The 112,485-nt window shown below is 71.8% G+C and carries 99 protein-coding genes and 1 riboswitch (1 of these 100 only partly in view); of the genes, 39 read left to right on the forward strand and 60 right to left on the reverse strand.

Features of this window, described 5'->3' with window-relative positions:
• Positions 1-346: 346 nt before the first annotated feature.
• The 3 genes from AC07DI_RS23335 to AC07DI_RS23345 all read right to left on the reverse strand — a co-directional run bounded on the left by AC07DI_RS23335 (position 347) and on the right by AC07DI_RS23345 (position 4,770).
• The gene (locus AC07DI_RS23335) at positions 347-2,110 is read right to left on the reverse strand and encodes an NAD+ synthase (protein ID WP_478905951.1); all 1,764 of its coding nucleotides are present in this window, start codon (positions 2,108-2,110) and stop codon (positions 347-349) included.
• Between the two features lie 92 nt (positions 2,111-2,202).
• Positions 2,203-3,867, reverse strand: coding sequence for a multicopper oxidase family protein (locus AC07DI_RS23340; RefSeq protein ID WP_478905952.1), 1,665 nt, complete (start codon positions 3,865-3,867; stop codon positions 2,203-2,205).
• Between the two features lie 303 nt (positions 3,868-4,170).
• Positions 4,171-4,770 (reverse strand): hypothetical protein, encoded by a 600-nt coding sequence (locus AC07DI_RS23345; RefSeq protein WP_478905953.1) that lies wholly within the window; start codon positions 4,768-4,770, stop codon positions 4,171-4,173.
• A gap of 82 nt (positions 4,771-4,852) precedes the next feature.
• Between AC07DI_RS23345 and gadC the strand changes: the two genes are divergently transcribed.
• From gadC to AC07DI_RS23360, 3 genes are read left to right on the forward strand one after another with little or no spacing between them, the layout of a single operon-like run.
• Positions 4,853-6,319, forward strand: a complete 1,467-nt coding sequence (gene gadC / locus AC07DI_RS23350) for a glutamate/gamma-aminobutyrate antiporter GadC (protein ID WP_478906020.1) — start codon at positions 4,853-4,855, stop codon at positions 6,317-6,319.
• Positions 6,306-7,082, forward strand: coding sequence for a DUF998 domain-containing protein (locus AC07DI_RS23355; RefSeq protein WP_478905954.1), 777 nt, complete (start codon positions 6,306-6,308; stop codon positions 7,080-7,082). The genes gadC and AC07DI_RS23355 overlap by 14 nt, the downstream gene beginning before the upstream one ends.
• The gene (locus AC07DI_RS23360; RefSeq protein WP_478905955.1) at positions 7,079-7,882 is read left to right on the forward strand and encodes an alpha/beta fold hydrolase; all 804 of its coding nucleotides are present in this window, start codon (positions 7,079-7,081) and stop codon (positions 7,880-7,882) included. Before AC07DI_RS23355 ends, AC07DI_RS23360 begins: the two co-directional genes overlap by 4 nt.
• Positions 7,883-7,937: 55 nt before the next feature.
• On the opposite strand, the gene AC07DI_RS23365 is transcribed toward AC07DI_RS23360, so the two are convergent.
• The 4 genes from AC07DI_RS23365 to AC07DI_RS23380 all read right to left on the reverse strand — a co-directional run bounded on the left by AC07DI_RS23365 (position 7,938) and on the right by AC07DI_RS23380 (position 12,555).
• A complete protein-coding gene (locus tag AC07DI_RS23365; protein ID WP_478905956.1) occupies positions 7,938-8,993 on the reverse strand; it encodes a LacI family DNA-binding transcriptional regulator in 1,056 nt (351 codons plus the stop codon).
• Positions 8,994-9,116: 123 nt separating this feature from the next.
• Positions 9,117-10,754 (reverse strand): extracellular solute-binding protein, encoded by a 1,638-nt coding sequence (locus tag AC07DI_RS23370; RefSeq protein ID WP_478905957.1) that lies wholly within the window; start codon positions 10,752-10,754, stop codon positions 9,117-9,119.
• Between the two features lie 53 nt (positions 10,755-10,807).
• Positions 10,808-11,671 carry a carbohydrate ABC transporter permease gene (locus AC07DI_RS23375; protein WP_478906021.1) on the reverse strand — a complete coding sequence of 288 codons (864 nt, stop codon included), beginning with the start codon at positions 11,669-11,671 and terminating at the stop codon, positions 10,808-10,810.
• A 29-nt stretch (positions 11,672-11,700) separates the two neighbouring features.
• A complete protein-coding gene (locus tag AC07DI_RS23380; RefSeq protein WP_384257213.1) occupies positions 11,701-12,555 on the reverse strand; it encodes an ABC transporter permease in 855 nt (284 codons plus the stop codon).
• A 371-nt stretch (positions 12,556-12,926) separates the two neighbouring features.
• Here AC07DI_RS23380 and AC07DI_RS23385 point away from each other — a divergent pair, with 371 nt between their 5' ends.
• Positions 12,927-13,898: a hydroxyacid dehydrogenase gene (locus AC07DI_RS23385; RefSeq protein WP_478906022.1), complete on the forward strand. Its 972-nt coding sequence runs from the start codon at positions 12,927-12,929 to the stop codon at positions 13,896-13,898.
• 363 nt (positions 13,899-14,261) lie between these two features.
• Here the strand turns inward: AC07DI_RS23385 and AC07DI_RS23390 are convergent, their stop codons facing one another.
• Positions 14,262-14,885, reverse strand: a complete 624-nt coding sequence (locus AC07DI_RS23390) for a DUF305 domain-containing protein (RefSeq protein ID WP_478905958.1) — start codon at positions 14,883-14,885, stop codon at positions 14,262-14,264.
• Positions 14,886-14,947: 62 nt separating this feature from the next.
• Positions 14,948-15,604, reverse strand: coding sequence for a DUF3105 domain-containing protein (locus AC07DI_RS23395; protein ID WP_384257052.1), 657 nt, complete (start codon positions 15,602-15,604; stop codon positions 14,948-14,950).
• A gap of 210 nt (positions 15,605-15,814) precedes the next feature.
• On the opposite strand from AC07DI_RS23395, the gene AC07DI_RS23400 reads away from it, so the two are divergent.
• The gene (locus tag AC07DI_RS23400; RefSeq protein WP_478905959.1) at positions 15,815-16,258 is read left to right on the forward strand and encodes an RrF2 family transcriptional regulator; all 444 of its coding nucleotides are present in this window, start codon (positions 15,815-15,817) and stop codon (positions 16,256-16,258) included.
• Between the two features lie 100 nt (positions 16,259-16,358).
• On the opposite strand, the gene AC07DI_RS23405 is transcribed toward AC07DI_RS23400, so the two are convergent.
• Positions 16,359-17,585: a globin domain-containing protein gene (locus tag AC07DI_RS23405; RefSeq protein WP_478906023.1), complete on the reverse strand. Its 1,227-nt coding sequence runs from the start codon at positions 17,583-17,585 to the stop codon at positions 16,359-16,361.
• 338 nt (positions 17,586-17,923) lie between these two features.
• Between AC07DI_RS23405 and AC07DI_RS23410 the strand changes: the two genes are divergently transcribed.
• Complete coding sequence (locus AC07DI_RS23410) at positions 17,924-19,285, forward strand: glutamine synthetase family protein (RefSeq protein WP_384257058.1); 1,362 nt, start codon at positions 17,924-17,926, stop codon at positions 19,283-19,285.
• Between the two features lie 67 nt (positions 19,286-19,352).
• Here the strand turns inward: AC07DI_RS23410 and AC07DI_RS23415 are convergent, their stop codons facing one another.
• Positions 19,353-19,790: a VOC family protein gene (locus tag AC07DI_RS23415; RefSeq protein ID WP_478905960.1), complete on the reverse strand. Its 438-nt coding sequence runs from the start codon at positions 19,788-19,790 to the stop codon at positions 19,353-19,355.
• 132 nt (positions 19,791-19,922) lie between these two features.
• On the opposite strand from AC07DI_RS23415, the gene AC07DI_RS23420 reads away from it, so the two are divergent.
• A complete protein-coding gene (locus AC07DI_RS23420; protein ID WP_478905961.1) occupies positions 19,923-22,916 on the forward strand; it encodes a bifunctional [glutamine synthetase] adenylyltransferase/[glutamine synthetase]-adenylyl-L-tyrosine phosphorylase in 2,994 nt (997 codons plus the stop codon).
• Between the two features lie 189 nt (positions 22,917-23,105).
• Positions 23,106-24,326 (forward strand): eCIS core domain-containing protein, encoded by a 1,221-nt coding sequence (locus AC07DI_RS23425; protein ID WP_478905962.1) that lies wholly within the window; start codon positions 23,106-23,108, stop codon positions 24,324-24,326.
• Positions 24,327-24,373: 47 nt separating this feature from the next.
• Here the strand turns inward: AC07DI_RS23425 and AC07DI_RS23430 are convergent, their stop codons facing one another.
• Positions 24,374-25,225, reverse strand: coding sequence for a phosphatase PAP2 family protein (locus AC07DI_RS23430; protein WP_478905963.1), 852 nt, complete (start codon positions 25,223-25,225; stop codon positions 24,374-24,376).
• A gap of 134 nt (positions 25,226-25,359) precedes the next feature.
• Positions 25,360-27,000: a glycoside hydrolase family 13 protein gene (locus AC07DI_RS23435; protein ID WP_384257068.1), complete on the reverse strand. Its 1,641-nt coding sequence runs from the start codon at positions 26,998-27,000 to the stop codon at positions 25,360-25,362.
• 444 nt (positions 27,001-27,444) lie between these two features.
• Between AC07DI_RS23435 and AC07DI_RS23440 the strand changes: the two genes are divergently transcribed.
• Positions 27,445-29,082, forward strand: coding sequence for a SpoIIE family protein phosphatase (locus AC07DI_RS23440; protein WP_384257070.1), 1,638 nt, complete (start codon positions 27,445-27,447; stop codon positions 29,080-29,082).
• A gap of 33 nt (positions 29,083-29,115) precedes the next feature.
• Here AC07DI_RS23440 and AC07DI_RS23445 read toward each other — a convergent pair whose 3' ends face one another.
• The 7 genes from AC07DI_RS23445 to AC07DI_RS23475 all read right to left on the reverse strand — a co-directional run bounded on the left by AC07DI_RS23445 (position 29,116) and on the right by AC07DI_RS23475 (position 38,182).
• Positions 29,116-29,643, reverse strand: coding sequence for an N-acetyltransferase family protein (locus AC07DI_RS23445; RefSeq protein WP_478905964.1), 528 nt, complete (start codon positions 29,641-29,643; stop codon positions 29,116-29,118).
• On the reverse strand, positions 29,640-30,356 hold the full coding sequence (locus AC07DI_RS23450; RefSeq protein WP_478905965.1) for a TetR/AcrR family transcriptional regulator: 717 nt from the start codon (positions 30,354-30,356) through the stop codon (positions 29,640-29,642). Before AC07DI_RS23450 ends, AC07DI_RS23445 begins: the two co-directional genes overlap by 4 nt.
• A 31-nt stretch (positions 30,357-30,387) precedes the next feature.
• The gene (locus tag AC07DI_RS23455) at positions 30,388-31,458 is read right to left on the reverse strand and encodes a PDR/VanB family oxidoreductase (RefSeq protein WP_478905966.1); all 1,071 of its coding nucleotides are present in this window, start codon (positions 31,456-31,458) and stop codon (positions 30,388-30,390) included.
• Between the two features lies 1 nt (position 31,459).
• On the reverse strand, positions 31,460-32,374 hold the full coding sequence (locus tag AC07DI_RS23460; RefSeq protein WP_478905967.1) for a metal-dependent hydrolase: 915 nt from the start codon (positions 32,372-32,374) through the stop codon (positions 31,460-31,462).
• 74 nt (positions 32,375-32,448) lie between these two features.
• Entirely contained in the window at positions 32,449-34,356 is a 1,908-nt protein-coding gene (locus AC07DI_RS23465; RefSeq protein WP_478905968.1) for a hypothetical protein, read from the reverse strand.
• A 72-nt stretch (positions 34,357-34,428) separates the two neighbouring features.
• The gene (locus AC07DI_RS23470; protein ID WP_478905969.1) at positions 34,429-34,932 is read right to left on the reverse strand and encodes a tetratricopeptide repeat protein; all 504 of its coding nucleotides are present in this window, start codon (positions 34,930-34,932) and stop codon (positions 34,429-34,431) included.
• 109 nt (positions 34,933-35,041) lie between these two features.
• Positions 35,042-38,182, reverse strand: coding sequence for an alpha-N-acetylglucosaminidase (locus AC07DI_RS23475; RefSeq protein WP_478905970.1), 3,141 nt, complete (start codon positions 38,180-38,182; stop codon positions 35,042-35,044).
• Positions 38,183-38,323: 141 nt separating this feature from the next.
• Between AC07DI_RS23475 and AC07DI_RS23480 the strand changes: the two genes are divergently transcribed.
• Positions 38,324-38,713 (forward strand): hypothetical protein, encoded by a 390-nt coding sequence (locus AC07DI_RS23480; RefSeq protein ID WP_384257088.1) that lies wholly within the window; start codon positions 38,324-38,326, stop codon positions 38,711-38,713.
• A 41-nt stretch (positions 38,714-38,754) separates the two neighbouring features.
• Here AC07DI_RS23480 and AC07DI_RS23485 read toward each other — a convergent pair whose 3' ends face one another.
• From AC07DI_RS23485 to AC07DI_RS23495, 3 genes are all read right to left on the reverse strand, one after another.
• Complete coding sequence (locus AC07DI_RS23485) at positions 38,755-40,128, reverse strand: DUF1996 domain-containing protein (RefSeq protein WP_478905971.1); 1,374 nt, start codon at positions 40,126-40,128, stop codon at positions 38,755-38,757.
• Positions 40,129-40,214: 86 nt separating this feature from the next.
• The gene (locus AC07DI_RS23490; protein ID WP_384257092.1) at positions 40,215-40,865 is read right to left on the reverse strand and encodes a LuxR C-terminal-related transcriptional regulator; all 651 of its coding nucleotides are present in this window, start codon (positions 40,863-40,865) and stop codon (positions 40,215-40,217) included.
• Positions 40,850-42,121 (reverse strand): sensor histidine kinase, encoded by a 1,272-nt coding sequence (locus AC07DI_RS23495; RefSeq protein ID WP_478905972.1) that lies wholly within the window; start codon positions 42,119-42,121, stop codon positions 40,850-40,852. Before AC07DI_RS23495 ends, AC07DI_RS23490 begins: the two co-directional genes overlap by 16 nt.
• Positions 42,122-42,371: 250 nt before the next feature.
• Here AC07DI_RS23495 and AC07DI_RS23500 point away from each other — a divergent pair, with 250 nt between their 5' ends.
• On the forward strand, positions 42,372-44,564 hold the full coding sequence (locus AC07DI_RS23500; RefSeq protein ID WP_478905973.1) for an MMPL family transporter: 2,193 nt from the start codon (positions 42,372-42,374) through the stop codon (positions 44,562-44,564).
• Between the two features lie 61 nt (positions 44,565-44,625).
• Here AC07DI_RS23500 and AC07DI_RS23505 read toward each other — a convergent pair whose 3' ends face one another.
• The 5 genes from AC07DI_RS23505 to AC07DI_RS23525 form a co-directional block, all read right to left on the reverse strand.
• On the reverse strand, positions 44,626-45,618 hold the full coding sequence (locus tag AC07DI_RS23505) for an NAD-dependent epimerase/dehydratase family protein (RefSeq protein ID WP_478905974.1): 993 nt from the start codon (positions 45,616-45,618) through the stop codon (positions 44,626-44,628).
• Between the two features lie 83 nt (positions 45,619-45,701).
• Positions 45,702-46,280: a winged helix-turn-helix domain-containing protein gene (locus tag AC07DI_RS23510; RefSeq protein ID WP_384257100.1), complete on the reverse strand. Its 579-nt coding sequence runs from the start codon at positions 46,278-46,280 to the stop codon at positions 45,702-45,704.
• Positions 46,281-46,603: 323 nt separating this feature from the next.
• Positions 46,604-47,632, reverse strand: a complete 1,029-nt coding sequence (glnII, locus tag AC07DI_RS23515; RefSeq protein WP_478905975.1) for a glutamine synthetase — start codon at positions 47,630-47,632, stop codon at positions 46,604-46,606.
• Between the two features lie 148 nt (positions 47,633-47,780).
• Complete coding sequence (locus AC07DI_RS23520; protein WP_478905976.1) at positions 47,781-47,972, reverse strand: hypothetical protein; 192 nt, start codon at positions 47,970-47,972, stop codon at positions 47,781-47,783.
• Between the two features lie 73 nt (positions 47,973-48,045).
• Positions 48,046-48,414 carry an arsenate reductase family protein gene (locus tag AC07DI_RS23525; protein ID WP_384257107.1) on the reverse strand — a complete coding sequence of 123 codons (369 nt, stop codon included), beginning with the start codon at positions 48,412-48,414 and terminating at the stop codon, positions 48,046-48,048.
• Between the two features lie 168 nt (positions 48,415-48,582).
• Between AC07DI_RS23525 and AC07DI_RS23530 the strand changes: the two genes are divergently transcribed.
• Positions 48,583-48,891, forward strand: coding sequence for a hypothetical protein (locus AC07DI_RS23530; protein WP_478905977.1), 309 nt, complete (start codon positions 48,583-48,585; stop codon positions 48,889-48,891).
• Positions 48,892-49,026: 135 nt separating this feature from the next.
• Positions 49,027-50,058 (forward strand): alpha/beta hydrolase family protein, encoded by a 1,032-nt coding sequence (locus tag AC07DI_RS23535; RefSeq protein WP_478905978.1) that lies wholly within the window; start codon positions 49,027-49,029, stop codon positions 50,056-50,058.
• Positions 50,059-50,089: 31 nt separating this feature from the next.
• Here the strand turns inward: AC07DI_RS23535 and AC07DI_RS23540 are convergent, their stop codons facing one another.
• Entirely contained in the window at positions 50,090-50,932 is an 843-nt protein-coding gene (locus AC07DI_RS23540; protein WP_478905979.1) for an alpha/beta hydrolase, read from the reverse strand.
• A 59-nt stretch (positions 50,933-50,991) separates the two neighbouring features.
• Between AC07DI_RS23540 and AC07DI_RS23545 the strand changes: the two genes are divergently transcribed.
• A complete protein-coding gene (locus AC07DI_RS23545) occupies positions 50,992-51,963 on the forward strand; it encodes an asparaginase (RefSeq protein ID WP_478905980.1) in 972 nt (323 codons plus the stop codon).
• On the opposite strand, the gene AC07DI_RS23550 is transcribed toward AC07DI_RS23545, so the two are convergent.
• Positions 51,960-53,090, reverse strand: coding sequence for an HAD family hydrolase (locus AC07DI_RS23550; RefSeq protein WP_384257119.1), 1,131 nt, complete (start codon positions 53,088-53,090; stop codon positions 51,960-51,962). The genes AC07DI_RS23545 and AC07DI_RS23550 overlap by 4 nt on opposite strands.
• A gap of 233 nt (positions 53,091-53,323) precedes the next feature.
• Between AC07DI_RS23550 and AC07DI_RS23555 the strand changes: the two genes are divergently transcribed.
• The 7 genes from AC07DI_RS23555 to AC07DI_RS23585 all read left to right on the forward strand — a co-directional run bounded on the left by AC07DI_RS23555 (position 53,324) and on the right by AC07DI_RS23585 (position 59,556).
• Positions 53,324-54,205 carry an AraC family transcriptional regulator gene (locus tag AC07DI_RS23555; protein WP_384257121.1) on the forward strand — a complete coding sequence of 294 codons (882 nt, stop codon included), beginning with the start codon at positions 53,324-53,326 and terminating at the stop codon, positions 54,203-54,205.
• A complete protein-coding gene (locus AC07DI_RS23560) occupies positions 54,202-54,720 on the forward strand; it encodes a VOC family protein (RefSeq protein WP_478905981.1) in 519 nt (172 codons plus the stop codon). The genes AC07DI_RS23555 and AC07DI_RS23560 overlap by 4 nt, the downstream gene beginning before the upstream one ends.
• Positions 54,721-54,738: 18 nt before the next feature.
• Positions 54,739-54,923, forward strand: a riboswitch (cobalamin riboswitch).
• 66 nt (positions 54,924-54,989) lie between these two features.
• Positions 54,990-56,054, forward strand: a complete 1,065-nt coding sequence (locus AC07DI_RS23565) for an ABC transporter substrate-binding protein (RefSeq protein ID WP_478905982.1) — start codon at positions 54,990-54,992, stop codon at positions 56,052-56,054.
• 77 nt (positions 56,055-56,131) lie between these two features.
• Positions 56,132-57,235, forward strand: coding sequence for a FecCD family ABC transporter permease (locus tag AC07DI_RS23570; RefSeq protein WP_478906024.1), 1,104 nt, complete (start codon positions 56,132-56,134; stop codon positions 57,233-57,235).
• Positions 57,232-58,065, forward strand: coding sequence for an ABC transporter ATP-binding protein (locus AC07DI_RS23575; RefSeq protein ID WP_478905983.1), 834 nt, complete (start codon positions 57,232-57,234; stop codon positions 58,063-58,065). Before AC07DI_RS23570 ends, AC07DI_RS23575 begins: the two co-directional genes overlap by 4 nt.
• Before the next feature lie 140 nt (positions 58,066-58,205).
• The gene (locus AC07DI_RS23580) at positions 58,206-58,436 is read left to right on the forward strand and encodes a DUF5133 domain-containing protein (protein WP_478905984.1); all 231 of its coding nucleotides are present in this window, start codon (positions 58,206-58,208) and stop codon (positions 58,434-58,436) included.
• Positions 58,437-58,779: 343 nt separating this feature from the next.
• Complete coding sequence (locus AC07DI_RS23585) at positions 58,780-59,556, forward strand: metallophosphoesterase (protein ID WP_478905985.1); 777 nt, start codon at positions 58,780-58,782, stop codon at positions 59,554-59,556.
• A 686-nt stretch (positions 59,557-60,242) separates the two neighbouring features.
• Here AC07DI_RS23585 and AC07DI_RS23590 read toward each other — a convergent pair.
• The 6 genes from AC07DI_RS23590 to AC07DI_RS23615 all read right to left on the reverse strand — a co-directional run bounded on the left by AC07DI_RS23590 (position 60,243) and on the right by AC07DI_RS23615 (position 64,795).
• Entirely contained in the window at positions 60,243-60,902 is a 660-nt protein-coding gene (locus tag AC07DI_RS23590; protein WP_478905986.1) for a YceI family protein, read from the reverse strand.
• A gap of 239 nt (positions 60,903-61,141) precedes the next feature.
• Positions 61,142-61,462 (reverse strand): hypothetical protein, encoded by a 321-nt coding sequence (locus tag AC07DI_RS23595; protein WP_478905987.1) that lies wholly within the window; start codon positions 61,460-61,462, stop codon positions 61,142-61,144.
• Between the two features lie 281 nt (positions 61,463-61,743).
• Positions 61,744-62,328: an HAD domain-containing protein gene (locus AC07DI_RS23600; protein WP_478905988.1), complete on the reverse strand. Its 585-nt coding sequence runs from the start codon at positions 62,326-62,328 to the stop codon at positions 61,744-61,746.
• A 33-nt stretch (positions 62,329-62,361) separates the two neighbouring features.
• Positions 62,362-63,057, reverse strand: coding sequence for a class I SAM-dependent methyltransferase (locus tag AC07DI_RS23605; protein WP_478905989.1), 696 nt, complete (start codon positions 63,055-63,057; stop codon positions 62,362-62,364).
• On the reverse strand, positions 63,058-63,969 hold the full coding sequence (locus tag AC07DI_RS23610) for a phosphotransferase family protein (RefSeq protein WP_478905990.1): 912 nt from the start codon (positions 63,967-63,969) through the stop codon (positions 63,058-63,060).
• 73 nt (positions 63,970-64,042) lie between these two features.
• The gene (locus AC07DI_RS23615; protein ID WP_478905991.1) at positions 64,043-64,795 is read right to left on the reverse strand and encodes a hypothetical protein; all 753 of its coding nucleotides are present in this window, start codon (positions 64,793-64,795) and stop codon (positions 64,043-64,045) included.
• Positions 64,796-65,031: 236 nt separating this feature from the next.
• On the opposite strand from AC07DI_RS23615, the gene AC07DI_RS23620 reads away from it, so the two are divergent.
• The 3 genes from AC07DI_RS23620 to AC07DI_RS23630 all read left to right on the forward strand — a co-directional run bounded on the left by AC07DI_RS23620 (position 65,032) and on the right by AC07DI_RS23630 (position 68,649).
• Positions 65,032-66,393, forward strand: a complete 1,362-nt coding sequence (locus tag AC07DI_RS23620; RefSeq protein ID WP_478905992.1) for a tetratricopeptide repeat protein — start codon at positions 65,032-65,034, stop codon at positions 66,391-66,393.
• 1 nt (position 66,394) lies between these two features.
• Positions 66,395-66,928 carry an NUDIX domain-containing protein gene (locus tag AC07DI_RS23625; protein WP_478905993.1) on the forward strand — a complete coding sequence of 178 codons (534 nt, stop codon included), beginning with the start codon at positions 66,395-66,397 and terminating at the stop codon, positions 66,926-66,928.
• 602 nt (positions 66,929-67,530) lie between these two features.
• The gene (locus AC07DI_RS23630) at positions 67,531-68,649 is read left to right on the forward strand and encodes a DUF4062 domain-containing protein (protein ID WP_478905994.1); all 1,119 of its coding nucleotides are present in this window, start codon (positions 67,531-67,533) and stop codon (positions 68,647-68,649) included.
• A 417-nt stretch (positions 68,650-69,066) separates the two neighbouring features.
• On the opposite strand, the gene glnA is transcribed toward AC07DI_RS23630, so the two are convergent.
• Complete coding sequence (gene glnA, locus AC07DI_RS23635; RefSeq protein ID WP_384257224.1) at positions 69,067-70,476, reverse strand: type I glutamate--ammonia ligase; 1,410 nt, start codon at positions 70,474-70,476, stop codon at positions 69,067-69,069.
• Positions 70,477-70,701: 225 nt separating this feature from the next.
• Between glnA and AC07DI_RS23640 the strand changes: the two genes are divergently transcribed.
• Complete coding sequence (locus tag AC07DI_RS23640; RefSeq protein ID WP_384257174.1) at positions 70,702-71,169, forward strand: RDD family protein; 468 nt, start codon at positions 70,702-70,704, stop codon at positions 71,167-71,169.
• A gap of 250 nt (positions 71,170-71,419) precedes the next feature.
• On the opposite strand, the gene AC07DI_RS23645 is transcribed toward AC07DI_RS23640, so the two are convergent.
• The 4 genes from AC07DI_RS23645 to lipB form a co-directional block, all read right to left on the reverse strand.
• Positions 71,420-72,124: a DUF4191 domain-containing protein gene (locus AC07DI_RS23645; RefSeq protein ID WP_384257177.1), complete on the reverse strand. Its 705-nt coding sequence runs from the start codon at positions 72,122-72,124 to the stop codon at positions 71,420-71,422.
• Between the two features lie 30 nt (positions 72,125-72,154).
• Positions 72,155-72,358: an SCO2195 family GlnR-regulated protein gene (locus AC07DI_RS23650; protein WP_384257179.1), complete on the reverse strand. Its 204-nt coding sequence runs from the start codon at positions 72,356-72,358 to the stop codon at positions 72,155-72,157.
• Positions 72,359-72,665: 307 nt separating this feature from the next.
• Positions 72,666-73,631, reverse strand: a complete 966-nt coding sequence (locus AC07DI_RS23655; RefSeq protein WP_384257182.1) for a lipoyl synthase — start codon at positions 73,629-73,631, stop codon at positions 72,666-72,668.
• Between the two features lie 119 nt (positions 73,632-73,750).
• On the reverse strand, positions 73,751-74,596 hold the full coding sequence (gene lipB, locus AC07DI_RS23660; protein WP_384257184.1) for a lipoyl(octanoyl) transferase LipB: 846 nt from the start codon (positions 74,594-74,596) through the stop codon (positions 73,751-73,753).
• Positions 74,597-74,813: 217 nt separating this feature from the next.
• On the opposite strand from lipB, the gene AC07DI_RS23665 reads away from it, so the two are divergent.
• On the forward strand, positions 74,814-76,259 hold the full coding sequence (locus AC07DI_RS23665; protein ID WP_384257186.1) for an NsdA family TPR-like regulatory protein: 1,446 nt from the start codon (positions 74,814-74,816) through the stop codon (positions 76,257-76,259).
• A gap of 214 nt (positions 76,260-76,473) precedes the next feature.
• Here the strand turns inward: AC07DI_RS23665 and AC07DI_RS23670 are convergent, their stop codons facing one another.
• Both AC07DI_RS23670 and AC07DI_RS23675 read right to left on the reverse strand, forming a co-directional pair.
• Positions 76,474-77,841, reverse strand: coding sequence for an NAD(P)/FAD-dependent oxidoreductase (locus tag AC07DI_RS23670; RefSeq protein WP_478905995.1), 1,368 nt, complete (start codon positions 77,839-77,841; stop codon positions 76,474-76,476).
• A 245-nt stretch (positions 77,842-78,086) separates the two neighbouring features.
• Positions 78,087-78,992 carry a TIGR01777 family oxidoreductase gene (locus AC07DI_RS23675; protein WP_478905996.1) on the reverse strand — a complete coding sequence of 302 codons (906 nt, stop codon included), beginning with the start codon at positions 78,990-78,992 and terminating at the stop codon, positions 78,087-78,089.
• An 85-nt stretch (positions 78,993-79,077) separates the two neighbouring features.
• Between AC07DI_RS23675 and AC07DI_RS23680 the strand changes: the two genes are divergently transcribed.
• From AC07DI_RS23680 to AC07DI_RS23690, 3 genes are all read left to right on the forward strand, one after another.
• Positions 79,078-79,566 (forward strand): GNAT family N-acetyltransferase, encoded by a 489-nt coding sequence (locus AC07DI_RS23680; protein WP_384257191.1) that lies wholly within the window; start codon positions 79,078-79,080, stop codon positions 79,564-79,566.
• Between the two features lie 69 nt (positions 79,567-79,635).
• Positions 79,636-80,847: a PP2C family protein-serine/threonine phosphatase gene (locus tag AC07DI_RS23685; RefSeq protein ID WP_478905997.1), complete on the forward strand. Its 1,212-nt coding sequence runs from the start codon at positions 79,636-79,638 to the stop codon at positions 80,845-80,847.
• A 241-nt stretch (positions 80,848-81,088) separates the two neighbouring features.
• Positions 81,089-81,919 (forward strand): SDR family NAD(P)-dependent oxidoreductase, encoded by an 831-nt coding sequence (locus tag AC07DI_RS23690; protein ID WP_478905998.1) that lies wholly within the window; start codon positions 81,089-81,091, stop codon positions 81,917-81,919.
• 33 nt (positions 81,920-81,952) lie between these two features.
• On the opposite strand, the gene AC07DI_RS23695 is transcribed toward AC07DI_RS23690, so the two are convergent.
• Positions 81,953-82,474 (reverse strand): DUF4240 domain-containing protein, encoded by a 522-nt coding sequence (locus tag AC07DI_RS23695; protein ID WP_478906025.1) that lies wholly within the window; start codon positions 82,472-82,474, stop codon positions 81,953-81,955.
• Positions 82,475-82,608: 134 nt separating this feature from the next.
• Between AC07DI_RS23695 and AC07DI_RS23700 the strand changes: the two genes are divergently transcribed.
• On the forward strand, positions 82,609-83,535 hold the full coding sequence (locus AC07DI_RS23700) for an SDR family oxidoreductase (RefSeq protein ID WP_478905999.1): 927 nt from the start codon (positions 82,609-82,611) through the stop codon (positions 83,533-83,535).
• On the opposite strand, the gene AC07DI_RS23705 is transcribed toward AC07DI_RS23700, so the two are convergent.
• The 7 genes from AC07DI_RS23705 to AC07DI_RS23735 form a co-directional block, all read right to left on the reverse strand.
• Positions 83,526-84,497, reverse strand: a complete 972-nt coding sequence (locus AC07DI_RS23705; protein WP_478906000.1) for a helix-turn-helix transcriptional regulator — start codon at positions 84,495-84,497, stop codon at positions 83,526-83,528. The genes AC07DI_RS23700 and AC07DI_RS23705 overlap by 10 nt on opposite strands.
• A gap of 81 nt (positions 84,498-84,578) precedes the next feature.
• The gene (aceE, locus tag AC07DI_RS23710) at positions 84,579-87,284 is read right to left on the reverse strand and encodes a pyruvate dehydrogenase (acetyl-transferring), homodimeric type (protein ID WP_478906001.1); all 2,706 of its coding nucleotides are present in this window, start codon (positions 87,282-87,284) and stop codon (positions 84,579-84,581) included.
• Between the two features lie 312 nt (positions 87,285-87,596).
• Complete coding sequence (locus AC07DI_RS23715; protein ID WP_384257204.1) at positions 87,597-88,220, reverse strand: GntR family transcriptional regulator; 624 nt, start codon at positions 88,218-88,220, stop codon at positions 87,597-87,599.
• A 143-nt stretch (positions 88,221-88,363) separates the two neighbouring features.
• Complete coding sequence (sucB, locus tag AC07DI_RS23720) at positions 88,364-90,154, reverse strand: 2-oxoglutarate dehydrogenase, E2 component, dihydrolipoamide succinyltransferase (protein WP_389611792.1); 1,791 nt, start codon at positions 90,152-90,154, stop codon at positions 88,364-88,366.
• Between the two features lie 87 nt (positions 90,155-90,241).
• Positions 90,242-91,630 carry a dihydrolipoyl dehydrogenase gene (lpdA, locus tag AC07DI_RS23725; protein ID WP_384263939.1) on the reverse strand — a complete coding sequence of 463 codons (1,389 nt, stop codon included), beginning with the start codon at positions 91,628-91,630 and terminating at the stop codon, positions 90,242-90,244.
• Between the two features lie 297 nt (positions 91,631-91,927).
• Positions 91,928-93,475, reverse strand: coding sequence for a leucyl aminopeptidase (locus tag AC07DI_RS23730; RefSeq protein ID WP_384263526.1), 1,548 nt, complete (start codon positions 93,473-93,475; stop codon positions 91,928-91,930).
• Positions 93,476-93,634: 159 nt separating this feature from the next.
• Entirely contained in the window at positions 93,635-94,417 is a 783-nt protein-coding gene (locus tag AC07DI_RS23735) for an adenosylcobinamide-GDP ribazoletransferase (protein ID WP_478906002.1), read from the reverse strand.
• Between the two features lie 87 nt (positions 94,418-94,504).
• Here AC07DI_RS23735 and AC07DI_RS23740 point away from each other — a divergent pair, with 87 nt between their 5' ends.
• Positions 94,505-95,329: a hypothetical protein gene (locus tag AC07DI_RS23740; RefSeq protein WP_478906003.1), complete on the forward strand. Its 825-nt coding sequence runs from the start codon at positions 94,505-94,507 to the stop codon at positions 95,327-95,329.
• 634 nt (positions 95,330-95,963) lie between these two features.
• Here the strand turns inward: AC07DI_RS23740 and AC07DI_RS23745 are convergent.
• Positions 95,964-97,730, reverse strand: a complete 1,767-nt coding sequence (locus AC07DI_RS23745) for a phosphatidylglycerol lysyltransferase domain-containing protein (RefSeq protein ID WP_478906004.1) — start codon at positions 97,728-97,730, stop codon at positions 95,964-95,966.
• 77 nt (positions 97,731-97,807) lie between these two features.
• Complete coding sequence (gene cobT, locus AC07DI_RS23750) at positions 97,808-98,914, reverse strand: nicotinate-nucleotide--dimethylbenzimidazole phosphoribosyltransferase (protein ID WP_478906005.1); 1,107 nt, start codon at positions 98,912-98,914, stop codon at positions 97,808-97,810.
• Positions 98,915-99,093: 179 nt separating this feature from the next.
• Between cobT and AC07DI_RS23755 the strand changes: the two genes are divergently transcribed.
• Positions 99,094-100,176 (forward strand): class I SAM-dependent methyltransferase, encoded by a 1,083-nt coding sequence (locus AC07DI_RS23755; RefSeq protein WP_478906006.1) that lies wholly within the window; start codon positions 99,094-99,096, stop codon positions 100,174-100,176.
• Between the two features lie 24 nt (positions 100,177-100,200).
• Here AC07DI_RS23755 and AC07DI_RS23760 read toward each other — a convergent pair whose 3' ends face one another.
• Positions 100,201-101,427 carry a bifunctional adenosylcobinamide kinase/adenosylcobinamide-phosphate guanylyltransferase gene (locus AC07DI_RS23760; protein WP_478906007.1) on the reverse strand — a complete coding sequence of 409 codons (1,227 nt, stop codon included), beginning with the start codon at positions 101,425-101,427 and terminating at the stop codon, positions 100,201-100,203.
• Positions 101,428-101,529: 102 nt separating this feature from the next.
• Between AC07DI_RS23760 and AC07DI_RS23765 the strand changes: the two genes are divergently transcribed.
• A complete protein-coding gene (locus AC07DI_RS23765) occupies positions 101,530-101,766 on the forward strand; it encodes a hypothetical protein (protein WP_384263510.1) in 237 nt (78 codons plus the stop codon).
• A 103-nt stretch (positions 101,767-101,869) separates the two neighbouring features.
• Here the strand turns inward: AC07DI_RS23765 and AC07DI_RS23770 are convergent, their stop codons facing one another.
• From AC07DI_RS23770 to AC07DI_RS23780, 3 genes are all read right to left on the reverse strand, one after another.
• Entirely contained in the window at positions 101,870-102,937 is a 1,068-nt protein-coding gene (locus tag AC07DI_RS23770; protein WP_478906008.1) for a S1C family serine protease, read from the reverse strand.
• Between the two features lie 88 nt (positions 102,938-103,025).
• Positions 103,026-103,733 carry a class I SAM-dependent methyltransferase gene (locus AC07DI_RS23775; protein WP_384263505.1) on the reverse strand — a complete coding sequence of 236 codons (708 nt, stop codon included), beginning with the start codon at positions 103,731-103,733 and terminating at the stop codon, positions 103,026-103,028.
• Positions 103,734-103,807: 74 nt separating this feature from the next.
• A complete protein-coding gene (locus AC07DI_RS23780; protein WP_478906009.1) occupies positions 103,808-104,428 on the reverse strand; it encodes a DUF3043 domain-containing protein in 621 nt (206 codons plus the stop codon).
• 302 nt (positions 104,429-104,730) lie between these two features.
• Here AC07DI_RS23780 and AC07DI_RS23785 point away from each other — a divergent pair, with 302 nt between their 5' ends.
• The 4 genes from AC07DI_RS23785 (at position 104,731) to AC07DI_RS23800 (ending at position 108,000) form a co-directional block, all read left to right on the forward strand.
• Positions 104,731-105,525 (forward strand): PspA/IM30 family protein, encoded by a 795-nt coding sequence (locus AC07DI_RS23785; RefSeq protein ID WP_478906010.1) that lies wholly within the window; start codon positions 104,731-104,733, stop codon positions 105,523-105,525.
• A 26-nt stretch (positions 105,526-105,551) separates the two neighbouring features.
• Complete coding sequence (gene pspAA / locus AC07DI_RS23790; protein ID WP_384263498.1) at positions 105,552-105,830, forward strand: PspA-associated protein PspAA; 279 nt, start codon at positions 105,552-105,554, stop codon at positions 105,828-105,830.
• A gap of 272 nt (positions 105,831-106,102) precedes the next feature.
• Positions 106,103-107,323, forward strand: coding sequence for a sensor histidine kinase (locus AC07DI_RS23795; RefSeq protein WP_384263496.1), 1,221 nt, complete (start codon positions 106,103-106,105; stop codon positions 107,321-107,323).
• Positions 107,320-108,000 carry a response regulator gene (locus AC07DI_RS23800; protein ID WP_384263493.1) on the forward strand — a complete coding sequence of 227 codons (681 nt, stop codon included), beginning with the start codon at positions 107,320-107,322 and terminating at the stop codon, positions 107,998-108,000. The genes AC07DI_RS23795 and AC07DI_RS23800 overlap by 4 nt, the downstream gene beginning before the upstream one ends.
• 159 nt (positions 108,001-108,159) lie before the next feature.
• Here the strand turns inward: AC07DI_RS23800 and nadA are convergent, their stop codons facing one another.
• Complete coding sequence (gene nadA, locus AC07DI_RS23805; protein WP_478906011.1) at positions 108,160-109,359, reverse strand: quinolinate synthase NadA; 1,200 nt, start codon at positions 109,357-109,359, stop codon at positions 108,160-108,162.
• A 299-nt stretch (positions 109,360-109,658) separates the two neighbouring features.
• On the opposite strand from nadA, the gene AC07DI_RS23810 reads away from it, so the two are divergent.
• Positions 109,659-110,015: a HesB/IscA family protein gene (locus AC07DI_RS23810; protein ID WP_030933606.1), complete on the forward strand. Its 357-nt coding sequence runs from the start codon at positions 109,659-109,661 to the stop codon at positions 110,013-110,015.
• Positions 110,016-110,129: 114 nt separating this feature from the next.
• On the opposite strand, the gene AC07DI_RS23815 is transcribed toward AC07DI_RS23810, so the two are convergent.
• Entirely contained in the window at positions 110,130-111,626 is a 1,497-nt protein-coding gene (locus AC07DI_RS23815) for a hypothetical protein (protein ID WP_478906012.1), read from the reverse strand.
• A gap of 207 nt (positions 111,627-111,833) precedes the next feature.
• Entirely contained in the window at positions 111,834-112,061 is a 228-nt protein-coding gene (locus AC07DI_RS23820; protein WP_478906026.1) for a hypothetical protein, read from the reverse strand.
• 133 nt (positions 112,062-112,194) lie between these two features.
• Here AC07DI_RS23820 and AC07DI_RS23825 point away from each other — a divergent pair, with 133 nt between their 5' ends.
• Positions 112,195-112,485, forward strand: the beginning of a protein-coding gene (locus tag AC07DI_RS23825) for a carbohydrate kinase family protein (RefSeq protein ID WP_384263869.1). The gene runs 684 nt beyond the window's last position; 291 of the gene's 975 nt are visible here — the first part of the coding sequence; the start codon lies at positions 112,195-112,197; its stop codon lies beyond the right edge, outside the window.

Consider the following 112,485-nt stretch of genomic DNA (forward strand, 5'->3'; position numbering starts at 1 on the left):
GGCGGGTGCGTGCGGGTTCCTCGCTGGGCCGCTGGGGGTGTCCTGGCTCGCCGCTGCGTGGCGGATGTGTGCCGGATTCCCGCCGGGCGACGGCTGGGTCCTTCCTTGCCCGCCGCTTCGCGGCGGATTTTCCCCACCCGCCCACCCGTTCACCCGGCGACGTCAGGTGCGGTAGGTGCCCCTACGGTCCCATTCGGTGCGGGGCAAACGGGTGGGCGGGTGGGATAACTCCGCCGCGCAGCGGCGGGCAAGCAAGGGTCCCCACCGCCCGCAGGGCGAAAGCAGACCGCGAGGGAAACGGCCCAATCCGCCGCGCAGCGGCGGGACAGGGCACCGGCACCCACCCTCAGTCGCCGACGACCGCCTCCCGCCACCGATTCGTGATCGGCAGTCGACGGTCCTTGCCGAAGCCCTTCGCGGAGATCTTCGTCCCCGGCGGATACTGCCGCCGCTTGTACTCCGCCGTGTCCACCATCCGCAGCGTCTTGACGACCAGCTCCCGGTCGTAGCTCGCGGCCACGATCGCGTCTGCGCCCTGGTCCCGGTCGACGTAGAGCTCCAGGATCGCGTCGAGGACCGGATAGTCGGGTAGCGAGTCCGTGTCGACCTGGTCGGGGCGGAGCTCGGCGCTCGGCGGCTTGGTGATGGAGTTCTCGGGGATCGGCGGCGTCTGGCCCCGCTCCCGCGCCGCACGGTTGCGCCACTCGGCGAGCCGGAAGATCGCCGTCTTGTAGACGTCCTTGATCGGGCCGTACGCGCCGACGGAGTCGCCGTAGAGCGTCGAGTAGCCGACCGCAAGCTCGGACTTGTTGCCCGGCGCGAGCACGATGTGCCCCTCCTGGTTGGAGAGCGCCATCAGCATCGTGCCGCGCAGCCGCGACTGGAGGTTCTCCTCGGCGAGTCCGGTGAGCCCGAGGGACCCCATGTACGCGTCGAACATCGGCGCGATCGGCACGGTCCTGAAGTTGAGACCGGTGCGCCGGGCCAGCTCCTCCGCGTCGCCGATGGAGTGGTCGGAGGAGTAGCGGGAGGGCATGGCGACGCCGTACACGTTCTGCGCGCCGAGCGCGTCGCAGGCGATGGCGGCGGTGAGCGCCGAGTCGATGCCGCCGGAGAGGCCGATCAGGACGCTGCTGAAACCGTTCTTCGCGGCGTACGCGCGCAGGCCCACGACGAGCGCCGAGTACACCTCCTCGTCGTCGTCGAGCCGCTCGGCGTACCCGCCGGTGAGCTCGGCGTCGTACGCGGGGAGGGGCTCCTCGGAGAGCGTGACATGCTCGATGCGCAGCCCGTCGTCCACGACACCGGACGGCGGTACGGGGGCGGCGGCCGGCAGCTCCAGGTCCAGCACGATGCACCCCTCGGAGAACTGCGGGGCACGCGCGATGACTTCGCCGTTCTTGTCGACGACGATCGAGTCACCGTCGAAGACCAGCTCGTCCTGACCGCCGATCATCGCGAGATACGCGGTGGTGCAGCCGGCCTCCTGGGCGCGCTTGCGCACGAGCTCCAGACGCTGGTCGTCCTTGTTCTGCTCGTATGGCGAGGCGTTGATGGAGAGCAGCAGGCCCGCGCCCGCGCTGCGGGTGGCCGGCACGCGCCCGCCGTCCTGCCAGAGGTCCTCGCAGATGGCGAGCGCCACGTCGACGCCGTGCACCCGCACGACCGGCAGCGTCTCACCCGGCACGAAGTAGCGGAACTCGTCGAAGACGCCGTAGTTGGGCAGGTGGTGCTTGGAGTAGGTCAGGACGGCCTCGCCGCGGTGCAGCACGGCTCCCGCGTTGCGCGGGGCCCCCGCGGGCTGGCCGAACTTCGGCTTGGCCTCCTCGGTGTGGTCGAGATAGCCGACGACGACCGGCAACTCCCCGAACCCCTCGTCCCGCAGCCGCACGGCGAGCGCGCGCAGCGCCTCCCGCGAGGCCTGGACGAAGGACGAACGCAGAGCGAGGTCCTCGACGGGATACCCGGTCAGCACCATCTCGGGGAACGCGACGAGATGCGCCCCCTGCTCGGCGGAGTGCCGGGTCCAGTGGACGATCGCCTCGGCGTTCCCGGCGAGATCGCCGACGGTCGAGTCGATCTGATTCAGAGCGAGGCGTAGTTGAGGCACGCGCCCCAGTGTAATCGTCAGAGCGACGCGATGCCTGGGCGGGAGGGCACGGGGCGCCCCGCGCGGGGCGCCCCGTGCCCCCGGAGCGACGACTACCCGCGATAGCCGAGCACCGTCATCATCCCCGCCTCCGCGTGGTAGACGTTGTGGCAGTGGATCATCCACAGGCCGGGGTTGTCCGCCTCGAAGTCCACCGACAGCGTGCCGTTCGGCAGGACGATCGCGGTGTCCTTGCGGGGGCCGCCCCGCACGTTCGCCAGCGCGAAGGTGTGGCCGTGGAGGTGGACGGGGTGCCACATCGTGGTCGCGTTGGCGAAGGTGAGGCGGACCCGCTCGCCGGAGCGGACGGGGTGACGCCGGCCGGGGGAGTAGGGCTTCTTGTCGAAGGCCCAGTCGTACGCGGCCATGCCGCCCGTCAGGCGGAGCTCGATCGTGCGGTCCGGTTCGCGGCCGGGCAGGGCGACCGACTCGTGCGACCTGAGGCGGTCCGCGGTGAGGAGGCGGCCCGTCAGCTCCTTCGGGCGGGTCGATGCCGCCGGCGCGGAGCCGCCACCCGTGCGGAGCAGCGCGAGGGCCGCCGCCCTCTTGCCCTCGGCCAGTGCCGTCAGCGGGAAGACACCGTCCTTGGCGGTGACCAGTACGTCGTACCGCTCGCCCATGCCCAGAAGCAGCGCGTCGGTCTTCGCGTGCCGCACGGGGGAGCCGTCCGTGTGCGTCACCGTCATCTCGTGGCCGCCGAGTGCCACGCGGTAGGCCGTGTCGCCGCCGGCGTTGATGATGCGCAGGCGGATGCGGTCGCCGGGGCGGGCGCGGAACTGCGAAGGTGCCTTCGCCGTACGCCCGTTGATGAGGTGGTGGGGGTAGGCCACGTCGCCCGCGTCGCCGCCAAGGAGGTCGCTCCTGGCGCCCATCATCATCCGGGAGGGGCCGGGGGAGTCGGCGGAGGCCGCGGGGCGCTTCGGGCTCGGGGAGCGGTCCGTCCGCAGTGACATGCTCGACATGTCGTGACCGCCGTGGCCCATGTCGTGACCGCCGCCACCGCCGCCACCGCCGTGGTCGGCCATCCCCTTGCTCAGTTCCGCCAGTACGGCGTCCGGCGTCGAGCCGTCCACCCCGTCGACCCAGTCGTCCAGGACGACCACCCACTCCTTGTCGTACCGCAGGGGCTCCTTCGGGTCCTCGACGATCAGGGGCGCGTACAACCCGCGGTCCTGCTGCGTGCCGGAGTGCGGGTGGAACCAGTACGTCCCCGGGTCCGGCACCGTGAAGCGGTAGGTGAAGTCCGCTCCGGGGGCGATGGCCTTCTGGGTGAGGCCGGGGACGCCGTCCATGTCGTTGCGCAGGGCGATGCCGTGCCAGTGCAGGGATGTGGCCTGCGGGAGGTGGTTGGCGAGGGTGAGGGCGAGGGTGTCGCCCGCGGTGACACGGACCTCCTTGCCGGGGAGCCGGTCCCCGTACGCCCAGGTCCTCACCGTGGGGCCGCCCAGGTCGAGCCGGGACTCCACGGCCGTCAGCCGCACCTCGCGGACCCGGCCGCCCTTGCCGCGCCTCTTCTCGGCGGCCGCGACCTCCAGGCCCGCCGGATCCACGTAACCCCCGGGGGCGGACGCGCCGCCCCGGCCGTGGCCGCCGTGGCCGCCGTGGCCGGCGCCCGGCTCCGAGCCGGAGCACGCCGTCAGGATTCCCGTCCCGGCGACGGCCGCCGCGGCGCCGAGCACGGTGCGGCGTGAAGGGGTGTGCGGAGCTTCTTTTCGCATGACTGAGTGACACCTCGTCGTGGTGGTGTGCGTGTGAACGGGCGCATCTGCTGCTTCTGGTACACCGCTCGGCCCCCGGGGGTTCCCACCGGAAGGGCACGTATCGCGCGGGCAGCGCGAAGCAGCCGGTGCGCGGGTCTAAGAGCCTGTGTCATATCCCCGGCCGGGTGGTCGCCGCCTGGCACGCACGCTCGCCGCGTTGCCGAAAAGCCCTAGTAGCTCTGCTACGAGGACTTCCCGGCGCCTTGCGATCGCACGCACCAGACGACGCCCACTGATCCGACCGGGGATATGACACAGGCTCTAAATGCGCAGCACCGACAGACGGGCGAGAAGTATCCGAGGCGGCGGCGGATTGGGCCGCAGGGCATGCGGGAGCCGCCAGGGCGCGGGCAGCAGGGCGAGCGTCCCGCCCGGCCGGAGCAGTCCGGCCCGTACGAGCAGCAGGAGCGTGAAGGCGCCGAGCACCGCCAGGCACACGGACAGCGGATCCATGCTCATGCCGCCGTGCGGCTCCGGGGCGGACGCGGATTTCTCCATGACGGCGGCGGCACGGTCCTCCGCGGGCAGGAGCGCACCGGGGCCGACGTCGTGCGGGGCGGCGGCGGGCGCCGTACCCATGTCGTGCCGTGTCGGTGACGACATCGGTGACGACAGGGCCGACGACACCACCGACGACACCGCCGGGCCCATCGGCGCCGACGCGACGGCGGAGCCCCCGTCATGCCCGCCCCACGGATGCCCCGACGGATGCCCCGACGGACGCCCCGACGAATGCCCCGACGGACGATCCGGCGGATGCCCCGAAGGGTGCCCCAACGTATGCATCGTCACGATCCCGAAAAGCAGCGCGGCGAGCAGCAGCAACTGCCCGTGCCCCGTGCGGCCCCTCGTCCTCGCCATGCGGGAAACCCTACCGCCCCCTACCCCCGCCGGGTATACGCGCAACATGCGGACCATTCGCATTCCGACGATCATGGAGCGCATGACGAGTCAGGACGAACCGGTACAGACCGGCGAACGGGCCCTGCCCGAGCCGGACCCCGCCATCCCGCGCCAGTTCATCTCGTGGGTGACGCTCGCCCTCATGACCACCGCGTCCGTGGCCAGCCTGCGCCCCTCGCCCTCGATGGCCATCTACGGGCTGGCCGCCGTCTTCCTCTACCTCCTGCCCGCCGTCGTCTTCCTGCTCCCCACCGCCCTCGTCGGCGCCGAGCTCGCCTCCGGCTGGTCCGGCGGCATCTACCGGTGGGTCAGCGAGGCGCTGGGCAAGCCGCTCGGGTTCGTCGCCGTGTGGTGCCAGTTCGCCATGACCATCGCGTACTACCCGAGCCTGCTCGCCTACGTCGCCTCGACGTTCGCGTATGTCATCCATCCGAGCCTCGCCGAGAACGGCCTCTACGTGGCGATCGTCATCGTCGTCATCTACTGGACGGGCGTGTGGATCACGTGCCGGGGGACCAGGACGGTCGCCGGGCTCTCCTCCCTGGGGCTCGTCATCGGCACCCTCGTGCCCGGCGTCGCCCTCGTCGTCCTCGGCATCGTCTTCCTGGGACAGGGCAACGCCTCCGCCGCCCCCATGAGCCCCGACCACTGGCTGCCCCCGTGGACCGGCCTCGCCAGCCTGGTCCTCATCGTCAACAACTTCCTCTCCTACGCGGGCATGGAGATGAACGGCGTCCATGTGTCGTCGCTGCGCCGGCCCCGCACCGAGTACCCGCGTTCGATCTTCCTCGCCACCGGCCTCGTCCTGCTGATCTTCATCCTTCCGGCCCTGGCGATCAGCTGGGTGATGCCGTCCGAGGAGCTCAGCCTCACGGCCGGTCTGATGCAGGCGTTCCAGGCGTTCTTCGACCACTTCCACGTCGGCTGGCTGACGAAGGTCGTCGGGATCATGCTCGTCATGGCCGCGCTCGGCGGCATGCTCACCTGGCTCGCGGGGCCCGCCAAGGGGCTGGTGACGCTCTCCCGGCAGGAGGGCTATCTGCCGCCCTTCCTGCAGAAATTCAACAAGGCGGGCGTCCCGCGGAACATCATGGTCGCGCAGGGCGTCGTCACCACGCTGATCGGCGTCCTCTACGCCTTCAGTGACGACGTCTCCAGCGCGTACTGGATGTTCTCCGTCATCACCGTGCAGATCTACCTCATCGCGTACCTGCTGATGTTCGTGGCCGTCGTACGGCTGCGAAAGGCGCGGCCGGAGGTGGAGCGCGGCTTCGTGGTGCCCGCCGTGACGCTCGTCGCGACCGTCGGCTTCGTCGCCTCGCTCCTCGCGCTGGCCATCGGCTTCGTGCCGCCCGACCAGTTCGGCAAGGGCCCGCTGTGGCGCTACCTGCTGATCGTCGGCGGTGGCCTCCTCGCGCTCGGTGTCCTGGCGCCCGCGGCCTTCCTCAAGTTCCGCAAACCCGGCTGGATCCACCCCGAGCACCGGTCCGCACATGTGCGCCCATAGCGTCTCCGGCCACCCGGCACCACCACCTCCGACGGCAGCAGCCACCGCCCCCAGGCCCGCACAGGCCTCGCGAAGGCCGCGCGGATCGCGGGCCGCCGCCGTACGGCTCCTGGCGTCCCTGCTCCTGGCGGGCGCCCTCGCGTACAGCACCTGGGTGACCGAGGTGTTCCTGTCGACCGGGCTCTCGCCGCGTGTGGCGTACGTCAGTGAACTCGCCGCCGAGGACCAGCCCTACGGCACGTTCTTCCGCGCCGCGGACCTCCTGGCGGGCCTCCTGGTCCTCGTCGCGGCGGCGGGCGCGCTGGCGTGGCTGCCGCGCCGGGGGCGCTGGACCACGGCGGGCCTGGCCGGGATCGCGCTCTTCGCAGTGGCCACCGCGGCCGACTCGCGGCTGCCGCTGAGCTGCGCTGCGACCTCCGACACCGGCTGCCTGGCGCGCGTGCGTGCGGGCGCCGCCCCCTGGACGCACTCCGCGCACGCGGTCAGCAGCGGTGTGGCCGTCACCGGGATGCTGGCCGGCATGGTGCTGCTCACCGTCGCCGCGCGCCGCGACACCGGTACGCGACAGCCGCTCGCGGGCACCGGGGCGGCCCTCGTCGTCCTCCTCGAACTGGCCGCCACCTGCTGGACGCTGGCGGCCATCGCCGCGTTCGAGGCCGACCGGGGAACGTGGGGCCTGGGGATCGCGCAGCGCCTTCAGGTGCTGTTCATCGCGGTCTGGCTGGTGGTGCTCGCGCGTTCGACGGCGGCGGAGCGACGGTGACCTTCGTACGCGTCGGGGGAGTGCCGCACCACGTCGAGGTGGTCGGGAGCGGCCCGGTGTGCGTGCTGAGCGCCGGGCTGGGGCTCGGCTGGTTCGACTGGGACCAGGTGGTGCCGCTGCTCGCCCCGCACCGGACGGTGGTCCGTTTCGACCGTCCGGGGCTCGGACTCAGCGGCCACGCGCGCGTGGCGCCCACTTTGCGGGGCGAGGCGGAGCGGATCCGGGCGCTCCTGGACGCGGTGCGGCTCGGCGGGGCACGGGTGACGGTGGTCGGGCACTCGCTCGCCGGGTTCCACGCGGAGGCGTTCGCGCGGCTGTACCCGGAGCGTACGGAGGGGCTCGTCCTGGTCGACTCCAGTGTGGAGGAGCGGCCGCGGGTGCGCGTGCCGCGCGGGATGCGGGTGGCGGGCACGCGCGCGTGCGGGACGCTGCTGTGCGCGGCGGGGCTGCCGCGCGCGGTGGGTCCCGCACTGCGCGGGCTTGCGGCGCCGACTCCTTGGGCGTGGGTCTACGGCAGGAGCCGTGTGTGGCGGGGGACGCTCATGGAGTACGCGACGTACGGTGACGCGGCGCGTGAACTCGCCGGGCTGCGGCGGGCCCTCCCGCTGCCGCAGGGGGCGCCCGTGACGGTGCTCGCCGCGTACGCGGGCGGTTCGCGGCGGTGGGTCGACCGGCAGCGGGGGCTGGCCGCGAACCTGGGCGGGACGTGTCGCGTGGCGCGGCCGTCGGGGCATCTGGTGATGCGGGACCGCCCTGGGGACGTGGCGGCGGCGGTCCTCGCGGGGGCGCGGGGCGCCTGATGCGCGGGTGGGGCCCGTTTGCCCGCACCGAGCCGCCGAGGTAGGAGCAGGCCCCCTACCCCCGTGCCCCCCGTACCGGCCGCACGCTCTCCCGGATCACGATGTGTGTGCCAAGGACGTGGCGTTCCTGGCCCGCGAGCGGGGCGCCGGAGAGGGCGTGACGCACCGCCGTGCGGCCCATCTCCTCGGCGGGGATGTGGACCGTCGTCAGGCCGGGGGTGATGTCCCCGGCCACCGGGTCGTCGTTGTAGCCGACCACCGACATGTCCTGCGGGACCCGCAGGCCGTACTCGCGCAGGGCGATGATCGCCGCCGCTGCGGCGCGGTCGTCACCCGCGAAGACCGCGGTGAAGTCGGGCCTGCCGCCCGCCCTTTCGAGCAGTTCGCGCATCGCGCGGTAGCCGTTGTTCTGCCCGAAGCCGGACCCGTGCAGGACGGCCTCACCGCGGGGCACCCCGTGGTCGTCGAGCGCCCGGAGGTAGCCGGCGAGGCGGTCCTCGCCGGTCGTGTTGCCGGGCTCGTAGCCGAGCAGGGCGATCCGGCGGTGGCCGGCGCCCAGGAGGTGGCTGGTGACGGCGTGGGCGCCCGCTTCGTTGTCGTACTCGACGACCAGCGCGGGCATGTCGGGCGTCGGCGCGGGGCGCCCGCACAGCACGAGCCGGGAGCCCGCCGCCGCGAGCGCCTGCGCGTACCGTGCCATCCGCTGCCGGTACTCGTCGTCCTGGACGGCGCCGCCCACCAGCATCACGGCCTCGGCGGCCTGCTCCCGCATCATCTGGACCAGCGCCAGCTCGCGCGCCGGATCGCTGCCCGTCGACGCGACCAGGGTGAGCCGGCCGCGCTGGGCCGCCTCCACCTCCACGCCCTGCGCGACCTGCGCGTAGAACGCCCCGACCACGTCGTACATGAGGACCGCGATCGTCTTGCGCCCGGCACCCGCCAACGCGCGCGCGTGCGCGTTGGCGACGTAGTCCAGTTCCTTGACCGCCCGCAGCACCTTGGCGCGCGACGCCGTGGACGTCGGGTAGTTGCCCGCGAGGACCCGCGAGACGGTCGCTACCGAGACGCCCGCGCGCGCGGCCACCTCGCGGATGGTGACCCGCTCACCCACTGTGTCTCCCTCACCCGGCCACCGGCCGGTCCTTGATCGTCCGGCGGCCAACCCGCCGGTCCCGGGGAGGAGTTGCCGCACGCCGCCCCGCCCCGGACCATCATCGCGCGCCCGCCCGCCGGGTCAGTGCGCGGCCTCGTACTCCTTCAGGAACTCCTCACCGGACCGCCTGCCGCCCTGCGACAGCCACTTCTGATGAATGGCGTCCCACTCGGAGAGCTTCTTGCGTCCGGAGACGATGGCGGTCACGCCGTCCTCGATGATCTGCTGCATCGTGGCGCCCTGCCGGTTGTACGTCTGCGACATCAGGCCCCAGTGGTCGTCGGGCACGAGGAGCGGGACGACCTTCTTCTCCCAGGCGTGCAGCCGCTCGGTGAGGTCGGGGAAGCCGGGGAAGTACAGCGGCTGCGGGGCGTCCATCAGGTACGGGAACGGCAGGTTGGTCTTGGAGTCGATCAGACCGGTCTCGGTGGCGACCGGGTCGCCGTCCTTGTTGTACGTGAAGTGGGTGCCCTCGACGCCGTAGTGCATCAGCTCGTACTCCTTGGAGCCGAACGGCGAGGCCAGCCAGTCGAGCACCCGGAGCATCAGCCTGACGCGGTCCTTGGAGGCCTTCTTGATGACGGTGTAGCCGAAACAGCCGCGGTTCTGCTGGTAGACGGGCGTGACGCCGTCGACGGCGTACGGCTCGGCGACGTCCAGGGTGAACTCGTCCTTGATGCCCTGGGCGTTGGAGATGGCGGCGCCCCAGCCGTCCGTCATCGAGCGGACGGTGCCGTTGTAGAACTGGGTCTTCAGGTCGACCTGGGAGATCGATGTGGCGTCGGAGTTGTAGGAGCCGTCCTTGCGCAGCGTGGCCATGTACTCCAGGGCGGCCTTGAACGCGTCGGTCCCGTACATGTCGGTGACCTTGCCGCCCTTGATCTGCCACTGGTTGGGCGCGCCGTGCCACATCGCGTGGTAGAGGTACCCGAAGAAGCCCACCGTGGAAGCGCCGAGCGCGGACTTCTTCCCTCGTGACGCCTCTGCAGCCATCGCCCGGAAGTCGGCCGCGGACATGCCCGGCTCGTACCCGGCCTCGTCGAACGCCTCGCGGTTGATGAACATCGCGCCCTGCACCTTGGCGCGCTCGATCGGCAGCCCGTAGACGCGCCCGGCGATGCGGCCCATGCCCTCCCAGGCGTACGTGGGGATGTTGGCGAGGTTGGGGTAGTCCTTGACCGCGTCGCCGGACAGGTGGTCGCTCAGGTCGGCGCAGCGGGACTTCACGAACTGCGACTCCCGCGGGAGCACGTATCCGCCACCGAAGTTGATCATGTCGGGCAGGTCGTCGCCCGACATCAGCGTCGACATCTTCGCGCGGAAGTCCGCGTCGGGGACGACGGTGAACTCGACCTCGACGCCCAGTGCCTCGTTGACGGCCTGCCAGTACTTGTTCTCGCCGGCCGGCTTCGGCGGGGTGCCGTAGGTGATGGTCATGACCTTGATCTTCTGCTTGCCGGTGCCCGGCTTCTCGGCCGTCGCCCGCACGAGCTTCTCCGGGTACTTCGTGTACCCGGGCTGCACGCCCTCGGCGGTCGGTGCGAGGTCGGGGGCGGGGCCCTTCGCCGGGATGTACGCGGGCCAGGGCGCCGCCTCGTGGCCCGCGTTGGAGACGTCGCCGCCGCCGCTGGAGTCGGTCGAGCAGGCGGTCAGGACGGACGGGGCGGCGAGCGCGGCGCCGCCGACGGCTATGGAGCGGAGCAGCGTGCGCCGCGACATCGAGGAACCGGACACGTGAATGAGCCCTTCTGTACGACGGGTTGGGGGACGGCTCAGCTCTTGATGGCGCCGGTGAGCACGCCCTTGGTGAAGTACTTCTGCAGGAAGGGGTAGACGAGCAGGATCGGCACGGTGGCGATCACCAGGACGGCCATCTGCGTCGTCTGCGGGGCGGAGACCAGGCCGGCCTCGCTCAGACCGGTGTCGGCGATCTGGGAGCCGCCGATGACGTACGTACGCAGGACCTGCGACAGCGGCCAGTGGCCGGACTCCATGTAGATCGATGCATGGAACCAGGCGTTCCAGTAGCTCACGGCGTAGAAGAGGGAGACCACGGCCAGCGCCGCCTTGGACAGCGGGAGCACGATCCGCCACAGGATCTGCCAGTCACCGGCGCCGTCGAGCCTGGCGGCCTCGTACAGCTCCTCCGGAATGCCCTGGAAGAAGCCGCGCAGCACGATCAGATTGAAGACGTTGATGAGGACGGGCGCGACGAGAGCCGCATACGTATCCATCATCCCCATGCCCTTGACCAGCAGGAACGCGGGGATCATGCCGGGTGGGAAGAGGAACGTGAACAGGATCAGCAGCAGCACGGGCTTGCCGCCGAAGACGCCGGGGCGGGCGAGCGCGTACGCGAGGAAGGTGGTGCACGCGAGCGAGAAGAGCGTGCCCGTCACGGTGAGGCCGACGCTGACGCCGAGGGCCTTGGTGACGATGCCGCCGTCGAGGATGGTCCGGTACGCGCGCAGGGTCGGATCGCTCGGCCACAGCACCCAGCCGCCGTTGTCCACGACCTCGCGGTTGGAGGCGAGTGAGGTGGAGACGATGACGAGGAACGGAATCAGCACGAGCCCGAGAACCACGGCCACCGCCACCGCCTTGGCGGCCCTGGTCGCGAACCGCGGCTTCTCCATCCAGGCGTGCCTGGTGACCTGACCGGTACTCACTTGTAGACCCCCTGTTCGCCGAGCCGGTGGGCGATCCGGTTGGCGGTGAAGACGAGCGCCGCGCCGACGACGCCCTTGAACAGGCCCGCGGCCGCGGCGTATCCGGTGTCGCCGCCGACGATGCCCTGCCAGAAGACGAAGGTGTCGAGGACCTCGCCGACCTCAGGGCCCACCGACTGCCGCTGCAGCAGCATCTGCTCGAAGCCGACGGAGAGGATGTCGCCGAGCCGCATGATCAGCAGCAGGATGACGATGGGCCGGATGCTGGGCAGCGTGACGTGCCAGAAGCGCCGCCAGGGCCCGGCCCCGTCGATCGCAGAGGCCTCGTACAGCTGCTCGTCGACCTGCATCAGGGCGGCCAGGAAGATGATCGTCCCCCACCCTGCGTCCTTCCAGATCACCTCGATGACGACGAGCGGCTTGTAGGCGTCCGGATTGCCGATGATGTCGACGGTGTGCAGCCCGGAGTCGCTCAGGAAGGTGTTCAACAGCCCCGTGTCACTGAGCACTTGCTGGAAGAGCGCGACGACGACGACCCACGACAGGAAGTGCGGCAGGTAGATCACGGACTGCGTGAAACGACGCAGCAGGTCCGAGCTCAGGCTGTGCAGGAGCAGGGCGAGCGCCAGCGGGGCCGGAAAGAAGAACACCAGCTGAAGCACGGCGATGAACAGGGTGTTCCACGTCGCGTGCCAGAAGTCCGGGTCGCCGAACATCCGCGAGAAGTTCTCGGTGCCGACCCAGGGGCTGGCCCACAGGCCGTCGAAGGGGACGTACTCCTTGAAGGCCACCGCGTTGGCGACGAAGGCGCCGTAGTGGAAGACCAGGAAGTACACGAGCCCCGGCACCATGAGCAGGACCAGGACGCGGGTGCGCTGAAACCGCTTCCACAGCTCACCGCGCCCCTTTTTCTCACCACTTGACCCGCTATCGCGCCTGCCGGGCGGCTTCACCGCCTCGGTTTCCGCCCGGTCCTTCGTCACCGTCGGCACGGCAACCCCTCCGTCGTCGGAATAAGGTGCCCGGAATCTAAAGCGGTTACTTCGCCCGGTCAACCCCCCTTGCCTCGCTGTCTCTTGACCACTCTCCCGGATTGGTCCTAGCCTCCAGGCGCTGATTGGTAACCGGTTACTACGAGGGACGGTCACGCGTGGCAGATCAGGCAGAGCGGACGGATCGGCGAGTCCGGGCCGGCGAAGGACCGCCCGTCGCGGCCCTGGCCATGGGCAACGAGGTCGCGGAGCGCGTGTTCCCACCGGACCTGCGCGAACGCCTCGCCCGCTGCGTGCAGTTGGCGCCGCTCGTCCTGGCGGGGCCCCTCGCGGCACCCGAGGCGCGGGCCGTCCTGGCCGGGACGGAAATCCTGGTCACGGGGTGGGAGTGCCCGCCCCTGACCCCCGAGATCCTGGACCGCGCACCACGCCTGCGCGCCGTCGTCCACGCGGCGGGCTCGGTCAAACCGATGGTGACCGACGCGGTCTGGGACCGCGGCATCACCGTCTCCTCGGCGGCGGACGCCAACGCGGACCCGGTGGTGGCATTCACGCTCGCGGCGATCACGTTCGCCGCGAAGGGGGCACTGCCGACGGCGGCGGGCTACGCGGCCGGCTGGCCGCCGTTCACCGGGCGCACCGGCGCGGACGCCCGCACGATCGGCGTCATCGGCGCGTCCCGGATCGGCCGCCGGGTCATCGCGGCGCTGCGCGCCTCGGACACGGGGTGCCGCGTCCTGCTCACGGACCCCTACGTGAGCCCCGCGGAGGCGGCGTCGCTCGGGGCGGAGCTGGTGGACCTGCCCGAACTGTGCGGGCGCAGCGGCATCGTCACGGTCCACGCCCCCCAACTCCCCGAGACACGGGGCATGTTGAGCGCGGACATGCTGAAACTCATCCCGGACGGCGGAACCGTCATCAACACGGCACGGGGATCACTCGTCGATACGGAGGCGCTGGCGCGGGAGTGCGGGGGCGGGCGCCTGGACGCGTTCCTGGACGTCACGGACCCCGAACCGCTGCCGGCCGGCCACGTGCTGCTGCGCCTGCCGAACGTCCTGGTCACCCCACACATCGCGGGGGCGCAGGGGAGTGAGGTGCGCAGGCTGGGGGAGTACGCGGTGTCCGAGGTCGAACGGGTTCTGGCGGGGGCGCCTTTGCGGGGGCGGTTGTCGCGGGAGGACCTTTTCCGCCTGGCCTGATCTTTTCTGGCCCCTGGGCCTTGGGCGGGGTCGGGGTGGGGGTTTCCCCCGTCTCCCCCTGCGGGTGCGGGTGCGGGTGCGGACAGGACCGCCGCTTCGCGGCGGATGTATCCCACCCACCCACCCGTTTGCCCTGCGACGTACAGCGGGACTAGGAGCAACCCCCACCGGGGCGCAGGCGCACGCGCACCGGAGGGGACGTGGGGGTATGTGCGAACGGAGCACCGAGCATCCTGTAGCCCCGTTGTTCGTGCAGCGTGACGCAGGGATAGCGAGTACGCACATACCCCCACGGCCCCGCCCCACAGACGAACAACAGGCGCAGACCCCAGCCCAAGCGAAGCCGCTACTACGCCCCGGCCCTCACCTCACCCCTGCCCCCCGCTCCTTGAGCATCGTCGCCATCAACGAGATCTCGGACTCCTGCGACTCCACCATCCCCCGAGCCAGCCGCCGCTCCGCGGACACCTCGCACCGCTCGACGCAGCCCTGAGCCATATGCACCCCGCCCCGGTGATGCCGCGTCATCAGCTGCAGGTAAAGGATCTCCGCCTTCTTGCCGCTCAGCTTCCCGAGACGCTTGAGCTCCGCCCCCGTAGCCATCCCCGGCATCAGCGCCCCGTCCTCACCGGCCGGCATGTCCCCCATGCCCATCCACTCCATGGGCGCCCCCTCCGGCACCTTCGGCAGCTCCCACAGGTCCAGCCAGCCGAGCAGCATGCCCCGCTGGTTCGCCTGCGTCTGGGCGATGTCGTACGCGAGGCGCCGCACCTCCTCGTCGTCGGTGCGGTCCCGCACGATGTACGACATCTCCACGGCCTGCTGATGGTGGACGGACATGTCCTGCGCGAAGCCCGCGTCGGCCGACGTGCGCGCGGGCGAGCCGCCGGAGTCGGAGTCCGTGGCGGCCACCGCCGCCGTGATGCCGCCTCCGGCGACGACCGCCGCCGCGACACAGCCGACGATCCAGTTGGTACGCCGCCTCATGACGCTCCCCACCTCACTGCGCTCCGCACCACTGCGCTCCCGACCTCATGACACTCCCCACCTCACTGCGCCAGCCCGCTCGTGCAGGCCGCCCCCGGCTCCGGCGTCTGCTTCCCCTGGACGTACGTGGAGAAGAACTCCTTGACCTTCGGGTCGTCCGCGCCCGACACGGTGCGCTGGTGGGCCCATGCGGTCAGCATGACGGGGTCCTTCTGGTCCTTGACCGGGCTCATCAGCGAGTACGGCGTGGCCTTGACCTTCGCCTCGAGCTTCTTCAGGTCGGCCGGCTTCGCCTTGTCGTTGTACGTGACCCAGACGGCGCCGTGCTCCAGGGAGTGCACCGCGTTCATCTCCGGGATCGCCTTCTTGTAGACATCGCCGTTGCAGTTCATCCACACCTGATTGTGGTCCCCGCCGACCGGCGGCGTCATGGGGTAGTTCACCGTCTTCGTGACGTGCGTACGACCGAGTTTGCCCCAGACCTTCTCGCCGTCCGACGAGACCTTGTACTTCGGCCAGCCCTTCGCGTCGTCCTTGCCCGAGTCGTCGGACGCCTTGTCGAAGAGGAAGAAGCCACCCACGCCGAGCGCCGCGACGACGACCGCGCTGAGGGTGATCGTGAGGACCCGCCCCCGGCGATCACGCGCGCGCTCTGCCCGGCGCATCTCCTCTATCCGGGCCTTGCGGGAAGCGTTGCTCGTGTTCTTGGCGGAACCCATGGTGTGTCCTTCTGCGGAAAGGGACGGACGGGACGACGAACGAGTCCGCTGATCGTAATGCGAGGGAGGGGCGGTACTACAGAGCGTTCTCGAATCGATGGCTTCGCCAGGTAGGCCCGGGACGGAGAACAGGTAGGCCCGGGACGGAGAACAGGTAGGCCCGGGACGGAGAATTTGAGCCGCAGATGCGCATTACCTACGCTCGAAGGCATGCGGCTCATGCGATCGACCGACCTGGCGCTGCGCACCCTCATGCGCCTGGCCGTGGCGAAGGGGGCGGCTCCCACGACGCGTGAGGTGGCCGCCGACATGGCCGTGCCCTACACGCACGAGGCCAAGGTCGTAGCCGAACTGCAGAAGCTGGGCCTGCTGGAGGCCCGCCGGGGCAGAGGTGGCGGCCTCGCGCTGACGGAGGCGGGCCGCACCGCGTCGGTCGGCGCGCTGGTGCGGTCCTTCGAGGGCACAGGCGACGTGGTGGACTGCGAGGGCGGCGGCGCACCGTGCCCGCTGAGCTCGGCGTGCCGCCTGCGGGACGCGCTGCGCAGGGCGCAGGAGGCGTTCTACGCCTCGCTGGACCCGCTCACGGTGGCGGACATCGTGGCGGCCCCGACGGGCGGGCTGTTGCTGGACATCACGACCCGGACCGCGGACTGATCCGGGCCAGTCCTCCCAGAGACCGCACCAGCCCGACTCCCGCTCCCGTCCCCTGCCCCACTCGCACCCCCTGCCCCCAACCCCGCTACCAACCCCACCCCTACGCCCGCGCCTGCCAAAGATCGGGCCCGAACACCTCGTAGTGGATGTCGGCGGCGGCGACCCCGCGCTCGATCAGCTGGGAACGTACCGCCCGCATGAAGGGCAGCGGACCGCACAGGTACGCGCGCGTGCCCGCCGCGATCGCGGGGAGCGCGGCCAGGTCGACGCGGCCCGTCAGGGAGTCGGGGTGGCCCGCGTCCGGCCGCTCGTAGAAGAAGTGGGCGGTACCGTCCGGGAGTTTGGCGGTGTACGCCGTGTGGTCGGCGCGCAGGGCGTGCTCGGCGGGGGAGCGGTCGGCGTGCACGACGGTGACGGGCCCGCGGTGCCCGGCGCCGGCGAGCTGCTCCAGCATGGCGATCATCGGGGTGACGCCGATGCCCGCGGAGGCGAGCAGCAGCGGGACGCTGGTGTCCGCCGCGTCGAGGACGAGGTCACCGTACGGCGGGGACAGCCGCAGCACGTCGCCGTGTCGCACGCGCGCGTGGAGGTGGTTCGAGACCTCACCCTCGGGTGCCGCGTGGACCCCGGCGCCCCCGCGCACCCGCTTCACACTGATCTGCCGCACCTCATGACCCGGACCGACGCCTCCGGACAGGCTGTACTGACGTATCTGCCGTGCCCCGTCGTCGAGTTGGACCTGCACGGACACGTACTGCCCGGCGCGGAACTTGGGCGCGGGTGCCCCGTCGGCGGGCCGGAGCCGGAAAGTGGCGACGTCGGCGGTCTCCTCGACGCGGTCGACGACCTCCCACTCCCGCCAGGTGTCGTCGCCCGCGGCGACTCCGTGCCCGGCGTAGAGGCGGGCCTCGATGGCGATGAGGGCGTTGGCCATGAGCCAGTAGACGTCGTCCCAGGCGGCGGCCACCTCGGGTGTGACCGCGTCGCCGAGCACCTCGGCGATGGCGGCGAAGAGGTGGTGGTGCACGGTCTCGTACTGGCCGGGCGCCACGCCGAGCGAGGCGTGCTTGTGCGCGATGCGGCCAAGCAGCACGTCGGGCCGCTCGTCCGGGCGCTCCAGCAGGTGGGTGGCGAAGGCGGCGATCGAGCCCGCGAGAGCCTGGCGCTGGGTCCCTGCCGCCTGGTTGCCGCGGTTGAACAGGTCCTTGAGGAGCTCCGGATGGGCGGTGAAGAGCCGGTCGTAGAAGCGCTCGGTGATGTCGCCGATGGCCGCTGCGACGGCGGGAAGCGTGGCGCGGACGGTCGCGGCTGACTGCTCGGACAGCAACGTGGACTCCTCAAGGACGGAGAGGTACGGGAGGTTTGTGCCCCCCTTGTCTGTTTCGGGACTCAAATTAGCATCTGAAATGCAAGTTATAGCGAGAGGGGTGACTCCTGCGTGGACCGGCCGAGGCACCCGCCGCCGTTACGGCCGGGCCGTCGAGCAGGCACTATGGGCAGGGAGCGGCGAGCGGCACGGATCGGAACGCCGCGGTACGGCTCGGAGCGCCGCGGTACGGCATCCGCAACGTGCGCGAAACCGAGTAATGGGATGCTCGTGTGCCCGGTGCGTCCCGGGAGCCGGGTGCAGGTGGCCTGACCAGCAAGGATGGGTGGAAGCGGAAGATGGACAAGCAGCAGGAATTCGTGCTCCGTACGTTGGAGGAGCGCGACATCCGGTTCGTACGCCTGTGGTTCACGGATGTCCTCGGCTTCCTGAAGTCGGTGGCCGTGGCCCCGGCCGAGCTGGAGCAGGCGTTCGACGAGGGCATCGGCTTCGACGGCTCGGCGATCGAGGGATTCGCCCGGGTGTACGAGTCGGACATGATCGCCAAGCCGGACCCGTCGACGTTCCAGGTCCTGCCCTGGCGCGCGGAGGCGCCCGGCACGGCCCGGATGTTCTGCGACATCCTGATGCCGGACGGCTCACCGTCCTTCGCGGACCCGCGCTACGTCCTCAAGCGAGCCCTGGCCAAGACCTCCGACCTGGGCTTCACCTTCTACACCCACCCCGAGATCGAGTTCTTCCTCCTGAAGGACAAGCCGCTGGACGGCTCGCGGCCCACCCCCGCCGACAACTCCGGCTACTTCGACCACACCCCGCAGAACGTCGGGATGGACTTCCGCCGCCAGGCGATCACGATGCTCGAATCCATGGGCATCTCGGTGGAATTCAGCCACCACGAGGGCGCGCCCGGCCAGCAGGAGATCGACCTGCGCTACGCGGACGCGCTCTCCACGGCGGACAACATCATGACGTTCCGCCTGGTGATGAAGCAGGTCGCGCTGGAGCAGGGGGTCAACGCGACCTTCATGCCGAAGCCGTTCTCCGAGCACCCGGGCTCGGGCATGCACACGCACCTCTCCCTCTTCGAGGGCGACCGCAACGCGTTCTACGAGTCGGGCGCCGAGTACCAGCTCTCCAAGGTCGGCCGCTCCTTCATCGCGGGCCTGCTGCGGCACGCCGCGGAGATCTCGGCGGTCACCAACCAGTGGGTGAACTCCTACAAGCGCATCTGGGGCGGCTCCGAGCGCACGGCGGGCGCGGGCGGCGAGGCCCCCTCGTACATCTGCTGGGGCCACAACAACCGCTCCGCGCTGATCCGCGTCCCGATGTACAAGCCCGGCAAGACCGGCTCGGCCCGCGTCGAGGTCCGCTCCATCGACTCCGGCGCCAACCCCTACCTGACCTACGCGGTCCTGCTCGCCGCCGGCCTCAAGGGCATCGAGGAGGGCTACGAACTCCCGCCGGGCGCCGACGACGACGTATGGGCCCTGCGCGACGCGGAACGCCGAGCCCTCGGCATCGAGCCGCTCCCGCAGAACCTGGGCGAGGCGATCGCCCTCATGGAGAAGTCGGAACTGGTCGCGGAAACACTGGGCGAGCACGTCTACGACTTCTTCCTCCGCAACAAGAAGCAGGAGTGGGAGGAGTACAGGTCGGAAGTCACGGCCTTCGAGCTGCGGAAGAACCTGCCGGTGCTGTAGGCGCGGGCCGGGCGAGGAGGGCGCCGACACCGCGGCGTCTCTCCGGGCCCCGCCCGGCGGCGCGACCTCAAGCCTTCGGAACGATCGCCTCCCGCAGCGGCGTAGTCGCGCGGACCCGGTACTCCTGGATCGACCAGCCGTTGCCGTCCGGGTCCTTGAAGTACATGAACGTGCCGCCGTCCTGCGGGGCGTGCTGCACCGGCTCGGAGACGTCGAGTCCGCGCGCGACCAGCTCGGCGTGGGCCGCCTTCGCGTCGGCCACGCACAGCTGCAGGCCCTGGTAGGAGCCGGCGGGCGGCTTCGGGCCCGCCATCGTCTGCCAGAGCGCGTCGCCCGCCAGGGCGATGGAGCAGCCCGAGCCCGGCGGGGTCAGCTGGACGATGCGCATGCCCGGCATGACCTCCGTGTCGATGTCCACGTGGAAGCCCAGCTTGTCGCGGTAGAACTCCATCGCGCGGTCGATGTCGCTGACGGGCAGCGGGATCACCTCGAGTGTGTATTCCATGAGCCGCAGTACAGCAGGGCGCCGGGCCGCTGTCAGCGCTACGGGCAAGGTGGCGCGCCCGGCCGCGGGGGCGCCGAGTCCGTCGCTCAGGCCGTAGGCTCGGGCCGAGAGGTGATCGAACGGAGGCTCGGCATGACGGTGCCGCAAGGACGACGCAGCAGTACGTTCACCCGGCTGCTGCGGCACGGTTTCACCGACCCGTCCGCGGCGGAGCGGCTCCTGGACGATCCCGCGCTGAGCGCCGTACGCAACGACCCGCTGCTCCTGGACGCGCTCGGCGCCACCGCCGACCCCGACCTGGCGCTGCTGAGCCTCGTCCGGCTCGTGGAGGCCCAGGAGGACGACCTCGGCCGGCGGGAGCTGCTCGACACCCTCGTCACCGCCAAGCCGCTGCGCGACCGGCTCCTCGCCGTCCTCGGCGCCTCCGAGGCCCTCGCCGACCACCTGGCCCGCCACCCCCGCGACTGGCAGGCGCTCGCCACGTACGAGTCGGCCGACCTGCATCCGGGCGTGGCGGAGTTCGAGCGGGGGCTCGGTGAGGCCACCGATCCCGTCTCGCTGCGCGTCGCCTACCGCCGCTGCCTGCTCTCCATCGCGGCGCGCGACGTGTGCGGCACCACGGACGTCGCCCAGGCGGCGGCCGAGCTCGCCGACCTCGCGACGGCGACGCTGCGGGCGGCCCTCGCGATGGCCCGCGCGGCGGCCCCCGACGACGCCGCGCAGTGCAGGCTCGCCGTCATCGCGATGGGCAAGTGCGGCGGCCACGAGCTCAACTACGTCTCCGACGTCGACGTCATCTTCGTCGGCGAGGCCACCGAGGGCACCGACGAGGACAAGGCGCTGCGGGCCGCGACCCGGCTCGCCTCGCACATGATGCGCATCTGCTCCGAGACGAACGTCGAGGGCACCATCTGGCCCGTCGACGCCAACCTCCGCCCCGAGGGCAGGAACGGCCCGCTGGTGCGCACGCTCTCCAGCCACCTCGCGTACTACCAGCGCTGGGCGAAGACCTGGGAGTTCCAGGCGCTGCTCAAGGCCCGCCCGGTCGCGGGCGACCTCGCGCTCGGCGAGGAGTACGTCGCCACCCTCGCACCCCTCGTCTGGCACGCCGCCGAGCGCGAGAACTTCGTGGCCGACGTGCAGAAGATGCGCCGCAGGGTCGTCGAGAACATTCCGGCGGGCGAGGTCGACCGGGAGCTGAAGCTCGGGCCCGGCGGCCTGCGGGACGTCGAGTTCGCCGTGCAGATGCTGCAGTTGGTGCACGGGCGCAGCGACCCCTCGATCCGCAGCGGGTCGACGCTCGTGGCGTTGCAGGCGCTCGGCGTCGGCGGCTACGTGGGGCGCGTGGACGCGGCCCAGCTCGACGACGCGTACCGCTTCCTGCGGTCCCTCGAACACCGCATCCAGCTCTACAAGCTGCGCCGCACCCACCTCGTGCCGGAGGGCGACGCCGACCTGCGGCGCATCGGCCGCTCCCTGGGCATGCGAACCGAGCCGATCACCGAGCTGAGCCGCGCGTGGAAGCGGCACACCTCCGTGGTGCGCCGGCTGCACGAGAAGCTCTTCTACCGGCCGCTGCTCGACGCCGTCGCCCAACTCGCCCCGGGCGAGGCGCGGCTGAGCACCTCGGCGGCCCGCGAGCGGCTGATCGCGCTCGGCTACGCGGACCCGAGCGCCGCCCTCAGGCACCTGGAGGCGCTGGCGTCCGGGGTCTCCCGCAAGGCGGCCATCCAGCGCACCCTGCTGCCGGTCCTGCTCGGCTGGTTCGCGGACTCCGCCGACCCCGACGCGGGCCTCCTCGGCTTCCGCAAGGTCTCCGACGCGCTCGGCAAGACCCCCTGGTACCTGCGGCTCCTCAGGGACGAGGGCGCGGCGGCCGAGAACCTCGCCCGCGTCCTCTCCGCCGGCCGCCTCGCCCCCGACCTGCTGCTTCGCGCCCCCGAGGCGGTCGCCCTGCTCGGTGACGCCCGCGGCCTCGAACCGCGCGGCCGCGCCCACCTGGAGCAGGAGATACTGGCGGCGGTGCGCCGCGCGGACGGCGCCGAGCAGGCCGTGACGGCGGCGCGCGGCGTGCGGCGCCGAGAGCTGTTCCGTACCGCCGCGGGGGACCTCATCGGCTCGTACGGTACGGAGGAGAGCCCCGCCGAGGCCGACCCCGGCACGCTCGTCGACCGGGTGGGCGGTGCGATCTCGGACCTGACGGCCGCTACCCTCGCGGGCACGCTGCGCGCGGTCGTCCGAGAGGGCTGGGGCGGCCTGCTCCCCACCCGTTTCGCGGTCATCGGCATGGGCCGCTTCGGCGGCCACGAGCTGGGCTACGGCTCGGACGCGGACGTCCTGTTCGTGCACGAGCCGCGCGAGGGCGTCGACGAGCAGGAGGCGGCGAAGGCCGCGGCCAAGGTCGTCTCCGAGATGCGCCGACTGCTGCAACTTTCTTCCGCCGACCCGCCGTTGCTCATCGACGCGGACCTGCGCCCGGAGGGCAGGAGCGGTCCGCTGGTGCGCACCCTGGGCTCGTACGAGGCGTACTACCGCCGCTGGTCCCTCGTCTGGGAGTCCCAGGCGCTGCTGCGGGCCGAACCGGTCGCGGGTGACGAGGAGCTCGGCCGCGCCTTCATCGACCTCGTCGACCCCCTGCGCTATCCGGCGGAGGGTCTCGGCGAGGACGCGATCCGGGAGATCCGTCGGCTCAAGGCCCGCATGGAGGCGGAGCGGATGCCGCGCGGCTCGGACCCGACGCTGCACGCGAAGCTGGGCCGCGGCGGCCTCTCCGACGTCGAGTGGACCGTCCAGCTCCTGCAGTTGGAGCACGGCTGGGCCGAGCCGGGGCTGCGTACGACCCGCACCCGTGAAGCCCTCGCGGCGGCCCGAGCGGCGAAGCTCATCCCCACGGACGACGCGGCGATCCTCGACGAGGCGTGGGTCCTCGCCACACGCGTGCGCAACGCGGTGATGCTGGTACGCGGCAGGGCCGGGGACACCTTCCCCTCCGACGGGCGCGAACTGGCCGCCGTGGCACGCTACTTGGGGTACGACACCGGCCACGTGGGTGACATGCTGGACGACTACCGGCGGATCACGCGGCGGGCGCGGGCGGTGGTGGAGGAACGGTTCTACGGGGCCTGAGCCCCCTTCCCGGCGTGGCCGCCCGGCGCCCCGAGCCCGGCCGCCCCCTTCCCGCCGAGGTGCCGGCGTGGCCGCCCGGCGCCCCGCGCTGCCCCATCAGGCACCCAACGCTGCCCTCGCGCACCTGGCCCGATGCCGCCTCGGTGGCGTATCCAGGAAGGGTTCAGAGTCCGTGTCCCTGGAGGCCCCATGCGCGCCCGCGAAACCGCCCGATCCGCCGACGGGGAGAAGGTCGCGGGCCGCGCGCCGGCCCGCGCCGCCGCGACCCCGTCGAGCGCCGGGGGCATGTCGGCCCAGGAGATCCGCGCGCTGCAGCGCACCGCGGGGAACGCCGCCGTCGCCGAGGCCGTGCAGCGCTCCACCGTCCACGACGTGCTGCGCAGCGGCGGGCGGCCGCTCGACCCCGCCACCCGTACCGACATGGAAGCGCGCCTCGGCGCGGACTTCTCCGACGTCCGCGTCCACGACGACAGCGCGGCGAAGAGCTCCGCGGCGGAGGTCGGCGCCCGCGCCTACACCTCCGGCAGCCATGTCGTCATCGGCGACGGCGGCGCGGACCGGCATACGCTCGCCCACGAGCTGACGCACGTCATCCAGCAGCGCCAGGGGCCCGTCGCAGGCACCGATCACGGCAACGGGCTGCGGGTGTCCGACCCGTCCGACCGGTTCGAACGCGAGGCCGAGGCAAACGCCCACCGGGTCCTCTCCGGACCGGCGCCCGAGGCACACGCGCACGAGGCACACGCCCACCAAGCACACGCGCACGCCGGGACGGCGACGGCGACGGCGCAGCGCGCGACCGCCGTCCAGCGCGTCGGTGACACCCAGGTGGGCCCCCGCGTCGACTGGAACCAGCTCCTGGACATCATCGTTGGCCAGGACCGTACGCTCGGCGGATTCCAGTTCGGCCGGGAGTGCCGGAACAACGGCGGCAACAATCTCATCTCGCGGCCCGTGACGGTGAGCGTGAGCGACGGCAAGGCGACGGCCCAGCTGGCCGTCCACCTCAATGTGATGCTCACCAGCGGCGGCGAGGTCAGGGACCGCAAGACGGGCGAGTCCTCGGCGACGATCAAGGGCTCGCTCTTCCACCTGACGGCCCGCCCGGTGGCCGGCCAGAACCTGATCCATGAGGCCGGCGCCTCCAGCATCACCGCGGAGGAGTCCATCCACGTGGGCCGCAACAACGCCAAGGGCTGGAACAACCGGTCCGCCAACACCGCGCAGCTCGCCCGCACGGTCGGCGTCTCGGCGGAGGCACTGATCGCCGCACTGGAGGCGAAGTACCCGCTGAGCGGCATCCAGGGCACGATCGACCAGTTCAAGAAGGACGTCGGCCGCGCGGTGGTCCACGGCCTCGCCCCCGAGGTCGTGCACGTGAAGTGGGACGGCGACGAGTCGTTCGGCTAGGAAGGGTCGGGGGGTCAGGGGGTCGGGGGCGGCGCCCGGCGCACGCCCTACGTCCTGACCGCGACCTCGCGCGCCAGCGCGTACGGCAGCGCGCCGTACCAGAGGCGCGCCACCAGGAACCCGAAGGCCAGGCAGAGCATGCCGCCGACCGCGTCGAGCCAGAAGTGGTTGGCCGTGGCCACGATCACGACGAGCGTCGCCGTGGGGTAGAGCAGGCCGAGCACCCGCACCCACGGCACCGACGCCAGGGCGAAGATCGTCAGGCCGCACCACAGGGACCAGCCGATGTGCATCGACGGCATCGCCGCGTACTGGTTCGACATGCTCTTGAGGTCGCCCGACGCCATGGAGCCCCAGGTGTGGTGGACGATCACGGTGTCGATGAAGTGCGTGCCGTTCATCAGGCGGGGCGGCGCCAGCGGGTACAGGTAGTAGCCGACCAGGGCCACCGCCGTCGTCGCGAAGAGGACCAGGCGGGCGGCGGCGTACCGGCCGGGATGGCTGCGGAAGAGCCAGACGAGGACACCGAGCGTCACCACGAAATGCAACGTCGCGTAGTAGTAGTTCATGCCGACGATGAGCCATGTCACCGAGTCCACGGCGTGGTTGACGCTCTGCTCGACCGCTATCCCCAGGTCCTGCTCGACCCGCCAGATCCAGTCCGCGTTGCGCAGGGCCGCGGACTTCTGCTCCGGCACGGCGTTGCGGATCAGCGAGTACGTCCAGTAGCTCACCGCGATCAGCAGGATCTCGAACCACAGCCGGGGGCGGCGGGGCGTACGGAGACGGCTCAGACGACGTGCGAAGGTCCGCCCACTGCGGTCGTCCCGCTCGCCCGCGATGGGTGATGCGGCGGGCTTCTGCCCGTCCTCAAGTGTCGTCACGGTCGTCTCACCCATAGGGACAGAGTCTGCCAGATCCACACCCTTCGACCGATCATCCCCTGGTCGGGTTCGGGCCGCATTCTCTACGCCGCAGGAACGAGGCCGCCACCCGGTGCGGCCCTAGGGGCGCCTGGGCCGTCTGGGACGTCTCAGGTCGTCCACCATGCCGTCGAGTCCGGCGGGAGCACGCTCTCCGCGGCGCCGGGCCCGACCTCCGCGCTCGCGAGCAGCAACGTGCCGGGGGTGGGCAGCGCCACCGGCGACGCCGTGAGGTTCACCGTGCAGACGAAGGTGCCGTCGGCGCCGCTGCGGCGGAAGGCGAGCACGCCGTCGGGAGAGGGCAGCCACGTGATGCCGCGGCCCGCGCCGAGGGCCGGGTGGGCGCGGCGCACGGCGAGCGCGCGCCGGTAGAACTCCAGCGTCGACGCCGGGTCGCCGGTCTGCGCCGCCACCGAGAGGTCCCGCCAGGAGTCCGGCTGCGGCAGCCAGCTCGGGCCGCCCTCGACGGGCCCGAAGCCGTACGGAGCGTGCTGTCCCGACCAGGGCAGCGGCACCCGGCAGCCGTCCCGCGTGCCGTCCTGCCCCGAGCCGCGGAAGAACGCCGGGTCCTGACGCACCTCGTCCGGCAGCTCGGTGACCTCGGGCAGCCCCAGCTCCTCGCCCTGGTAGAGGTAGGCGGAGCCGGGCAGCGCCAGCATCAGCAGCGTGGCCGCCCGCGCCCGGCGCAGGCCCCGCTCCTCGTCGCCGTCGCCGAAGCGCGTGGAGTGGCGTACGACGTCGTGGTTGGAGAGCACCCACGTGGCGGGCGCGCCCACGGAGTCCATCGCGGCCAGCGAGCGGTCGATGACGGCGCGCAGCGCGGCGGCGTCCCAGCCGGTCGTCAGGTACTCGAAGTTGAACGCCTGGTGCAGCTCGTCGGGGCGCAGGTAGCGGGCGCTGCGCTCGACCGTCGGGGTCCACGCCTCGGCGACGGCGATGCGCTCCCCGCCGTACTCCTCCAGGATCCCGCGCCAGTCGCGGTAGATGGCGTGTACACCGTCCTGGTCGAAGTACGGCACGTCCTGCCGGCCGAGCAGCCTGACCTGCTCGCCGTGGCCGATGTCCGGCAGGCCCGACGCCTTGACCAGGCCGTGCGCGACGTCGATGCGGAAGCCGTCGACGCCCATGTCGAGCCAGAACCGCAGGACGGAGCGGAACTCCTCGTGGACGGCGGGGTGGTCCCAGTTGAAGTCGGGCTGCTCGGCCGCGAAGAGGTGGAGGTACCACTCGCCGTCCTCGACGCGGGTCCAGGCGGGGCCGCCGAAGACGGACTCCCAGTCGTTGGGCGGGAGTTCTCCGCCGGCGCCCTTGCCGGGGCGGAAGTGGAAGCGGTCGCGCGCCGGTGACCCGGGGCCGTCGCGCAGCGCCTGCCGGAACCACTCGTGCCGGTCCGAGCAGTGGTTGGGCACGATGTCGAAGATGACGCGCAGGCCGAGGGCGTGCGCCGTGCGGATGAGGTCGTCGGCGTCGGTGAGGGTGCCGAACACCGGGTCGACGGCGCGGTAGTCCGCCACGTCGTAGCCGGCGTCGGCCTGCGGCGACGCGTAGAAGGGGGAGAGCCAGACGGCGTCCACGCCCAGGTCGCGCAGATGGGGCAGGCGGGCCGTGATGCCGGGCAGGTCGCCCATGCCGTCGCCGTTCCCGTCGGCGAAGCTGCGCGGATAGACCTGGTAGATGACCGCGTCGCGCCACCACCGCGGTGCGGGCGCGGAGTCGGTGGCGGCGGGCGCGGCGGTGGCGTTCTGGGTCATGAAATCCCTTGTAAGTGCGGGGAATTGCGAGGGCGGGGTGGCGGCTGTGGTGGCTGGTGCCGAAGGGGCTCGATTCGGTGGGCGGTGGCGCCGGCGGCGGTCCTGACACCTGGGTGAACGCCGCGCGGAACGCGAAGGTCACGAGGTTGTCCGCCGCATCGGGCACATGCCGCACGCCTACCCGCGTCCGCGCGGGATCCACACCCCGCGGACGGCGGGTCCGAACGGGTGCCGAAAGCGCGTACGCAGTGCGTACGCGACGGTGCCCCGTCGCCGGGCGGCGCGGATCTTAACCTCATACGCGCCGTGTTCGGGAAAGGTTCCGGGATCTTCACCGGTCCCGGTCGCAGCGGCGTCATCATTCCCCGAAGCGCCCGTCGGGGCGCTAATTTGGTGATGCGGGCCCAACGGGGGTCCGCCCCACCAGCCCCAAAGGGGCCACGAGTGAGCGTCAACGACAAGGCAGGCATTACGGTCCTGGTGGTGGACGACGTCGCCGCCGGCCGATACGCACTGGGCGCGGTCCTGCGCAGGGACGGTCACCGCGTCGTTCTCGTCGCGAGCGCGCGCGAGGCCCTCATCGAGCTCGACGCGCGCAGGCGCACCGGGCAACTGCCCGACGTGGCACTCGTCGACGTCGGGCTGCCCGACATGAGCGGTTTCGAACTGTGCCGCCGGATGAAGGAGATGCCGCCCTACGCCGCTCTGCCCGTCGTGCACTTCTCGGCCGCCCGGACGGCCCCCGCCGACCGGTGCCGCGGCCTCGACGCGGGCGGCGAGGCCTACCTGACGGTCCCCGCCGAACCGGAGGAGATCCAGGCCGTCGTGCGGGCAGCCGCCCGCGGGGCGCGCCACCGCTGCGACGCCGAGACCCAGGCGGGACACCTGACCCGGCTCGCCGAGACCATCCTCGACGTCCAGTCGGCGCGCTGCCCGCGCGAACTCGCCGAGGCCGCCGCGGCCGGCACCGCCCGCCTCACCCTCGGCCCCGCCGCCGCGTTCGTCCTCGGCGACAACGGCGAGCTGCACCTGGGCCTGTCCCGGCGCAGGACCGCCGCCTCCCTGCCCGACGACGGCGCGCACACCGCGGTCGCCCGCCTCATCCAGCGCGACATGTCGGGCCGCGTGGGCGTGCGCGACACCGTCGTCCGCGCACCCCTGTGGCCGCCCGGCTTCTTCCACGCCGAACGGCCCGACGCCACCGGAGCGCCCGACGGCGCCCGGCTCGCCCTGGCCCGCGCCCGCGAGGGCTGCGCGCCGGTGTGCCTGGCCGTCCCCGCGTACGCCCAGGGGCTGCCCGCCGACACCGGGCGCCTCATGGGACGGCTCGCCCACGCCACCGCGGTCGCCGCGGAACGCCTGCTCATGTACGAGGTGGAGCGCCACATCGCCCTGACCCTCCAGCGCAGCTTCCTGCCGGCGCACGTGCCGCAGACACCCGGCACCGAAGTCGTCGTCCGCTACGAACCCGCCTCCCGCGACACGGAGATCGGCGGCGACTTCTACGCCGCGCTCGACACCTCCAAGGGCCTCCTCACCGGCATCGGCGACGTCGTCGGCCACTCCCTTGACGCCGCCACCGTGATGGTCGAGATCCGGCACGCGCTGCGCGCCTACTGCGTCGAGGACCCCGACCCCGGCACGCTCGCGAGCCGCCTCGACAAGATGCTGCAGCGCTACCACCCCGAGGTGACGGCCACCCTCTGCCTGGTCCTCACCGACCCGGCCGGCGGACACACCCGCGTCGCCAACGCCGGGCACATCCCGCCCCTCGTCGTCCGCGACGACGGCACCGCCGCCTACCTCAGGGCGAGCGGCCCGCTGCTCGGCCTCGGCCTGGACCGGCCACCGCCCACCGAGACGGTCCTGCTCCCCACCGACCGGCTCCTCATGGTCACCGACGGGCTCATCGAGACCCGCGGCACGGACCTCGCGGTCTCCATGGAGCAGCTGCGCACCGTCGCGGCCGGCGCGCCGCTCGGCGTCACCGCCCTCTGCGACACGCTGCTCGCCTGCCTCGGCCACGACCGCGACGACGACATCGCACTCCTCGCGATGCGGCTGCGCGCGGACGGCTCCTGAGAGCCTGTCTTTGAAACCCCTGTCCTTGCAGCGCTACGGGCCGAGCGGCCTCTCCAGGAGCAGCACGCCGTACGAGCCGCCGTCCGCGGCGCGCTTGTCCCGCAGTTCGCCGACGACGGTGTAGCCGGCCTCCTCGTAGTACGTGCGCAGCCGGGGGTTGGACGTCACGCAGTCCAGGCGGGCCAGCCCGCGCCCCGCCGCGGCGATCCGCCGCTCGGCGTCCCTGAGCAGCTCGCGGCCCGTCCCCGAGGGCGCGCCGCGGCGTGTCATCAGCCGGTGCACGTACCCGGCGACGGGCGGCTGGACGCCCCACGCCTGCTCGTCGGACCACCAGAGCTCGTACGCCCCGGTGGCGTTCCCCTCGTCCCCGTCGTCGGCGAGCCACACCTGTGCACAGTCGCATCCGATCAGCCGGCGGAAGTGCCGCTCGTCCTTGGCGCCCGGCTGCCACTGGGCAATGCCGCGCTCCGCCATCCAGCGGGCCGCGCCCTCGTAGAGGGAGACGAGCGTGTCGATGTCGGCGTCCGTCGCCGGGCGGACGGTCAGGCGTGCGGTGGTCATGGGGCGAGCGTAACCAGCCGCCCGATCAGTTCGGCGAACGGGCCGTCGGCGGGCTCCGAGGCGAGGACGGTGCGCAGCAGATCCGCCATCTCCTCGTCGTACGCGGCGCTCACCGCGGTCAGCGCCGCGAAGTCGTGCACCAGCTGCAACTCCAGCTCCGCACGCGGGATGCGGCGGCCGTCCAGCCAGATCAGCGCCGTCGACTCGGCAAGCGAGATCCAGGACCGCACCACCAGTTCGAGCCGGGCGGGCGGATCGGTGACGCCCAGGTGCGTGAGGATCTGGTCGTACGCCGCCTGCCGCACCGAGTCGATCAGCGCGTTCGTCGTCGAGACGGCCGCGCGTGCGTACGCACCCCCCGCGGAGACCGCCGGGCCGCCGCGCATCAGCGCCGAGAAGCCGGGGCCGTGCTCGTCGACGAAGTCGAGGAAGCGCCCCATCACCCGCAGCAGCCGCGCCCCGAGGGGGCCTTCGCGCGGCTCCACGAACCGGTCGGCCAGATCCTCCGCCGCCCGGCGCAACGCCGCCTCGTACAGGCTGAGTTTGCCGGGGAAGTAGTGGTAGACCAGCGGGCGCGAGATGCCCGCGGCCGCCGCTATCTCGTCGATGGAGACGTCGTCGGGCGAGCGGTGGCTGAACAGTTCGAGCGCGACCTTGATCAGCTGCTGCCGCCGCTCCTCGACACCCATCCTGCGGCGCACCCCGGTTGTCATGCGAACACCTTACCGAGCAGAACCCGGTGTCTCACATGTCGAGCACGAGCCGCCCCCCGCGCGCCCGCGAGACGCAGATGAGCATGGAGCCGCTCCGCTCGGCGTCCGTGAGGAGTTCGTCGCGGTGGTCGATCTCCCCTTCCACGACGCGCTGTTGGCACGTCCCGCAGAACCCCTGCTCGCAGCTGTACGCGGTGTCCGGCAGCTCGGCGCGGACCGCGGCGAGCACCGAGGTGTCCGCGGCGACCGCCACCGTGCGGCCGCTGCGCCGCAGTTCGACCTCGAAGGCGGCATTGCCCTCGCTGTCGGTGCGGGGCGTGAAACGTTCCAGGTGCAGCGAGCACCCGTCGGGCAGGGCGGCTTCGACGGCGTCGATCAGGGGCTCGGGGCCGCACACGTGGACGGCGGTGCCCCGCGGGGCGCCGTCGAGGAAGGCGGCCGGGTCGGGAAGGCCGTCCTCGTCCTCGGCGACGACGGTCACCCGCTGCCGCCCGGCGCCGCCGAGCTTCTGGACCTCTTCGAGGAACGGCATCGAGGAGCGAGAGCGCCCGCCGTACAGGAGCCGCCACGGTGCCCCGGAGGCCTCGACGGCCCGCAGCATGGGCAGGATCGGCGTGATGCCGATGCCGCCCGCCACGAAGACGTACGACGTCGCGTCGGCGAGCGGGAAGCGGTTGCGCGGCCCGCGCACCTCGACCCGGGCGCCCTCCCGGAGCCGCTCGTGCACCTCACGCGAGCCGCCCCTGCCACCCTGTCCTGCGGTGATCAGCCGGGTCGCGACGGTGTACGAGGAGGAGTCCTCGGGGTCGCCGCAGAGCGAGTACTGCCGTACGAGCCCCGAGGGCAGCACGAGGTCGAGATGGGCGCCGGGGGTCCACGGCGGCAGGTCGGCGCCCTCCAGGCGCAGTTGGACGACGCCGTCGGCGACGCTCTCGTGCCGGGTGACGAGGAGCCGCAGCGCCCGGGAGCGTGGCCGTCCGGAGACCGGCTCCTCCAGGGCGGGCAGCGGCCACAGCGGGGACGCATCGACGCGGCGGCGCAGGGCCCGCCGGGTGAGCAGGGCGGCGCCCGCGACGAGGGCGACGGTGCGGATGCGGGGCATGTCAGAGGGCCCCCTTCTCGGCCGCGAGGGCGGCGACGGCGGCGGGCGAGGAGGCGAGGTAGGCGACGGCCTGCTCGGTGCTGCCTTCCCGCGAGGGGTGGTAATCCCTGCTGAGGTAGCGGGGTATGGAGCGGATCATGTCGCCGGTGGTGGGCAGCGTCCCCGCCCTGCCGCTGCGGTAGAAGTCCTTGAAGGACGCCTTGCCGCCGGTGAGCGTCGGGTCGTTCGCCATGAAGAACCGGGCCCCGCGCTGCCAGAGGAAGACCAGCGCGCCGAACGCGGTCGCCCAGGTCCTGGCCCGGCGCCGGTAGCCGCCGTCGACGTGCATGAACACCTCGAAGGCGACGGAGCGGTGTTCGACCTCCTCCGCGCCGTGCCAGCGCAGCAGGTCGAGCATCGTCGGGTCGGCGCCCCTGCGGTCCAGCTCGTCGGCGTTCAGCACCCAGTCGCCGAGGAACGCGGTGTAGTGCTCGATGGCCGCGATCATCGCGACGCGCTCCATCAGCCACCACTTGCGGGCCCTGCCCGGCGGCAGGGTCCGGTCGCCGAGCAGCTTCTCGAAGAGCCAGTCGACCTGCGCGGTGTACGGCGTCGGGTCGAGCCCCTGCTCCTTGAGGTGCGGCAGGACCTCGTCGTGGGCCTGCGAGTGCATGGCCTCCTGGCCGATGAACCCGATGACGTCCTCGCGCAGTCTCTCGTCGCGGATGAGCGGCAGGACCTGCTTGTAGACGTGGACGAACCAGCGCTCACCCGCGGGCAGCAGCAGATGCAGCACGTTGATGGTGTGCGTGGTGAACGGGTCGTCCGGGAGCCAGTGGAGCGGGGTGTTCTCCCAGGAGAAGGAGACGTTGCGTGCCTTGAGCGGTATGCGCTCGGACGCGACGGGCTCGGGCACCCGGCTCTGCGTATTAGACATGGCGTCAATGTACTGAGCGGTAGTTCGGCGGTACAGGGGTCCGGGAGGGGAACTTCGGACAGGGCGCCCCGGCGCTACCGCAGCGGGTTCAGCTTGCCGCCGTCCGGCAGGGTGGCGGTCAGGCTGGTCTCCGCGTCCCGCTTCGTCCTCGTCGCGAGGACGTTGCCCGGCACCCGTACGCCGCCCGTCGCGACGATCGACGTGGCCTCCTTGTTGGCGGCGGCAAGGAGGTACCAGCCGCCCGCGCGGGACTTCCAGCGCACCCCCGCGAGGACCCGCGGGTCACGGCCGCCGCACGCGGGGGAGTCCTCGGCCTTCGCGGCGACGGCGCCCGTGGGCCCGTCGGCCGGCTGGAACTGGGCGAGGATCCGGGTGCCCTCGCCCCGCCACGTCTCGGCGCGGGTGCAGACCCAGTCGGCGGTGCCGTTGCCCTCGGGCAGCGGCTGACGGGCGTACGTCCAGGAGTTCACGGTGCGTACGCCGTGCGAGCTCACCGACGCCAGGGAGCAGGCCGACTTCGACCACTCGGCGGGCGTGGCCTCGCGCGGGGCCGCGGGGCGGCCCGCGGTCAGATGGGCGGGGACGAGCTCGCCGAGGTCGGTCGACATGCGGACGGCGCCGGAGTCGTCGCGCAGCCGCAGCGCGTTCCACGACGTGCACCGCCCGGTCTGCACCGGGCCGGTGAAGGGGTCGGTGACGCCGTCCTTCGAGCGGTGCAGGGCGACGGCCTTCGAGGCGGGCTTCAGCAGGTCCTGCACCGAAACGGACCTGACCCAGGGGGCGGTCAGGTAGCGGATGTTCCCGTCGGCGCGGTCGACGACGACGGCGTTCGCCTCGGTGCCGGTCGCGCCGTCCACCCGTGCGAAGTCGAGCGCGGCACCGCCGGTGCCCTCGCGCGGCTCCGCGTACCGCGCGATGCGCAGGCCGTCGTAGAGCAGCACCACGCGCGCGGAGTCGACGTCACCGGCGAAGAGCAGCTGGGCGGGTCCCGGCGGGGCGCCGGCCGGGGTGCCCGGGGTCGCCGAGACCTGCACGGACTCGCCGGGCCGCGCCCAGACGGCGAGGGCGCGCCGGAGCAGCTCCTTGTCGCCGATCAGATTGCCGCGGGCGGGCCACGTGGTGAAGTCGGTGCGCGAGGAACGTTTCCACGCCGACGCGGTGGCCACCGTCAGCTGCCCCGGATCGAGGGCGGCCTGCCCTGCCGGGTTCTGCGCGTACGGGGGCGCGGCGGCGCCGTCGGGTCCCCAGCCCTCTCCCGGCAGCCCGAGCAGCGCCCCGCACACCAGCGCGGCGACGGCGGCGACGCCCGCGGCCTTCATGTGCTGCCTGCGCCGCATCAGGTCGGTGGGCCTGGCATGCAGGGAGCAGGGGTCGAACTCCGTGGAGGCGAGCAGGTCGTACCGGTCCTCGACCTCGTCGGCCTCGTCGAGCGCGTCCTCCGGGTCGTCGCAGCCGGCGGCGGACAGCACCGCGCACACATCGGGCTCGTCGAGCTCCTCAAGACCGCGCAGGACGTAGGCGGCGCGGCCGGCGCAGGACAGGGCGGCGAGGCGCTGGTCGAGGGCGAGTTCGTCGGCGCCGCCCGAGCGCGGGAAGAGCCGCAGCCCGCGCACCTGCGGAAGGAGCGGCGGCAGCTGGGCCCGCTTGGGCCAGGCGGTCCACCGCAGCGGCAGCCCCGCGTCGAGGGCGCCGCGCAGCACCCGCAGGCGTACGTACGCGTATCCGGGGTCGCCCTGGGGCCCGTGGCCGCGCTGCGCGGGGACCACGGCCGCACCCGCGGTCCTGCGGGTGCGGGGCAGGGCGCGCTGGGTGAGGGCGTGGGCGGTCAGGACCCGGCGGTTGCGGCCGAGGCTCGGCGGCAGCACCAGGTAGGCCAGCCGGACGAGCCGCGGGTAGTGCTCCACGAGGGCGGCCTCGGCCTGCTCCACGTCGACGACGGGGGCGGGACCGCTGGCGTTCGGGGACTTCGAGTGAGACTGCACATTCGACGACACGTTCAGCAAAACGAGCGAATCCTCGGATGGTCACCTCTGGGCCGCGCCTGCGGAGAGGCCCTAGGAGCGAACGTCCTCCACGAGCGCGCGGGCGTAGTTGCCCATCGACCGCTGGTAGCGCGGGAGATGGGGCACGAGGACGCCGAGCACCAGGGCGAGTCCCTCGCGTTCGCGGCCGAGGTCCGCCAGACACAGGGCCAGGCAGGCGCGGACGGCGTCGTCCAACTCGTCGCTCGGCGCGTCGAGTTCGGGCGTCAGGAGTGCGACGCCCTCCTCGGCGCGGCCCGTGTTCCGCAGGGAGCTGGCGAGCTGGATGACGGTGCGGCGCCTGCGGTAGCCCCGCAGTCCGCGGTCCAGCGCCTCCTGGTAGAGAGGCACGGCGCGGTCGGAGTGGCCGGTGGAGTCGAAGGCGCAGGCACGCTCGAAGGCTCCGACGGGGTCGTTCTCGGGAAGCTCGGCCACCAGCCGGTCGATCAGAGCGCGGAACTCACCGCCCTCGTCCTCGCCGTAGCCGTCCAGCTCGTCCCAGGCCGCCGCGAGCCGCTTCTCCCAGTCGTCGTTCACGGCCCCACCCTCACACGCGCGCGGCTTCCCGTCACGCGATTTTTCCGGCAGGGGGGCGTCACCAACCGCCGCACCGACAGCTACGACGCCCCCCGCCGGACGAGTGCCGCTAGGCGACCTCCCACCGGCTGAACTCCACGAGGCCGCGCTCCCCGTCCCCGCCGTTCGTCGCGCTCATGAACATCCCCGCGTCCTGCGCCGCCACCGCCCCGGCCACGCTCACCGTCGCCACCGTCCGCCACGTCGCGCCGTCGTCCGTGGAGCAGGCTCCCGTGAACGACGCGCCCTCGCGGGAGAGGCGCAGCAGCACCGGCGCGTCGATGCCGGTCAGCCGCTGGTAGGTGTCGAGCGTGCCGTCGCCGTTGGTGTCGTAGGAGAGGACGACGCCGTTGGCCGGTGTGACGGCGAGGTCGACGAATCCGCGGGAGCCGGGCGTGCCGAGGGCCGCGCGGCTGATGATGCCGGCCCGCGCCCACGGCCCGGTGACCGCCTGCGTGTCGACCCGCACCGTCACCGACACGCCGTCCCGCAGCACCCCCTCCCGGTACAGCGCCCCGAACTCCGTCGTCCCCTTCCACAGGTCCGCCCCGCCGCCGTGGATCCCGTACCGCCCGTCGAGCTCCCCGAAGACGGCGCCGTTGTTCGTGTACGTCTTCCACGCGTCGCTCAGCGGCCCCGCCTCGAAGAGCGTGCCTTCGTGGACGGACCGCACCCGCGGTTCGCCCGCGGGCCCGTACTCCACGGCGAGCTCGTACGGCAGGGGCCGCAGCGGCCGGTCCAGGGGCCTGTCGGAGGGCGTGCGGGCCCGCCACGCGACCTTCCCCGTCCCCGCGGGCGCGACCCGCCACAGGGAGACGGGGCCCTTCGGCTCCGCGTCGATGCCGGTCAACGTGAAGTCGACGCGGCCCGTGGCGCGCAGCCCGTTGACGTTGCGGAAGACGGCCTCCACGCGGGCCGAGCTGCCCGGCGGGAGGGTGGCCGGCTCCGCGGTGACCGTCAGGGTGCCCTGGTAGGGCGCCCGCGCCAGGACGTCCCGCACGCGGGAGGCGGTCCGGTACGAGGAGCCGACGGGCCGCAGCGGATAGTCCTTCCGCTCCCGCGTCCACGGCTCCTCGAACGCGAACCAGTCGACCGCCCTCGGCGCCCGGCCGGCCGAGAGCGCGTCGGCCAGCTCGTCGAGCCACTTCTGCCAGCGCGGGACGTAGAAGTCACCCATGACGCCGTGCCACTCACGGTTGGCGTAGTCGTGCAGCCGGCCGCCGTCGGACGTGGCGCGGTCGCCCCAGACGGTGATCAGGACCTTCGCGGTCCGCTCGAACTCGGTGCGCTCCGCGTCGTTCGTCCCCATCTGCCGGGCGGCCGCCACCCAGGGGCCGAGCAGGAAGGCGGGGGCCGTGCCGGTCACCTCGTCGGCGAGCCGCATGAGCCGCAGCCACAGCGTTGACAGGGCGGTGAAGGTCTCCCGGTCCTTCCTCGCGTACGCCGTCCGCAGCTGCGGCAGGAGCTGGCGGCTGCGGTGCGCGAGGGCCTGGCGTGCGACGTCCACCAGGTCGTTGCGGTACGCGGCGTTCTCGCGCAGCGAGCCGCGCACGTCGAGCAGCCCGGCGAGCGCGGCGTCGAAGCGGCCCGGGTCGTAGGTCAGGGCGCGCGGCGCGTACTCGGCGGCGCGGGCGGCGGCGAGGTCGGGCCGGGCGGCGAACAGCGAGTCGTGCGCGTCGCTGCGCTCGACGGCGGTGTGCTGGTAGGCGGTGTCGTTCAGCGCCCGCCAGGCGGCCCGTGCGTCATGGTCGCGCCCGCCGTAGCGGAAGTCGGCGTACGAGGAGAACCACGCGTCCCGGTCCACCGGGTCCTCGGTCCAGGCCAGCTCGGAGAAGAGTTCGAAGGCGGCGGGGTCCCGGTCGGTGGCCTCCGGCATGAATGCGGTACCGACCAGTGCGCTGTCCGCCTTGTCGCGCCAGGCGAAGAACTTCTCGTTCCAGACGTGGGTGCGCGCCCCGATCGTCGTGCGCCCGCCGAAGTTGGGGATGGTCCCGAACGCGTACGGGGTCCCGCCCCAGTCCCGCTCCCGGTCGGTCACGCTCGCGTACCGGTCCGAGACCCCGTCGACGATCAGCATCCGCTTCTTGTCGACGGCGTCGAGCAGCGCGGGCAGCGGGTTCGCCTCCCAGCCGAGAATCACCCAGGTGGCCCCCGGCCGCGCCTTCTGCAGGGCGGCTTCCACGCCCTTGGCGGCGGCGGGCACGGGCACGTCGCCCGCGGTGCCGCCCTCGTGCAGGAGGTCCATCTTGAAGTGGTCGGCCGGGCCGAAGAGGCGCTCCTGGTGCCGGTAGAAGGAGGCGGCGACCTCCGCGAAGGCGGCGGTGCGCGGGTCGAGCCAGTCGGGCCGCCGGTACCCGTGCCAGACGCCCTGCGGCACGACGTGGGCGTCCCCGCCGTTGCGCTCGACGAACCCGGCGGGCACGTTCCCGTAGTAGCCGGGGAGGACCGGGGCGATGCCGAGCTCCCGCAGCCGCCCCACGATGCGGCGGCCCAACCCCACGCGGTCGGCGATGAGTTGCTCGGAGAGCGGGCCGCCGTACCCGTAGAGGTTCTGCAGCAGCCACCAGGGCTGGTGGGTGGGGGCGGGCAGCCAGGCCCTGGCCTCCGTGTCGGAGTAGCCGAACTCCGGCAGGACCTGGTGGTACACGGCCTCGGCGCCCGCGATGACCAGGACTTCGTTGCAGCCGTGCAGCGCGAGTACGTCGATCATCCGCTCCCAGTACGTCCAGTCGGCGTACGGCGCGGTGTACCCGTCGTTGGTGTCGTTGAGGGCGAACCGGTGGGGGAGCGAGGTGGAACGTTCCAGCGGGCGGGACGGCGCGGGCAGCCTGCGAGGCAGGTCCAACTGGCTGCCGTTCCAGGTGATATGGGCCCCGCACACGTACTTCAGGTACCAGTGGACGCCGGTGAGCTGGACGGCGGGCGTCGTGCCGGAGACCTCGATCCGGCCGGTGGATCCGGTGACCCGGAAGCGGTCCTCGCCGTCCCGCGCCGGGACGAGTCTGAGACGGATCTGCTCCGCGTGCTGCGGCAGGAGTCTGTTGAGCGCGGAGCGCGCGGAATACGTATCGAAGGCGGGGCCCCCTGCGGGTCCCGTGGGTCCTGTGGGGCCATCGGCGGCGTGGGCCGGCAGCGGAACCCCGCCGACGGCGGCGCCGATGCTGAGCGCGCCGGCGGTGCCGAGCACGGAACGTCGGGACAGTTCGGACATGTGTACCCCCTGAGGTGAAGGCTGCGGCGCACGGTATCCGTGCCGCCCCCCGTGCTCAACGGTGGAGAGGGAGATGGCGTGTTCAAGTCGCCGGGAGAGGCTGGTGTGCCGATGAGGGCAGCACGGAGCGCGTTTTCGGGCATGGCTGTGGGAGGGCTGCTGATGGGGATGGTGATGGGGTGCGGCTCGGGGAGTGACGGCACACCGGACACGGCGAGCGGCAGCCTGGAGCAGCTGGCGGCGGAGGCGGGGTGCAGGCCCGAGATCCGGAAGGACGCGGCCGAACTGCGCCAGGCCACCTGTCAGAACGGTGCCCGGCGCTACGTCCTCGTAACCTTTACAAACAGCCGTGGCCAGGCCGAATGGCTCGACGAGGCGAACGACTACGGGGGTACGTACCTCGTCGGCGGGACGTGGGTGGCGGTCGGCGGCGCCGATGACATCGCGGCGCTGCGCGGACGGCTCGGCGGGACCGTGGTGGACGCCGCGGGGAGGCACGGCGGGGGCCACCACGGTCACCGCATGGGATGAACGGTCGCAGGGCCAGGTGCGCGGTCAGGTGCAGCAGGCGCTCAGCTGCAGCGCTGTCCTGCGTTCACGCACCGCGCGACGCGCCGCATCAGGCGCTCGTCGAACACGTTGATGAAGTCGCCGTGGTCGGTGACGGGTTTGTGCAGCTGTTCGGGGAACGAGTCGACGGCGAAGCCGGGGCCCGGCGGCACGTCGTACACGATGCGCTGCACGAGCTGCGGGATGGCGCGGAAGCCCTGCGGGCAGGCGCCGGTGCGCGGGTCCGCGAAGGCGACATGGGTGCGGTGGTTGGCGCTGTCGGTGTTCTTGCCGTCCCAGCAGCTCTGGAAGGTGAACGTCCGTACGACCTTGCTGCCCGCCGGGCAGATCGGGTACTTGTCCTTCAGCTGCCGGTTCTCGAATCCGGTGCAGCTCCACGAGGCGTTGGCGTTGGCGTCGCCGTTGGTGAAGGCCTTGGCGTCCCCGGTGATGACGCGCAGGAAGCGCGGCATCGCCACGACCTTGCTCACCGGGTTCCCGGCGAACTTCAGCGTGACCGAGGCGGGGGTCTGGATCTCACCGACGTTCTGGTCCTTGCCGCCGCCGTCGGCCCCCGCGTCGTTCTCGTCCTTGCCGTTCCGCAGCCTGAGGACGGGCCAGTAGTACGTCGACCTGTCGCCCTGGTTGCGGCAGCTGGTGCGGCCCTGCGCGAGGTCGTCGTCGCCGGAGAAGGCGTCCGTGGCCTGGTTGCCCACGTAGTCGTGCATGTGGTGCGCGCCGTTGCTCACACCGGGCGCGACGATGACGTTGTCCGGGTTGAACTTGCCGTTCGCGTTCCGGCCGCAGTTCGTGGTGAAGGTGCCGCGCGAGGCGCCCCGGCCGTCGCGGGGGCGGTCGACGTTGGGCCGGACGGACCTGATCGGGACGAAGTCACCGGCCCCGGGGCCGTTGCCGCTGCGCCCCTGCTCCTGTCCCTGCTCCTGCCCCTGCTCCTGCCCCTGGCCCTGTCCGGGCTGCTGCCCCTGCCCCTGTCCGGACTGCTGGTCGTCGGCGCGCAGGGTGCACGGCGCCAGGCCGTCGATGCCGTCAGGCCGCTCACCCGCCCGGTCCATCGCGTCACCGATCCGGCCGAGCGTCCCCCGCCGCTGCTCCTCCAGCGGCGGCAGCACCGATTCCTTGTCCTGGACCTGACCGAACCGGTCGTAGGCCGAGGTGATCTGCGTGTCGAGCTCGGCCAGCCGGCGGTCGACCTCACCGCGTGCCGCCTCCGGCACCTCGGGCAGCTGGTTGCCCACGTCCGGACAGCTGATGGTGGAGACCTGCTGCGCGGCGTTCCGCGCGGGCGTCTTGTCCGTGCCCTCCCCGGCGTTCGCGTAGACGTTCACGGCGACGAGCCCGCCGCCGCCGAGCAGCAGCGCCGCGGACGCGGCGACCATGCGCCGCGTGAACTTTGATCGTTTTCGTGAGGTGCGTCCCTTGTTGCGTCCCATGGGGCTACATACGCATCAGCGGCCCGGCGCGTTCAGCGCCCCTGGTCCAGGTAGGCGATGACCGCGAGCACGCGCCGGTTGTCGTCGTCGGAGACCGCGAGGTCCAGCTTCGCGAAGATGTTGGACGTGTGCTTGGCGATGGCCCGCTCGGTGACGACGAGCTGCGCGGCGATGGCCGCGTTCGACCGGCCCTGCGCCATGAGTTCGAGGACCTCGCGCTCGCGCGGGGTGAGCGCGCCGAGCGGCTCGTCGGCGGAGCGCCGCGAGAGGAGCTGCTGGATCACCTGCGGGTCCATCGCGGTGCCGCCGGCCGCGACCCTGCGTACGGCGTCGATGAACTGCGCGGCGTCGAAGACACGGTCCTTGAGGAGGTAGCCGACGCCGCCGTTCCCGTCGGCCAGCAGCTCGCGCGCGTACAACTGCTCCACGTGCTGGGAGAGGACGAGGACGGGCAGCCCCGGCCGGGCCCTGCGGGCGGCGAGCGCGCACTGCAGGCCCTCGTCCGTGTGGGACGGCGGGAGCCGGACGTCGACCACGGCGACGTCCGGCTGCAACTCGGCGAGGGCCTTGCTCAGTTCGGGCCCGCTCTCCACGGCCGCCGCGATCTCGAAGTCGAACGCCTCCAGCATCCGCACCAGGCCGTCGCGCAGCAGGAAGAGGTCTTCGGCTAGGACAACTCGCAAGGGATCTCCATGGTCACCATGGTCGGACCGCCCGCGGGGCTGCTGACGGCCAGTACGCCGTCGAATGTACCGAGTCGCGTCTCGACACCGCTCAGCCCGGTGCCCGCCCCCAGGGAGGCGCCGCCCTTGCCGTTGTCGGTGACGGCTATGCGCAGCATGCCGTCGGCGTGGTGCATGTCCACCCAGATCCGGTCGGCGCCCGAGTGCTTGATCGCGTTGGTGAGGGTCTCGCTGACCGCGAAGTACGCGGCCGACTCGACCGATTCCCCGGCGCGCCCCGCCAGCTCCACGTCGACCTCGGTGGTGACCGGAAGGCGCAGGGCGAGGGCCTTCACCGCGTCGCCGAGGCCGCGTTCGGCGAGGACCGGCGGGTGGATGCCGCGGACCAGGTCGCGCAGCTCGGTCAGTGCTTCGCCGGAGCTCTGCCGGGCCTTGGCCAGCAGCTCCTTGGCCTTGGCCGGGTCCGCGTCGACCAGTGCCTCGATGGTGCCGAGGTCCATGCCCATGGCGACGAGGCGGGCCTGCGCGCCGTCGTGCAGGTCGCGCTCGATGCGGCGCAGCTCGGCGGCGGAGTTGTCCACGGCGTCGTGCCGCGTCTCGGTCAACCGGTCCACGCGCAGCGCCAGTTCGCGCTCGCGCATGCTCGTGGTGGGCGCGAGGAGCGTACGGGCGAGGAGGAAGTGGCCGCGGATGAGGGAGGGGTTGACGAACACGCCGAGCACCAGGAGGGCGGTGCCGAGCGCGGCGGCCTGGTTGGCCGTGGACTGCGACGTGACGTGGATGAAGCCGTACCACTCGCCGCCGCCCGCGTCGTGGATCGGCTTCCACACGCCGAGGGCGAGCACCCAGCCGTAGAGCCAGTACAGCAGCAGCGCGGGCGCGAAGATCGCGGACACCAGGCCGCCGATCATGTCGACGAGCAGCCACTGCAGATCGCGCCAGGTCGCCGGGTCCTTGAGCATCAGGGAGCAGCGCTCCACCTGCCCCGTGACGCCCGAGCGCAGGTCGGCGGGGAAGGCGCGGTAGGGGACCGGGATCGTCACGCCCGCCCACCGGCCGGCCTGGTCGCGCCGCAGCGTCGCCCAGTGCCGGAGAGCGCTCAGCACGACCGGCGTGGTGAACACGCCGACGCCGAGCAGGATGAAGGCGATCGACAGCACCGACAGGACGAAGAGGGTGATCGAGCCCGCGAGCGAGGCGATCGCCAGGTACAGCCCCCGCGCCCCGGCAACCCATGCGTTCCGTAGCCTCGTCATGACCTTGAGCCCCTCTCGATGTGTCGTCCGTCCGCTGCCCGCGACCGGCACGCCCCCCATTCTCGCTGGTGGCGCGGGCGCGGGGCATTGGGCTCCGCACCCGGGCATGGGTGTACCTGACGACACCCCACGCACTCGCCCTGCGCTCCGGCGACAGGGGGCCTCGGCGGCTGGGACGTCCGCTCCCCGATTCCTAGCGTGAGTCACGTCTTATCCGACGCATACGCAGACTTGATGGGGGCGGATCGCCATGAGGCGGAACCTCGCGGCACGACTCGGTGTGTGGAGCGCACACCACCGGAAGGCGGCCGTCCTCGGCTGGCTGGTCTTCGTGGTCCTTGCCACGGTCATCGGCGGGGGCTCCGGCATGGTCACCGCCTCCGACGACGAGATGGACGTCGGCGACTCGGCCAGGGCCGCCAAAATCCTGAAGGACGCGGACATCGACGAGCCCGCGGGCGAGCTCGTCATGGTCAGCGCGCGGACCGCCGGGGGCTGGCGGGACGCGGCGGCCGACCTGTCGAAGGCGCTGACCGCGACGGGTGACGTACGGGGCGTCCAGGCGCCGCTGCCCGCCGAGGACGGCAAGGACGCGCTGCTGCGCTTCGAGATCAAGGGTGCGTCGAAGGACGCCGCCGACCGCGTCCAGCCGGTGCTCGACGCCGTGGCGAAGGCGGGGAAGGAGGGCGCGGCGCACGGTGTCACCGTTCACCAGTTCGGCGACGCGAGCTCCGCGAAGGCGCTGTCCGACCTGCTCGCCGACGACTTCAAGAAGGCCGAGTTCACCGCGGTGCCGCTGGCGCTCGGCATCCTCCTGGTCGCCTTCGGCGCCGTGGTCGCCGCGCTGCTCCCCGTGGGCCTCGCCCTCACCGCGTGCCTGGGCGCCTTCGGACTGCTCTCGCTGGCCAGCCATCAGGTGCACCTCTTCGAGACGACGTACTCCGTGATGTTCCTGATGGGCCTCGCGGTCGGCGTCGACTACTGCCTGTTCTACCTGCGCCGCGAACGCGACGAGCGGGCCGCGGGCAGGGACGCGGAGACGGCGCTGCGGATCGCCGCGGCCACCAGCGGACGCGCCGTCCTCGTCTCGGGTCTGACGGTGATGGTCGCGATGGCGGGCATGTTCCTGTCCGGCCTGCTGCTCTTCAAGGGCTTCGCCGTCGCCACGATCCTGGTGGTCTGCGTGGCGATGCTCGGCTCGGTCACGGTGCTGCCCGCGCTGCTCTCCTGGCTCGGCGACCGGATCGACGCGGGCCGCATCCCGTTCCTGAACCGCCGCGCCAAGAACGGCGTGCACGCCGGCGGCGGCATCGCGGGCACCGTCCTCAAGCCCGTCCTGGCCCGCCCGAAGTTCTTCGCCGCCGGCGCCGCCGTCCTGCTGCTCGCCCTCGCCGCGCCCGCGCTCGGCATGAAAACTGAACAGCTCGGCCTGGAGAAGCAGTTCGGCTCCGACGCCCCGCTCTCCGTCTCGTACCGGGAGATCACCGCGAAGTTCCCCGGCGGACCCGCCCCCGCCCGGGTGGTCGTGAAGGCCGACGACATCGACTCCGCCCCGGTGCGGGCCGCCCTCGCCTCACTGACCCGCGAGGCGGGCGACGGCGCCGAACTCACCGTCCACCGGGCGGCCGACGTCGCCGAGGTCGCGGTCCCGCTGCCCGGCGACGGCACGGACGCCGAGGCGAAGAAGGCACTGCACGACCTGCGGGACGACACGGTCCCCGCGGCGTTCGACGGGGTGGACGCCGAGGCCTACGTGGGCGGCGACCTGGCCTCGTCCCAGGACTTCAGCGACCAGCTCGGCAAGGGCATCCTGCCGGTCTTCGTCTTCATCGCCGCGGTCACCTTCCTGCTGATGCTCGTCAGCTTCCGCTCGGTGGTGATCGCGGTGACGTCGATCGCGCTGAACCTGCTGTCGGTGGGCGCCGCCTACGGCGTCATGACCGCCGTCTTCCAGCACGGCTGGGGCGCGGAGCTGATCGGCTCGGAGAAGGCCGGCGCGATCGAGAACTGGATGCCGCTGTTCGTCCTGGTCGTCCTCTTCGGGCTCTCCATGGACTACCACGTGTTCGTGGTCTCCCGGATCCGCGAGTTCCGCGACCGCGGCCTGGACAACCGCTCGGCGATCCGTGAGGGCATCACGCGCACGGCGGGCGCGGTCACCGGCGCGGCCGTGATCATGGTGGCGGTCTTCGCGGTCTTCGGCACGCTGTCCATGCAGGACATGCAGCAGATGGGCGTGGGCCTGGGCGTGGCGGTCCTCCTGGACGCCACGGTGGTCCGCATGATCCTGCTGCCCTCCCTGATGACCCTCCTCGGCGAGCGCAACTGGCACACGCCGCGCTGCCTCGGGTGGCTCCCGCGGATCTCGCACGACGCGGAGGACACCCCCGCGGACCAGGGGCGGACCGGGCGGCCCGACGCCGCCGTCCCGAGCGGCCGTTGAGCGGACCCGGCCGAAAGGCCGCGGCCCCGGCGCGGAGTCCCCGCGCCGGGGCCGCGGCACGTCACGCCAGGCCCAGGGCCTTCGCCTCCTTCTCGGGGGCGAGCCCGACGACCGGGCGGTCCGGCCGCTGCGGCGCGCTCCCGCCGATGGACCGCAGCCACTCCCACGTGTCGCGCACCGTCTCGGCCACCGGCCTCGACCTGAGCCCCGCGGCGATCGCCTTCTCCGAGGACGTCCGGTGCATCGTGTCGTGCAGCTCGCCCGGGGCCAGCCACACCGGCAGCTCCATCCACTGCTCGATGCCCGCGCCGAGCACCACCTGAGGATCCGTCCACCGCAGCGACGCGTCCGGGGCGCCCGCCACCTCGAGGCACGCGTCGAGCAGTTCGCCCATCGTGGTCCGCCCCATCGGGCTGACCAGGTTGTACGCCCCGTGCAGCCCCGCAGCGCCCGCGTCGAGGATCCACTCGGCGAGGTCCCGCACATCGATGTACTGGATGTGCAGGTCGCGGGGGCCCGGGGCGAGTACGGGGCCGCCCCGCGCGACGCGGTTCAGCCACCACGGCAGCCGCCCGATGTTCTCGTACGGGCCGAGGATCAGCCCGGCCCGCGCGAGCACCGTACGCCCGGCCCCGAACCCGTCGAGCGCCGCAAGCTCGCCGCCCCGCTTGTCCTGCGCGTACGCCGTGGCCTCCGCGTCCGGATCGCCGTCCACCACGGGGAAGCCCTCGTCGGAGCCGGCCGCGCCGGGGTACGCGTAGACGGAGCTGCTGGAGACGTAGACGTACCGCCCGGCCCGCCCCGCGAGCAGCCTCGCCGACTCCCGCACCACCCGCGGCGCCGCCGACCAGGTGTCGACCACCACGTCCCACTCGCCCTCGGCGAGCGCCGAGAGGCCGCCGTCGGCCGTGCGGTCGCCGTGCACGGCACGGGCCCCCTCGGGCGCCGCGTGGTGGCCGCGGTGGAAGACGGTCACCTCCCAGCCCCGGGCGAGGGCCGCCTCGGTGACGGCGCGTCCCACGAACTCGGTTCCGCCCAGCATCAGAAGTCTCATGAGGGCGACTCTGCCCGGACGACCCGCGCCGGGGGAACCGGATTCTGCTCGCAGCAGAGCCCGGACCCATGCGACATCCCAGGTCAGCGAAGTGTGGGCGGCGCGTACTTGTAGCCGACCCGGCGCACCGTCTGGATCGTCCTGCGGTGCTCGGCGCCGAGCTTGCGCCGCAGCCGGGCGATGTGGACGTCGACGGTCCGGCCGTCGCCCACGTGCCCGTACCCCCACACCGTCGTCACCAACTGGTCGCGGGTGTGCACCCGGTGGGGGTGCGCGACGAGGTGCGCGAGCAGCTCGAACTCCAGGTACGTGAGGTCGAGGGGGCGGCCGTCGACCTCGGCGGCGCGCTGCCCGGTGTCGATGGTGACGGGTCCCGCGGCGGGAGCGGGGGCGGGGCGGGTCCCGGGCGGCGCGGGATCCGCGGTGACCGGCTCCTGGCCCGCCGGTACGAGGACGAGGTAGCCGACCATCGGCGGCTGCCCCGGCAGGGTCGGCAGGGTGTGCTGCGGCGCGGGCAGCCAGGTGGCGCCCGGCGGCAGGAAGTCGGGGATCTGCGCCACCTCGTCGGGGGCGACGGCCCGCAGACGGCCGCGGGCGGTGGGTCCGGGCACCGTGCGGGTGGCGGGCGCGGCGGGGGCGGGGAAGGAACGGGAGTTCGCCATGGTGGAGTCAGCTCTTTCGCGCGAAGGAGTCGTCGAGAACGAGACGTACGTCGTGCGCGTCAGGCGAAGGCCGGTTGCGGCGGCATCAGGCCGGGTGCAACGGCTTTACAGGGCCCGCGCGTTCATCGCGCGGCAACACACCCGGTCGAAGTCGTGATGCTGCCGGGAGGGCCAGAAGGGCTCGAGGTCATGACGACCCGTCGAGGTGTTCCGGTGGCTGCCCATGGCTCCATTGAATCAGATGAGCGGAGGTCGGGACAGCTAAGGGTGCGTTCACCGGTGCCGGTGAACGCACCCTTAGCCGTCGGATTCCGGGCGGGGGATCAGACCTGGCCGGCCTTCTCCAGGGCCGTGCAGCAGGTGTCGACGAGCAGCCGCGTCACGACGTACGGGTCGACGTTGGCGTTCGGGCGGCGGTCCTCGATGTAGCCCTTCTGCTCCACCTCGACCTGCCACGGGATGCGGACCGAGGCGCCGCGGTCGGAGACGCCGTACTTGTACTCGTCCCAGGGGGCGGTCTCGTGCAGGCCGGTCAGGCGGTCGTCGATGCCAGCGCCGTAGTTCTTGACGTGGTCCAGCGGCTTCGAGCCCTCACCGAGTGCCTCGCAGGCGGTGATGATCGGGGCGTAGCCCTGGCGCATCGCCCTGGTGGAGAAGTTGGTGTGCGCGCCCGCGCCGTTCCAGTCGCCCTTGACCGGCTTGGGGTCGAGCGTGGCGGAGACCTTGAAGTCCTCGGCGGTGCGGTAGAGCAGCCAGCGGGCGATCCACAGCTGGTCGGAGACCTCCAGCGGGGCCAGCGGGCCGACCTGGAACTCCCACTGCCCGGGCATGACCTCGGCGTTGATGCCGGAGATGCCGAGACCCGCCTTGAGGCAGTTCTCCAGGTGCGCCTCGACGACGTCACGGCCGAAGATCTCGTCCGAGCCGACGCCGCAGTAGTAGCCGCCCTGCGCGGCGGGGAAGCCGCCGACGGGGAAGCCGAGCGGCCGGTCGCCCTCGAAGAAGGTGTACTCCTGCTCGATGCCGAAGATCGGCTCCTGCGCGGCGAAGCGGGCGGCCACCTCGGCCAGTTCGGCGCGGGTGTTGGACTCGTGCGGCGTCATGTCCGTGTTGAGGACCTCGCACAGGACGAGTACGTCCGCACCGCCGCGGATCGGGTCCGGGCAGGTGAAGACCGGCTTGAGCACGCGGTCGGAGGCGTGACCCTTGGCCTGGTTCGTGCTGGATCCGTCGAAGCCCCACAGCGGCAGCTCGGCACCCTTCGCGTCGTCCGCGAGGATCTTCGTCTTGGAACGGAGCTTGGCGGTCGGGGCGGTGCCGTCGATCCAGATGTACTCGGCCTTGAAGGTCACGGGTGCCTCATCCTCTAAACGCTCGGTACGGCGCAGAACGTGCGGGTGCTGCGGTGCCGTGGTGATGTGCGGCAGCCTGGCAACCGGCGATTTCCCGGCCGTTGCTCCTGTGTGAACCCCGTGTTACCTGAATCGGGAGTGGCCGACGTCACTTGATGACCGCGTTGGCGGCCGCTGTCGCGAGCCCGATCGCCGCGTCGGCGCCGCCGATCAGGACGGCCGAGCGGCGCCGGTAGCCGGCCCGCAGCGCGGCGAAGGCGCCCCAGGCGAGGAGCAGGCCGCTGTAGGTGACCGGGGCCTCGGGCCAGCCGAAGGTGCCCGCGAGCACGAGGAGGAGCACCGTCGGCCAGCAGGCGACGAGCCGAGGGTGCGTGCCGGGCGTCGGGGCGCGGGCGGGGCTGGGCGACGGGCTCTCAGCGCGACAGCGCGTCCCGCACCGCCTCCTCCGTGCGGCCCACCACCGCCGTGCCGTCGTCGGCCGTGATGATGGGGCGCTGGATCAGCTTCGGGTGGTCGGAGAGGGCCTTGATCCAGCGGTCGCGGGCCGAGGCGTCGCGGGGCCAGGCCTCGTGGTCCGCGAGGTTCAGCTCCTTGGCCTCCGGCTCCTTGGTCCTGGTGATGTCCCAGGGTTCGAGGCCGAGGCGGTCGAGCACGGCGCGGATCTCGTCCTCGGTCGGCACGTCGTCGAGGTAGCGGCGGACGGTGTAGTCGGCGCCCTCCGCGTCGAGCAGGGTGAGGGCGCTGCGGCACTTCGAGCAGGCGGGGTTGATCCAGATCTCCATGCCCGCACGCTACCCCGCGCCCCACCCGTTCCGGGCGTTCGGCGTCGCGTCTGTTCGAATAGCCCAAAGCCCTTCTGGCCAGCGGCGATTGTCAGTGCCTCGCAGTAGAATCACAGTAGTGTTCGAGGGCGCCCGACGGGGGGTCCTGACCGCGACAGGAGGATGCGTGTGCCCGCTGCCGCACTCACATCGAAGCGTGTGTCCAAGACCGTACCGAAGCCCGTACTGATCGACCTGCCGTACGTACCGCCGGCGAAGAAGGCGCTGCCCGCCGGGCGGCCCCGCGAGTGGTATGTCAACCACAACCGCCGTCTCAAGGCGATGCGCCTGGCCATCGCCCTGCTCGACTCCGGCGTCTACCTGCCGGACCACGCGAAGAACAGCACGATACGGCGCATGGCCGAGGATGTCGGCATCCATCCGCCGTCCGACATCACCTGCCACATGGTGCGGGCGCTGATGCGGTACAGCCGCTGACGCGGGGCAGTCGCTGACGCGGAGCGGCGGCTGATCAAGTCCGGGGCCCGGGACGGCAGTTGGCCGCTCCGGGCCCCGGCCCCCGTTTACGCGCGCCCCTGTGCGCTCACGTGTGCGATGGGACATGCTGGGCCCATGACCCAGCCGGACCCCGTCGGCGACCTGCCGCTCCTGATGACCGCGGAACTCCCCGACGGCACCCGTCTCCCCGTGCGGGGCCTGCGCGCCCCCGCACCGGAACGCTTCCTTCCGTCCGGCTCGGGTCCGGCGCCGGGCCCGCCCCCGGCCCCCGCGGTGCTCATCCTGCCCGCGATGGGCACCGCGGCGCGTCACTACCGCCGCTTCGCCCGCCAACTGCACGACGAGGGCCTGACGGTGCTCACGGTCGACCTGCGCGGCCAGGGCGAGGCGGCGACCCGCGGCCGCACGGGTCCCGGGCGGCTCGGCCACGGCTACCGGGCGATCGTCGAGGAGGACCTCCCCGCGGTCGTGGCCACAGTCCGCGACGACCTCGGCCCGGAACCACCCCTGTACCTCCTGGGCCACAGCCTCGGGGGCCAACTGGGGCTGATCTACGCGGCCGTGGCGGGGCGTGGCCCTGGTGGCCCCGGCGATTCCCGCGCCCCCGGCCGCTCCGGCGGCCTGGGCGACTCCCGGGTGGACGGCGTCGCTGTCGTCGCGACCGGCTCCGTCTGGTTCCGTGCGTTCGGGCCGGTCCGCGGCCCCGGCCTGCTCCTGTTCCAGCTTCTGATCACCGTCACGTCGAGCGTGCTCGGCTGCTGGCCCGGTGCCCGGCTCGGCTTCGGCGGGGATCAGCCCAAGGGTGTCATGCGCGACTGGGCGCGGCAGGTGCGGACCGGCCGCTACAGCGCCAAGGGCTCGTCCCTCGACTACGAAGCGGCGCTCGCGGGCCTCGACCTGCCCGTGCTCGCGATCTCCGTCGACCAGGACACCTACGCCCCCGCCGCCGCCCTCGACCACCTGCTCGGCAAGGTCCCGCGGGCCAGGCTCACCCGCCGTCACTGCACGACGCAGGAGGCGGGCCGCCGCCTCGACCACTTCACCTGGACCCGCGCGGGCGGCTCGCTCGCCAAGCGGGTGGCGGCGTGGACGACCGACGAGGAGACGTCCGGCGCGACGGCGACGGCGGCGGCCACCGACCGCTGACCCGAGCGCCGTGCGACCCGGCCGGGCCGCGTCACCCGACCAGCGCGTCCACCAGCCGTCGCCGGTCCTCCGGACGGTCCCTGAGCCACGCTCCCAACGCGTGGTCCGCGCCCGGCAGTTCGAGTCGCGTGTACCGCGCCCGCGTGCTGAGCGCCGCGCCGACGGCCACCGTCACCTCGGGCGGTATCACCGCGTCGGTGCCGGGCACCACGAGCACCGCCCGGCCGGGAAAGTCCCGGTAGACATCGAGTGCGGCGGACTCGCGCCAGCGGCCCGGCGTACGGAGGATCTCCGTAAAGGGGCCGTCGCCGTCGCCGAAGGGGAGCGGCCAGGCCGCCGTCGCGTACACGGCGGGCGCGCACAGGCCGATGCCCGTGACCCGCGCGCCGAAGTGCGCCACCAGGTCCGCCACGGTCTGCCCGCTCATGCTGAACCCGACGAACACCAGCTCGTCGGAGCCGGGCACCCGCTCCTCGACCACCGCGGCCGCCTGTGCGAACCGCCGCCGCAGGCTCAACTCCCCCAGGCGGCCGGTGCTTTCGCCGTGCCCGGAGAAGTCGAGCACGAGCGCCCGGCAGCCGCGCGCCGCGAAGTCGTCCTGCAGACCGGACAGTCGCACCTTGCTGCCGGCGCCCGCGCCGTGCAGGAGGACGACGGTGACGGCGGGGTTCCGTGCGGCGCCGGGCACCACCTCCGAGCAGCTGAGTATCTCGCCGTCGCAGGCGAAGGAGAAGTCGGACGAGGGGAAGCCGGACGGGGAGAAGTCGGACGAGGGGAAGTCGGACGGGGGGAAGGCGGACACGGGAGGGGCGGGCGTGGGTTCTGTGGACGGTGTGGGTTCGGTGGCGGGCGTGGCGAGGGAGTCATGAGTCATGCCGCCTATCCTCGGGCCAACCCCCGAGTTGTGGGGCGCGTAACGGAAAGATGAGGCATATGGCGACGACCTTGTCCGTATTCACCCTCGGCGGCACCATCTCCGCACAGGGCGGCGGCGGTTCGTCCCGGCTGTCCGGTGCCGAGGTCATCGCGGCCACCGGCGCGGTTCCGCCCGGCGTCGAGGTGACCGTCCATGACGTGCGCAGGCTGCCCAGCTCCTCCCTGACCGTGGCGGACGTGGCCGCCCTCGCCGAGCGGGTCGACGAGGCGACGGCCGCGGGGCACGGCGTCGTCGTGGTCCAGGGCACCGACACCCTGGAGGAGACCGCCTTCCTCCTCGACCTCGCCTGCGCGCCCCGCACCCCCGTCGTGGTCACCGGTGCGATGCGCCGTCCGGACCTGCCGGGCGCCGACGGCCCGGCGAACCTGGCCGCCGCGGTCGCCGTCGCCGCGGACCCCGCCTGCGCGGGGCTCGGCGTCGTCGCGGTCCTCGCGGACGAGATCCACGCGGCGCGGCACGTCCGCAAGACCCACACCACGTCCGTCGCGACCTTCGCGTCACCGGGCGCGGGCCCGCTCGGCAGGGTCGTCGAGGGCAGGCCCCGCGTCCTGCTCCGCCCGGCAGGGCCCACCGTCGCCCGCCCCCTGAGCCTGCGCGGCAACGCCAACGTCGCCCTGGTCACGCTCGCCCTCGGCGACCGCGGCGAACTCCTCGAAGCCGTCGATGCCCGCTTCGACGGCCTGGTCGTGGCGGCCTTCGGCGCAGGCCACGTCCCCACCTGGCTCGTCGAACCCCTGACCGCGCTCGCCACCCGCATCCCGGTCGTCCTCGCCTCCCGCACGGGCGCGGGCCCGCTGCTCAGCGAGACGTACAAGGGCCCGGGCTCCGAGTACGACATGCTCGGGCGCGGCCTGCTCCCCGCGGGCCCGCTGGACGCCCCGAAGGCCAGGCTCCTGCTGCACGCCCTGCTGGCGGACGGCGCCGGCCGGGCACAAGTGACCGACGCCTTCCGCGAGTTGACCGCCTAGCCGATCTGGTCCGGGGTGACCGTCAGCCACCGCTTGTCGGCGGTCACCTTCTGGCCGAGCTCGCGCTGCCGCGCGGCGTTCTTCTTCTTCATCCCGTCGAGCTGCTTCATGTACGAGTCCTTGCGGTTGACCCAGACCCGCACGCCGCCGTGGTCCACGTCGGCGGAGTGGAACAGCATCGGGCCGTCGCTCACCGGGGTGTCACCGGCGGCGAGGATCGGCTTCTTCCACTCGTCGATGTAGGTGTTGATCGCGGCGGGCTTGCCCTCGTACCAGGTCAGCGGCGCCCACAGGTGCGGCGTCAGCTCGCGCTTCGCGAGCTTCGCGCGGTCCTTCCCGCCGAAGCGGCCCTCGGCGATCTCCTTGCGGGAGCTGGTGACGTCACCGGTCCTGCGGTCCTTGAGCTGCTGGGCGACGCCGATGACGTTCTGCGGCTTCACGCCGTAGCCGTACTTGGGGTCGGCGAGGACCATGCGCACCAGGTCCTCACTGGCCGCGCTCACCACGTACACGTCGATGCCGTGGTGGCGCAGCGTCCTGTAGAGCTGCCGCATGCCCCGCGAGAACTCCGGCGGCTTCACCTCGGTCTTCGTCGGTTTCCCGTCCTCGAAGTACTCGGCGGGGATCGGCTTCTTGTACGCCAGGAGCTCGTCGACGTACCCCTTGAGCTCCTTCAGCGTGAAGCCGGAGAAGATCTGCGCGGCCCACGGGTAGCAGACCTGGTCGTCCACCTCGCACAGCCGGTTGTAGTAGCTGTAGAGGCTCTCCTTGTGCGTGGCCGTGTCCTTGAAGGGGATGGTCTTCAGGGACGGGTCCATGGTCTCGCGAGTCAGGACGCCCTTCATCTCCAGGAAGGGGAGGAGGGACTCCTCCAGGTCGTTGCGGTACGTGGTGTTGTCCGCGTCGAAGACCGCGTACGCGCCCTTGTGGCCGTTCTCCGCGATGACCTCGCCGAGCTGCTTCGCGACGGGCTTCGGCCAGTGCGACAGCTCACGGGCGGTGGCCGCGGAGGTGCCGGCGGCGCTCGCCTCGTCCGTCGGCCACAGCGCGCCGCCCGCGAGGACGGCGGCGGCCAGCGCGCCCGTGGTGCCGATGAGGGCCAGCTTGCTCTTTGCCCGTACTGCCATGGTGTGACGTCCCTGCCGTTCCTGGAAGCGATGCGCGGCCCCGTCCGGAGCGGCGCGCAATGCTATGGGGCACGGCGGTCATTGCCCATGATCGAAGTCACCGTGAAGCGGGGGCATGGGGAAGGTGAACGGGGGGTAGTGGGAGGGGGCGCCGTGACCGCACGGCGCCCGGAGCTGCCGGAACCTTCAGGAGCTGCCGCGACCCGCCCGGTCCACCGCGCATACTGGTTCCCATGGGCTCCCGTGAGTTCGTCCGGGCCGTGCCGAGGCTCGACGGCCCGCTCGACGGCATGGTCGTCTCCGCGGTCGGCTACCGCACCGCGGGACAGCGCCCCGCCCTGCACCGCGGCCTGCCCTCGCCGTATCTGACGGTGATCTTCTCCCTCGACGGGCCCATCACCACCGGCGACTCCCCAGGCCGGGCGACGGGACCGGACGCGGCGCGCACCGACATCGTGGTGGGCGGCCTGCACCAGAGCCCCGCGTACGTCGTCCAGCCCGAGCACGAGGCGGGCATCCAGCTCGCCGTGCATCCCCTCGCGGCCCGCGCGCTCCTCGGCCTGCCCGCCGCCGAACTCACCGGTCAGCTGGTCATCGGCGGCACCGACGTGCTCGGCGACCACGCGGCCGACGTCCGCGAGCGGCTGTGCGAGCTGGACGACTGGACGGACCGTTTCGCCCACCTCTCCGCGTACCTGCGGCGACTCGCCTGCGTCGACCGCCCCATGGGAGCCGTACGCCCGGAGGTCGCCGAGGCCTGGGCGTGGCTGGCCCGGCACCGCGGCGCGGGCACCCTGGGCGGCCTGTCCCGGCACGTCGCGCTGAGCGAACGCAGGCTGACCGCGCTGTTCCGCGCCGAGACGGGCCTGAGCCCGAAGCAGGCCGCACGCCTGATGCGCTTCCAGCACGCCAAGGCCGTCGTGACCCGCGCCGTCGCGGCGGGCGGACCCCCGGACCTCGCCCGGGTCGCGGCCGGCACCGGCTACTACGACCACTCCCACCTCGTCCGTGACTTCCGGCAGTACACCGGAGTGAGTCCCACCCGCTGGCTGGCCGAAGAGTGCCGGAATATCCAAGCCGGGGCGCACGGTACGGGCGAAGACTCGAAGCCATGAACACCACACCGAACCCGAGCTCGAACCCGAACGTCACGTCGGCCCCGAAGCCGGACCTCACACCGGCCCCGAACCCCGCGCCGGGTGCCGCCGAGGGTGACCGCCTCACCACACCCCCTCCCGCCGTCTGGCCGGGCGTGCAGGCCCAGGACGCCCCTGCGCTGATCGACTTCCTCGTCGACACCGTCGGCTTCCTGCGCACCGCCGTGTACGAGGACGGGGGCCGCGTCGCCCACGCCCAGCTCGACTGGCCCGAGGGCGGCGGCATCATGCTCGGCTCGTACGACCCGGAGGCCGCGGCCACCTGCGGCAAACCCGGCACCGGGGGCGCCTACGTCGTCACGGCCCGGGTGGACGACCTGTACCGGCGCCTCACCGGGGCGGGCGTGAAGATCACCGCCGAGATCGAGGACAAGCCCTACGGCAGCCGCGAGTTCGGCATCGAGGACCCGGAGGGAAACCGCTGGTCGTTCGGCACCTACCGAGGCGAGCCGAGGCCCGCACCGACCACGTGAGGGCGGGTGACAGGTGCGTGATAACTTGCGCAAGCCAGTCAAACCCACACCTGGGCCAGGGAATCCGGTGCGAATCCGGAACTGACGCGCAGCGGTGAGGGGGACGGGCGGGGCCACGGCCACTGGGTGTCTCCGGACGCCCGGGAAGGCGCCCCGCCCGGTCGATCCCGAGTCCGAAGACCTGCTGGCGCCTCCGCTCGCACACCGGGCGACGGAGGTCGTGACGCAGGCCAGGCTCCGCGTATGAGCCGCGAGACCCAAGGGATCACGTGTCCTCGACAGCCCGTACCGCCGCTCTCCGTACAGCCGCCCTCCTCTGTGCCGGTCTGCTCACGCTCACCGCGTGCGGCGACGGCTCCGCACGCGACGCCGCGCACTCCGGGGGCGGGAGCGCCGACGGCTATCCGGTCACGGTCACCTCCTGCGGCAAGGAGGCGAAGGTCGAGGCGCCGCCCCGGCGGGCCGTCTCCCTCGACCAGGGGTCCACGGAGATCCTGCTCTCCCTCGGCCTCGCCGACCGGATGGCCGGCACCGGCACCTGGACCGACCCGGTCCTGAAGAACCTGGCGAAGGACAACGCGAAGGTGGAGCGGCTCGCCGACCGCTACCCGTCGCTGGAGAAGGTCCTCGCCAAGGAGCCGGACTTCGTCAGCGCCTCCTTCCTCTACACGGTCGGCAAGGGCGGCGTCGCCGACCGTACGAAGTTCACCGAGCTAGGCGTGCCCGTCTACGTCTCGCCCACCGACTGCGCGGGCAAGGACAACGACGACGGCGACGGTGACGGCAAGCGCGTCAAGACCCTCACCATGGACAGCGTCTACGCCGAGATCCGCGACCTCGCGAAGGTCTTCGACGTCGAGAAGCGCGGCGAGAAGCTGATCGCCGGACTGAAGCGGCGGGTCGCGAAGGCCACCGTGCACATCGACAAGGCCGCCGCCTCGGACACCCGCCTCATGTACTGGTTCGCCAACTCCGACGCGCCGTACATGGCGGGCTGCTGCGGCGCCCCCGGCATCATCACCCGCGAACTCGGCGCCAAGAACGTCTTCGACGACACCCGTGAGGAGTGGCCCCAGATCAACTGGGAGACCGTCGCCGACCGGGACCCCGACGCCATCGTCCTCGGCGACCTCACGCGCAAGTCCCAGTCCGCGGAGAGCGCCGCGGCGAAGATCAGGTTCCTGGAGACGAACCCGGCGACGAAGAACCTGACCGCCGTGAAGAAGAAGCGGTACGTGCTGCTCAGCGGCCAGGCCATGAACCCCACGATCCGCACGGTCGACGGCATCGAACAGGTCGCGGCCGCGCTGCGGAAGTTCGGACTCCGCAAGTGACGCAGGCGGCGGAGGGCGGGGGCGGGAGTACGGCCGCGGGAAGGGGGATCGGTACCGGCGCGGGCACGGACGCGGGCATCAGTACGGACACGGGTACCGGCACGGAGGGGCCCGCACCCGGCGCCGTACACCCGGAACCCCTGCACGGCCCGCGCCCGGGCCTGCGCGGGGGCCTGCGCCTGGCCCTGCTCTGCCTGGCCGGTCTCGCCGCGCTCGTCCTCTCCGTGTCCGTGGCCGTCACCATCGGCCCCGCCGACATCTCCGTGCCCGACGTATGGTCGACCGTCGCCGCCCACCTCGGCTGGGGCGAGACCCCGCTCACCCCGATCAGGGACGGCATCGTCTGGAACCTGCGGATGCCGCGCACGCTGCTCGCCGCGGTCTGCGGCGCGGGCCTCGCGGTCTGCGGCGCCGTGATGCAGTCGCTGCTCCGCAACCCTCTCGCCGACCCCTTCGTGCTCGGGGTGTCCTCCGGCGCGTCCACCGGAGCGGTCGCGGTCGTCGTGCTCGGCGTCGGCGGGGGAGCGGTGTCGGTGTCGGCGGGCGCGTTCGCCGGGGCGCTCTGCTCGTTCGCGCTGGTGCTGCTCCTGAGTCACACCCTGGGCGACACCACGGACCGGGTCGTGCTGTCCGGCGTCGCTGCCATGCAGCTCTTCTCCGCGCTGACCTCGTTCGTCGTCCTCACGGCGGGCGACGCCGAGACCACCCGCGGCGTGCTGTTCTGGCTCCTCGGCTCGCTCAGCGGAATCGGCTGGACGGACGTGTGGCTGTGCGCCGGGGTGCTCGCGGTGGCGCTGCTCGTCTGCCTCGGCCACGCCCGCACGCTCGACGCGTTCGCGTTCGGCCAGGAGGCAGCGGCGGCGCTGGGCGTCCGGGTGGCCCGCACCCGGCTCGTCCTGCTCTGCACGACGGCGCTCCTGACCGCGGCCCTGGTCAGCTCGGCGGGCGCCATCGGCTTCGTCGGGCTGGTCCTGCCGCACGCGGCCCGCGCCTTCGTCGGCTCGGGCCACGCCCGGCTGCTGCCCGTCACCGCGCTCGCCGGCGCGGTCTTCCTGGTCTGGGTGGACACCCTCGCCCGCACGGCCCTGGACCCGCAGGAGGTCCCGGTCGGCGTGGTGACCTCGCTCATCGGCGTACCGGCGTTCGTGGCGGTGCTGTACCGGACGCGGCGGGTGACATGACGTACGGCCTGATCCCACCGGACGCCCCGGGGCTGCGCGCGGACCACGCCGCGCCGGGACTGCGCGCGGACCGGGTGAGCCGGGAGGCGGGGGGCCGCCTCGTCGTCGACGGCGTCAGCCTCGCCCCGCCCACCGGCGCCACCGTCGGCCTCCTCGGCCCCAACGGCTCCGGCAAGTCCACGCTCCTGCGCATCCTCGCGGGCGTCCTCGCCCCGGCCTCCGGCGTCGTCACCCTGGACGGCCGCACGCTGGCCGACACGGGCCGCAGGGAGGTGGCGCGCCGGGTCGCCGTGGTCCAGCAACACGCCTCGACGCAGGTCGAGTTGACCGTACGCGATGTCGTACGCCTCGGCCGCATCCCGCACCGCCGCGCATGGTCGGCGCCCACGCCGCACGACGAGCGGGCCGTGCGCGACGCACTGGCGCGCACCGGACTCACCGAACGCGCCGCCCAGGCCTGGCACACCCTCTCCGGCGGCGAGCGCCAGCGCGTCCAGATCGCCCGCGCCCTCGCCCAGGAGCCCCGCGAACTCCTCCTCGACGAGCCCACCAACCACCTCGACATCCAGCACCAGCTCGACCTGCTCGCCCTGGTGGCGGAGCTCCCGGTCACCAGCGTGATCGCGCTGCACGACCTCAACCTGGCGGCGATGTTCTGCGACCACCTGCTCGTCCTGCGGGAGGGCACGGCGTACGCGGCCGGGCCGCCGGCCGAGGTGATCACCGAGGAGCTGATCGCCGAGGTGTACGGGGTGCGGGCGGTGGTGACGCCGGGGGAGCCGGACGGCGGCGCGGAAGGGCGGCCTTCGGTGCGCTTCCTTCGCAGGTGAGGCGGGGCACGCCCGGGGGTGGGGCGGGGGGCGGGCCTCGCCAGGACGTTCCGGGCATAAGGGGTGAGAATAACCAAACGGACAGGGGGTACCGCAGGGAGCGACGAACCACCCGACCTGTCCCCGAAAGGACAACCGCCATGCTGATGGCCGAGCCCGTGCTGCGAAACCTGGTCGAGAACCACGAGATGCTCACCGCGCGCCTCTCCGCGGAACCCGACAACCACGAAGTGCGCCGCCGCATAGAGAACGTCACGTACACCCTGTGCGTCTCCACCGGAACGCGCGACATCCAGAGCGCGCTCGCCGTGGCCAGGGAGAAGCTCCGCGACTACCGCCCGACGCGGACGAAGGTGCAGCTTCAGGCCTGAGGGCGACGGGGCGGAGGGCCCGGCACGCGGGATGCGGGCCGCCGGACGCAGGTGGCGGCGCGGTCAACTCCGGTTGCCCGTCCTGGACTACGTTGGATGTCATGCGTTTCGCGGACCGGCACGGTTCGGCACCGTACGGCACGGTCGATCGTGCCGGTCCGCGGGGGCGTGGTGGGTGCGTCCGCGTAGGTGGGCGGGGGGACAGGCGGCGGGTGCCTCGGGAAACCGGGTCATCCCCCGTCGCTGCCACGTCGTGCCACGTCGCGCCGCGGCGACTCGGCGCGCACGCGGCTCCCGGCCCCCTCCCGCCCACTCCCACACAACGGAAGAAGATCCCGCAGCGATGATCGTGATAGCCCACCTGAGCGACATCCACATCGACACCCGCGACGAGGACGGCGGACGCAGTGCCGCCCGCACCCGAGCCGTCATGACGTACCTGAACGACCTCCCGTACGACCTGGACGCGGTCATCGCCACCGGCGACATCGCCGACCACGCCACCCCGGCCGAGTACGAGGCCGCACGCAAGCTACTGGCCTCACGCCACCCGCTGCTGGCCTGCCCCGGCAACCACGACGAGCGCGCCGCGTACCGAGAGCACCTGCTCGGCGAAGCCCCGAGCACGGCGCCGGTCAACCACTCCTACACGACGGACCGCTTCGTCCTGGCCCTCTGCGACACCTCGGTACCCGGCGAGGACCACGGCAGGATGGCGGACGAGACGCTGACGTTCCTGGCCGGCCTCCTCGCCGACACCCCGCCCACGCGCCCGGTCCTGATCGCCTTCCACCACCCGCCGGTCCCGCTGAACACGCCGTACGTGGACGTCATCCGCCAGTTCGACGAGGGCCGCCTGGCCGAGCTGACGTCACGCCACCCGAACGTGACGGCGTTCCTGGCGGGCCACGCCCACACCCCCGCGGCGACGACGTTCGCGGGCCGCCCCCTGCTCGTGGCCCCCGGCGTGGTCTCCACGCTCCGCCTCCCCTGGGAGCGTCAGACGGACCCCTCCCACCACGTCCACCGGGATCTGCCACCGGCCGTCGCCTTCCACGTCCTGGACGACGAGGGCCGCTTGACGACGCACTTCCGCCCGGTGCCGCTGCCGCCGGCGTGAGCGGAACGGCACCTGCTCAACTGCTCCTGGTTACCGGAACTTCGCGACCCAGGGCTTTTGTCGGAGGTGGGCGGCGTCAGCTCCATCTCGCCGCCCGCACCGTCATAAAGCCCGGTCCCGCCCGTGACGACCCCCGTGGCAGACGGCTTTCTGCCATCGGGCCGATCGGGCCGATCAGGCCTACTGGCCACGGCCCTGGACGCCTGAAAAGCGATCTTCCCCTTGCCCGAGATCTCGATGATCCCGGAGCAGTAGGCGGTGAGTTCACGCGCGCCGACCACTTCCTTGGCACAGGACTCGAAGGCGCCGCCGACCGTGGCGCCCGCGCGGTCCCGTACGGTGAACCGGTTGGCGACCGGAGTACGGGACTCGCCGGACGCGCCCGAGACATGCCCCCGCTCCTGCTGGAGGTAGAGCGTAGGAATCGGCGGCTCGCCCTCCCCTTGCGTGGCCGCGGCGGGCCCCATGGCGACATACCCACACGCGCCCCCCAGGAGAACGAGCCCCCCGGCGGCGGCCCACACCCGAACCACAGCCCCTCCAAGAAATCCAATGCAATGCAAAATGCAATGCTGACTGGAGGGCAAAATATCAGCCGCGAATCCGGACCAGAAACAACAATAATCCGAATATCCAATATCCGAACGACGATTATCGGAAAATGACTGAACGGCGGCGGGTCCGGATCAAGGGGCGGCCGTGGCGCGAATCGCGGAGATGTCGAACTGCAGCCGAACCTTCTCGCTGACCATCGTGCCGCCCGCCGCCAGCCGCTGGTTGTAGACGAGCCCCCAGTCGGTGCGGTCGATGGTGGTGGTGCCGTCGAAGCCGACCCGCTCGAACCCGAAAGGGTCCACGACCGAGCCCAGGTAGTCGAGTTGCAGCTCGACGGGCCGGGTGACGTCGCGAATGGTCAGATCCCCGGCCATCCGGAAGCTCTCCCCGCCCTCATGGGCGGTGGCGGTGCTGCGGAAGACCATCTCCGGGTAGCGGCGCGCGTCGAAGAAGTCGGTACCGATGAGATGCGCGTCGCGTTGTTCCACGCCGGTGTCGACGCTGGCGATCCGGATGACGATCTCGGCCCTCGACTCGGAGGGCCGGTCACCGTCGAAGTGGAGCGTGCTGTCGTAATCCGCGAAAGCGCCCCGGACGGTCGTGACCATCGCATGCCGCACGGAGAACCCGATGCGGCTGTGCGGCCGGTCGATCGTCCACTGCCCGTCCAGCGCCCGCAGCGCCGGATCAAGTGCGACACCACCGGCCCCACCCTGCCGAACGAGCGTGCCGAGCCCACCGCCCTGCGACGGCTCGGCGGTGCCGGTCTGGCGGCGGCTGAAGATGCCCATGAGGCCGTACCTTCCCTCGGAAGCAATCACTCCGTGTCATCAATGTCATCACGACGGTCCCAGGCACCACGCAGCGAGATGGGCACCCTCGTCCGGCTTCCATGACGCCGACGGCAAAGATGCACAGGATCGACATGATGTGAATGCACGGTGGGCGGCACGCCGATCACGGACGGTCACGCCGCCGCAGTCGGCACCCTCCCTCCGGCGGTGCGCGGTCAAGTGGGTGAAGCGTGTGATCAATCGAGTTCTCTCAACGCTGCGACCAGATGGCGCCCCTTGCCGGGGGACCGGCACACGACGACGCCTGCCACAGTGTGCAGCTCGCTCCACGCATGGGGCCGACCGACGTCCGCAGCGTCCCGGACGATGGCCGTGGCGACGGTGAGAGCTTGGGCGGTCTCCCCGGCGCCCGCGAGCGCGTGCGCGAGGCAGGCGCGGAACCACGTCTTGTCACGCCGGTATTCATCGGGCATCGCGGCGAGTCCGTCCGTGAGCTGATCCACGGCTGTCCGGAAGTCCCGCAGATGCAGCGTCGCCATCCCGCGTTCGCTGGCCATACACCCCGCGTCCTCCTCGCCGAAGTGGCCGCCAGCCGGGAACTCGACACAGCCGAACGCCCAGCCGAGGTCCTCAACTGGCGCATCACCACACAACCCAACAAGCGAGCGCGGGCAGCGCGACAGCCCAGCACCTTCTTGGGCCCGGCAGTGGCGCCTCCCGCTGTCCAGCCTCCGGCTCCGACGACGAGCCCGATGCACGAGAAGCGTCGTCAGCACCGGTAGTTGCACGTACCGCGGTGCCTGCGAGTCGCGAGGCCCCGGCAGGTTCTGCGCCATGCTTACGGGGCTTCGCGACTCGCAGGCGAGGCCGCTGGCATAGGCGATGCGATGTCTCCGCTCAGCCCTCTCGCCCACGCTGTGATCTGAGTGAGGTGCTCGGGTTGCAGACCCAGATGGGCGTCCGGCTGCACGAGGAGGGTGGGGAAGCCCGCAGCGGTGCGGTGCACGGCCCACTTGTGGTCGAGCGCGGTGAAGTCGTCATCGATCCAGACTGCGGGTTCGTCGCCGAGCCACGCGTCGACGTAGTCGCGCTTCCAGAGGTAGCCGTTGGGGTGGGACGTCGTGATCTTGGGGTGCGGGAGATCGACGTACGTGAGGGCCGGGAGGCCGAGGAGCGGGCCGATCAGCGTCGTGGCGTCCCGGCGCCAGCTCGTGCACCAGACCGGGGCGAGCGGAACGCTCCGGAACATGTTGGTGAGCATTGGCCCGTGCGCCGGGTTGAGCCAGACGGTGACTGGATCCTCCGGGGTCCGGCCGTCCGGTACGACCTCGTAGCGGACGTGCGTGGCCGGGATGCTGCCGTCGCCTTGAGGGAAGGGTATGAGGACACCGTCGATGTCCAGCAGCAGGTAGGGCACGTTCATGGGTGCCTCCATGGGGTGTGGCGGTCGGCAGCGTCAGAGCTTGCGGGCCTTTATCAGCAAGGTCGTGGGCCAGTGGCCGAGCCGGGCATCGTGGAACTCGTGGGCGGCGGTGAGCCATAGACCGGCGTCGGCAAGATGCCGCTGCCACTGCTCGGCGCTGAAGTCCCAGCGGGCGACGGGCAGTCGGGTGCGGTCGGGCAGAACGACGTAGTCCCGGCGGGGGCGGTCGCCCGTGGCCGGGCGGCGTCCTCCGCGCTGAGGGTGCGGGGTGGAGAAGGCGAGGGTGCGACCGGGCCTGAGGCGCTGAGCGATGGCGGGCAGCAGCAGTTCAGGGGCTACGAGGCCGACGGCGCCGAACACGGAGTAGATGGCATCGAACTGCTCGTCTGACGCCTGGAGATAGTGCAGGGCGTGGCCGGCGACGAAGCTGAGGTTGCTCAGCCGTCCGTAGTGCGAACGGGCCCGCCGGACCTGGAGGCCGACCAGGTCGACGCCGGTGACATGGGCGCCGTGGCGGATGGCGAGGTGGGCGGCGTTGTGGCCGGGGCCGCAGCCGAGCTCCAACATCCGCTTGCCGCTCAAGTCGTGGCCGAGGATCTCAGCGCCCGGTCCGCGCCCTGGTCTCGTCGTCCACTCCATCCGCGCCGGTACGGCCAGTGGCTCGGCGGGGCCGGTCGCGGTGCGCTGGAGGGCGTGGGCGTACCAGGGGGACGCCTGGGTGGTGAGCACCTAGACCTCCAGCAGTTGGAGGACGTCGGTGAGGTGGCGGCGTACGACCTTGATGTACGTGTGGTCGGTGGCCGGGTCGTTGATCCAGCGGATCGACTGCTCCATGAACCACTCGACCGCCCACATGCGGTGCCACCCCAGCGCCCACTGCTCAGCGGGCAGGCCACCCCGCTCGGCGAGGGCGTCAGGGGCCCCGCCGGTGGCGACGTACTGGTCGAGGAAGGCCCGCATCTGTACCGGGTCTGGGGTCTCGAGGGTGCCGTGCCAGCTGGCGAGGTCGAGCAGGCCGGGTCCGGTGAAAGCACGGGCGAAGTCGAGCAGACGCCAGCCGTGATCCCCGATGTGGAGGCTGGTGGGGTGGAACTCGGAGTGCACCCAGCCGAACGGGGCGAGCGTGGTGCCGGTGGCCCTGGGGCCGGCGGCCTTCGCGATCTGATCGAGGGCACCTGCGATGTCGTCGGTGTCCGACCAGCGGTCGGCCGCGTGGAGCTCATCGAGGTGCAGGGCTGCACGCACGGGCAGGCCGCTCAGGCGCTCCTCATCGAGTAGCGCCAGGGCCGGCGCGGTGCGGGTGCCGTGGAGGACCACGGCCGCAGCGACACCGTCGAGGTTATCCGCCTCGCGGGCGGGGACGCCGAGGTCTTCGAGGAGCATGCCGAGGCAGTTGTCCAGGATCGCCGTCGCGTGTAGTTCGGGGACGGGGACGCCGAGGGTGTGGGCCAGGCGCAGGGCTTGGGCTTCGCTGTCGAAGGGCTGCTTGGCGTACTTGAAGATGGCGGTGGTCCGGTCGGGGAAGGTGAGGCGTTCGACGCCGGACATCGACCACACCCGCACCTCGGTGCGCTCGGGCAGGGGCAGCCCCCTGACCGCGCACAGGTGGGTGAGGAGTTCGGCGGTCAGCTTCTCGTCCATGAGAGGGCTCCGTGGGTTGGTGGCGTCCGGGGCGGGCGAGGTGGCCTGCCCGCCCCGGAGCCTTGCGGGTGGGCTACTCGGCGGGGCCGGTCACGCGGTGGGCGTAGACCTGCTCGATCCATCCGGCCTTGAACTCGGCAAGGTCATTACGGAAGTTGGCCATCGAGGCACCGTAGGGCGCGACGACGCCGCCGGACTGGTCCGGCACGGACTGGCAGCCGTGCACGAGGCGTCCGCCGAGGGCGGCGTGGGCCTTGATGGACTCGATGCGGCGGTGCTCGTTGAACCAGCCGCCGTGGTAGACCTCGTCGAGCATGCCGCCGGTCTCGTCGTCGAGGTCGAAGACGACGGAGGTGGCGGCGGGGAAGAACCAGCACGGGCCGACGTTGGAGATGTGTCCGTCCAGCTCGACCTTGTTCAGTGCCATCAGCGTGGCCGCCTCGCGCAGCATCCGCAGATGCTCGGTGGTGATCTGCGGCAGTCCGAGCGAGGCGAGATGTTCCTCGCGGAACAGGTAGGCGTACACCTCGTACGCCGTGCCCAAGACGTGTGCGGCGTCCGAGGTAGAGCGCGCGTGCTCCTTGATGAAGTCGAGCGCGAGCTGCTCGACCGCGCTCTCGATCGTCTCGTCCACGTCCAGCAGCTGCTCCTTGACCAGCTCCCAGTCGGCGACGAGCCAGGTGTTGGACTCGAAGCGGAAGAAGTACTCGGCCGGATCGATGGTGATGCGCCGGCCGTCGACCTGGACGCCGGGCAGGCGGCTCCAGCGCTCGTCGAACGCCTCGGGCAGTACGACCGTGATGGCCGCGGTATCGATGGTGGTCACGGTGTCTCCGTTTCTCATCGGCCGGGTTCGGGCACAGGAATGCCCGAACCCGAAGCGGGCGTACGGAACTTGAGGCAGCCCGGACCAGGAAGGGGGGAGCCTGGATCACGGTCGATCGGAACTTGGAACCGTTCCGGGCGGCTGATGATTAGTGAACCGGTCGTCACGCACAGTGGGTACGGTGTGAGGCGGCGGAAGCGGTATACGCGGTTTACAGCTCCTGATCGGGGGAGGTCGTGCCAACGCCCAATCAGCCCAACTCACGCTTGCGTGACGTGATCTCTGCCAGCGGCTGCACCTTCGACGCCCTAGCGAAGGACGTGCGCCGCATCGCCGCTGAGAACGGCGAGGTCCTCCAGACCAACAAGTCTGCGATCTCCCACTGGGTCAACGGCGCACGTGAGCCGAGCGGCCGCATGGGCCAGTACTTGGCCGAAGCACTGTCCCGTCGCCTGGCACGCACAGTCACATCCACGGAGATCGGCCTGCGCGGCCAGGTGGAGACGCCGACGGCCACGGCGAACCCCGATCCAGTCGTCGCCGCAACGGAGCTGGGCCGCGCCGACGTCGACCGCCGACGCTTCCTGGCGATCGCGGCCTTCACCACCGCCGGGGTCGCGATGCCACTCGCCTACGATCACGAGGCGACCTCCCGCATGCTCCGCGCCCGTACCGGGGGAGTCCTGGTCGGTACTGAGGACGTCGACGTCGTACGCCAGATCACCACCGCGTTCAGCTCCGCCGACGAACGCCTCGGCGGCGGCCACGGCCTGACGACTGTCACGGCCTACCTAGCCGACACAGCTGCCCCCATGCTCCGCGCCCGCTTCCCGAACGAAGCCTTACGTCAGGCAGCCTTCGGCGCGGTCGCCGAACTCGCCTACCTGGCAGGCTGGAAGCACCACGACCTCGGCCAGGAAGGTGCCGCCCAGCGCTACTACCAGGTTGGCTACCAACTTGCATGCGAAGCCGACCCGAACGGTCACGCCGCCTGGATGATGCGCGCCCTCGCCCATCAGGCCCTCAGCCTCAAACAACCCCACCACTGCGTCGACCTCGTCGAAGGCGCGCTCACCCGCGGACTCGGCCGCGTCGACGGCCAGACTGAAGCCCTTCTCCACATCACCCACGCCCGCGCGTACGCCGCCATCGGCGAGAAGCCTGCCGCCGCCCGCGCCCTCCTCGCCGCCGAGGACGCACTCCTCCGTGAGGACAACCCGCAGCCCAGCTACTCCCGCGTCAGCGGCCCAGCGGCCGGCACCGTTGCCAGCCACACCGCCCGCACCCTCACCGATCTGGCCGACCACCCCGGCACGGAGGTCCAACACCGAGCTGCACTCACCCGCTGGGACCCGGTCCAGTACAAGCGCGTCCACGCCCTCACATACGCCGACCTGGGCGACAGCCTTGCTGCCCAAACCCGCGCCGACGAGGCAATCGCCGCATGGTCGCAGTCCCTGACCCTGATGGAAGGCATGACGTCGGACCGCACTCGCAAGGCCATCTCGTCCTTGCGCTCGCCCCTCGCGATCTACCAGCGCCGCAAGGTGCCAGGCGCGGCCGAGCTTGCCCGCCGAGCCCGCGAGGTGCTCGCCTAACATGCCCAACAACCAGGCCGACGAAGGGAACCCTGTGGCTGAGCCGACTACCGACGCGCGCCCCCAAGCTCTCAAGCCCGCACTTGACTCGATGACCCTGCTGGTCGCGGCCGTCATCGTCCACGACAAGGCCACCAACCGTGTCGTGCTGCTACAGCGCAGCGAGAACGCTAAGTTCGCCCAGGGCATGTGGGACTTGCCGGTTGGCAAGAGCGAGCCGGGGGAGCCGATTACGGAAACGGCGGTGCGTGAGCTGTACGAGGAGACGGGCCTCACCGTGAAGCCCGAGTCTCTCAAGGTCGCGCACATCATCCACGGTGCCCGGGGCGTCGAGGCGCCCAACGGCTTCCTCACCGTGGTCTTCGCCGCCCACGAGTGGACGGGTGAGCCCGAGAACCGCGAGCCCCGCAAGCACGCCCAAGTTTGCTGGATCGATGCCGACGCCATCCCTGCGGAGTTCGTGAACACCACCGCGAGTGCCCTCCACCGCTATCTCGTGGGTGGTCCAGAAGTCTCCCTCGACGGCTGGGGGTAGCGGCTCGCCCTCGATGAGTCGAAACGGTCACCGAAGGGCCTACCGGCGAAGCGCAAGTACTCCGGACATCAGGCCACGGTCACACATATGGTGAAGAGGCAGAGTCCGTACAGGGCGATTGCGAGGTGAAGAATTACCCACAGGCGATGAAGACGAATGCGATGCAGCCGAGGGAAAAGAAGGTAGTGGGCAGCCCTCGCGCGTACTAGTCCTTCGTCGGACCCCAGCGCACCCAGCTCCACCAAATCCTTGGTTAGGGCTCGCGCCTGAGAAAGATGGTAGGACGCCCGTTCGAAGTACTTGGAGACCGCCAGCGCCCCGTATCCTCCAGTCACTGCCACGAAAAGGCACAGGGGTATGACGTACGTCGAGAACTTCTGTTGGACGATGAGAGCACTCAGGGCAGCCGTGATAACGAGAAGGAGGCTGCTTAGTGTCGAGCGTTGCGTCTCGCACTGCCGTAACTGCTCCCGGTGCTCCTTCCAGTAGGCGCGTATTGCCTCTTCCGAGACTTCAGGCATCAGGCAACCCCCCATGTGCCAGGCACTCGTTGGCCGTTCGGTTCGTTTCAACGAACCCTTCAGCAATGGAGATACCGTAGCGTGAGAATCTTCATCAGTAGCGTCCGCAGGGGACTGGAAGAGGAGCGCGACGCGCTGCCTGGTCTCATCCGTGCAGTTGGACACATCCCCGTCCTGTTCGAGGACTTCTCCGCGCAGACCACACCCAGCAGGCAGGCGTGCCTAGCCGCCCTCGACTCCGCGGACGTCTGCGTCTTCCTGCTCGGGCCGTCCTACGGTCACGTCTTCCCCGAGACAGGGCAATCAGCAACACACGATGAGTGGGTCGCGGCCAAGGCGGCGGGCAAGCCGCGCTGGGTCTATCGGAAGCTGGATGTCACCTTCGAGGACGCCCAGCAGGAATTCGCCCGAACCGTGGAGGCTTACGCCACTGGCGGGTTCCGCGACTCGTTCCACAACACCGCTGAGCTGATGACTAAAGTCGTAGCCAAGGTCAAGGAAGCGGAGTCGGACCGGTCCTCGTTGTCCTTTGCCCCCTTGGCGCAGCCCACTTCTCTACGCTGGAGTCTCGACCAGGCTGGCGTCGACCGTGGCGCCAGTCTTCCTCTGCTGGAACTACATGTGCTTCCGCTGGGATTCCTGGGCTACTCAGCAAGGGAACTGGAAGAGTCCGGCACTTCTCTGGCGGACCGGATCCGCCAGGTCGGGGTAGTCGAGAACGACGTTGCCTTGACGTCTTCGAGTTCCCGCGAGTATGCAAACGTCAGCGTCTCCATTGGTAGATCTCGTACCTTCGACGCTCCTCGGCATGGGGAACTGGTAGAGGTTCGCTTGCATAAGTCGGGCCAAGTCTCGCTGCGGGCGACGCTACCCCGGGACAATATGGGGTCAATCCTCGATCGCGAAGCGCTGCCACAGCAAGTCTCCTCCCTGCTGAGATGCATCGGCGCGCTGGACCTGATTCAAAGTGAGCGCGTCGTCGTGGCAATCGGCGTATCTGATCCCAAAATTACCCAAGTCGACAGATTTGACCCGCATCAGTCGCGTACTCGTGCCGATCTCAGCGCCTACACCCGTTCGTTCGCGCTGCAAACCGAGCCGGACGAGTCCATCAGCCGGGCCGCATTGGACGCGGGAGCCGAGGAGGTGGCTGGCATTCTGTCGCGAGCCCTGATCAGACAGCACCCTTCAGGTTCCTGACAGTGCATCTCTAGAGTCAGACAGGCGACTTCTGCGGGGGCGCCACTCTCTGCCAACCGTGGGCCAGCCCACAGCACTCTCAATCGCACCCGCCTCACCTCACTAGCCAACAGCGGACGGCCAAGACGGCTGCCCACGAGGGAAGATTCCCGCAGTCCACGAGCCGGCCCATCGCTAGGAGACGAAAAGGGCTGTCGCCGTCCAGAGCCCGGACAAGCAGCGAGGGCCGCTACCCCAAAACTGGGGTAGCGGCCCTCGCTGTCTTTCCTGACGCTAAATCAGAGGCTTGGCCGTCCGGTGCACACACGGTGCACAAGGGGGTGGAAAGCAAGTAGTGACGAAGAGAACTGCTGAGTAGAGTTCCCGCAGGTCACGGCATACTTCCAAGGCTCCGCCGAGGTCAGTCGATCGTGCTTTCTAGATGTCGAAGTAAAGCTCGAACTCGTGCGGGTGCGGGCGCAGTTGGATCGGGGCGATTTCGTTCGTGCGCTTGTAGTCGATCCACGTCTCGATCAGGTCGGACGTGAAGACGCCGCCCGCCTGCAGGTACTCGTTGTCCGCCTCGAGGGCGTCGAGGACCGCGGGGAGGGAGGTCGGGACCTGGGCGACGCCCGCGTGCTCCTCGGGGGCCAGCTCGTAGAGGTCCTTGTCGATCGGCTCCGGGGGCTCGATCTTGTTCTTGACGCCGTCCAGGCCGGCCATCAGGAGCGCCGAGAACGCCAGGTACGGGTTCGAGGACGGGTCCGGCGCGCGGAACTCCACGCGCTTGGCCTTCGGGTTGGAGCCCGTGATCGGGATACGCATCGCGGCCGAGCGGTTGCGCTGCGAGTAGACCATGTTGACCGGGGCCTCGAAGCCGGGGACCAGGCGGTGGTAGGAGTTCACCGTGGGGTTGGTGAAGGCGAGCAGCGACGGGGCGTGCTTGAGGATGCCGCCGATGTAGTAGCGGGCGGTGTCCGAGAGGCCCGCGTAGCCCTGCTCGTCGTAGAAGAGCGGCTGGCCGCCCGACCACAGCGACTGGTGGACGTGCATGCCCGAGCCGTTGTCGCCGAAGATCGGCTTCGGCATGAAGGTCGCGGTCTTCTCGTTGCGCCAGGCGACGTTCTTCACGATGTACTTGAAGAGCATCAGGTCGTCGGCCGCGGCCAGCAGCGTGTTGAACTTGTAGTTGATCTCCGCCTGGCCGGCCGTGCCGACCTCGTGGTGCTGGCGCTCGACCTGGAGGCCGTTCTTGTCCAGTTCGAGGGAGATCTCCGCGCGCAGGTCGGCGAAGTGGTCGACCGGCGGGGCCGGGAAGTAGCCGCCCTTGTAGCGGACCTTGTAGCCGCGGTTGTTCTCGACCGCACCGGTGTTCCAGGCGCCCGCCTCGGAGTCGATGTGGTAGAAGCTCTCGTTCGCCGACGTCTGGAAGCGGACGTTGTCGAAGACGTAGAACTCGGCCTCGGGACCGAAGTACGCGGTGTCCGCGATGCCGGTCGACGCGAGGTAGGCCTCGGCCTTCTTGGCGATGTTGCGCGGGTCACGGCTGTACTGCTCGCCCGTGATCGGGTCGTGGATGAAGAAGTTGATGTTGACGGTCTTGTCGCGGCGGAACGGGTCGACCCGGGCGGTCGACAGGTCCGCGCGCAGCGCCATGTCGGACTCGTGGATGGCCTGGAAGCCGCGGATCGACGAACCGTCGAAGGCAAGCTCCTCGTCCGGGTCGAACGCCGCCGCCGGGATCGTGAAGTGCTGCATGACACCGGGCAGGTCGCAGAATCGGACGTCGACGAACTTGACGTCCTCGTCCGCGATGTACTTCTTCGCGTCGTCGGCGTTCTGGAACAACATCCAACTCCTCCTACTCCCGCCCGGGGCCGGACGGGGTTGCAGCTCGTGGTGCAGCCAGTGCGGTGGCACACGCTGGGACCCGACCATAGGGACGGGGCATTTCTCAAGCGTGACCCATTTGTTTCACCGAAGTTAACCGACGCGGCCGGGTGACGGGCATCACGGGGGTGGTCCGGCACCCCGCCCGCCCGTGCGCGACAAGGGGCGCAGTACCTTTGACGGGTGGACAAGAGGCAAGCAATCGGATCGTGGCTGTCCGGCCCGCGCGCGGCCGCCGAGGACGCCGGCGTCGACTTCGGGTACCGGGGTCAGCAACTGGGCCTGCCGGAGGAGGGGCCGGGAGCGATCGCGCGCCCCGGCCGCCGCATCGGCGCACTCGCCGTCGACTGGGCCCTGTGCATGCTGATCGCATACGGTCTGTTCGCGGGCGGTGACCAGCAGGCGATGGGCAATTGGGCCCTCGGGATCTTCTTCGTCATGAGCGTGCTGACCGTCGGCACGGTCGGCTGCACGCCGGGCAAGGCCCTCCTGCGGCTGCGCGTCATCGCCGAGGGCGGCGGCCGGCTCGCCCCCGGGTGGGTCCTGGTCCGCAGCATCCTGCTCTGCCTTGTCATCCCCGCCCTGATCTGGGACCGCGACGGCCGCGGCCTGCACGACCGGCTGTCCCGGGCGGTGCAGGTCCGGATCTGAGACGCTGCCGCTTCTCGCCTCGCGTTACGACGATCTCGCCTCGCGTTACGACAATGAGGGCCCGGAACCACTCGGTTCAGGGCCCTCGTCGTTGCGCGGCGGCCGCAGTTCGGACCCGCGGCCCAGGAGCTGGGTGTGGCGGCGCTCTTCTCATGGCCGTGCGCATGGGGCCCCGGCGGAAACAATTGTGGGCGCCCACCAAGGGCGCCCACAAAGCACGGCTTCGGCGGTCTCCACCGCATCCGCCGTATTACATCTTCGGGCCGCCGCGAGGCATGCGCATGCCCTTCGGCATCGGCCCCTTCGGCAACGGCATGTTCGACATGAGGTCACCCATCGCCCGCAGACGGTCGTTGGTCGCGGTGACCTGCGGGCCCGTGAGTACGCGGGGGAGCTTCAGGAGCGTCGTGCGGAGCTTCTTCAGGGAGACCGTGTCGTCGGTCGTGCCGACGATGACGTCGTGCACCGGGACGTCCGCCACGATGCGCGCCATCTTCCGCTTCTCGGCGGCCAGCAGGCCTTTCACGCGGTTCGGGTTGCCCTCGGCGACCAGGACGATGCCCGCCTTGCCGACGGTGCGGTGCACCACGTCCTGGCTGCGGTTCATCGCGACCGCGGGGGTCGTCGTCCAGCCGCGGCCGATCTTGTCGAGCACCGCGGCCGCCGCACCGGGCTGGCCCTCCATCTGCCCGAAGGCGGCGCGCTCGGCCCTGCGTCCGAAGACGATCGCCATCGCGAGGAAGGCGAGCAGGAAGCCAAGAATGCCCAGGTAGACCGGGTGGCCGATCAAGAAGCCGATCGCGAGGAAGACACCGAAGGTGACAATTCCCACCGCCGCGATGATCAGGCCGATCTTGGAGTCGGCCCGCCGGGTCATCTTGTAGGTCAGAGCGATCTGCTTGAGTCGCCCTGGCTCCGCGGCCGCATCCGCCGCGGTGGATTCCTTCCTCGCCATGCCGTGAAGTCTACGTGCCCCCGGAGCCGACTACGACGTGCGGGTGGTCACGGCCTCTTCGAGGACGCGCAGCGCCTCGACCCGGTCCTTGGCGCGGCGCCGGTCCTCAAGGACGGAAGTCCAGGCGTTGCGCCGTGCCGTGCGCTGGCCGCCGCTCATCAGCAGCGACTCGACGGCGCGCAGGGCGACGGTGACGGACGGGATGGCGGTGGCGCGAACGGGCGCGGCCTGCATGATGGTGCCCTCCTGGGGAGCGGCTCGGGGGAGCGGCTATGGGTAAGGCTGCACGTGCGGTGATACCAGGGTCACTGATTGGTGTTACCAGGGCGTGACCAGGCGGTCAAACCCCGATGAAACCCTGACGCCGGGCCCCGAAATGCTGACGCGGCCCGTACGCCCCCGTCACCTGCGGGATCGTGCGGACCGCGTCGTTGCGGCTTCTACCAGTGGGTAGTGTCTTGTGCGCCGATTCACACGGGGCGTGCGTGCCCGGCATGTGCCGCCGTCACGAAAGGAGCGGCGAAGGGAGCGGCAGCGCCCGTCACAGCGCCTGCGAAGCCACGTACGCGCCCCGCTTCTCGATCGCCATCTGGTACAGGCGGCCCGCGCGGTACGAGGAGCGGACCAGCGGGCCCGACATGACGCCCGAGAAGCCGATCTGCTCGGCCTCCTCCTTCAGCTCCACGAACTCCGCGGGCTTCACCCAGCGCTCGACGGGGTGGTGGCGCGGCGTGGGGCGCAGGTACTGGGTGATCGTGACCAGTTCCGTGCCCGCCTCGTGCAGCTGGCGCAGCGCCTCGCTGACCTCTTCGCGGGTCTCGCCCATGCCCAGGATCAGGTTGGACTTGGTGACCAGGCCGGCCTCGCGGGCCTTCGTGATGACCTCGAGGGAGCGCTCGTAACGGAAGCCGGGGCGGATCCGCTTGAAGATGCGCGGCACCGTCTCGACGTTGTGACCGAGGACCTCGGGGCGGGACGAGAAGACCTCGGCCAGCTGGTCGGGGTCGGCGTTGAAGTCGGGGATGAGCAGCTCGACCTTGGTGTAGCCCTCGGCACGCTCCGCCGTCATCGCGTGGATCTGGCGCACCGTCTCGGCGTACAGCCAGGCGCCGCCGTCCGCCAGGTCGTCGCGGGCGACGCCGGTGATCGTGGCGTAGTTCAGGTCCATCGTGACGACGGACTCGCCGACGCGGCGTGGCTCGTCGCGGTCGAGGGCCTGCGGCTTGCCGGTGTCGATCTGGCAGAAGTCACAGCGCCGCGTGCACTGGTCGCCACCGATGAGGAACGTCGCCTCGCGGTCTTCCCAGCACTCGTAGATGTTCGGACAGCCCGCCTCCTGGCAGACCGTGTGCAGCCCCTCGCTCTTCACGAGTTTCTGCAGGGCGTTGTACTCGGGGCCCATCTTCGCCCGGGTCTTGATCCACTCGGGCTTGCGCTCGATGGGGGTCTGGGCGTTCCGGACCTCCAGGCGCAGCATCTTGCGTCCGTCGGGTGCGACTGCGGACACATCGGCTCCTGTAGCTTCGATTCTTCGGCGCACACCAGGGTACGCCCGTCATGTCGGTGGGCTTACTTCTGGCCAACCTCTGGCCAAGGGGGTCCATTCCCCCTCCAGCCCCGGTGTCGCTACGCGGAGGCCTTCTCGGGCGCGGGCGCCGCCTCGGGCGCTGCCTCGGGCTCCGCCCGCTTCTCGACCACCCGCGGCTTGAGCTCCGCGTTCTCCAGTACGTCGCGCAGGTGCCGCTCGGCGACGGGCAGCACGTCGGCGATGGTGATGTCGCGGCCGAGCTCGTACGCGAGCGACGTGACGCCCGCGTCGCGGATGCCGCACGGGATGATCCGGTCGAACCAGGTGTTGTCCGGGTTCACGTTCAGCGCGAAGCCGTGCATCGTCACGCCCTTGGCGACGCGGATGCCGATCGCGGCGATCTTCCGGTCCTCGCGGCGCTGGCCCGCGTTGGACGGCGCGTACTCCGGACCGTTGAACCGGGCGTCGAACTCGTCGTCCTGGAGCCGCGGGTCGAAGTCGAGGGAGAGGCCGCCGAGCGCCGGACGCTGCTCCACGGGGTCACCGAGGACCCAGACACCGCTGCGGCCCTCGACACGGGTGGTCTCCAGGCCGAACTCCGCACACGTACGGATAAGAGCCTCTTCCAGACGGCGTACGTGTGCTACGACATCGACCGGGCGGGGCAGCTTCTGGATCGGGTAGCCCACCAGCTGGCCGGGGCCGTGCCAGGTGATCTTGCCGCCGCGGTCCACGTCGACGACGGGGGTGCCGTCCAGCGGGCGCTCGCTGTCCGCGGTGCGGCGGCCCGCCGTGTAGACCGGCGGGTGCTCGAGCAGCAGACAGGTGTCCGGGACCTCGTCGGCGAAGCGGGCGGCGTGCACACGGCGCTGCTCGTCCCACGCCTCCCGGTACTCCACGGAGTCCGGGCCGAAGCCCAGCCGGACGAACCGAAACTCACTCACGGCAGGTGCCTCCCTGAACGTTCACCGTGCACATATCGCGCCCCTGCCACTGTACGGGCCCGCTCCTTCGGCAACCTCGGCCCGGGTTCCTCACACGATCGGATGAATGCCGGGGGAAGGTGCGTCCGAGCGCTGTGATGGCCGTTACATTCACGCCGTTCATGAGGCCATAAGGGCTGCTCAAGGCAGACCCGAAAGGCAGGAGACCGCACAGCCGATGACGGAACGACCCCCGCAGCGCACCCCAAACCGCCAGCTAGCCGCGCTCATCTCGGAAGCCGGGTTCTCCAATGCGGGCCTCGCGCGCCGCGTCGACCAGCTCGGTCTTGAGCACGGCCTCGACCTGCGGTACGACAAGACATCGGTGACCCGGTGGCTGCGCGGCCAGCAGCCCAGAGGCACCACACCCGCGCTGATCGCGGAGGTCTTCACCAGACGGCTCGGGCGGCGCCTGTCCGCCCAGGACCTCGGGCTCGACGCGTGCGCGCCGGTCTACGCGGGCCTCGAGTTCGCGGCCAGCCCCGAGGAGGCCGTCGACATCGTCGGCGGCCTGTGGCGCAAGGACTCCGGCAGCCACGCCGAGCTGCGGAAGATCGCGTTCACCCCGGCCGGGCTCGTGGTGCCGAGCAGGGACTGGCTGATCGGCCGCGCCGACGAACGCGTGGGGCGCGGGGACATCGACCCGTCCCACGCGCGCGTGCCGCTCCAGGGGCGCCCCGCGGTGCCCCGGCAGCGGCAGGGCCCCGAACGCGGCCCCGGGCAGCGGGTCAGCAGCGGCGACATCGCGGCGCTGCGCTCCGTCGGCGAGCTGTTCCGCGCACTCGACCACGCGTACGGCGGCGGGCACGCGCGGCAGGCGCTGGTCCGCTATCTGGAGCACGAGGCCGAGCCGATGCTGCGCGGGGTCTACGGCGAGCAGGCCGGGCGGCGGCTCTTCGGCGCCGTCGCCGACCTGACCCGCCTCGCGGGCTGGACCTCGTACGACATCGCCGCACACGGCCTCGCCCAGCGGTACTACGTCCAGGCCCTGCGCCTCGCCCAGGCGGCGGGCGACCGGGCGTACGGCTCGTACGTCCTGGTCACGATGAGCCGCCAGGCCGTCTACCTCGGCCATGGACGCGAGGCCGTGCAGCTCGCGCGGGTCGCCCAGCAGGGCGTCGGCTCCGCGGCGCCGCACATCGTGCAGTCCCTGCTGTACGCGGCCGAGGCGCGCGGGCACGGGGTGCTGGGCGAGGTGCGGGCCTGCACGGCGGCCCTGGCGCGGGCCGAGCGCTCACTGGAGGCGGCGCGGCCCGGCGACGAAGTGCCGCACTGGGCGCGGTTCTTCGACGAGGCGCAGCTGGCCGACGAGTTCGGGCACAGCTACCGCGACCTGCAGCAGTACCGGGCCGCCGCCCAGTACGCCGAGCGGTCGCTCCAGCTGCGCGCCCCCGCCTTCGCGCGCTCCCGGCTCTTCTGCCGGGTGGTCCTCGCCACCGCGCGGCTCGGTCTCGGCGAGCTGGAACACGCGTGCCAGCTGGGTGCGGAGGCCGCGCAGGCGGCGGGGGAGATGCGGTCCGCGCGGGCCCACGAGTACGTACGCGATTTCGAGCGCCGCCTTGAGCCGTACCGGGACGCGGGGCCGGTGCGGGGGTACCGCGACAAGGTCGCGGCGCTCGGATGACGTGCCGTCGCGGCGGGAGGGGACCGGCCCCCCGCCCCCTCGTCGACGCCTCGTCCCCCCGGACCCGCACCGACACCGTCCACGGCTCGAAGTCGCGGAGGCCGGTGGGGGGTCAGGGAGTGCGGTCGCGGGCGGCCTGACAGGGGGAAGCCCCCGCGTGGGGGTACGGGGGCTTCCGGGGGAGTTGGTCGCCAGGTCGGAGGGGTCGGGCCGGTCAAGCCGCCGTGGGCAGTGCTTCCTGGGCGTACGAGGGGGTGATGCCGAAGTCCGTGAGGGCGGCGTGGGCGGCGCGGCGCCCCGAGTGCAGGGCGCCCTGGACGGTGCTGGTGTCCCGGTGGTCGCCGCAGACGTAGAGCCCCGAGAGCAGGCGCACGGGGCGCCGCGCGTCGTGCGGGGGTGGCATCGCGGGGACGGCCTCGCGGGTGTGGTGGACGGCGAGCGGCTCCCAGCGGTGGGTCGGGGTGCCGTACAGCGCGGCGAGGTGCGTGCGGACGGCGCGCTCGTCCGGCGGCGGTCCGAGGACCGTCGAGGAGACCAGGACGCGGCCGGCGGGCGCACGCGAGGGGTCGACGTGGCTGACGACCGAGGTGTGGGCGACCGGACCCGCACGGTCGGCGTCCAGGAGCAGCGCGGGCCCGTCGAGCGGCGGCTCGGGCGCGGTGTGGTGGAAGACCGTCACCTCGTGGAACGGCGGCACGCGCAGGCCGGGCAGGAGCTCCGCTGCGGCGCGCGCGTCGGTGGCGAGGAGGACGGCGCGGCACGGGAACTCCCCGTGCTCGGCGGTCCCGACGCGGCTCGTCGAGACGGAGGTGACGCGGACACCGGTACGTACGGTGCCCGGCGGCAGGGCGGCGGCGAGGAGGTCGGGCAGGACGTCGGCGCCGCCCTCGGGCAGGCAGAGGCGGCCGCGCGCGAAGGCGTGCAGGGCGAGGTCCGCGCACCGGCTCGACGTGGTCAGGCCGGGGTCGCAGAGCAGCGCGGAGAGCAGCGGGCGCAGGAATCCGTCGATGGTGCGGGCGGGCAGTCCGCGGGCGAAGAGGGCGTCCCTGGCCGGGAGTTCGGGCCGGGTCAGGAGGCGCTCGACGGGTGTCGCGGCGATCCGGGCCAGGGCGGCGCCAAGCCGGGCCTGGTCGAGCGGGCCGCCGAGGGGGGCCGGGCGGGGCGTCGTGCCGGGGGTGGCCCTCGCGGGGGTCAGGGCGGCCCGCGCCGGTCCGAGGGGGGCGCTCGCGAGGGCGCGCGCCGTGGTGAGTGCGCCCCACGCGCTCCGTCCGGGCTTGGGCTCGGCGGCGCGGTGGTGGCGTCCTTCGCTGTGGACCAGGAGGCCGGGGGCGAACGGGCGCAGCACGAGGGAGTCGAGCCCCGGGGTGCGGCGCAGTTCCGGGTACGACGTGGTGAGGAGCTGGCCGATCCGGTCGAGCCGGAACCCGTCGACCTTCTCGGTCGACATCCGGCCGCCGACGTAAGGGGCGGCCTCCAGGACCACGGTCGTTACACCGGCACTGGTCAGCCGATGCGCTGCCGAGAGCCCCGCGGCCCCGGCTCCCACGATGACGACATCCGCATGGTGCGCAGGCTCTGGCACGTGCCCCTCCCGAGGTCGCGCGGCTTGTGAGGGGCTGATGCCCCCGACAGCGCTCTGGAATACCCGAGTTCGGCACGAGGGTAGGAGCGGTTCCGGTCCGCGGCAGTCGCGCACGCACCGGGCACGGTCGCACGCGGGTCGCACACGAGGCGGGCAGGGGGCGGGCAGGGGGGGGCGTGCGGCGCGGTACGGAGCCCTGCCCCGGTCACCCCACCCCTGCCCCGGTCACCCCACCCCCGCCCCGGTCACCGCAGCGCCGCCCGGATCGCCTCCTCGATGCCGGGATACCGGAAGGCGAAGCCGGACTCCAGGAGACGGGTCGGGAGCACCCGCTGGCTGCCGAGGACGTCCCCGGCCATCTCCCCGAGCACCACGCGCAGCGCGGGCGCGGGCGCGGGGAAGAGCGTGGGCCTGCGCAGCACCCGCCCCATCGCGGCCGTCACCTCGCGGTTGGTGAGCGGATCGGGGGCCGTGAGGTTGACCGGGCCCGACAGCGTCCGGGTGTCGATGAGATGTCGCAGCGCGGCCACCTCGTCGTGCAGGGCGATATAGCTCCAGAACTGCCGGCCGTTGCCCAGGCGGCCCCCGAGCCCCGCCTTGAACAGCGGGAAGAGGCGGCCCCAGGCCCCGCCCTCGCGGCCGATCACGAGGCCGTTGCGGACGATGACCGTACGGATGCCCGCGTCCCGCGCGGGCGCCGTCGCCTCCTCCCACTCCACGCACAGCGACGGCAGGAACCCGGTCCCCGCGGGGGCGCTCTCGTCCACCGCGCGCCGGCCGGTGTCCCCGTAGTAGCCGATCGCGCTCGCGTTCACGAAGACCCGCGGCGGCTCGTCGAGGGAGGCCGCGGCGGTGGCGAGCGCGGCGGTGCCGAGGACCCTGCTGTCCCGCAGCTCCCGCTTGTACGCGGCCGTCCAGCGGTGGTCGCCGATGCCCGCGCCCGCGAGGTTGACGACGGCGGAGCAGCCGGCGAGCCCGGCCGTGTCCACGTACCCCTCCTTGGGACTCCAGCGCACCTCGTCCCGGCCGCGGGGCGCCCCGCGCACCAGGCGCACCACGGTGTGCCCGTCGGCGGCGAGGGAGCGGGTGAGCGCCGTCCCGATGAGCCCGGAGGAGCCGGCCACGGCGACGCGTGACTGTGTGGTTTCCATGAGTCCCATCCTGCCCCGGCAGGCCCGGACGGCGCCCGCCCCGTGCACCCGACGTGGCGCGTCCCCGCCGCCGTACAGTGGCGCCATGCCGGACATGCACATACGCATCGCACGCCCCGAGGACGACGACGAGCTCGCCCGTCTCGACCGCGCCACCTGGTCCACCCTGCACGCGGTCCAGCCCCGCCCCGAGCCGCCGTACGAGCCGTTCTTCAACGACCGCTTCGGACCCCGCGACCACCTGATCGCCGAGGTGGCGGGACGGATCGTCGGCTACGTGAAGATCGGCTTCCCCACGCCGCTGCTGGTCAACGCGCACGTGCGCCAGATCCAGGGCTTCGTCGTCGCCGAGGAGGTGCGCGGCCGCGGCATCGGAACGCGGCTGATCCGGGCGGCCATGGACGAGGCCCGCCGCCAGGGCGCACGCCGCATCACCCTGCGCGTCCTCGGGCACAACACCCCCGCCCGCAAGCTCTACGAGGCCGAGGGGTTCGTCATCGAGGGCGTGCTGCCCGGCGAGTTCCTGCTGGCAGGCGAGTATGTCGACGACATCCTCATGGGCCGCCCCCTCTGAGGGGAGTGTTCCGCACCTGACGGACCGGCCCGGCGTGCGGGCGCGCCGAGCGCGTAGGAGCGTGAAGAGATGATCAGGGCGGAGGCCAGACGGCGCGAGGCGGAGCAGCGCGACTGGTTACTGCGCGGGACGCCGCCCCCACCCTGGGTGCGCTGGCCCCCGCCGCTGCTGCTGCTCGCGATCCTGCTGGTCCAGCTGGTCACCCCCAAGACGATCGACCTGAGCTTCCTGGTCGCGGCCGTCCCGCCGCTGGCCGCCCTCTCGTACGGCCCCGCCGCCACCGCCCTGCTCGGCGGCGTCGTCATCCTGCTGCTCTCCCTCCCGGACCTGGGCCTTGGCCATCCCGGCAACAGTGACCAGCTCACGATCACCTTCATCGCCCTGCTCAGCGTGGCCTTCGCCTGGGTGCGCAGCCGCCGTGAGGCCCAGCTCGTGACGGTCCGCACGGTCGCGGAGGCGGCCCAGTTCGCCGTCCTTCCGCCGCTGCGGGAGTGGGTCGGCAGGGTCCGGTGCGCGGGCCTGTACGAGGCCGCGCAGCACGAGTCGCTGGTCGGCGGCGACTTCTTCGACGTACGCAGGGGACCCCACGGAGTGCGCGCCCTGATCGGCGACGTGCAGGGCCACGGGCTCGCCGCGGTCGGCACGGTCGCCGCGCTGCTCGGCGCGTTCCGCGAGGCGGTCCTCGACAGGCCGGACCTGGTGGGTGTCGCCACCCAGCTCGACCGCAGGCTCGTGGTGGACTCGGCCGGGCAGGAGCACGCGGAGCTGTTCGCGACGGCGGTGCTCCTGGAGTTCCCCGACGACGACTCCGTGGTGCGCGTGGTCTCGTGCGGGCATCCGCCGCCCCTGCTGCTGCGCGGCTCGGAGGTCACCGAGCTCGAGGTGCGGGCCGGCCCGCCGCTCGGCCTCGGCATCGCGGGCCTCGCCCCGCCCGCGGAGCTGACGGTGCCGCTGCTCGCCGGGGACCGGCTGCTCGGTCTGACCGACGGCGTGAGCGAGGCGCGGGACACGGGTGGCGTGTTCTACCCGCTGGTCGACAGGATCGCCGCGATGCTCAAGGCGGACGCGGCGCTCCTTAACGACCCGGGAGGGCTCGTGGAGCGGGTCTGGGCCGACGTGGTCGGCCACGCGGGGCGCGTACGGGACGATGTGACGCTGATGATCTTCGCGCCGGGACCGTGCGTGGGGGCGGAGGGGGAGCAGGAGGGGGAGGGGAAGCGGGAGTCGCGGGCGGGCCGGGAGTCGCGGGCGGACGGCACTGGGGGCCCGGACGCCGCGTAAGCCTGCCACCGGCCCAGCCCGGTCCACCTCAGCCCGGTCCACCTCAGCCCGGCCCGACGCACGCGTGGGAGGCCACTCCTCACGCCCTCGCCCGCCCAAGCACTCCCCTCCCGCCCCTCAGCTCATCCAGGCACCGCAGTAGGCGTGATGGGTCGATATGGCACAATGTGCCACGCAGGCATAACGTGTAACGCGAAAGTGAAGCGCTCGCGCGCGACCGTTGTGAAAGTGGGAGAACACCATGCAGAGCCCCGGACAGACCCCCATACAGAGCCCCGTGCAGACCCTGAACCGTTACGAGGGGCGCCGCGCCCTGGTGACCGGTGGCGGCTCCGGCATCGGCCAGGCGACCGTGCTGCGCATGCTGGCCGAGGGCGGCGCGGTGGTCGCCGCCGACGTCAGCGAGGACGGCCTGAAGGACACCGTGGTGAAGGCGGGCGACGGCGCGGCACGTCTGACCACCCTGGTCGTGAACATCGCCGACGAGGCCTCGGTCCGCGCGGGCGTCGCGGCGGCCACCGCCGCGCTCGGCGGCCTTGACGTCCTGGTGAACGCGGCGGGCATCCTGCGCTCCTCGCACACCCACGAGACGACCCTTGACGCCTTCAACCAGGTCATCGCCGTCAACCTCACCGGCACGTTCCTGATGATCCGCGAGGCGATCCCGGCGCTCCTCGAAGGCGAAGGACCCGCCGTCGTCAACTTCAGCTCCACCTCGGCGATGTTCGCCCACCCGTACATGGCGGCGTACGCGGCCAGCAAGGGTGGCATCCAGTCCATGACGCACGCGCTGGCCAGCGAGTACGGCAAGCAGGGCATCCGCTTCACCGCCGTGCAGCCCGGCTCCATCTCGTCCGGCATGACCGACGGCTCCGGCGCCAGCAGGCAGAGCGTCGGCCCCGGCCTGCCCGAGGACGCCGACATGAGCCTCTTCGTGAAGCTCGCGCCCGCGCTCGGCCAGGGCTTCGCGGGTCCCGAAACCGTCGCCTCGGTCGTCGCGATGCTCGCCTCGCAGGACGGCCGCTTCATCACCGGCACGGAGGTACGCGTCGACGGCGGCACCCACTTCTGAGAGCCCGGCCGCCCCAAAGAATCAGTCCTGGAATCAGTCCGCCATGAAGCGGTCCCACAGCTTCGGGTAGCGCTGCGCGAGCGCCGCCTCGTCCTCGAAGTCGACCGGCGTGCCCTCCGGCTCCGGCGGGGCCGGCGCGATCCCGAGGTCGGGGGCGACGTCCCCGGTGAGCTGCTCGTACGCCTCGTCCGCCGCGTAGCCGAGCTCCTCGCCGTCCCCGTCGAACTCCTCGTCGAAGTCGTCGAGGAGGTCGGCGAGCGCGTCCGGATCGTGCACCGCGCCCTCGAAGACCTCCCGGCCCTGGCCGATCAGCCAGCAGCGGAAGTAGTCGAAGGCGTCGTCGCTCGCGCCGCCGAGCAGCACCGATGCCGCGCCCCAGAGGTCCCAGCGGTAGGCGCGGTTGTAGCGGGCCTCGAAGTGACGGGCGAAGTCGAGGACGGCGTCCGGGTCGGACCCCACCAGTCTTTCGACGAGCAGCTCGGCGTGGTCCTCGGGGTCGCCGTCGGCGGCCTCGCGGGTGCTGTCCACGATCTCCCAGAACTCCGTCTCGTCCATCACGGGTCCAGCATCGGTCCTGGAGAGTGGGGGCGCACGCGGAGTGCGCCGGAATGCGGCTGTCTCGTTATCCGCGCACATGCCCGTGGAAAAGGCGACAGGCGTTGTCGGGTTTTGGTGGAAGCCTCAAGGGTATGGAGACCACGCAGAAACTGAACGGAAAGATCGCCCTCGTCGCGGGCGCCACCCGTGGCGCGGGCCGCGCCATGGCCGTGGAGCTCGGCCGCGCGGGAGCCACCGTGTACGTGACGGGCCGCACCACGCGCGAGCACATCAGCGAGACCGGCCGCGCCACCGAGACCATCGAGGAGACCGCCGAACTGGTCGACGCCGCCGGCGGCAAGGGCATCGCCGTGCCCACCGACCACCTGGAGCCCGAGCAGGTCCGGGCCCTCGTCGAGCGCATCGACCGCGAGCAGGGCCGCCTGGACATCCTCGTCAACGACATCTGGGGCGGCGACGCCCACGTCGAGTGGGACAAGAAGATGTGGGAGCACGACCTCGACAAGGGGCTGCGCATCCTGCGCCTCGGCATCGAGACCCACATCGTCACCAGCCACCACGCGCTGCCGCTGCTCACCAGGAACCCCGGCGGCCTCGTCGTCGAGGTCACCGACGGCACCGCCGAGTACAACGGCGCCAACTACCGCAAGCCCTTCTACTACGACCTCGCCAAGGCGGCCCCGTTGCGGATGGCGCGCGGCCTCGCCGAGGAGCTCGCGGAGTACGGCTGCACGGCGCTCTGCCTGACCCCCGGCTGGCTGCGCTCCGAGGCCATGCTCGACACCCACTTCAAGGTGACCGAGGAGAACTGGCTCGCGGGCACCGCGCAGAACCCGCACTTCGCGATCTCCGAGACGCCCGCGTTCGTGGGCCGCGCACTCGTCGCCCTCGCGAGCGACCCCGACGTGGCGCGCCACAACGGCGCCTCCCTCTCCAGCGGCGGACTCGCCAAGGAGTACGGCTTCACCGACGTCGACGGTTCGGCGCCGGACGCCTGGCGCTACCTGACGGAGGTCGACCAGGAGAGCGGGACCGCGGACGTCACCGGCTACCGGTAGAGCGCGGCCGCCCTGGCGGTGGCCTCCGCGAAGCGTGCGCGCAGACTCGGCGGCCCCAGGACCTCCGCCTCCGGGCCGAGGGCCAGGAGCTGCGCGTACGCCACGTCCTCGTTCTCGACGGGCAGCGTGACCGTCACCCGGCCCGCCGCGTCCGGCTCGCCCGCCGTCCCCATCGCCTCCCGTGCGACGGCGCGGTCGGTGGCGTACGGCAGCTGACGCACGCCCGCCTCCGAGAGCCGCACCACGGCCTCGGACCGCAGGATCGCCCGCGCGAACTGCTCGGCCCGCTCCTCCCAGAACCTCGGCAGGTCGAACTCCTCGTCCCGCGCGAACCGCTCGTCGCCCGCATCGACCGCGGTGAACCGGTCGATGCGGTACACGCGGAACACCCCCGATTCGGGCACCCGCGCGCACAGATACCAGACCCCGGCCTTCAGCACGAGCCCGTACGGTTCCAGCTCCCGCTCCACCTCGGCCTCCTGGCGGCGGTAGCGGGCGCTCAGCCGCCGGTCGTCCCAGACCGCGTCCGCCACGGCGGGCAGCAGCTCGGGGGCGGGCGTCTCCCTGAACCAGCCCGGCGCGTCCAGATGGAACCGTTGCGACGCGTTCTGCGAGGCGTCCCGCAGCGACGGCATGAGCGCCGCCGACACCTTCAGGCGGGCCGCCGACGCCGCGTCCGCGAGCCCCATCTCCCGCAGCGCGCCCGGCACCCCGGACAGGAACAGCGCCTCCGCCTCGCTGCGGCCGAGCCCCGTGAGGCGGGTGCGGTAACCGCCGACCAGCCGGTATCCGCCGGTGCGGCCCCGGTCGGCGTATACGGGTACGCCCGCCTCGGACAGCGCCTGCGCGTCGCGCGTGATCGTCCGCTCGGACACCTCAAGCTCCTCTGCCAGTTCGGCGGCGGTCATGGAGGGCCGGGCCTGGAGCAGCAGGACCATCTTGATGAGGCGGGCGGCGCGCATGGCTCCATGATGCCGCCGCCGACATACGGATGCGGCCCCCGCCGTCAGGCAGGGGCCGCACCCATACGTCGAGCCGAGGGGCTACAGGCCGTACTTGGCCCGCGCCTCCTTCACCGCGGAGGCCGGCACCTCGCCACGCCGGGCGAGCTGCGCAAGGGCCGCGACGACGATCGACTCCGCGTCGATGCCGAAGTGGCGGCGCGCGGCGTCACGCGTGTCGGACAGACCGAAGCCGTCCGCGCCGAGCGAGGAGTAGTCCTGCTCGACCCACTGCGCGATCTGGTCGGGAACCTGGCGCATGTAGTCGGAGACCGCGAGCACCGGACCCTGCGCACCCTCAAGTGCCGTACGGATGAACGGAGTCCGCTCCTCGCCGCGCAGGATGGCCTCGTCCGCCTCCAGCGCGTCGCGGCGCAGCTCGGTCCAGGACGTCGCGGACCACACGTCGGCGGCCACGCCCCACTCCTCGGCGAGCAGCTGTTGCGCCTTGAGCGTCCAGTGGATGGCCGTGCCCGAGCCGAGCAACTGGATGCGCGCGGCGTTGGCCGCGGGGGAGAGTCCCGCCGACTCGGCCGTGTTGAAGCGGTACAGGCCGCGCACGATGCCCTCGTCGACGCCCGCAGGCTTCGCGGGCTGCGGCATCGGCTCGTTGTAGACGGTGAGGTAGTAGAAGACGTTCTGGTCCTCACCGGGGGCCGCCTCGCCGTACATGCGGCGCAGACCGTCCTTGACGATCGCGGCGATCTCGTACGCGAACGCCGGGTCGTAGGAGAGCGCGGCCGGGTTCGTCGCGGCGATCACCGGCGAGTGACCGTCGGCGTGCTGGAGGCCCTCACCCGTCAGCGTCGTACGACCGGCGGTGGCGCCGACGAGGAAGCCGCGGCCGAGCTGGTCGCCGAGCTGCCACATCTGGTCGGCGGTGCGCTGCCAGCCGAACATCGAGTAGAAGATGTAGAAGGGGATCATCGCTTCGCCGTGCGTGGCGTACGCGGTGGACGCGGCGATGAAGTCCGCCATGGAGCCGGCCTCGGTGATCCCCTCGTTGAGGATCTGGCCGTCCTTGGCCTCCTTGTAGTACATCAGCTGGTCGCGGTCGACCGGCTCGTACGTCTGGCCCTTCGGCGAGTAGATGCCGAGGGAGGGGAAGAGCGACTCCATGCCGAAGGTGCGCGCCTCGTCGGGGACGATCGGCACCCAGCGCTTGCCGGTCTGCTTGTCGCGTACGAGGTCCTTGACCAGCCGTACGAACGCCATGGTCGTCGCCACCGACTGCGAGCCCGAGCCCTTGTCGAAGGAGGCGAAGGTCTTGTCCGCGGCGGCGGGCAGCGGCGCGAGCGGCTGCGTGCGGCGGGCCGGGGCCGGGCCGCCGAGGGCCGCGCGGCGCTCCTGGAGGTAGCGGACCTCGGGGGAGTCGGCGCCGGGGTGGCCGTAGGGCACCTGGCCGTCGACGAACGCGCTGTCAGGGATCGGCAGACCGAGCAGGTCGCGCATGTCCTTGAACTCGTCCACCGTCAGCTTCTTCATCTGGTGGTTGGCGTTCTTGGACTCGAAGCCCTTGCCGAGCGTGAAGCCCTTGACCGTCTGCGCGAGGATCACGGTCGGCGCGCCCTTGTGGGTGAGCGCCGCACGGTAGGCCGCGTAGACCTTGCGGGCCTCGTGGCCGCCGCGCGAGAGGTGGAAGCACTCGCTGATCTTGTCGTCGCTCAGCAGCTTGCCCAGCTCGACGAGGGCGGGCTCGGAGCCGAAGAAGTGCTCGCGGATGTAGGCGGCGTCGCGCGTCGCGTACGTCTGGAACTGCGCGTCCGGCACCTCGCGCAGGCGACGGACCAGGGCGCCGGTGGTGTCGAGCTGGAACAGCTCGTCCCAGGCGTTGCCCCACAGGACCTTGATGACGTTCCAGCCGGCGCCGCGGAACTGGGCCTCGAGCTCCTGCACCACGCGGAAGTTGGCGCGGACCGGGCCGTCGAGGCGCTGCAGGTTGCAGTTGATGACGTACGTGAGGTTGTCGAGCCCCTCACGCGCGGCCAGTGCGAGGGCCGCCGTCGACTCGGGCTCGTCCATCTCACCGTCACCGAGGAACGCCCACACGTGCGAGGCGGAGACGTCCTTGATGCCGCGGTTGGTGAGGTACCGGTTGAAGCGCGCCTGGTAGATGGCGGAGAGCGGGCCCAGACCCATCGAGACGGTCGGGAACTCCCACAGCCAGGGCAGGCGGCGCGGGTGCGGGTAGGAGGGCAGGCCGTTGCCGCCCGCTTCCTGGCGGAAGTTGTCGAGCTGCGCCTCGTTCAGGCGGCCGTCGAGGAAGGCGCGGGCGTAGATGCCGGGGGAGGCGTGGCCCTGGATGTAGAGCTGGTCACCGGAGCCGGGAGCCTCCTGGGACTCCTTGCCCTTGAAGAAGTGGTTGAAGCCCGTCTCGTACAGCCAGGCCGCGGACGCGAAGGTCGCGATGTGGCCGCCGACGCCGTGCTTGGAACCCCGGGTGACCATCGCGGCCGCGTTCCAGCGGTTCCACGCGGTGATCTTCCGCTCCATCTCCTCGTCGCCGTCGATGGCCGGCTCGGCGGAGGTGGGGATCGTGTTGACGTAATCAGTCTCGAGCAGCTTGGGCAGCGCCAGGCCCGCGCCCTCGGCGCGCTCCAGCGTGCGGCGCATCAGGTACGCGGCACGGTGCGGCCCGGCCGCCTGAGTAACGGCGTCCAGGGAGGCCTGCCATTCGGCGGTCTCCTCGGGGTCGCGGTCCGGGAGCTGGTCGAGCTCGCTCGGCTGGATTGCGGAGGGGTCGGTCATGTCGCCGCCTTCCTGAGTCGGAGGGGGTCCCCTGTTCGGTAAGGGGTGGGGGTGCCCGGTGTCTTGGCAGGACAGGGCGTGCGGCTCTGGTGCGGAATCGTTTGTGTGACTGCGCCACAGGGCCGTCGACGACTGTAAGCCCGTGATCGATGATCGATCAAAGCGTTGAGGGAAAAACTTCTCCAGATCGCGAAAGTCGGCATCCGGTGCCATCAAAACGGGCACGCGGTGCCTTCGATTTGAAGGGTTTATGCAGGTGAGGGCAGGTTCGAGGGCACGTCTGCGGACCGTACGGCACGGATGAGCGCCCCTTCAGGCGCGCGGCGCGCAGCCGAGGACGTGCGCCTTGACCAGCTCCGCGATGGCGGGGTCGCGGCGGCGGAAGGCGGAGACGAGGGCCTCGTGCTCCTCCGCGTACGACTGCTGGACCGTGCCCAGCCAGCGGATGGAGAGCGCCGTGAAGACCTCGATGCCGAGCCCCTCCCAGGTGTGCAGGAGGACGGAATTGTCCGCGGCCCGCACCAGCTCCCGGTGGAAGGCGACGGTGTGCCGCACCTGCGCGGTGCCGTCCGCGGCCCGGTCCGCCTCGTAGAGGGCCGCCACATGGGGCTCAAGGGCCGTGCAGTCCTCGGCGAGACGCGCGGACGCCAGCTCGGCGGCGATCGCCTCGAGACCGGCCCGCACGGGGTAGCTCTCCTCCAGATCGGCGGCCGAGAGATTGCGAACGCGTACGCCCTTGTTGGGCGCCGACTCGATCAGCCGCAGCGTCTCGAGCTCCCGCAGCGCCTCCCGCACCGGGGTCTGCGAGACCTCCAGCTCCACGGCGATCCGGCGCTCCACGATGCGCTCGCCCGGCTTCCAGCGCCCGCTGACGATCCCCTCCACGATGTGCTCGCGGATCTGTTCGCGCAACGAGTGAACAACGGGCGCGGTCATGTGAGCTCCTCCGGCAGGGGCTGGCAGGTCCCCAGGGCGTAGTGACCCCTAGACAATACGGCGACGCCCCCGTCCGGAAACCTCCGGACGGGGGCGTACGCGCTGATGAGACGAGTGTTACAGACGCCAGGGGGCGGCCGTCACTACAGGCCGAGCTCGACCTCGAACTCGCCCGCCTCCAGGATCGCCTTGACCGCGGTCAGGTAACGGGCGGCGTCCGCGCCGTCCACCAGACGGTGGTCGTAGGAGAGCGACAGGTACGTCATGTCCCGCACCGCGATGGTCTCGCCGAGGTCGGGGTGGTTGATGACGACCGGGCGCTTGACCGTGGCACCGATGCCGAGGATCGCGGCCTGGTTCGGCGGCACGATGACCGTGTCGAACAGGGCGCCGCGCGAACCGGTGTTGGAGATCGTGAAGGTGGCGCCGGACATGTCGTCCGGGGTGAGGCCACCGCCACGGGCCTTGCCGGCCAGCTCGGCGGTCTTCTTCGAGATGCCCGCGATGTTCAGGTCGCCCGCGCCCTTGATGACCGGCGTCATCAGACCCTTCTCGGCGTCCACGGCGATGCCGATGTTCTCCGAGTCGAAGTACGTGATGGTGCCTTCGTCGTCGTTGATCCGGGCGTTGATGACCGGGTGGGCCTTCAGCGCCTGGGCGGCGGCCTTCACGAAGAACGGCATCGGCGAGAGCTTGACGCCCTCGCGGGCCGCGAAGGAGTCCTTCGCCTTGGCGCGCAGCTTCATCAGCTTGGTGATGTCGACCTCGACGACCGAGGTCAGCTGGGCCTGCGAGTGCAGGGCCTTCATCATGTTGTCGCCGATGACCTTGCGCATGCGGGTCATCTTGACCGTCTGGCCGCGCAGCGGGGAGGCCTCCAGGGCCGGAGCCTTGGACGCGGCGGCAGGAGCTGCGGCGGCCGGGGCCGGGGCGGACTTCTTGGCCTCGGCGGCGGCGATGACGTCCTGCTTGCGGATACGACCGCCGACGCCGGAACCCTTGACCTCGGAGAGGTTCACACCGTTCTCGGACGCGAGCTTACGGACCAGCGGGGTCACATAGGCACCGTCGTCGGCCGGGGTGGCCTGCGCCGGGGCGGCCGGGGCGGCCGGGGCGGCGGGAGCCGGCTGGGCCGGGGCCGCGGGCTGCGCCGGAGCCGGGGCGGCAGCGGCGGGCTTGGCCGGGGCGGCGGGAGCGGCGGCCGGAGCGGCGGGCTGCGCGGGGGCCGGGGCGGCCTCCTGCTTCGGCGCCTCCTGCTTGGGGGCCTCCTGCGCGGGGGCGGCCGGGGCCTCCTCCTTGGCCGGGGCCGGAGCGGCACCGGGCGCACCGATGACGGCGAGCTTGGCGCCGACCTCGGCGGTCTCGTCCTCGCCCACGACGATCTCGAGCAGCACGCCCGCGGCCGGGGAGGGGATCTCGGTGTCGACCTTGTCCGTCGAGACCTCCAGGAGGGGCTCGTCGGCCGCGACCTCCTCGCCGACCTCCTTCAGCCAGCGGGTGACGGTGCCCTCGGTGACGGACTCACCGAGCGCGGGCAGGGTGACGTCGGTGCCCTCGGCGGAACCACCGGAGGACGGGGCGGGGGCGGCGGGCGCCTCGGCCTGGGCGGGGGCCTCCTGCTGCGGGGCCTCCTCCTGGGCGGGGGCGGCCGGGGCCTCCTCCTGGGCCGGGGCGGCCGAGCCGCCCGCGTCGCCCGAACCGTCGTCGATGACGGCGAGCTCGGCGCCGACCTCGACGGTCTCGTCCTCGGCGACCTTGATGGAGGCCAGGATGCCGGCGGCCGGGGAGGGGATCTCGGTGTCGACCTTGTCGGTCGAGACCTCGAGCAGCGGCTCGTCGGCCTCGACGCGCTCGCCCTCGGCCTTCAGCCAACGGGTGACAGTGCCCTCGGTGACGCTCTCGCCGAGCGCCGGAAGGGATACGGAAACCGCCATGGTTTCAGTTGCTCCTTACGAAAATGGGGTCTCCCCTGCTCGAGCGAAGCCGAGAGCTTGGGGAAGGAAGTCTGGGTCGCGACAGGGTCAGTCGTGGGAGTGCAGCGGCTTGCCCGCAAGGGCCAGGTGGGCCTCGCCGAGCGCTTCGTTCTGCGTCGGGTGGGCGTGGATGAGCTGGGCGACCTCGGCCGGCAGCGCTTCCCAGTTGTAGATCAGCTGGGCCTCGCCGACCTGCTCGCCCATGCGGTCGCCCACCATGTGGACGCCCACGACGGCGCCGTCCTTGACCTGGACGAGCTTGATCTCGCCCGCGGTCTTCAGGATCTTGCTCTTGCCGTTGCCCGCGAGGTTGTACTTCAGGGCGACGACCTTGTCCGCGCCGTAGATCTCCTTGGCCTTGGCCTCGGTGATGCCCACGGAGGCGACCTCGGGGTGGCAGTACGTCACCCGGGGCACGCCGTCGTAGTCGACCGGGACGGGCTTCTGACCGGCCAGGCGCTCCGCCACCAGCATGCCCTCGGCGAAGCCGACGTGCGCGAGCTGGAGGGTCGGCACCAGGTCGCCCACGGCCGAGATCGTCGGGACGTTGGTCTGCATGTACTCGTCGACGAGGACGTAGCCGCGGTCCATCGCGACGCCCTGCTCCTCGTAGCCGAGGCCCTGCGAGACCGGGCCGCGGCCGATGGCGACCAGGAGGACCTCGGCCTCGAAGGTCTTGCCGTCGGCGAGCGTCACGCGGACGCCGTCCTGCGTGTACTCGGCCTTGTCGAAGAACGTGCCGAGGTTGAACTTGATGCCGCGCTTGCGGAACGCGCGCTCAAGGAGCTTGGAGCTGTTCTCGTCCTCCACGGGCACGAGGTGCTTCAGGCCCTCGATGACCGTGACGTCGGCCCCGAAGGACTTCCACGCCGAGGCGAACTCGACGCCGATGACGCCGCCGCCCAGGATGATCGCGGACTTCGGTACGCGGTCCAGGGTCAGGCCGTGGTCCGAGGAGATGATGCGGTTGCCGTCGATCTCCAGGCCCGGCAGCGACTTCGGCACGGAGCCGGTCGCGAGGAGCACGTGGCGGCCCTGGACACGCTGACCGTTCACGTCCACCGAGGTCGGCGACGAGAGCTTGCCCTCACCCTCGATGTACGTCACCTTGCGGGAGGCCACGAGGCCCTGCAGGCCCTTGTAGAGGCCCGAGATCACGTCGTCCTTGTACTTGTGGACGGCCGCCATGTCGATGCCCTCGAAGGTGGCCTTCACGCCGAACTGGTCGGCCTCGCGCGCCTGGTCGGCGATCTCGCCGGCGTGCAGCAGCGCCTTCGTGGGGATGCAGCCGTTGTGCAGGCAGGTGCCGCCGAGCTTGTTCTTCTCGATCAGGGCGACGTCCAGGCCCAACTGCGCTCCGCGCAGCGCCGCGGCGTAACCGCCGCTACCGCCGCCGAGGATCACTAGGTCGAAAACGGTGCTGGCGTCGTTCGCCACGTCACGTCCTCCATGCATGTGCGCCGTACGCCGGACCCCTTTTCGCGGGGGACGACCGGTCGGTCGGCTGGTATTCGGCCGCTCTTGTTTCGGCCCTGTGGTGGGGGCCCTGTCCTGCCGAGAACCCATCTTCGCACTTGTCGGCGGGAGACGGGACGCCGGGCCGGGCTGTGAGACGTCTGATACGCCGTCCCGACGGGTTACCGCCGCGTTCACGCGTACGGATTTCGTCGAGGGCGAAACCGGGCGGGGCCCCGGACGCGACCGCGCCCGGGGCCCCGCCCCGACGTGCTCGGATCAGCCCAGGTCGCCCGCGGCGGTGTGCTCGGCGAGACGGACCAGGGTGCGGACCGCGGTACCGGTGCCGCCCTTCGGGGTGTAGCCGAAGGGCGCGCCCTCGTGGAAGGCCGGGCCCGCGATGTCCAGGTGCGCCCAGGTGATGCCCTCGCCCACGAACTCCTGGAGGAAGAGACCGGCGACCAGGCCGCCGCCCATCCGCTCGCCCATGTTGGCGATGTCGGCGGTGGGGGAGTCCATGCCCTTGCGCAGGTCGGCGGGGAGCGGCATCGGCCACGACGGCTCACCGACCTCCTCGGCGATCTCGTGGACCGACGTACGGAAGGCGTCGTCGTTGGCCATGATGCCGAAGGTGCGGTTGCCGAGCGCCATCATCATGGCGCCGGTCAGCGTCGCCACGTCGACGATCGCGTCGGGAGCGTCCTCGGAAGCCCTGGCGATCGCGTCGGCCAGGACCAGACGGCCCTCGGCGTCGGTGTTGAGCACCTCGACGGTCTTGCCGCTGTACATCCGCAGGACGTCGCCGGGGCGGGTCGCGGAGCCGGAGGGCATGTTCTCGGCGAGCGCCAGCCAGCCGGTGACGTTCACCTCCAGGCCCAGGCGCGCGGCGGTGACCACGGCGGCGAAGACCGCGGCGGCACCGGCCATGTCGCACTTCATGGTCTCGTTGTGGCCCGCGGGCTTCAGCGAGATGCCGCCCGAGTCGTACGTGATGCCCTTGCCCACGAAGGCGAGGTGCTTCTTCGCCTTGGAGCTCGTGTACGAGAGCTTCACCAGCCGCGGCGGGGCGTCGGAGCCTGCGCCGACGCCGAGGATGCCGCCGTAGCCGCCCTTGGCGAGCGCCTTCTCGTCCAGGACCTGGACCTTGATGCCGTGCTCCTTGGCCGCGGTCTGGGCGACGGCGGCGAAGGCCTCGGGGTTGAGGTCGTTGGGCGGGGTGTTGACGAGGTCGCGGGCGCGGTTGAGCTCCTCGGCCAGGGCGGTGGCGCGCTCGACCGCGGCCTTGTGCGCCTTGTCGCGGGGCTTGGCGCCGAGCACGGTGACCTCGGCGAGCGGCGCCTTGGCGCCCCTGCCGTTCTTCTTCGCGGGCTTGGCGTCGCCCTGGTCCTTGTAGGCGTCGAAGGTGTACGCGCCGAGCAGGGCACCCTCCGCGATGGCACCGAGGCCTTCGGCGTCCTCGACGGGCAGCGCGAACGCGGCCTTCTTCGAGCCGGACAGGGCGCGCGCGGCGACGCCCGCGGCGCGGCGCAGCGTCTCCGTGCCGTACGTCTCGTCCTTCTCAGCGACCTCGCCGAGACCGATCGCCACGACGACCGGCGCCTTGAACCCGGACGGCGCGGGAAGCTTCGTCACCTCGCCCTCACCGCCCGCGGCGCCGAGGGTCTCCAGGACGGACGCGAGCTTGCCGTCGTACGCCTTGTCCACGGCCTCGGCGCCGGGGGCGACGACCAGGCCTCCCTTGGATCCAGCGCCCTTGGCGACACCGACGACGATCGCGTCGGCACGCAGGCCGGTCGCGGCGGCGGTGCTGAGAGTCAGAGCAGTCACGGTGGTGAGGTCCTCTTTCAGTGAGTATCGGCGGGCTGTTGGGGTGGTGAGCCCGTCGCGAGCCTACGCCCGTGAGCGCTGCGGTGCGCCTCACTGTGTGTGTCCGGCGCGGTGGCGGTATGCCGGGGTTCCGCCGCAGCCGGGGCCGGGACCGGCCCGTCAGCCGAGCGCGAGCACCACGAGCGCGGCGGTCGCCGCCGTCTCCGCGAGGCCGCCGAACACGTCCCCGGTGACCCCGCCGAACCGCCGCACGCAGTGCCGCAGCAGCAACTCCGCGGTGCCCACGGCGAGGACGACGGCCGCCGCGCCCCGCACGGCCCAGGCCGCCCCCAGCAGTGCGCCCGCCGCCGCGGCCCCGCACACCACGAGCGCCGCGACGCCCAGCGCGCGGCCTCGCGGGACCACTCCGGCGACGGCGGCGCCGAGCCCCTCAGGGCGGGCCGGCGGCACCCCGGTGCGGGCGGCCAGGGTGAGGGCGAGGCGCGCCGCGGTCGCCGAGACGACGGCGGCGAGTGCGCCGCGCAGCAAGGACGCCTCGTACAGCTGGCAGAAGACAGCCACTTGGGCGACGAGTACGAAGAGCAGGGTGATGACGCCGAAGGGGCCGATGTCGGACTGCTTCATGATGCGCAGCGCGTCCTCGGCGGGCCTGGCGCTGCCGAGACCGTCGGCGGTGTCGGCGAGGCCGTCCAGGTGCAGGCCCCTGGTGAGGGCGGCGGGGACGGCGGCGGTCGCGACGGCGGCGAGGAACGGGCCCGCGCCGAGCGCCGTGAGGAGGGCGCCCGCGCCGGCCGCGCAGAGACCGATCACCAGGCCGGCGAGCGGGGCGCACTGCATGCCGCCGCGTGCGGCCCCCCGGTCCCAGCGGGTGACTTCGACGGGGAGCGCGGTGAGGGTGCCGAAGGCGAAACGTATGCCGTCGGCGGGGGAGGTTCTGGACACCGCGGCAGGCTACCCCGGGGGAACGCCCCGCCCTGCGGACCACTCTTCACGGACGGAGGATGGCCGCATGGACGACTGGTGGGCCGCATGAACGACTGGTGGTACCGGAACATCGTGGAGCCGGGGAAGCTGCCCCTGCTGCTCGCGCTGCTCTCCTTCGTCGGGTCGTTCGTGGTCACCCGGACCATCACGCGGCTGATCCGGGCGGGGCGGGGGCCGTTCAGGAACATCAGGACGGGTGAGGTGCACATCCACCACGTCGTGCCGGGGATCTTCCTGATGCTGGTCGGCGGGTTCTGGGCGGTGGCGGCGGGGCGGCACGGCGCGGGCCCCCTGTACGCCGCCGTCATCTTCGGGATCGGCGCGGGTCTCGTGCTCGACGAGTTCGCGCTGATCCTCCACCTCGACGACGTCTACTGGAGCGAGCAGGGGCGCAAGAGCGTCGAGGTCGTGATGCTCACGGCCGCCCTGGTGGTGCTCGTGCTCACCGGCTTCACACCGCTCGGCGTGAACGACCTGACCCCGATGGAGCGCCAGAACCGCGCCGCGTTCGCGCTGAACATCGGCGTCAACTGCGGCTTCGCGGTGATCGCGCTGGTCAAGGGCAAGCTGCGGACGGCCCTGATCGGCATGGTGATCCCGTTCGTGGCGCTGGTCGGCGCGGTCCGGCTCGCCCGGCCGGGGTCGGCGTGGGCGCGGCGGTTCTACCGCGGCCGACCGCGGGCCCGCGCGCGTGCGGGGCTGCGGGCGTTCCGGCACGACCGCCGCTGGTCGGGCCCGCGCCGCAGGCTTCAGGACTGGGTCGGCGGCTTCGTACCGGACCCGAAACCGGCGCCCGGTCCCGGCCCGTCGGAGCCGGATCCGTCGGACCCGTCGGACGCCGGGTCCGAGCGGGTGCCGCCGCGCCGGTGACGCGGCGCCGTGAGCGCGTACAGCACCAGCACCACGACGATGGCGGCCAGGTGCTCCCAGCCCGCGAGGTTGTCCTTGACGAGCACCTCGAGGGCCATCAGGGCGGAGACCAGGGCGGCGGTGAAGTACGCCCGGTGGCGCAGGCACACGAACACGGCGAGGCCGACGACGGCGGCCGAAGGGCCGGTGTCGACGACCTGCGCGTCGGACCCGGGGAGCCCGAGGGGGCTCCCGGGCCCCAGCGCGATGCCCACGCGCGCGTACAGCGTGCCGGCGAGGGTGGCGGCGTACCCGATGAGGAGCGTGCGCCACCACCCCAGGCAGATCTCCGCGATCCCGAAGACGAGCAGGATCTGCACGAGCGCGCCCCACACCGGCAGGTCGAGGGCGGGCACGAAGAGGGAGAGCGGCGTGCGCAGCAGCGAGAGCCAGAGCGGGTCCTCGGCGCGCACGCAGCCGATGTTCTGGACGAACTGATAGCCCCAGGACTGGTTCTGCGCGTACTGGCAGAGCGCGGTGAGACAGACCGCGGTCAGTGTCATGGGGACGGCCCGCCACCGTCGGGCGACGAGTGCGCGCCGCACCGTGGAGAAGAGGGCTCCCCACTCGGCGCGTGCGTAGCGGGCCGGCGGTCTCATCGTCTGGACTCCAGGTGTTTGCGGTGCAGCCACTTCGGCAGTCCCGGCGCTTCGAGGAAGCCCTCCGCGCGGGCGGACGCGATGCCGATGCGCGGCAGATCGACGCTCTTCTCGAAGAGAAGGAAGCGCGGTTCCCAGATCGGCCGGTACTTGGCGTTGGCCCGGTAGAGGGACTCGATCTGCCACCACCGCGAGAAGAAGCTGAGCAGCGACCGCCACAGGCGCAGGACCGGGCCCGCGCCGAGCCGTGAGCCACGTTCGAAGACCGACCTGAACATCGCGAAGTTGAGCGAGACCTGCGTGATCTCGATCTCGGGGGCGCGCTGCAGGAGTTCGATGACCATGAACTCCATCAGGCCGTTCTCAGAGTCGCGGTCACGCCGCATCAGGTCGAGGGAGAGCCCGTGCGGCCCCCACGGCACGAAGGAGAGCACCGCCCGCAACGCGCCCTCGCCGTCCGTGCATTCGAGCATCACGCACCGGCCGTCCGCCGGGTCCCCGAGCCGTCCGAGTGCCATCGAGAAGCCGCGCTCGGTCGCTCCGTCGCGCCAGTCGTCGGCGCGCCGCAGCAACTCGGCCATCTCCTCGTGCGGGATCTCCTCGTGCCGGCGGATGCGGACCGTGTACCCGGCGCGCTTCACCCGGTTGTAGGCCTGGCGGACGGTACGCATGGCCCGCCCCTCCAGCGTGAAGTCGGCGATCTCCACGATGGCCTCGTCACCCAGCTCCAGGGCGTCGAGGCCGTGCCTGGCGTAGATCGTGCCCGCCTCCTCGCTCGCGCCCATCACCGCCGGGATCCAGCCGTGCTCACGGGCCTCGGCGAGCCAGGGCTCGATCGCGCCGGGCCACGCCTCCGGGTCCCCGATGGGGTCGCCGGAGGCCAGCGAGACCCCGCCGACGACGCGGTAGGCGACGGCCGCCTTGCCGGTGGGCGACCAGACGACGCTCTTCTCGCGGCGCAGCGCGAAGTAGCCGAGCGAGTCGCGGTCGCCGTGCCGGTCGAGCAGCACGCGCAGCCGTTCCTCGTCCCCCTCGGTGAGCGGGTCGACGGCGCGGCGGGAGCGGAAGGCGGCGTACAAGACGGCGCAGAGCAGCAGCGCGCTCAGGACGTTGATGGTGACGTTGACCCAGCCGGGCGTCGCGATGCCCTCGAAGCGCTTGTCGTCGGCGGCCAGCGAGACCAGCCGCATGACGCCGTAGCGCCAGCGGTCCAGGAAGGTCGAGCGGTAGTCGTCGTGGGCGTGGTTGGTGACGGTGACGAGCAGCGTGGCGAGCAGCGAGGTCACCAGGAGCCCGCCGACCGCGACGGCCGACGCCAGCTTGGGGTTGGCGCGGTCGCCCTTGGCGTAGAACTCCCTGCGCCCGGCGATCAGCGCCGCGACGAACGCGGCGGTCAGCCCGAGCGAGATCCAGTTCTGCGCGTACGCACGGATCTCCGGGAAGATCATCGCGAAGGCGAAGAGCAGCAGGAAGAGCCCGCCGAGCACGAGGTTGAGGATCCATGCGGCACGCTTGCGGCGCCGCATGGTGATCGCCAGGAAGAGCGTGAACGCCCCCGAGGCGAAGCCCGCGGTCAGCAGGTACGGCGTGAAGAGGTTCTCCGTGTTGTGCTGGCGCAGATCCTGCCCGAGGGAGACCCAGACCGCGCTCAGGAAGTTGATGAACGTGACGGCCCGGAGGTACCAGACGGCGAATCCGGCGGCACGGCGCTGTATGACGGTGTGTTCTCTCGGTCGCCCGGCGACGAGCTGCTCATCTCCCATGAAAAGGGATCATATGGGCAACGGGAGGTGCCCCTGTCGCGGGCGGGTGTCCCGTCGGCGGAACGAACGGGCAGTGCCTACTCGGCGGGCGGTACCGAAGCCTCCGTTTCCGGCGCCGAAGGCTCCAGCTCCAGCTCCAGCTCCCGCTCCGGCAACTCCGCCGACAACGCCGCAGCGGCCCGCACCAACGGCAGCGCCAGCAACGCGCCCGCCCCCTCGCCGACCTTCACGCCGTGCGCGAGCAGCGGGTCGAGCGCCATCCGGTCGAGCGCCTTGGCCTGCGCGGGCTCCCCGCTGTCGTGGCCCGCAAGCCACCAGTCCGGCGCCCGGAAGGCGACCCGCTGGGCCACCAGCGCGGCCGCCGACGCCACGACGCCGTCGAGGATCACCGGCGTACGCCGTACCGCGCACTGCAGCAGGAACCCGGTCATCGCGGCCAGATCGGCGCCGCCCACCGCCGCGAGCAGCTCCAGCTGATCGCCCAGCACGGGCCGGGCCCGCCGCAGCGCGTCCCGCACGGCCGCGCACTTGCGCATCCACGCCAGGTCGTCGATGGGCTCACCGCCCCGCCCGGTCACCACGGACGCGTCGGTCCCGCACAACGCGGCGACCAGCGTCGCGGCGGCCGTCGTGCCGCCCACGCTGATGTCGCCGAGCACGACCAGATCAGTGCCGGAGTCCGCCTCCTCGTCGGCGACGGCCATGCCCGCGCGGACCGCCCGCTCCGCCTCCTCCGAGGTCAGCGCGTCCTCGATGTCGATACGCCCGGAGCCGCGCCGCACCCGGTGCCCCGCCACCTCGGCGGGCAGCTCGGCCGGATCGCAGTCCAGAGCCATGTCGACGACCCGTACGGGGACGTCGAGGCGGCGTGCGAGGACGGCCGCGGGGCTCTCACCGGCGAGTACGGACCGCACGAGAGTGGCGGCGCTTCCCGCGGGCCGCGCCGAGACGCCGAGCTCGCAGACGCCGTGGTCGCCCGCGAACAGCACCGCGCGCGGTCGCTCCACCGGCCGCACCGGCACGGCCGACTGGGCCGCCGAGAGCCATTCGCCGAGTTCGTCGAGGCGGCCGAGCGAACCGGGCGGCACGCTCTGCCGCGCCCTGCGTTCCTCGGCGTCGCGGCGCACCCCGCCGTCGGGCCGCTCGATCAGGTCGGTGAAGTCGTCGAGATTCAGCGAGCTCATTCGGCGAACAGTACCGAAAGCGGTGGCGATGCCGCTCGAACGGTGCATGGCGGCCCCATCTGGGCGGGAATGCTCCCTTGGGTCGCCTTAGATCCCCTTAGATCCTTTGCTGTAGAGGATTGTCGTACTAGACAACGTTTCACCTGATTCCCAGGCTCCTACGCTCCAGGAGTACGACCATGACCACGGACGCCGCCCGACGGGTCGCCGCCCGGCGCCCCGCCTACCTCGCCGAACTCGCCCGGGGAACCGAGCGCTTCCACGAACCCCGCCGCACCGACTGCCCCTGGTGCGGCTCCGAGCGGCTGCGGGTGCGGCTGCGCACCACCGACCTGATCCAGCACAAGCCGGGCAGCTTCACCCTCGTCCGGTGCGGCGACTGCGCCCACACCTTCCAGAACCCGCGCCTGACCCCGGCGGGCCTGGACTTCTACCACCGGGACCCCCGGGACGGGATCGGTGGCAGGGAACCGGTGCGGCCGTTCGGCGCCGGGTCCGGCACGAAGCGCCGCCTCGCCGCCGCCCGCGCCCTCGCCGCGTTCGACGAACCCGAGTGCTGGCTGGACGTCGACACCGGCGCAGGGCACTTCCCCGCAGTGGCCGCGCAGGTCCTGCCGTACACCTCGTTCGACGGCCTCGACCGCGGCGTGGGCATCGAGAAGGCGGTGCGGACCGGCCGCGTCGAGGAGGGGCACCAGGGGTCCCTGACGGACCTCGCGGGGCTGCTCGCGGGCCGCTACGACGCGTTGAGCATGTTCCACAGCCTGCAGCGCAGCCCGGACCCACGCGCGGAACTCAAGGCCGCGAGAACCGTGCTGCGCCCCGGCGGCCACCTCCTGATCGAGGCCCCCGACCCCGAGTGCCGCTTCGCCGGGCTGCTCGGCAAGTGGTGGGCGTCGTACCACCAGCCGCGCCACCTGCACCTCGTGCCGCTCGCCAACCTCCGCGCGGAGCTCACGGAGCTGGGCTTCACGGTCGTCGCCGTCGAACGCCGCACGCCGCACGCCCCCGCCGACCTGAGCGCGGCGGTGGCGCTCTTCCTCAACTGCCGCATGCCGAAGCCCGACGTCCCGTGGCGGGCCAGGCCCGCGCCCCCGCTCCAGCTGAGGCTGCGCCGGGCCGCGCGGTGGGCCGCCGTGCCGGTGGTGGCGCTGGCCCGCGCCCTGGACACGGTCCTCTCACCGCTGCTCACCCGCGTGGGCTTCGCCAACACCTACCGGGTCATCGCGCGCAGGGGCGACGAGTCGACGTATGCCCAATAGCCCCCGGCCACCAGCCCCCACGTATCAGCCGCGCAACAGCACGGCCTGCCCCGCCACGAGGAGCAGCACATGCTCGCACTCGGCGGCGAACGTGGCGTTCAGGCGGCCCAGTTCGTCGCGGTAGCGGCGGCCCGACGCGGTCGCGGGGACGATTCCTGAGCCGACCTCGTTCGAGACGGCGACGACCGTGCGCCGGGTGGCACGCACCGCGTCCGCGAGCTCGGCGACCCGCCCCCGCAGCGCCCGCTCGCCGCCGCCCGCCCACTCGGCGTCGTCCCACGCCCTCACCTCGTCCATGACGTGGGTCAGCCACAGCGACAGGCAGTCGATGAGCAGCGGCGGCCCGTCCTGCGCGAGCAGCGGCACCAGGTCGCAGGTCTCAGCGGTCCGCCAGGAGCCGGGGCGCCGCTCGCGGTGCACGCTCACCCGCCGGGCCCACTCCGTGTCACCGCTCCTGGTCCCGCCGGTCGCCACGTACAGGACGTCGGGAAAGGCCTCCAGGCGCCGCTCGGCCTCCAGCGACTTGCCCGAACGGGCGCCGCCGAGGACGAGGGTGCGGCGCGGTACGTCCGGTACGTCCTCGTAGGCCCCGACCACGAGCGTCGACCCGTCCGGCACGGCCCGCGCCCCCGCCGCGGCCAGTCGGCGCGTCAGCTCCGCGCCGGGCGGCGCCTCGTGGCCGATGTGCACCGCGATCACGTCGGTGGTGGCGCCGATGGCCCCGGCCGTGCGCAGCCGGGCGAGCCCGTCGGGGCGCCCGACGACATCGGCGAGCACCATCTCGTACGGTGTCTGCCCGCCGTTGCCCGGGGCGGCGCCGTTCCCCTCGGTGATCCCCGCGGCGGCGCCGCCGGGCGGCAGGTAGAGCAGCCGTTCGCCGTCGGGCCCCGTCACCTCGTACCCGGAGCCGGGCGCGTCGAGGGCCACCGCGCGCACCCGGTGGCCGGTGAGCAGTGCCAGCTCACGCCCGTCGGCGACCCGGCCCGGCTGCGGGAGGCCCGCGGGGACCTCGACGGCGGGTCCGTCGTGCGGATGGGAGAGCAGGACCTGGCGCACTCCGCCGAGCGAGTGCCCGGCGCGGGCCGCCGCGAGGGCCGCGCCGGGGGTGAGGTCGAGCAGCAGGACGCCGTCCACCAGGAGGGCGGTCGCGGCCCGTGCCGCACCGCCCAGCGCGGTCGCGCAGGCCGCGCAGGGGCAGTCGGGCAGGGGCAGACCACCGGGGGCGCCGGTGCCGAGCAGAGTCAGTTCCACACGAAGATCCTCCCGCGTCGGGTCCAGCGCCGCGCGCCCGGCTACGCTTCAAGCGCATGCAGGCGGTTCTCATACCGCACACGGGACCTTCGGGAGGCTGACATGGCGGCATGGACGTGGCGGTTCGAGAAGGCGGACGGGACGGAGGTCCAGCCCGCGGTGCAGCCCGAGGAGTTCACCACGCAGGGGGACGCCGAGTCCTGGGTCGGTGAGTACTGGAAGGAACTGTCCGAGGGCGGCGCCGACCAGGTGTCCCTCTTCGAGGACGCGAACAAGATCTACGGGCCGATGAGCCTGCAGGCGGACGACGCGCAGGACACGGAGGACGCTTCGGCGTAAGCCGTCACGCGGCGCTCCGCGCAGCACACGCCCCGAGGGAGGCGGCAGCCGAATCCGGCGGCCGCCTCTCGCGCGTCGCGTGCCCTGGCCTCCTCCCCGGCCCTCACATCTCCCCGAGCGTGACCTCGGCCGTCTTCTCGGAGCCGTCACGCACGTACGTGACCTTCGTCTTCTGGCCGGGCTCGGCCGCGGCGAGTGCCTCGGAGAGGGAGTTGATCGTGGTGATGTCCGTGCCGCCGAGCCCCGTGATGATGTCCCCGGCCCGCAGACCCGCCCCGGCCGCGGCGCCGCCCTGCCGCGTCTCGGCCACGGCGACCCCGGCGGGCCGGTAGTCGTCGTCGAGGACGGTGCGGCCGGTGATGCCGAGCGCGGCCCGCCCCGAGTCGGTGACCTTGCCGTCCTTGACGATCTGGTCGGCGACGGTGCGCACCATCGAGGACGGGATGGCGAAGCCGATGCCGGGCGCCGCGCCGTTCCCCATCTCGGGATCGCTCGCGGCGAGCGTGGGGATGCCGATGACCTTCCCGTCGAGACCGACGAGCGCGCCGCCGCTGTTGCCCGGGTTGATCGCGGCCGACGTCTGCACCATGTTGGCGATGGTGGCCCCCGTGCCGCCGCCGGTGCGGCCCTCGCTGACGGTGCGTCCGGTGGCCGAGACGATGCCCTGGGTCACGCTGGAGGAGAGGCCGAGCGGGGAGCCCATGGCGAGGACGATCTGCCCGACCTCGGCCTTGGCCGAGTCACCGAACTCCGCGGCCTTCAGCCCCTTCGGCACGTCGCCCACCTTGATGACGGCGAGGTCCTGCTCGGGGTAGCTCGCGACGAGCGTGGCGCTCAGGGCCTGCTCGCCGGTGGCTGTGGTCACCTTGAAGCGCTTCTCCTTGCCCACCACATGGGCGTTGGTGACGATGTGCCCCTTGCCGTCGTAGACGACCCCGGAGCCGAGGCTGTCACCGGCGTCCACCTGGACGACCGACGGCAGGACGTCCTTGATCACCTTCTGGTAGTCGTCCTGAAGATCGCTCGCGGCGGCCGGCGCGGCCTGCGTGGTGGACCTGCCGGAGCCGCCGGAATCGGAGGAGGAGCAGCCGCCCACGAGGGCGAGAGCGGCGACGCACGCCAAGGTGGCAGTGGGGATACGTGAGGCAGCAGGGATACGTGAGGCAGTCATGCCCCGAGTGTCGGATTCGTCGTCCCGAGGCGCCCAGACTTAGGGGGCCGAACAGGCGTCACCGGCCCGGTCGCCCCCCCAGGACCCGCTAGTCCCGCACTCCGCACAGGTGCAGCAGCGCGGCCACCCGCCGGTAGGGATCGGTCCGTCCCGCCCGCTCCTCCGCGGCGAGCAGCGCCTCGAGCTCCCACTCCGGGGGCAGCGGCGTCCCGTCGGCCACGGTGTCCGTGAAGACCCGCACGCCGTACCAGACCTGCAGCGGCGCCGCGATCCCCGCCAGCGTGGAGGTCAGCGCGTCGAGCCGGTCCGCGCGGGCGTCGATCCCCAGCCTGTTGCGGTACGTGGTGGAGTCGAAGGCGGCGAGCGCCCCCGCCCAGTCCCCGGCGATGCCGGGACGCATGGCCAGCGCCTCCGCGTTGCGCACGAGCAGCGAGAGCAGCCCGCCGGGCGCCAGCATCCGGGCGAGTCCGGCGAGGAGCGCGTCGGGCTCCTCGACGTACATCAGTACGCCGTGGCAGAGCACCACGTCGAAGCTGCCGGGCAGGAAGTGCACTCCGGTCTGGTGTCCGTCGCCCTCGACGATCCGCACCCGCCCCCGGATGCCCTCGGGCTCCGCGGCGAGCGCCGTACGCGCACTGGCGATCATGGCCGGGTCCTGCTCGACGCCCGTGACCTTGTGACCGGCGCGGGCGAGCCGCAGCGCCTGCGTGCCCTGGCCCATGCCGACGTCGAGTATCCGCAGTCGCTGCCCCACGGGGAAGCGCGCGACTATCTGCTCGTCGAGCTGGCGGGCCACCAGCTCCTGCCGGACGGCGTTGCGCAGGCCGCCCAGCTTCTCCAGCCAGGCGCCGGCCCCGCCGGTGAATCCGCTCAGGGCCGCTCTCCGCGCTTGACCTGCGGCTTGGGCAGCCGCAGCCGACGCATCTGGAGCGTGCGCATGAGGGCGTACGCGACGGCGCCCTTCCGGTTCTCGTCCGGGAAGCGCTCGGCGAGACGCTTCTTCAGGCGGAACGCGGTGACGACCGAGTCGACGATGATCAGGACGATCACGAAGAGCCAGAGCAGCAGCGCGATGTTCTGCAGCTGGGGCACGCGGACGATGCTCAGGACGAGGATGATCACCGCGAGCGGCAGGAAGTACTCGGCGATGCAGAAGCGCGAGTCCACGAAGTCGCGCGCGAACTTGCGCACGGGACCCTTGTCACGGGCGGGCAGGAACCGCTCGTCACCGCTGGCAAGCGCCTCGCGCTGCTTCGCCATCTGGATGCGGCGCTCGTCGCGCTGCCGCTTGGCGGCCTCCTTGCGCGACGACGGCGTGTTCGTCACGCTGCGCCGCTGCGACTGGGCCATGGCGCGCTTGGGGGTGGGGCGGCCCTTGGGGGCCTGCGGGTCACGGGGCTGCTTGGAGTCGGTCACCGGCGCGGCCGGGGCCTTCTCTTCCTTGGATCGGCTACGGAACACAAAAGCCAAGGGTACGGGGTGCTCAGGCATGGACGTCGGCCAGGCGGGGAACGATCCGGCAACGCCGGGCGTCTTGATTTATGTGCCTAAGGGGACGTAGCAGGCGGTATGCGGCAGGAGCCGAGGTGTGCCGTGCGGGACGTTCCCAGGCGCGTGGGGCCGGTTCACAGGGGCGCACCTACTCCTTACGCCGGAGCGGCGCCGTCGGCAGTCGTCCTTGGGGATGAGCGCATCGGCCCGCGAACAGTGCGGTAATGGATGCAGGGCCCGTACTGTGGGTTCTGAGCAGTACCTGGAGCTGGAAGTCCGTCAGAAGGGGGCGCGCGAAGCCCATGAGCGGTGTCATGAAGCGTATGGGGATGATCTTCCGCGCGAAGGCGAACAAGGCCCTTGACCGGGCCGAGGACCCGCGCGAAACCCTCGATTACTCGTATCAGAAACAGCTGGAGCTGCTGCAGAAGGTCCGTCGTGGAGTCGCCGACGTGGCGACCTCCCGCAAGCGCCTCGAACTGCAGCTGACCCAGCTCCAGAAGCAGTCGTCGACCCTGGAGGACCAGGGCCGCAAGGCGCTCGCCCTCGGCCGCGAGGACCTGGCCCGCGAGGCCCTGTCCCGCCGTGCCGCGCTCCAGCAGCAGGTGACGGACCTGGAGACGCAGCACCAGACGCTCCAGGGCGAGGAGGAGAAGCTCACTCTGGCGGCGCAGCGGCTCCAGGCCAAGGTCGACGCCTTCCGCACGAAGAAGGAGACGATCAAGGCGACGTACACCGCCGCCCAGGCCCAGACCCGGATCGGCGAGGCCTTCTCCGGCATCTCCGAGGAGATGGGCGACGTCGGCATGGCGATCCAGCGCGCCGAGGACAAGACCGCGCAGCTCCAGGCGCGGGCCGGCGCTATCGACGAACTGCTCGCCTCCGGTGCCCTCGACGACTCCTCCGGACTGGCCAAGGACGACATCCAGTCCGAGCTGGACCGCCTCTCGGGTGGTACTGATGTAGAGCTGGAACTGCAGCGCATGAAGGCGGAGCTCGCCGGAGGTTCCAGCGGCGGGCAGCAGGCGATCGAGGGCGGCCAGGGTCGTCCCCAGTCGCAGCAGCCGCAGGACACCCCGCGCTTCGACAAGCAGTAGCCCTACGCACGTCCGAGGAGGACCACATGATCGTACGGATCATGGGGGAGGGGCAGGTGGAGCTGGCCGACAGCCACTTCGCCGAACTGAATGTGCTGGACGACGAGCTGCTCGACGAGATGGAGCGCGGCGACGGCCCCGGCTTCCGCCGCACGCTGCACGCACTCCTGGACAAGGTCCAGGAACTCGGCACCCCCCTCCCGGACGACGCCCTCGAACCCTCAGAACTGATCCTCCCCGCCCCGGACGCGACCCTGGACGAGGTAAGAACCATGCTGAGCGACGACGGCTTGATCCCCGGCTGACCCCCCGAGCCACCAACTGGAGGCGCCCCGCAAGGGGCGCGCCCGTAGGGGCGCGGGGAACTGCGCGCTCAACCCCACAAGACCCGCAGCGAAAGCCAGTCCAAGCCACCCCCCAGGGACGCGGGGAACTGCGCACCCAGCCCCACACAACCCGCACCCGCAAAGCCAGCCCCCTCCAGCCCCCTTAAGCCCCCACCCCCCAAACCCCCGCCCGGTGGGCCAGTACCCAAGACCCGCTCCAGCCGGCCGCCAGGCCCCCGTACGGTTGAGCGGTGACCACACTCGTCCGAGGCCGCGGCTGGGCCAAATCGCATCCGCTGGCCGTGGACGCCGTCCTCGCCACCGCCGTCCTCGTCTGCATGGTCGTCGGCTCCTTCGCCGAGCCCTACGGGGAACACGGCCCCACCTGGGGCACCCGTACCCCCGACGCCCCCAGCCTGCTCCTGATGGCGCTCGGCGCCCTCGCCCTGGTCCTGCGTCGCCGCGCCCCGTGGTCCGTCCTCGCCGCGACCTGCGCCGCCTCCATCGTCGAGCTGCTCACCGGCGAACCCCGCGCCCCCGTCGTGATGTGCGCCGTCATCGCGCTGTTCACCGTCGCGTCCACCACGGACCGCTCCACGACCTGGCGGATCGGCCTGGTCACGATGGCCGGGCTGACCGGCGTCGCGATGCTCTCGGGGCCGCTGCCCTGGTACGCGCAGGAAAACCTCGGCATCTTCGCCTGGACCGGCATGGCCGCCGCCGCGGGCGACGCGGTGCGCAGCCGCCGTGCCTTCGTGGACGCCATAAGGGAGCGCGCCGAGCGGGCGGAACGCACGCGGGAGGAGGAGGCCAGGCGCCGTGTCGCCGAGGAGCGCCTGCGGATCGCCCGCGACCTGCACGACGTGGTCGCCCACCACATCGCCCTGGTCAACGTGCAGGCGGGCGTCGCCGCGCACGTCATGGACAAGCGGCCCGACCAGGCCAAGGAGGCGCTCTCGCACGTACGGGACGCCAGCCGCTCCGCGCTCAACGAACTCCGCGCCACCGTCGGCCTGTTGCGGCAGAGCGGCGACCCCGAGGCGCCCACCGAACCGGCCCCCGGCCTGCACCGCCTCGACGAGCTCGTGGAGTCGTTCCGCAACGCGGGGCTGCCCGTGGAGGTGGCCCTCGGCCAGGTCGGCCTCGATCTGGCCGCCGCCGTCGACCTCGCCGCGTTCCGGATCATCCAGGAGGCGCTGACCAATGTGCAGAAGCACGCGGGGCAGGAGGCCAAGGCCGAGGTGAGCGTCGTCCGGGTGGGGCCGAACGTGGAGGTCACCGTCATCGACGACGGCCCCGGCCACGACGGGACGGACGAGCGGAACACCGACGGCGGCGGCCACGGCCTCATCGGCATGCGCGAACGCGTCACGGCGCTCGGCGGCAGCTGCACGGCGGGCCCCCGCTACGGCGGAGGATTCCGCGTCCATGCGATCCTGCCCGTCACCACGGCAAAGGGAGGGACCGCGTGACGATCCGCGTACTGCTCGCCGACGACCAGGCGTTGCTGCGCAGCGCGTTCAAGGTGCTCGTCGACTCCGAGGCCGACATGGAGGTGGTCGGCGAGGCGTCCGACGGTGCCCAGGCGGTGCAGCTCGCCAGGTCGGAGCGGGCCGATGTGGTCCTGATGGACATCCGGATGCCCGGCACGGACGGCCTCGCCGCCACCCGCATGATCAGCGCCGACCCGGCGCTGGCTCATGTGCGCGTGGTGATGCTGACGACGTTCGAGGTCGACGAGTACGTGGTGCAGTCGCTGCGCGCGGGCGCCTCCGGGTTCCTCGGCAAGGGCGCGGAACCGGACGAACTGCTCGGCGCCATCCGGATCGCGGCGGCCGGCGAGGCGCTGCTCTCCCCGGTGGCCACCAAGGGCCTGATCGCCAAGTTCCTCGCGCAGGGCGACGGCCTGGACGGCGACATGCCGGTGCGCGGCGAGCGGCTCGACGCGCTGACCGGCCGCGAGCGCGAGGTCCTCGTCCAGGTCGCGGGCGGCCACTCGAACGACGAGATCGCCGAGCGCCTCGAAGTCAGCCCGCTCACCGTGAAGACCCACGTGAACCGCGCGATGGCGAAGCTCGGCGCCCGCGACCGGGCGCAACTCGTCGTGATCGCGTACGAATCGGGCCTGGTCCGTCCACGGGTGGAGTGACACGAGAGGCGCCGTACGACGCCCTCGGAAGCAGACTTGTCGCGCGGCGCGCAGAGCCACGGAGCGCAGAGCTACAGAGCGCTGGGAACGCGTAAGGGGCACCCGCAATAGCGGGCGCCCCTTACGCGCGAGAAGAGCGACAGACCAGGAGCGACAGACCTACGGCAGCGCCAGCATCCGCTCCAGCGCCAGCTTCGCGAACTGCTCCGTTTCCCGGTCGACCTCGATCCGGTTGACCAGCTTGCCCTCGGCCAGCGACTCCAGTGTCCAGACCAGGTGCGGCAGGTCGATCCGGTTCATGGTCGAGCAGAAGCAGACCGTCTTGTCGAGGAAGACGATTTCCTTGTCCTCGGCGGCGAAACGGTTCGCCAGGCGGCGTACGAGATTCAGCTCGGTCCCGATGGCCCACTTGGAACCGGCGGGGGCCGCCTCAAGGGTCTGGATGATGTGCTCCGTGGAGCCCACGTAGTCCGCCGCGGCCACGACCTCGTGCTTGCACTCGGGGTGCACCAGGACGTTCACGCCGGGGATCCGCGCGCGTACGTCCTCCACGGACTCCAGCGAGAAGCGCCCGTGCACCGAGCAGTGCCCGCGCCACAGGATCATCTTCGCGTCGCGCAGCTGCTCGGGCGTCAGGCCGCCGTTCGGCTTGTGCGGGTTGTAGACCACGCAGTCGTCGAGCGAGAAGCCCATGTCGCGGACCGCCGTGTTGCGCCCGAGGTGCTGGTCGGGCAGGAACAGCACCTTCGTCGCATCGGGCTCCCCCTGCCCGAAGGCCCACTCCAGGGCGCGCTTGGCGTTGGAGGACGTGCAGATCGTGCCGCCGTGCTTGCCGGTGAAGGCCTTGATGTCGGCGGAGGAGTTCATGTACGAGACGGGCACGACCTGCTCGGCTATCCCGGCCTCGGTCAGCACGTCCCAGCACTCGGCGACCTGGTCGGCGGTGGCCATGTCGGCCATCGAGCAGCCGGCGGCCAGGTCCGGCAGGACGACCTTCTGGTCGTCCGTCGTCAGGATGTCCGCGGACTCGGCCATGAAGTGCACGCCGCAGAAGACGATGTACTCGGCGTCGGGCCGGGCGGCCGCGTCACGTGCCAGCTTGAAGGAGTCGCCGGTGACGTCCGCGAACTGGATGACCTCGTCGCGCTGGTAGTGGTGGCCCAGCACGAAGACCTTGCTCCCGAGCCTCTCCTTGGCGGCGCGGGCGCGCTCCACCAGGTCCGGGTCGGAGGGGGACGGCAGATCGCCGGGGCACTCCACGCCGCGTTCGCTCCTGGGGTCGGCCTCGCGGCCGAGCAGCAGCAGAGCGAGCGGCGTGGGCTGGACATCGAGGTCCACGGGGGACTGGGCGGTGGTCACGACACGCACCCTTTCTGATCTGTGTATGCGCGGCGGAGCCGCTCCGGTGGAGCCGGGGGCTGGCACCGGGGATCCTTTTCGTCGATTTGACGTTATCTATCATATCCGCTTCACGTCAGTTTGACGATGGCCATAGTGTCGATGTGACGCATTCGCCGTCGCCCAGTCCGGTGTCCCGCTCGACGCCATGTGCGAGCATGAAGGGGCAAGGACGTAAGCGCTCGGCCCGGAATGAATCCGCGGCCCCGCCGGTTGCAACCGTCGGCAAGCAGTCTCCGTACAACCCGGGAGAGAAGCAGATGTCCGTATCGGACGAGACCACCACCGTGAGCGACGGCATCCTCCTGTCGGACGCCGCCGCGGCCAAGGTCAAGGGCCTCCTCGAGCAGGAGGGCCGGGACGACCTGGCGCTGCGCGTCGCCGTTCAGCCCGGCGGTTGCTCGGGCCTGCGCTACCAGCTGTTCTTCGACGAGCGCTCGCTCGACGGCGACGTCGTCAAGGACTTCGACGGCGTGAAGGTCGTCACCGACCGGATGAGCGCTCCCTACCTGGGCGGCGCCTCCATCGACTTCGTGGACACCATCGAGAAGCAGGGCTTCACGATCGACAACCCGAACGCCACGGGCTCCTGCGCCTGCGGCGACTCCTTCAGCTAGACCTGTAGGCGCGCGGACGTCGTAGACGTACGTACGAAGGCGGCGGCCCCCCGGACTTCCGGGGGGCCGCCGCCTTCGTACGTGCTGCTCGTGACTTGCTTGCCGCGCGCGCCGCTACTTCCGCCGCACGGTCTCGCCCGTGGCGTCCACGACCTTGCGGTCACCGAGCGGCTTGTCGAGCGTGACCGTCCTCGACAGCTTTTTGGCGATCTTGATGCAGACCTTGTCCTTCTCGTGCGTCTCGGTGACCTTGACCGTCACGCGGTCGCCGTCCTCCTTCGCGAACGCGGAGTACGCACTGCACACCCCGCCCCAGAAGTGCACGGTCAGCGACTTCCCGTCGGCGCTGTAGGACTCCACCCGCGCCGTGCTCCGCTCGTCCCCCTGATCCCCGCCCGGCTTCCCGCCGGACGGCGGCGTGCCCGGGGCCCCGGGTGACCTCAGATACGCGGGGTCGACCGCCGGGTGCGTCACCGTGAAGGTGTCCCGCGCGCCCTGCGGCTTCACGTCGAACAGCCAGGACGGTACGAGGGTCTGGCGGCCGTCCACGGAGTGCGTCGCGAGGCCGAACGTGGCGCCGCTGACGGCGACCGGCTGCGGCTTCGGCGGCGCGGACGACGGTTCGCAGGGCGCCTGCTTCTCCGGCCCGCCGCCGCCCTCGGCCTTCGTGCTGTCGTCGGCGTGCGGCACCGCGGTCGCACAGCCGCCGATCGCGACGCGGCCGTGGCCGCCGCCCGGCCTGTTCAGCTGGTCCAGGGCCTCCCGGGCGCTGATCACCGGGTACGTCGCGCCCTTGACCGGCGCCTTCAACTGGCCGCTTCCGCCGACCACTTCGCCGCCCGAACCGACCTGGATCCCGGTCGACCAGCCGTAGGTCGGCAGGCCGCCGATCTTCGGGTCGGCGTTCACCACCCGGACGGCGCCCATCAGTTGGCGGGCGTCCAGCTTGGCGTCGTCCTGGCCCAGCGCCTTCAGGACGGGAGCGGCCGCCTTCTTCGCGGCCTTCTCGCTCACCGCGTCACCCAGCTCGCCGCCCGGTCCCGTGGCGGCGCCGGAACAGGGCCTGCCCTTCAGGCAGTTGTCGGTGCCGCCGACACCGTGCGCGGTGTACGTCCAGGTGCCGGGCGCCTCCATGTTGACCTGCAAGGAAGGTCCCGAACCGTCGCGGTCCGGGCCGATCTTCCAGGCGCCGTCCCGCGAGGTCGGCGTGCCGCTCACGCCGAGCGCCCCGGCCAGCTTCAGCACCTCGGCCCGGGTGGCCTCGCCGCGCGCGTGGTACACGGCGGCCGACTTCGGGCCCTCGGGCAGCGTGCCGGTCACCCGGTACGTGGCGCCGTGCGGGTCGGGCTCGCCCGGCGCGATGCCGTTGCCGCCGCCGTCCTGCCGGTCGTCGCCCGGATACCCGTCCAGGGTGAGTGGCGGCGGAGTGCCGCCGTCCCCCGCGGGTGCCCCGTCGCCGCCGCCGTTGCCGCCACCGCCGGACGCGGTCGCCGCGAAGTACGCGCCACCGCCGCCGACCAGCAGCACGGTGGCCGCGACCGAGACGACGGCCAGGCGGGAACGCCGCCGCTGCGGCTCGGTCGCCTCATGATCCGATCGCTCGGTGCTCACCGCATCGCTCCTTCGACTGCACTGCTGTCCCGGACATCCCATAGCTGGGTGCCCCTGGCATCCCACAGTTGGGCTTCGTCGTAGCTCCGTTCCCCTTTACGGGGGACGGCGATGGGACGCAGCAGGGGAGCGTGCGGTTCCCCTCCGCGCGCGCGGGCCTCACACCGACGCGCGCCAGGGCCTGTCTTTCGGATCTGCCGCCCTCGTTCAGTCTCCGTACTCGGCCATTTCGTCGATCAGCCGTGCGGACGCCGAAGGGACGGTGATCCCGTGGATCAGCGAGGGCGGCACGGGGGCGGAGGCGGCCACGGCGGGCACTGTCCAGTGCGGTGCCATGCGGGCGCAGTCCCCGCGCAGCGTCTCCATGCTCTCGGGTGCGTCGACGGTGAGCGCGGCGCGGCGCCGCGGGGCGACATCTTTCGGGATAACGGTCATAACGGCACCGTACGCATCTCGCCACCCACGAAAAAAGCCCTACTATTGGGTAGTTTTGGCACTTCAGCGACCGTGTGTCGACCCGGTAGCGTGAACTGTCAATCCCTCCTCTCCTCCACAGGAGCATCCAGCCGTGCGTATTGCAGTCACCGGCTCCATCGCCACCGACCACCTGATGACCTTCCCCGGCCGCTTCGCCGACCAGCTGGTCGCCGATCAGTTGCACACGGTCTCCCTGTCCTTCCTCGTCGACGCCCTCGATGTCCGCAGGGGCGGCGTGGCCGCCAACATCACCTTCGGCATGGGGCAGCTCGGCACCACCCCCATCCTGGTCGGCGCCGCGGGCTCCGACTTCGACGAGTACCGCGCCTGGCTCGACCGGCACGGCGTCGACACCGCCTCGGTCCGGATCTCCGAGACGCTG

Source organism: Streptomyces sp. NPDC044106 (assembly GCF_056433985.1).

What these genes read in the sequence shown, in the direction of transcription:
- AC07DI_RS23340 (WP_478905952.1), bottom strand. Translation starts at nt 3,867, where the DNA reads ATGCGAAAAGAAGCTCCGCACACCCCTTCACGCCGCACCGTGCTCGGC.
- AC07DI_RS23345 (WP_478905953.1), bottom strand. Translation starts at nt 4,770, where the DNA reads ATGGCGAGGACGAGGGGCCGCACGGGGCACGGGCAGTTGCTGCTGCTC.
- gadC (WP_478906020.1), top strand. Translation starts at nt 4,853, where the DNA reads ATGACGAGTCAGGACGAACCGGTACAGACCGGCGAACGGGCCCTGCCC.
- AC07DI_RS23355 (WP_478905954.1), top strand. Translation starts at nt 6,306, where the DNA reads ATGTGCGCCCATAGCGTCTCCGGCCACCCGGCACCACCACCTCCGACG.
- AC07DI_RS23370 (WP_478905957.1), bottom strand. Translation starts at nt 10,754, where the DNA reads ATGTCGCGGCGCACGCTGCTCCGCTCCATAGCCGTCGGCGGCGCCGCG.
- AC07DI_RS23375 (WP_478906021.1), bottom strand. Translation starts at nt 11,671, where the DNA reads ATGGAGAAGCCGCGGTTCGCGACCAGGGCCGCCAAGGCGGTGGCGGTG.
- AC07DI_RS23380 (WP_384257213.1), bottom strand. Translation starts at nt 12,555, where the DNA reads ATGGTGCCGGGGCTCGTGTACTTCCTGGTCTTCCACTACGGCGCCTTC.
- AC07DI_RS23385 (WP_478906022.1), top strand. Translation starts at nt 12,927, where the DNA reads ATGGGCAACGAGGTCGCGGAGCGCGTGTTCCCACCGGACCTGCGCGAA.
- AC07DI_RS23390 (WP_478905958.1), bottom strand. Translation starts at nt 14,885, where the DNA reads ATGAGGCGGCGTACCAACTGGATCGTCGGCTGTGTCGCGGCGGCGGTC.
- AC07DI_RS23395 (WP_384257052.1), bottom strand. Translation starts at nt 15,604, where the DNA reads ATGGGTTCCGCCAAGAACACGAGCAACGCTTCCCGCAAGGCCCGGATA.
- AC07DI_RS23400 (WP_478905959.1), top strand. Translation starts at nt 15,815, where the DNA reads ATGCGGCTCATGCGATCGACCGACCTGGCGCTGCGCACCCTCATGCGC.
- AC07DI_RS23410 (WP_384257058.1), top strand. Translation starts at nt 17,924, where the DNA reads ATGGACAAGCAGCAGGAATTCGTGCTCCGTACGTTGGAGGAGCGCGAC.
- AC07DI_RS23415 (WP_478905960.1), bottom strand. Translation starts at nt 19,790, where the DNA reads ATGGAATACACACTCGAGGTGATCCCGCTGCCCGTCAGCGACATCGAC.
- AC07DI_RS23420 (WP_478905961.1), top strand. Translation starts at nt 19,923, where the DNA reads ATGACGGTGCCGCAAGGACGACGCAGCAGTACGTTCACCCGGCTGCTG.
- AC07DI_RS23425 (WP_478905962.1), top strand. Translation starts at nt 23,106, where the DNA reads ATGCGCGCCCGCGAAACCGCCCGATCCGCCGACGGGGAGAAGGTCGCG.
- AC07DI_RS23430 (WP_478905963.1), bottom strand. Translation starts at nt 25,225, where the DNA reads ATGGGTGAGACGACCGTGACGACACTTGAGGACGGGCAGAAGCCCGCC.
- AC07DI_RS23435 (WP_384257068.1), bottom strand. Translation starts at nt 27,000, where the DNA reads ATGACCCAGAACGCCACCGCCGCGCCCGCCGCCACCGACTCCGCGCCC.
- AC07DI_RS23445 (WP_478905964.1), bottom strand. Translation starts at nt 29,643, where the DNA reads ATGACCACCGCACGCCTGACCGTCCGCCCGGCGACGGACGCCGACATC.
- AC07DI_RS23450 (WP_478905965.1), bottom strand. Translation starts at nt 30,356, where the DNA reads ATGACAACCGGGGTGCGCCGCAGGATGGGTGTCGAGGAGCGGCGGCAG.
- AC07DI_RS23455 (WP_478905966.1), bottom strand. Translation starts at nt 31,458, where the DNA reads ATGCCCCGCATCCGCACCGTCGCCCTCGTCGCGGGCGCCGCCCTGCTC.
- AC07DI_RS23460 (WP_478905967.1), bottom strand. Translation starts at nt 32,374, where the DNA reads ATGTCTAATACGCAGAGCCGGGTGCCCGAGCCCGTCGCGTCCGAGCGC.
- AC07DI_RS23475 (WP_478905970.1), bottom strand. Translation starts at nt 38,182, where the DNA reads ATGTCCGAACTGTCCCGACGTTCCGTGCTCGGCACCGCCGGCGCGCTC.
- AC07DI_RS23480 (WP_384257088.1), top strand. Translation starts at nt 38,324, where the DNA reads ATGGCTGTGGGAGGGCTGCTGATGGGGATGGTGATGGGGTGCGGCTCG.
- AC07DI_RS23485 (WP_478905971.1), bottom strand. Translation starts at nt 40,128, where the DNA reads ATGGTCGCCGCGTCCGCGGCGCTGCTGCTCGGCGGCGGCGGGCTCGTC.
- AC07DI_RS23495 (WP_478905972.1), bottom strand. Translation starts at nt 42,121, where the DNA reads ATGACGAGGCTACGGAACGCATGGGTTGCCGGGGCGCGGGGGCTGTAC.
- AC07DI_RS23500 (WP_478905973.1), top strand. Translation starts at nt 42,372, where the DNA reads ATGAGGCGGAACCTCGCGGCACGACTCGGTGTGTGGAGCGCACACCAC.
- AC07DI_RS23505 (WP_478905974.1), bottom strand. Translation starts at nt 45,618, where the DNA reads ATGAGACTTCTGATGCTGGGCGGAACCGAGTTCGTGGGACGCGCCGTC.
- AC07DI_RS23510 (WP_384257100.1), bottom strand. Translation starts at nt 46,280, where the DNA reads ATGGCGAACTCCCGTTCCTTCCCCGCCCCCGCCGCGCCCGCCACCCGC.
- AC07DI_RS23525 (WP_384257107.1), bottom strand. Translation starts at nt 48,414, where the DNA reads ATGGAGATCTGGATCAACCCCGCCTGCTCGAAGTGCCGCAGCGCCCTC.
- AC07DI_RS23535 (WP_478905978.1), top strand. Translation starts at nt 49,027, where the DNA reads ATGACCCAGCCGGACCCCGTCGGCGACCTGCCGCTCCTGATGACCGCG.
- AC07DI_RS23540 (WP_478905979.1), bottom strand. Translation starts at nt 50,932, where the DNA reads ATGACTCATGACTCCCTCGCCACGCCCGCCACCGAACCCACACCGTCC.
- AC07DI_RS23545 (WP_478905980.1), top strand. Translation starts at nt 50,992, where the DNA reads ATGGCGACGACCTTGTCCGTATTCACCCTCGGCGGCACCATCTCCGCA.
- AC07DI_RS23550 (WP_384257119.1), bottom strand. Translation starts at nt 53,090, where the DNA reads ATGGCAGTACGGGCAAAGAGCAAGCTGGCCCTCATCGGCACCACGGGC.
- AC07DI_RS23555 (WP_384257121.1), top strand. Translation starts at nt 53,324, where the DNA reads ATGGGCTCCCGTGAGTTCGTCCGGGCCGTGCCGAGGCTCGACGGCCCG.
- AC07DI_RS23560 (WP_478905981.1), top strand. Translation starts at nt 54,202, where the DNA reads ATGAACACCACACCGAACCCGAGCTCGAACCCGAACGTCACGTCGGCC.
- AC07DI_RS23575 (WP_478905983.1), top strand. Translation starts at nt 57,232, where the DNA reads ATGACGTACGGCCTGATCCCACCGGACGCCCCGGGGCTGCGCGCGGAC.
- AC07DI_RS23580 (WP_478905984.1), top strand. Translation starts at nt 58,206, where the DNA reads ATGCTGATGGCCGAGCCCGTGCTGCGAAACCTGGTCGAGAACCACGAG.
- AC07DI_RS23585 (WP_478905985.1), top strand. Translation starts at nt 58,780, where the DNA reads ATGATCGTGATAGCCCACCTGAGCGACATCCACATCGACACCCGCGAC.
- AC07DI_RS23590 (WP_478905986.1), bottom strand. Translation starts at nt 60,902, where the DNA reads ATGGGCATCTTCAGCCGCCGCCAGACCGGCACCGCCGAGCCGTCGCAG.
- AC07DI_RS23595 (WP_478905987.1), bottom strand. Translation starts at nt 61,462, where the DNA reads ATGGCCAGCGAACGCGGGATGGCGACGCTGCATCTGCGGGACTTCCGG.
- AC07DI_RS23600 (WP_478905988.1), bottom strand. Translation starts at nt 62,328, where the DNA reads ATGAACGTGCCCTACCTGCTGCTGGACATCGACGGTGTCCTCATACCC.
- AC07DI_RS23610 (WP_478905990.1), bottom strand. Translation starts at nt 63,969, where the DNA reads ATGGACGAGAAGCTGACCGCCGAACTCCTCACCCACCTGTGCGCGGTC.
- AC07DI_RS23625 (WP_478905993.1), top strand. Translation starts at nt 66,395, where the DNA reads ATGCCCAACAACCAGGCCGACGAAGGGAACCCTGTGGCTGAGCCGACT.
- AC07DI_RS23645 (WP_384257177.1), bottom strand. Translation starts at nt 72,124, where the DNA reads ATGGCGAGGAAGGAATCCACCGCGGCGGATGCGGCCGCGGAGCCAGGG.
- AC07DI_RS23650 (WP_384257179.1), bottom strand. Translation starts at nt 72,358, where the DNA reads ATGCAGGCCGCGCCCGTTCGCGCCACCGCCATCCCGTCCGTCACCGTC.
- AC07DI_RS23665 (WP_384257186.1), top strand. Translation starts at nt 74,814, where the DNA reads ATGACGGAACGACCCCCGCAGCGCACCCCAAACCGCCAGCTAGCCGCG.
- AC07DI_RS23675 (WP_478905996.1), bottom strand. Translation starts at nt 78,992, where the DNA reads ATGGAAACCACACAGTCACGCGTCGCCGTGGCCGGCTCCTCCGGGCTC.
- AC07DI_RS23680 (WP_384257191.1), top strand. Translation starts at nt 79,078, where the DNA reads ATGCCGGACATGCACATACGCATCGCACGCCCCGAGGACGACGACGAG.
- AC07DI_RS23685 (WP_478905997.1), top strand. Translation starts at nt 79,636, where the DNA reads ATGATCAGGGCGGAGGCCAGACGGCGCGAGGCGGAGCAGCGCGACTGG.
- AC07DI_RS23690 (WP_478905998.1), top strand. Translation starts at nt 81,089, where the DNA reads ATGCAGAGCCCCGGACAGACCCCCATACAGAGCCCCGTGCAGACCCTG.
- AC07DI_RS23695 (WP_478906025.1), bottom strand. Translation starts at nt 82,474, where the DNA reads ATGGACGAGACGGAGTTCTGGGAGATCGTGGACAGCACCCGCGAGGCC.
- AC07DI_RS23700 (WP_478905999.1), top strand. Translation starts at nt 82,609, where the DNA reads ATGGAGACCACGCAGAAACTGAACGGAAAGATCGCCCTCGTCGCGGGC.
- AC07DI_RS23705 (WP_478906000.1), bottom strand. Translation starts at nt 84,497, where the DNA reads ATGCGCGCCGCCCGCCTCATCAAGATGGTCCTGCTGCTCCAGGCCCGG.
- aceE (WP_478906001.1), bottom strand. Translation starts at nt 87,284, where the DNA reads ATGACCGACCCCTCCGCAATCCAGCCGAGCGAGCTCGACCAGCTCCCG.
- AC07DI_RS23715 (WP_384257204.1), bottom strand. Translation starts at nt 88,220, where the DNA reads ATGACCGCGCCCGTTGTTCACTCGTTGCGCGAACAGATCCGCGAGCAC.
- sucB (WP_389611792.1), bottom strand. Translation starts at nt 90,154, where the DNA reads ATGGCGGTTTCCGTATCCCTTCCGGCGCTCGGCGAGAGCGTCACCGAG.
- AC07DI_RS23740 (WP_478906003.1), top strand. Translation starts at nt 94,505, where the DNA reads ATGAACGACTGGTGGTACCGGAACATCGTGGAGCCGGGGAAGCTGCCC.
- AC07DI_RS23745 (WP_478906004.1), bottom strand. Translation starts at nt 97,730, where the DNA reads ATGGGAGATGAGCAGCTCGTCGCCGGGCGACCGAGAGAACACACCGTC.
- cobT (WP_478906005.1), bottom strand. Translation starts at nt 98,914, where the DNA reads ATGAGCTCGCTGAATCTCGACGACTTCACCGACCTGATCGAGCGGCCC.
- AC07DI_RS23755 (WP_478906006.1), top strand. Translation starts at nt 99,094, where the DNA reads ATGACCACGGACGCCGCCCGACGGGTCGCCGCCCGGCGCCCCGCCTAC.
- AC07DI_RS23765 (WP_384263510.1), top strand. Translation starts at nt 101,530, where the DNA reads ATGGCGGCATGGACGTGGCGGTTCGAGAAGGCGGACGGGACGGAGGTC.
- AC07DI_RS23770 (WP_478906008.1), bottom strand. Translation starts at nt 102,937, where the DNA reads ATGACTGCCTCACGTATCCCTGCTGCCTCACGTATCCCCACTGCCACC.
- AC07DI_RS23780 (WP_478906009.1), bottom strand. Translation starts at nt 104,428, where the DNA reads ATGCCTGAGCACCCCGTACCCTTGGCTTTTGTGTTCCGTAGCCGATCC.
- AC07DI_RS23785 (WP_478906010.1), top strand. Translation starts at nt 104,731, where the DNA reads ATGAGCGGTGTCATGAAGCGTATGGGGATGATCTTCCGCGCGAAGGCG.
- pspAA (WP_384263498.1), top strand. Translation starts at nt 105,552, where the DNA reads ATGATCGTACGGATCATGGGGGAGGGGCAGGTGGAGCTGGCCGACAGC.
- AC07DI_RS23810 (WP_030933606.1), top strand. Translation starts at nt 109,659, where the DNA reads ATGTCCGTATCGGACGAGACCACCACCGTGAGCGACGGCATCCTCCTG.
- AC07DI_RS23820 (WP_478906026.1), bottom strand. Translation starts at nt 112,061, where the DNA reads ATGACCGTTATCCCGAAAGATGTCGCCCCGCGGCGCCGCGCCGCGCTC.